Annotated in this window: 114 protein-coding genes and 1 pseudogene (1 of these 115 running past the window's edge); 45 read left to right on the forward strand and 70 right to left on the reverse strand. The window is 66.2% G+C overall.

All coding sequences use genetic code 11. The features are described from left to right. Nucleotides 1-195: hypothetical protein (locus QX126_RS14245; RefSeq protein WP_315781762.1), on the forward strand; the 195-nt coding region annotated here is incomplete at its 5' end. A 240-nt stretch (nt 196-435) separates the two neighbouring features. Here QX126_RS14245 and QX126_RS14250 read toward each other — a convergent pair. The 10 genes from QX126_RS14250 to QX126_RS14295 form a co-directional block, all read right to left on the reverse strand. Further along, nucleotides 436-1,098: a hypothetical protein gene (locus QX126_RS14250; protein WP_315781764.1), complete on the reverse strand. Its 663-nt coding sequence runs from the start codon at nt 1,096-1,098 to the stop codon at nt 436-438. 152 nt (nt 1,099-1,250) lie between these two features. Continuing rightward, on the reverse strand, nt 1,251-1,919 hold the full coding sequence (locus QX126_RS14255) for a DUF1109 domain-containing protein (RefSeq protein WP_315781766.1): 669 nt from the start codon (nt 1,917-1,919) through the stop codon (nt 1,251-1,253). Further along, complete coding sequence (locus QX126_RS14260) at nt 1,916-2,548, reverse strand: sigma-70 family RNA polymerase sigma factor (RefSeq protein WP_315781767.1); 633 nt, start codon at nt 2,546-2,548, stop codon at nt 1,916-1,918. The genes QX126_RS14255 and QX126_RS14260 overlap by 4 nt, the downstream gene beginning before the upstream one ends. After that, nucleotides 2,538-3,044 (reverse strand): DoxX family protein, encoded by a 507-nt coding sequence (locus tag QX126_RS14265; protein ID WP_315776090.1) that lies wholly within the window; start codon nt 3,042-3,044, stop codon nt 2,538-2,540. Before QX126_RS14265 ends, QX126_RS14260 begins: the two co-directional genes overlap by 11 nt. Beyond that, nucleotides 3,041-3,826, reverse strand: a complete 786-nt coding sequence (locus tag QX126_RS14270; protein WP_315781769.1) for a DNA-binding domain-containing protein — start codon at nt 3,824-3,826, stop codon at nt 3,041-3,043. The genes QX126_RS14265 and QX126_RS14270 overlap by 4 nt, the downstream gene beginning before the upstream one ends. Continuing rightward, on the reverse strand, nt 3,826-4,695 hold the full coding sequence (locus QX126_RS14275) for a DUF692 domain-containing protein (RefSeq protein WP_315781770.1): 870 nt from the start codon (nt 4,693-4,695) through the stop codon (nt 3,826-3,828). Before QX126_RS14275 ends, QX126_RS14270 begins: the two co-directional genes overlap by 1 nt. 53 nt (nt 4,696-4,748) lie before the next feature. Next, nucleotides 4,749-5,096 carry a DUF2282 domain-containing protein gene (locus tag QX126_RS14280; protein WP_315738435.1) on the reverse strand — a complete coding sequence of 116 codons (348 nt, stop codon included), beginning with the start codon at nt 5,094-5,096 and terminating at the stop codon, nt 4,749-4,751. Between the two features lie 128 nt (nt 5,097-5,224). Beyond that, on the reverse strand, nt 5,225-5,797 hold the full coding sequence (locus QX126_RS14285) for a TlpA disulfide reductase family protein (protein ID WP_315772083.1): 573 nt from the start codon (nt 5,795-5,797) through the stop codon (nt 5,225-5,227). 20 nt (nt 5,798-5,817) lie between these two features. Next, nucleotides 5,818-6,162 carry a hypothetical protein gene (locus tag QX126_RS14290; protein ID WP_315772081.1) on the reverse strand — a complete coding sequence of 115 codons (345 nt, stop codon included), beginning with the start codon at nt 6,160-6,162 and terminating at the stop codon, nt 5,818-5,820. Nucleotides 6,163-6,331: 169 nt separating this feature from the next. Then, nucleotides 6,332-6,547 (reverse strand): hypothetical protein, encoded by a 216-nt coding sequence (locus QX126_RS14295; RefSeq protein WP_315738438.1) that lies wholly within the window; start codon nt 6,545-6,547, stop codon nt 6,332-6,334. A 272-nt stretch (nt 6,548-6,819) separates the two neighbouring features. On the opposite strand from QX126_RS14295, the gene QX126_RS14300 reads away from it, so the two are divergent. The 5 genes from QX126_RS14300 to QX126_RS14320 all read left to right on the forward strand — a co-directional run bounded on the left by QX126_RS14300 (nt 6,820) and on the right by QX126_RS14320 (nt 9,711). After that, nucleotides 6,820-7,299 (forward strand): VOC family protein, encoded by a 480-nt coding sequence (locus tag QX126_RS14300; RefSeq protein ID WP_315755474.1) that lies wholly within the window; start codon nt 6,820-6,822, stop codon nt 7,297-7,299. 191 nt (nt 7,300-7,490) lie between these two features. Further along, on the forward strand, nt 7,491-7,799 hold the full coding sequence (locus QX126_RS14305) for a hypothetical protein (protein WP_315781772.1): 309 nt from the start codon (nt 7,491-7,493) through the stop codon (nt 7,797-7,799). 304 nt (nt 7,800-8,103) lie between these two features. Next, nucleotides 8,104-8,469 carry a hypothetical protein gene (locus QX126_RS14310; protein WP_315738441.1) on the forward strand — a complete coding sequence of 122 codons (366 nt, stop codon included), beginning with the start codon at nt 8,104-8,106 and terminating at the stop codon, nt 8,467-8,469. A 73-nt stretch (nt 8,470-8,542) separates the two neighbouring features. Further along, nucleotides 8,543-9,349 carry a sensor histidine kinase gene (locus tag QX126_RS14315; RefSeq protein ID WP_315781774.1) on the forward strand — a complete coding sequence of 269 codons (807 nt, stop codon included), beginning with the start codon at nt 8,543-8,545 and terminating at the stop codon, nt 9,347-9,349. Continuing rightward, complete coding sequence (locus tag QX126_RS14320) at nt 9,340-9,711, forward strand: signal transduction histidine kinase (protein WP_315781776.1); 372 nt, start codon at nt 9,340-9,342, stop codon at nt 9,709-9,711. Before QX126_RS14315 ends, QX126_RS14320 begins: the two co-directional genes overlap by 10 nt. 19 nt (nt 9,712-9,730) lie before the next feature. On the opposite strand, the gene QX126_RS14325 is transcribed toward QX126_RS14320, so the two are convergent. After that, on the reverse strand, nt 9,731-10,651 hold the full coding sequence (locus QX126_RS14325) for a LysR family transcriptional regulator (protein WP_315738444.1): 921 nt from the start codon (nt 10,649-10,651) through the stop codon (nt 9,731-9,733). A 135-nt stretch (nt 10,652-10,786) separates the two neighbouring features. Here QX126_RS14325 and QX126_RS14330 point away from each other — a divergent pair, with 135 nt between their 5' ends. The 7 genes from QX126_RS14330 (at nt 10,787) to QX126_RS14360 (ending at nt 16,740) form a co-directional block, all read left to right on the forward strand. Next, the gene (locus QX126_RS14330) at nt 10,787-12,067 is read left to right on the forward strand and encodes a gallate dioxygenase (protein WP_315781778.1); all 1,281 of its coding nucleotides are present in this window, start codon (nt 10,787-10,789) and stop codon (nt 12,065-12,067) included. Nucleotides 12,068-12,280: 213 nt separating this feature from the next. Continuing rightward, nucleotides 12,281-13,243 (forward strand): PDR/VanB family oxidoreductase, encoded by a 963-nt coding sequence (locus QX126_RS14335; protein ID WP_315738446.1) that lies wholly within the window; start codon nt 12,281-12,283, stop codon nt 13,241-13,243. Between the two features lie 4 nt (nt 13,244-13,247). Continuing rightward, nucleotides 13,248-13,451, forward strand: coding sequence for a hypothetical protein (locus QX126_RS14340; protein ID WP_315738447.1), 204 nt, complete (start codon nt 13,248-13,250; stop codon nt 13,449-13,451). 263 nt (nt 13,452-13,714) lie between these two features. Next, on the forward strand, nt 13,715-15,358 hold the full coding sequence (locus QX126_RS14345; RefSeq protein WP_315781780.1) for a nitroreductase family protein: 1,644 nt from the start codon (nt 13,715-13,717) through the stop codon (nt 15,356-15,358). 65 nt (nt 15,359-15,423) lie between these two features. Continuing rightward, nucleotides 15,424-16,167 (forward strand): ankyrin repeat domain-containing protein, encoded by a 744-nt coding sequence (locus QX126_RS14350; protein WP_315782102.1) that lies wholly within the window; start codon nt 15,424-15,426, stop codon nt 16,165-16,167. Beyond that, nucleotides 16,164-16,478 carry a hypothetical protein gene (locus QX126_RS14355; protein ID WP_315781781.1) on the forward strand — a complete coding sequence of 105 codons (315 nt, stop codon included), beginning with the start codon at nt 16,164-16,166 and terminating at the stop codon, nt 16,476-16,478. The genes QX126_RS14350 and QX126_RS14355 overlap by 4 nt, the downstream gene beginning before the upstream one ends. Nucleotides 16,479-16,500: 22 nt before the next feature. After that, nucleotides 16,501-16,740, forward strand: a complete 240-nt coding sequence (locus QX126_RS14360) for a hypothetical protein (protein ID WP_315738450.1) — start codon at nt 16,501-16,503, stop codon at nt 16,738-16,740. Between the two features lie 127 nt (nt 16,741-16,867). Here the strand turns inward: QX126_RS14360 and QX126_RS14365 are convergent, their stop codons facing one another. Then, nucleotides 16,868-17,311, reverse strand: coding sequence for a Rieske (2Fe-2S) protein (locus QX126_RS14365; RefSeq protein ID WP_315781783.1), 444 nt, complete (start codon nt 17,309-17,311; stop codon nt 16,868-16,870). Between the two features lie 190 nt (nt 17,312-17,501). On the opposite strand from QX126_RS14365, the gene QX126_RS14370 reads away from it, so the two are divergent. Continuing rightward, a complete protein-coding gene (locus QX126_RS14370; protein WP_315782104.1) occupies nt 17,502-18,146 on the forward strand; it encodes a glutathione S-transferase family protein in 645 nt (214 codons plus the stop codon). Nucleotides 18,147-18,151: 5 nt separating this feature from the next. On the opposite strand, the gene QX126_RS14375 is transcribed toward QX126_RS14370, so the two are convergent. Then, entirely contained in the window at nt 18,152-19,870 is a 1,719-nt protein-coding gene (locus tag QX126_RS14375) for an ATP-binding protein (protein WP_315781785.1), read from the reverse strand. 25 nt (nt 19,871-19,895) lie between these two features. Then, the gene (locus tag QX126_RS14380; protein WP_315781787.1) at nt 19,896-21,512 is read right to left on the reverse strand and encodes a flavin monoamine oxidase family protein; all 1,617 of its coding nucleotides are present in this window, start codon (nt 21,510-21,512) and stop codon (nt 19,896-19,898) included. Nucleotides 21,513-21,648: 136 nt separating this feature from the next. Here QX126_RS14380 and QX126_RS14385 point away from each other — a divergent pair, with 136 nt between their 5' ends. The 5 genes from QX126_RS14385 (at nt 21,649) to QX126_RS14405 (ending at nt 25,340) form a co-directional block, all read left to right on the forward strand. After that, on the forward strand, nt 21,649-22,053 hold the full coding sequence (locus QX126_RS14385; protein WP_315755459.1) for a nuclear transport factor 2 family protein: 405 nt from the start codon (nt 21,649-21,651) through the stop codon (nt 22,051-22,053). A 276-nt stretch (nt 22,054-22,329) separates the two neighbouring features. Next, nucleotides 22,330-22,848 carry a hypothetical protein gene (locus QX126_RS14390; protein ID WP_315776255.1) on the forward strand — a complete coding sequence of 173 codons (519 nt, stop codon included), beginning with the start codon at nt 22,330-22,332 and terminating at the stop codon, nt 22,846-22,848. Between the two features lie 92 nt (nt 22,849-22,940). Continuing rightward, on the forward strand, nt 22,941-23,102 hold the full coding sequence (locus tag QX126_RS14395) for a hypothetical protein (RefSeq protein ID WP_315738455.1): 162 nt from the start codon (nt 22,941-22,943) through the stop codon (nt 23,100-23,102). 71 nt (nt 23,103-23,173) lie between these two features. Then, complete coding sequence (locus QX126_RS14400) at nt 23,174-23,764, forward strand: cysteine dioxygenase (protein ID WP_315776074.1); 591 nt, start codon at nt 23,174-23,176, stop codon at nt 23,762-23,764. Then, a complete protein-coding gene (locus QX126_RS14405; protein WP_315781788.1) occupies nt 23,721-25,340 on the forward strand; it encodes a rhodanese-like domain-containing protein in 1,620 nt (539 codons plus the stop codon). Before QX126_RS14400 ends, QX126_RS14405 begins: the two co-directional genes overlap by 44 nt. A gap of 160 nt (nt 25,341-25,500) precedes the next feature. Here QX126_RS14405 and mmsB read toward each other — a convergent pair whose 3' ends face one another. The 21 genes from mmsB to QX126_RS14510 form a co-directional block, all read right to left on the reverse strand. Continuing rightward, nucleotides 25,501-26,691, reverse strand: a complete 1,191-nt coding sequence (mmsB, locus tag QX126_RS14410) for a multiple monosaccharide ABC transporter permease (protein ID WP_315738458.1) — start codon at nt 26,689-26,691, stop codon at nt 25,501-25,503. 21 nt (nt 26,692-26,712) lie between these two features. Further along, the gene (gene mmsA, locus QX126_RS14415) at nt 26,713-28,263 is read right to left on the reverse strand and encodes a multiple monosaccharide ABC transporter ATP-binding protein (RefSeq protein WP_315781790.1); all 1,551 of its coding nucleotides are present in this window, start codon (nt 28,261-28,263) and stop codon (nt 26,713-26,715) included. A gap of 80 nt (nt 28,264-28,343) precedes the next feature. Further along, nucleotides 28,344-29,414: a multiple monosaccharide ABC transporter substrate-binding protein gene (gene chvE / locus QX126_RS14420; RefSeq protein ID WP_315781792.1), complete on the reverse strand. Its 1,071-nt coding sequence runs from the start codon at nt 29,412-29,414 to the stop codon at nt 28,344-28,346. A gap of 108 nt (nt 29,415-29,522) precedes the next feature. Continuing rightward, entirely contained in the window at nt 29,523-30,407 is an 885-nt protein-coding gene (locus QX126_RS14425; protein ID WP_315781794.1) for an SMP-30/gluconolactonase/LRE family protein, read from the reverse strand. After that, nucleotides 30,404-31,486 carry an aldose epimerase family protein gene (locus tag QX126_RS14430; protein WP_315781795.1) on the reverse strand — a complete coding sequence of 361 codons (1,083 nt, stop codon included), beginning with the start codon at nt 31,484-31,486 and terminating at the stop codon, nt 30,404-30,406. Before QX126_RS14430 ends, QX126_RS14425 begins: the two co-directional genes overlap by 4 nt. Before the next feature lie 4 nt (nt 31,487-31,490). Then, a complete protein-coding gene (locus tag QX126_RS14435) occupies nt 31,491-32,417 on the reverse strand; it encodes a Gfo/Idh/MocA family oxidoreductase (protein ID WP_315781796.1) in 927 nt (308 codons plus the stop codon). A gap of 2 nt (nt 32,418-32,419) precedes the next feature. Beyond that, complete coding sequence (locus tag QX126_RS14440) at nt 32,420-33,349, reverse strand: dihydrodipicolinate synthase family protein (RefSeq protein ID WP_315781798.1); 930 nt, start codon at nt 33,347-33,349, stop codon at nt 32,420-32,422. A 9-nt stretch (nt 33,350-33,358) separates the two neighbouring features. Next, a complete protein-coding gene (locus QX126_RS14445; RefSeq protein ID WP_315738465.1) occupies nt 33,359-35,095 on the reverse strand; it encodes an IlvD/Edd family dehydratase in 1,737 nt (578 codons plus the stop codon). Further along, nucleotides 35,092-35,832 (reverse strand): FadR/GntR family transcriptional regulator, encoded by a 741-nt coding sequence (locus tag QX126_RS14450; RefSeq protein WP_315772067.1) that lies wholly within the window; start codon nt 35,830-35,832, stop codon nt 35,092-35,094. Before QX126_RS14450 ends, QX126_RS14445 begins: the two co-directional genes overlap by 4 nt. Further along, on the reverse strand, nt 35,829-36,809 hold the full coding sequence (gene yjfF / locus QX126_RS14455) for a galactofuranose ABC transporter, permease protein YjfF (RefSeq protein ID WP_315781800.1): 981 nt from the start codon (nt 36,807-36,809) through the stop codon (nt 35,829-35,831). Before yjfF ends, QX126_RS14450 begins: the two co-directional genes overlap by 4 nt. Next, nucleotides 36,806-37,798: an ABC transporter permease gene (locus QX126_RS14460; RefSeq protein WP_315781802.1), complete on the reverse strand. Its 993-nt coding sequence runs from the start codon at nt 37,796-37,798 to the stop codon at nt 36,806-36,808. The genes yjfF and QX126_RS14460 overlap by 4 nt, the downstream gene beginning before the upstream one ends. Next, nucleotides 37,795-39,345: a sugar ABC transporter ATP-binding protein gene (locus QX126_RS14465; RefSeq protein WP_315781803.1), complete on the reverse strand. Its 1,551-nt coding sequence runs from the start codon at nt 39,343-39,345 to the stop codon at nt 37,795-37,797. Before QX126_RS14465 ends, QX126_RS14460 begins: the two co-directional genes overlap by 4 nt. A gap of 113 nt (nt 39,346-39,458) precedes the next feature. After that, complete coding sequence (ytfQ, locus tag QX126_RS14470) at nt 39,459-40,424, reverse strand: galactofuranose ABC transporter, galactofuranose-binding protein YtfQ (RefSeq protein WP_315781805.1); 966 nt, start codon at nt 40,422-40,424, stop codon at nt 39,459-39,461. Between the two features lie 238 nt (nt 40,425-40,662). Beyond that, entirely contained in the window at nt 40,663-41,307 is a 645-nt protein-coding gene (eda, locus tag QX126_RS14475; protein WP_315738471.1) for a bifunctional 4-hydroxy-2-oxoglutarate aldolase/2-dehydro-3-deoxy-phosphogluconate aldolase, read from the reverse strand. Beyond that, nucleotides 41,304-42,230 (reverse strand): sugar kinase, encoded by a 927-nt coding sequence (locus tag QX126_RS14480; protein WP_315776063.1) that lies wholly within the window; start codon nt 42,228-42,230, stop codon nt 41,304-41,306. Before QX126_RS14480 ends, eda begins: the two co-directional genes overlap by 4 nt. A gap of 17 nt (nt 42,231-42,247) precedes the next feature. Further along, nucleotides 42,248-43,279 carry an L-idonate 5-dehydrogenase gene (locus QX126_RS14485; RefSeq protein ID WP_315738473.1) on the reverse strand — a complete coding sequence of 344 codons (1,032 nt, stop codon included), beginning with the start codon at nt 43,277-43,279 and terminating at the stop codon, nt 42,248-42,250. A gap of 35 nt (nt 43,280-43,314) precedes the next feature. Continuing rightward, on the reverse strand, nt 43,315-44,082 hold the full coding sequence (locus tag QX126_RS14490; RefSeq protein ID WP_315781806.1) for an SDR family oxidoreductase: 768 nt from the start codon (nt 44,080-44,082) through the stop codon (nt 43,315-43,317). An 86-nt stretch (nt 44,083-44,168) separates the two neighbouring features. Then, the gene (uxuA, locus tag QX126_RS14495) at nt 44,169-45,365 is read right to left on the reverse strand and encodes a mannonate dehydratase (RefSeq protein WP_315781807.1); all 1,197 of its coding nucleotides are present in this window, start codon (nt 45,363-45,365) and stop codon (nt 44,169-44,171) included. A 27-nt stretch (nt 45,366-45,392) separates the two neighbouring features. Then, a complete protein-coding gene (locus QX126_RS14500; RefSeq protein WP_315738476.1) occupies nt 45,393-46,118 on the reverse strand; it encodes a GntR family transcriptional regulator in 726 nt (241 codons plus the stop codon). A gap of 18 nt (nt 46,119-46,136) precedes the next feature. Continuing rightward, complete coding sequence (locus QX126_RS14505) at nt 46,137-47,999, reverse strand: TRAP transporter large permease subunit (protein ID WP_315781809.1); 1,863 nt, start codon at nt 47,997-47,999, stop codon at nt 46,137-46,139. 200 nt (nt 48,000-48,199) lie between these two features. Then, the gene (locus tag QX126_RS14510) at nt 48,200-49,216 is read right to left on the reverse strand and encodes a TRAP transporter substrate-binding protein (RefSeq protein WP_315781811.1); all 1,017 of its coding nucleotides are present in this window, start codon (nt 49,214-49,216) and stop codon (nt 48,200-48,202) included. A gap of 186 nt (nt 49,217-49,402) precedes the next feature. On the opposite strand from QX126_RS14510, the gene QX126_RS14515 reads away from it, so the two are divergent. The 4 genes and pseudogenes from QX126_RS14515 to QX126_RS14530 all read left to right on the forward strand — a co-directional run bounded on the left by QX126_RS14515 (nt 49,403) and on the right by QX126_RS14530 (nt 53,244). Beyond that, nucleotides 49,403-50,413, forward strand: a complete 1,011-nt coding sequence (locus tag QX126_RS14515; protein ID WP_315781813.1) for a Zn-dependent oxidoreductase — start codon at nt 49,403-49,405, stop codon at nt 50,411-50,413. 22 nt (nt 50,414-50,435) lie between these two features. Next, nucleotides 50,436-51,932: a mannitol dehydrogenase family protein gene (locus QX126_RS14520; RefSeq protein WP_315781815.1), complete on the forward strand. Its 1,497-nt coding sequence runs from the start codon at nt 50,436-50,438 to the stop codon at nt 51,930-51,932. 157 nt (nt 51,933-52,089) lie between these two features. After that, a pseudogene (locus QX126_RS14525) lies at nt 52,090-52,314 on the forward strand (arabinose ABC transporter permease); the annotation flags it as partial. A gap of 195 nt (nt 52,315-52,509) precedes the next feature. Next, nucleotides 52,510-53,244 carry a TonB family protein gene (locus QX126_RS14530; RefSeq protein ID WP_315776053.1) on the forward strand — a complete coding sequence of 245 codons (735 nt, stop codon included), beginning with the start codon at nt 52,510-52,512 and terminating at the stop codon, nt 53,242-53,244. A gap of 3 nt (nt 53,245-53,247) precedes the next feature. Here the strand turns inward: QX126_RS14530 and QX126_RS14535 are convergent, their stop codons facing one another. The 6 genes from QX126_RS14535 to QX126_RS14560 form a co-directional block, all read right to left on the reverse strand. After that, complete coding sequence (locus tag QX126_RS14535; RefSeq protein ID WP_315781817.1) at nt 53,248-54,684, reverse strand: FAD-binding oxidoreductase; 1,437 nt, start codon at nt 54,682-54,684, stop codon at nt 53,248-53,250. 119 nt (nt 54,685-54,803) lie between these two features. After that, nucleotides 54,804-56,465 carry an ABC transporter ATP-binding protein gene (nikE, locus tag QX126_RS14540; RefSeq protein WP_315781819.1) on the reverse strand — a complete coding sequence of 554 codons (1,662 nt, stop codon included), beginning with the start codon at nt 56,463-56,465 and terminating at the stop codon, nt 54,804-54,806. 47 nt (nt 56,466-56,512) lie between these two features. Next, the gene (locus QX126_RS14545) at nt 56,513-57,373 is read right to left on the reverse strand and encodes an ABC transporter permease (protein ID WP_315738483.1); all 861 of its coding nucleotides are present in this window, start codon (nt 57,371-57,373) and stop codon (nt 56,513-56,515) included. A gap of 2 nt (nt 57,374-57,375) precedes the next feature. After that, entirely contained in the window at nt 57,376-58,407 is a 1,032-nt protein-coding gene (locus tag QX126_RS14550) for an ABC transporter permease (RefSeq protein WP_315781821.1), read from the reverse strand. 18 nt (nt 58,408-58,425) lie between these two features. Beyond that, on the reverse strand, nt 58,426-60,045 hold the full coding sequence (locus tag QX126_RS14555; RefSeq protein ID WP_315738485.1) for an ABC transporter substrate-binding protein: 1,620 nt from the start codon (nt 60,043-60,045) through the stop codon (nt 58,426-58,428). 113 nt (nt 60,046-60,158) lie between these two features. Beyond that, nucleotides 60,159-61,574, reverse strand: a complete 1,416-nt coding sequence (locus tag QX126_RS14560; RefSeq protein ID WP_315781823.1) for an NAD(P)/FAD-dependent oxidoreductase — start codon at nt 61,572-61,574, stop codon at nt 60,159-60,161. 210 nt (nt 61,575-61,784) lie between these two features. On the opposite strand from QX126_RS14560, the gene QX126_RS14565 reads away from it, so the two are divergent. Next, entirely contained in the window at nt 61,785-62,681 is an 897-nt protein-coding gene (locus tag QX126_RS14565) for a LysR family transcriptional regulator (protein WP_315781825.1), read from the forward strand. Nucleotide 62,682: 1 nt separating this feature from the next. Here QX126_RS14565 and QX126_RS14570 read toward each other — a convergent pair whose 3' ends face one another. From QX126_RS14570 to hydA, 3 genes are all read right to left on the reverse strand, one after another. Beyond that, nucleotides 62,683-63,444 carry an SDR family oxidoreductase gene (locus QX126_RS14570; RefSeq protein WP_315781826.1) on the reverse strand — a complete coding sequence of 254 codons (762 nt, stop codon included), beginning with the start codon at nt 63,442-63,444 and terminating at the stop codon, nt 62,683-62,685. 1 nt (nt 63,445) lies between these two features. Beyond that, nucleotides 63,446-64,417, reverse strand: a complete 972-nt coding sequence (locus QX126_RS14575; protein WP_315776046.1) for an NAD(P)-dependent oxidoreductase — start codon at nt 64,415-64,417, stop codon at nt 63,446-63,448. Nucleotides 64,418-64,615: 198 nt separating this feature from the next. Next, complete coding sequence (hydA, locus tag QX126_RS14580) at nt 64,616-66,085, reverse strand: dihydropyrimidinase (protein ID WP_315781828.1); 1,470 nt, start codon at nt 66,083-66,085, stop codon at nt 64,616-64,618. Nucleotides 66,086-66,213: 128 nt separating this feature from the next. On the opposite strand from hydA, the gene QX126_RS14585 reads away from it, so the two are divergent. Further along, complete coding sequence (locus QX126_RS14585) at nt 66,214-66,873, forward strand: aspartate/glutamate racemase family protein (RefSeq protein ID WP_315772054.1); 660 nt, start codon at nt 66,214-66,216, stop codon at nt 66,871-66,873. Nucleotides 66,874-67,123: 250 nt separating this feature from the next. Here QX126_RS14585 and QX126_RS14590 read toward each other — a convergent pair whose 3' ends face one another. Beyond that, nucleotides 67,124-68,050 (reverse strand): N-carbamoyl-D-amino-acid hydrolase, encoded by a 927-nt coding sequence (locus QX126_RS14590; protein WP_315781830.1) that lies wholly within the window; start codon nt 68,048-68,050, stop codon nt 67,124-67,126. A 27-nt stretch (nt 68,051-68,077) separates the two neighbouring features. After that, entirely contained in the window at nt 68,078-69,307 is a 1,230-nt protein-coding gene (locus QX126_RS14595; RefSeq protein WP_315781831.1) for an amidohydrolase family protein, read from the reverse strand. A gap of 249 nt (nt 69,308-69,556) precedes the next feature. Between QX126_RS14595 and QX126_RS14600 the strand changes: the two genes are divergently transcribed. The 3 genes from QX126_RS14600 (at nt 69,557) to upp (ending at nt 72,882) form a co-directional block, all read left to right on the forward strand. Continuing rightward, nucleotides 69,557-70,813 (forward strand): GTP cyclohydrolase II, encoded by a 1,257-nt coding sequence (locus tag QX126_RS14600; RefSeq protein WP_315738494.1) that lies wholly within the window; start codon nt 69,557-69,559, stop codon nt 70,811-70,813. Between the two features lie 15 nt (nt 70,814-70,828). Next, nucleotides 70,829-72,058, forward strand: coding sequence for a URC4/urg3 family protein (locus QX126_RS14605; protein ID WP_315781832.1), 1,230 nt, complete (start codon nt 70,829-70,831; stop codon nt 72,056-72,058). Nucleotides 72,059-72,252: 194 nt separating this feature from the next. After that, nucleotides 72,253-72,882: a uracil phosphoribosyltransferase gene (gene upp / locus QX126_RS14610; protein WP_315738496.1), complete on the forward strand. Its 630-nt coding sequence runs from the start codon at nt 72,253-72,255 to the stop codon at nt 72,880-72,882. Nucleotides 72,883-72,888: 6 nt separating this feature from the next. Here the strand turns inward: upp and QX126_RS14615 are convergent, their stop codons facing one another. From QX126_RS14615 to QX126_RS14645, 7 genes are read right to left on the reverse strand one after another with little or no spacing between them, the layout of a single operon-like run. Then, nucleotides 72,889-74,262, reverse strand: a complete 1,374-nt coding sequence (locus tag QX126_RS14615; RefSeq protein WP_315781835.1) for an amidohydrolase family protein — start codon at nt 74,260-74,262, stop codon at nt 72,889-72,891. Further along, on the reverse strand, nt 74,259-75,152 hold the full coding sequence (locus tag QX126_RS14620; RefSeq protein WP_315781837.1) for a polysaccharide deacetylase: 894 nt from the start codon (nt 75,150-75,152) through the stop codon (nt 74,259-74,261). The genes QX126_RS14615 and QX126_RS14620 overlap by 4 nt, the downstream gene beginning before the upstream one ends. Continuing rightward, nucleotides 75,139-75,957 carry an ABC transporter substrate-binding protein gene (locus QX126_RS14625; protein WP_315781839.1) on the reverse strand — a complete coding sequence of 273 codons (819 nt, stop codon included), beginning with the start codon at nt 75,955-75,957 and terminating at the stop codon, nt 75,139-75,141. Before QX126_RS14625 ends, QX126_RS14620 begins: the two co-directional genes overlap by 14 nt. A 4-nt stretch (nt 75,958-75,961) precedes the next feature. Further along, entirely contained in the window at nt 75,962-76,729 is a 768-nt protein-coding gene (locus QX126_RS14630) for an amino acid ABC transporter ATP-binding protein (RefSeq protein ID WP_315755500.1), read from the reverse strand. Continuing rightward, nucleotides 76,726-77,580 (reverse strand): amino acid ABC transporter permease, encoded by an 855-nt coding sequence (locus QX126_RS14635; protein ID WP_315781841.1) that lies wholly within the window; start codon nt 77,578-77,580, stop codon nt 76,726-76,728. The genes QX126_RS14630 and QX126_RS14635 overlap by 4 nt, the downstream gene beginning before the upstream one ends. Continuing rightward, nucleotides 77,577-78,398, reverse strand: a complete 822-nt coding sequence (locus QX126_RS14640; protein WP_315781843.1) for an ABC transporter substrate-binding protein — start codon at nt 78,396-78,398, stop codon at nt 77,577-77,579. Before QX126_RS14640 ends, QX126_RS14635 begins: the two co-directional genes overlap by 4 nt. Before the next feature lie 26 nt (nt 78,399-78,424). Beyond that, nucleotides 78,425-79,399, reverse strand: a complete 975-nt coding sequence (locus QX126_RS14645) for an N-carbamoyl-D-amino-acid hydrolase (RefSeq protein WP_315781845.1) — start codon at nt 79,397-79,399, stop codon at nt 78,425-78,427. Nucleotides 79,400-79,552: 153 nt separating this feature from the next. Here QX126_RS14645 and QX126_RS14650 point away from each other — a divergent pair, with 153 nt between their 5' ends. Further along, nucleotides 79,553-80,491, forward strand: a complete 939-nt coding sequence (locus QX126_RS14650; RefSeq protein WP_315781847.1) for a LysR family transcriptional regulator — start codon at nt 79,553-79,555, stop codon at nt 80,489-80,491. 115 nt (nt 80,492-80,606) lie between these two features. Here the strand turns inward: QX126_RS14650 and QX126_RS14655 are convergent, their stop codons facing one another. Then, complete coding sequence (locus QX126_RS14655; protein ID WP_315781849.1) at nt 80,607-81,395, reverse strand: creatininase family protein; 789 nt, start codon at nt 81,393-81,395, stop codon at nt 80,607-80,609. Between the two features lie 307 nt (nt 81,396-81,702). Next, nucleotides 81,703-81,945, reverse strand: a complete 243-nt coding sequence (locus QX126_RS14660; RefSeq protein ID WP_315738505.1) for a hypothetical protein — start codon at nt 81,943-81,945, stop codon at nt 81,703-81,705. A 1,203-nt stretch (nt 81,946-83,148) separates the two neighbouring features. Between QX126_RS14660 and QX126_RS14665 the strand changes: the two genes are divergently transcribed. Beyond that, entirely contained in the window at nt 83,149-83,583 is a 435-nt protein-coding gene (locus tag QX126_RS14665) for a DUF2267 domain-containing protein (protein WP_315738506.1), read from the forward strand. A gap of 59 nt (nt 83,584-83,642) precedes the next feature. On the opposite strand, the gene QX126_RS14670 is transcribed toward QX126_RS14665, so the two are convergent. The 6 genes from QX126_RS14670 to QX126_RS14695 all read right to left on the reverse strand — a co-directional run bounded on the left by QX126_RS14670 (nt 83,643) and on the right by QX126_RS14695 (nt 89,213). Continuing rightward, a complete protein-coding gene (locus QX126_RS14670) occupies nt 83,643-85,556 on the reverse strand; it encodes a nitric oxide reductase activation protein NorD (RefSeq protein ID WP_315781851.1) in 1,914 nt (637 codons plus the stop codon). A 3-nt stretch (nt 85,557-85,559) separates the two neighbouring features. Continuing rightward, the gene (locus QX126_RS14675; RefSeq protein WP_315781853.1) at nt 85,560-86,369 is read right to left on the reverse strand and encodes a CbbQ/NirQ/NorQ/GpvN family protein; all 810 of its coding nucleotides are present in this window, start codon (nt 86,367-86,369) and stop codon (nt 85,560-85,562) included. A 59-nt stretch (nt 86,370-86,428) separates the two neighbouring features. After that, nucleotides 86,429-87,775, reverse strand: coding sequence for a cbb3-type cytochrome c oxidase subunit I (locus QX126_RS14680; RefSeq protein WP_315738509.1), 1,347 nt, complete (start codon nt 87,773-87,775; stop codon nt 86,429-86,431). A 37-nt stretch (nt 87,776-87,812) separates the two neighbouring features. After that, nucleotides 87,813-88,265, reverse strand: coding sequence for a cytochrome c (locus QX126_RS14685; protein ID WP_315738510.1), 453 nt, complete (start codon nt 88,263-88,265; stop codon nt 87,813-87,815). 102 nt (nt 88,266-88,367) lie between these two features. Beyond that, entirely contained in the window at nt 88,368-88,631 is a 264-nt protein-coding gene (locus QX126_RS14690; RefSeq protein WP_315781855.1) for a cytochrome C oxidase subunit IV family protein, read from the reverse strand. 3 nt (nt 88,632-88,634) lie between these two features. After that, nucleotides 88,635-89,213 carry a cytochrome c oxidase subunit 3 gene (locus QX126_RS14695; RefSeq protein WP_315781857.1) on the reverse strand — a complete coding sequence of 193 codons (579 nt, stop codon included), beginning with the start codon at nt 89,211-89,213 and terminating at the stop codon, nt 88,635-88,637. 119 nt (nt 89,214-89,332) lie between these two features. Here QX126_RS14695 and QX126_RS14700 point away from each other — a divergent pair, with 119 nt between their 5' ends. Both QX126_RS14700 and QX126_RS14705 read left to right on the forward strand, forming a co-directional pair. Continuing rightward, entirely contained in the window at nt 89,333-89,488 is a 156-nt protein-coding gene (locus QX126_RS14700; RefSeq protein ID WP_315738513.1) for a hypothetical protein, read from the forward strand. 52 nt (nt 89,489-89,540) lie between these two features. Then, entirely contained in the window at nt 89,541-89,729 is a 189-nt protein-coding gene (locus tag QX126_RS14705) for a hypothetical protein (RefSeq protein ID WP_315738514.1), read from the forward strand. A gap of 6 nt (nt 89,730-89,735) precedes the next feature. Here the strand turns inward: QX126_RS14705 and QX126_RS14710 are convergent, their stop codons facing one another. Beyond that, a complete protein-coding gene (locus tag QX126_RS14710; RefSeq protein ID WP_315781859.1) occupies nt 89,736-89,981 on the reverse strand; it encodes a hypothetical protein in 246 nt (81 codons plus the stop codon). A gap of 302 nt (nt 89,982-90,283) precedes the next feature. On the opposite strand from QX126_RS14710, the gene QX126_RS14715 reads away from it, so the two are divergent. From QX126_RS14715 to QX126_RS14750, 8 genes are all read left to right on the forward strand, one after another. After that, nucleotides 90,284-91,702, forward strand: a complete 1,419-nt coding sequence (locus QX126_RS14715) for a M20 family metallopeptidase (RefSeq protein WP_315781861.1) — start codon at nt 90,284-90,286, stop codon at nt 91,700-91,702. A 25-nt stretch (nt 91,703-91,727) separates the two neighbouring features. Beyond that, nucleotides 91,728-93,293: an amidase family protein gene (locus tag QX126_RS14720; protein WP_315781863.1), complete on the forward strand. Its 1,566-nt coding sequence runs from the start codon at nt 91,728-91,730 to the stop codon at nt 93,291-93,293. A gap of 258 nt (nt 93,294-93,551) precedes the next feature. Continuing rightward, nucleotides 93,552-94,319 (forward strand): molybdate ABC transporter substrate-binding protein, encoded by a 768-nt coding sequence (modA, locus tag QX126_RS14725; protein WP_315772031.1) that lies wholly within the window; start codon nt 93,552-93,554, stop codon nt 94,317-94,319. Nucleotides 94,320-94,331: 12 nt separating this feature from the next. Further along, nucleotides 94,332-95,021, forward strand: coding sequence for a molybdate ABC transporter permease subunit (gene modB, locus QX126_RS14730; RefSeq protein ID WP_315772029.1), 690 nt, complete (start codon nt 94,332-94,334; stop codon nt 95,019-95,021). Next, the gene (gene modC / locus QX126_RS14735; RefSeq protein ID WP_315738520.1) at nt 95,018-96,115 is read left to right on the forward strand and encodes a molybdenum ABC transporter ATP-binding protein; all 1,098 of its coding nucleotides are present in this window, start codon (nt 95,018-95,020) and stop codon (nt 96,113-96,115) included. Before modB ends, modC begins: the two co-directional genes overlap by 4 nt. A 205-nt stretch (nt 96,116-96,320) precedes the next feature. Next, on the forward strand, nt 96,321-97,181 hold the full coding sequence (locus tag QX126_RS14740) for a xanthine dehydrogenase (protein WP_315781865.1): 861 nt from the start codon (nt 96,321-96,323) through the stop codon (nt 97,179-97,181). An 11-nt stretch (nt 97,182-97,192) separates the two neighbouring features. Continuing rightward, the gene (locus tag QX126_RS14745) at nt 97,193-97,783 is read left to right on the forward strand and encodes a DUF2478 domain-containing protein (RefSeq protein ID WP_315781867.1); all 591 of its coding nucleotides are present in this window, start codon (nt 97,193-97,195) and stop codon (nt 97,781-97,783) included. Further along, nucleotides 97,780-98,202: a LysR family transcriptional regulator gene (locus QX126_RS14750; RefSeq protein WP_315776017.1), complete on the forward strand. Its 423-nt coding sequence runs from the start codon at nt 97,780-97,782 to the stop codon at nt 98,200-98,202. Before QX126_RS14745 ends, QX126_RS14750 begins: the two co-directional genes overlap by 4 nt. On the opposite strand, the gene QX126_RS14755 is transcribed toward QX126_RS14750, so the two are convergent. Next, the gene (locus QX126_RS14755; protein ID WP_315738524.1) at nt 98,111-98,590 is read right to left on the reverse strand and encodes a TOBE domain-containing protein; all 480 of its coding nucleotides are present in this window, start codon (nt 98,588-98,590) and stop codon (nt 98,111-98,113) included. The two genes, QX126_RS14750 and QX126_RS14755, sit on opposite strands and share 92 nt — an antisense overlap. A 21-nt stretch (nt 98,591-98,611) precedes the next feature. Beyond that, nucleotides 98,612-99,859 (reverse strand): phosphoglycerate dehydrogenase, encoded by a 1,248-nt coding sequence (serA, locus tag QX126_RS14760; protein WP_315738525.1) that lies wholly within the window; start codon nt 99,857-99,859, stop codon nt 98,612-98,614. Between the two features lie 289 nt (nt 99,860-100,148). Here serA and QX126_RS14765 point away from each other — a divergent pair, with 289 nt between their 5' ends. Continuing rightward, a complete protein-coding gene (locus tag QX126_RS14765) occupies nt 100,149-102,803 on the forward strand; it encodes a flavin-containing monooxygenase (RefSeq protein WP_315781869.1) in 2,655 nt (884 codons plus the stop codon). Here the strand turns inward: QX126_RS14765 and QX126_RS14770 are convergent. From QX126_RS14770 to QX126_RS14790, 5 genes are all read right to left on the reverse strand, one after another. Further along, complete coding sequence (locus QX126_RS14770; protein WP_315781870.1) at nt 102,784-103,284, reverse strand: DUF3147 family protein; 501 nt, start codon at nt 103,282-103,284, stop codon at nt 102,784-102,786. The genes QX126_RS14765 and QX126_RS14770 overlap by 20 nt on opposite strands. Next, nucleotides 103,284-103,631, reverse strand: coding sequence for a DUF3147 family protein (locus QX126_RS14775; protein ID WP_315781871.1), 348 nt, complete (start codon nt 103,629-103,631; stop codon nt 103,284-103,286). The genes QX126_RS14770 and QX126_RS14775 overlap by 1 nt, the downstream gene beginning before the upstream one ends. Further along, nucleotides 103,628-104,263 (reverse strand): phosphatase PAP2 family protein, encoded by a 636-nt coding sequence (locus tag QX126_RS14780; protein ID WP_315781873.1) that lies wholly within the window; start codon nt 104,261-104,263, stop codon nt 103,628-103,630. The genes QX126_RS14775 and QX126_RS14780 overlap by 4 nt, the downstream gene beginning before the upstream one ends. Before the next feature lie 80 nt (nt 104,264-104,343). Beyond that, a complete protein-coding gene (locus QX126_RS14785) occupies nt 104,344-104,988 on the reverse strand; it encodes a 2-dehydro-3-deoxy-6-phosphogalactonate aldolase (protein WP_315781875.1) in 645 nt (214 codons plus the stop codon). A gap of 1 nt (nt 104,989) precedes the next feature. Continuing rightward, entirely contained in the window at nt 104,990-105,922 is a 933-nt protein-coding gene (locus QX126_RS14790; protein ID WP_315782105.1) for a 2-dehydro-3-deoxygalactonokinase, read from the reverse strand. A gap of 122 nt (nt 105,923-106,044) precedes the next feature. On the opposite strand from QX126_RS14790, the gene QX126_RS14795 reads away from it, so the two are divergent. The 3 genes from QX126_RS14795 (at nt 106,045) to QX126_RS14805 (ending at nt 108,776) form a co-directional block, all read left to right on the forward strand. Continuing rightward, nucleotides 106,045-106,818, forward strand: coding sequence for a DeoR/GlpR family DNA-binding transcription regulator (locus QX126_RS14795; protein ID WP_315781877.1), 774 nt, complete (start codon nt 106,045-106,047; stop codon nt 106,816-106,818). A 31-nt stretch (nt 106,819-106,849) separates the two neighbouring features. Continuing rightward, a complete protein-coding gene (locus QX126_RS14800; protein ID WP_315781879.1) occupies nt 106,850-107,986 on the forward strand; it encodes an MFS transporter in 1,137 nt (378 codons plus the stop codon). A gap of 271 nt (nt 107,987-108,257) precedes the next feature. Further along, a complete protein-coding gene (locus QX126_RS14805) occupies nt 108,258-108,776 on the forward strand; it encodes a nucleoside deaminase (protein WP_409999101.1) in 519 nt (172 codons plus the stop codon). Between the two features lie 52 nt (nt 108,777-108,828). Here the strand turns inward: QX126_RS14805 and QX126_RS14810 are convergent, their stop codons facing one another. Then, nucleotides 108,829-109,950 (reverse strand): hypothetical protein, encoded by a 1,122-nt coding sequence (locus tag QX126_RS14810; RefSeq protein ID WP_315776007.1) that lies wholly within the window; start codon nt 109,948-109,950, stop codon nt 108,829-108,831. A gap of 568 nt (nt 109,951-110,518) precedes the next feature. On the opposite strand from QX126_RS14810, the gene QX126_RS14815 reads away from it, so the two are divergent. Beyond that, nucleotides 110,519-111,404 carry the 5' portion of an ABC transporter ATP-binding protein gene (locus QX126_RS14815; RefSeq protein ID WP_315781882.1) on the forward strand. It continues 680 nt past the right edge of the window, so the window shows 886 of its 1,566 coding nt (coding positions 1-886); its start codon is at nt 110,519-110,521; its stop codon lies off the right edge, out of view.

Consider the following 111,404-nt stretch of genomic DNA (forward strand, 5'->3'; position numbering starts at 1 on the left):
TCTGGCACAGCCGTCACGTCCATCGCAGCCCACCTCCACGTTCGTGACGACGCGTACGTCCCTCTGCTCGAGGCGGGTTGCGCCGACATAAGCACAATTTCTGAAAAACAGCAACCGAAATCTTTCCAATCGGCAGGCCGCCTGCCCCCGAAACAGCGCGAGAAGCTCATCGTTCGGCCGTTCGGTCGCTCCTAAGGCCTTTCCCCTGAACGACCAAAGCGATCGCATTTGCGTCGTTGATGTCCGCAGCCGTTGCTGAGCTCTCATGGTCCGAGGGCCGCGGCAAGCGGCGGTCTCAGAGGACGGCCGCAGGCGCCGCCAGCACTGCGCTCTTGTCCATCTGCGATCCCCCTGCCCCCACAACCGTGCATGATGGCCTACGAATCGTCGGGTCACCTCGCCGGCCTTGCCATCATGCGCCAGCTCTCTGACCGCCTATTCCGGAATCCGTGCGATCAGCTGATGATGGGCATTGACGCCGATGTCGCCGCGCTGCGCGCCATGAGCCGCACCGTCGCTGTGATAGACGAGCAGTACGGCGTTGTCGTGGGTCAGAGGCTGCGGCGCCATGATCGTCAGCTTGGCCTTGCCATCTGCGCTGGCCACGAAGTCGTTGGTCGTGGCAGTGCCGTCGAGCGGCGTGAAGCCGACAGGCTTCTGGTCGAAATGGTTTTCGAACAGGCTGTAATGGCCGCCCGGCTTCAGATGATCGAAGCTCATGGCAATCTCGACCTTGCCGCCAGCCGCCGGCGTGAGCGTCACGCTGCCGCTCGCCGCCAGCCAGTCGCCGAGCGTGAAGCCGATCGCCTCTCCCTTGGCATTGGAGATTGCAGCGGTCATCGCATCCTGATCGATGAAGGCTGGCCGGAAGCCGGCGACATGCGAAATGTTCTGCGGCCCGACGGCGACCGGCGCTGCCGCGTCCGCGACGAAGGCATGGGGATCGACCGACTTCGGCTGCTTTGTCTCGGCCGAGAAGAATGCAGCATGCGTGACGAAGGTCAGATGGCTTGCATCGGCAGCCATGCTGGGGGCAGCGAGTGACGCGAGCAGCAGCACCGGGCCGGCCCACGAGATCAGATTCTTCGATCGTTGCATCGTCCTATTCTCCTGGCGCCGCGTGCATGTCGACGCGCGCGATGCGCGTCCTGGCGGGCCTGCACGCGCCGAAGCCCTGCTGGCTGTTCGCTTCGAATGCGACAAAGGTTACGCCCGCTGCCGCCCATGTCGTGGCGCGCAGCACTGCGAGCTCAGTCCTGGGCAAAGACGCGTGGTGCGATCGAGAGGAACATGCGGCGGCCAAACAGGGCGGCCACCCCCATGAGCAGGATCGCCGTTCCGACGTTCCACATCAGGATCATCACCGAGGCGTCGATGGTATGGAACAGCGCGAGCGCCGTCGACGTGATCGCAGAGACGGCGAGGCTTCCCATCAGAGCGACCATGGTGGGACGAAGCCGCGCGGCATAGCGCAGCATCACCAGCAAGGCCAGCGACAGCGGCAGACTCGTCACCGCGAGCGTCGTGAAGCAGCGCGCCGCTTCGCCCGGACTCATGCCGTCGGGACCGATCGAGACCCAGTCCGTCAGACACTGATAGCCGATGTTGGACAGCCAGAGCGCAAGCGCCGGCAGCGGCAGGAGCATCCAGAGTCGCGAGCGATCGGGAAGACTGATCAGGAACGCCGCGATCACCGCCAGCACGCCGGTCAGGATCGATCCCAGCAGGCTGGTGACGAAGGGCGCATCGTGGAGGCGCTGCGCCAGATCCGGACGGATCCCCTGGTTGACGGCGAGCAACGCCACGATGGCGGCTGCTCCCAGCAGCCAGCCGCAGGCGCGCAGCAGCGGCGGCCGCAGCCGTCTCACCGGCCGCATGTCGGTCGCAAGAGAGTCGATCAGGTCATCGGTCTTGATCATGGCTCGTTCCGCGGAATGAGCAGCTTCTGAAGGCTCTTCAGAGCGCGGTGCATGTTGACTTTCAAGGAGGTCGTGGACATTCCGGTCGCCGCCGACGCCTCCCTGAGCGACAGCTCCTTGAGCTTGAGCAGCCGCACGGCCTGTTGCTGGGCCGGCGGAAGGTTGCCGATCGCCCGCTCCAGTTCGCGGCGGTCAGGGGCCGCCTCCGCACTGGTCTCGGGCTCGGCTGCAATCTCGTGCTCCGGCGCCAGCGCGATCTCTCGCCCACGCTGGCGGACCTGCCGCCGCACCCGATCGATCAGTCGACGGTTGGCGATGGTCACCAGCCACGGCGCGAACGGGCGCGTCGGATCATAGGTGTGGCGGATCGAATGAATGGTCAACAGCACGTCCTGCACCGCGTCCTCGATGTCGCTGCGGTCGTTGCAGCGCCGGGCCGCGAGCGAGCGCAGATACGGCGTGATCTCCTGCAGCAGCCGCTGATAGGCGACGCGGTCACCCTCCTGGGCATGCGCCATCAGGATCGCCCAATCGAGCGCCCGCCGCCCCGGCTTGACCTCGGCACGCGCCTGATGGTCGGCCGCGACGAGCCTCAGCCGCGGTGCGGGACCGCCCGGATCACCGCTCATCGGCGCCCTCCGCCTTTCGACCGAACGACGCCGCGAGATGATCGAGACTGACAGGCCCCGGCCCCAGGGCGATGATCGCAACGGCCATCGCAGCCCATGGCAGATGAAAATTGGCCCAGCCGTCGGGGACCACGAGCTGAATGATTGCGGTCATCATCAGAAGCCCGAGCGCGCTCAGCCGGGTCGCGAGCCCGGCCACGAGAAGCACGGGCAGCACGATCTCGGCCACGCCATCGAAGAACGCGAAGGCCGTAGGCCAGGGAAGATCGTAGGCCTGCCCGAACACATGCAGCTTGAACTCATCCTCGAACAGATAGGAAGCGGCCGGCGACAGCGACAGCAACCCATCCCACTTGGTCAGGCCGGATCTGAAGAACGGGACCGCCAGCGCGATCCGCAGCACCGGGGGCGCCACGGTCCCCGCCAGCCGAGCGAGCCGATCCGCGACGTCACGCACGACGACGGCGAGGGCTGGAATGGTTGCGGCCGTTCTCATGCCGTCCCCGCCATCGGCGCGAGGTCGAAGCCGATCACGGCTCCGCTGTGGATCAGGTCGTGGAGAGTTCCGGCCAGCTCGAACCGGACGTCGGCGCGCAGCGCATTCTCGAGCGCCGTCAGAACCGATCGGCCAGCCAGGAGGGCCTCGACGAAAGCGAGGCTGCCAGCGGGGATCGAGCGGACCACGACATCAGCGTCCGGACGGACGATCAGCGCGGCCTCTCGGGCGTCGATATCTACTGGGCCAGGAATTCCTCCGGCCGCATTCATCTGCCAAATCGTGAGCGCAGGAAACGATGAGCCGACGAGCCGCAACGACGGATGAAACCGCAGGCGAAGCCCGGGCAGATCGGCCGGCGCAACGGCTGCGAAGGCCGCCGGTGTGACCGGCCCGGCCTCGGCGGCGTGATAGGCCTCCGTCCAGGCGCGCTCGATCCGCGCGACATCCGCCAGATAGGGCAGCGCCGATGCCGGCGCGAAGCCGTGGATGAACGCGGCGAAGCCGGCGCCGTAATCGAGCAGGATGGGAGAGCGCGGAAGCTCGGAGACGACATAGCGGCGCGCCATGGCCTGGAAGAACTCCGCTCCGACGATGCGATGCACTGCGGGATAGGCGTCCTTCAGCGTGGCCGTCAAGCCGACCACGACGTTGTTGCGGTAGACGCCGAACCGTCGCCGGCTCGGCGTGCCGTCCGGCCCGACCAGGCCGGCGGGCACCGGCTGCTCGGGGTCGAGCAGCGCCCGCGCAAAGCTGCCAAGACGTTCAGCAGGCGGCGGCATCACGCCACCTCCGTCACTTGCATCTGCATGATCGCCTCGGCGCGGCTGGCGTCTTCCGCGAGCACCGGCCAGGGTGGCACCTCGGCGTCCCACTCGATCAGCGTCGGCACGGGGCCGATCGACCGGATGGCGCGCGCATACAGCGCCCAGACCACGTCGTCGACCGGACGGTCATGGGTATCGATAAGGAGCGGCTGTCCGTGCTCGTCGGCCTCGCGCGCGTGACCGGCGAGATGGATCTGCAGCACATGCCCAAGCGGAAATGCGTCGAGATAGGAATACGGATCCCACTGCTGATTAGTTGCGGCGACGTGCACGTTGTTGACGTCGAGCAGGAGTCCGCAGCCGGTGCGGCGCGCGATCTCGGCAATGAAGGCGGGTTCGGACCAGTTGCTCTCCGCGAACGCGACATAGGTGGACGGATTTTCGAGCAGCATGCGGCGGCCGAGCGCGCTCTGCACCTCGTCGATATTGGCGCAGATGCGGTTCAGGGTTTCCGTCGTGTAAGGGACCGGAAGCAGATCGTTGAAGAACCCGGACTCGTGCGACGACCACGCGAGGTGTTCCGAGAACAATCCGGGCTCGTAGCGCGCGATCAATTGGCGGAGGCGGCCGAGATGGGCTTGGTCGAGCGGGCGATCGGCGCCGATCGACAATCCGACGCCGTGAAGCGACAGCGGATAGCGCTCGCGAATAGCCATGAGGTAGCGGTGCGGCGGTCCGCCCGCGCCCATGTAGTTCTCGGCATGCACTTCGAAGAAGCCGATGTCGGGCGATGTTTCGACGATGCAGCGGTAGTGCTCGGCCTTCAGGCCGACGCCCCCCCGTGCAGGGATCCCTGCAGCCGTCGAGAATTGCGAGCGTGACACGTGGTGGCTCCGATCAAGAAGTGAGGCGGGCCGCGCGCAGCCCGCCCGCGGCATCAGGCCTTCGGCGTGAGGCTTCCCGATCCCTTCGGGGTCTGCATCGTCGTGCAGGTGCCCTTGGGTTCGAGCTTGAAGGCATTGCCCTGATAGTCCGCCGTGCTCGTGCCCGCGCAGGTCGTGCCGGCGCCCGCGAAGCAATCGTTCTGGCCCTTCAGCGCGACGCCGAAGCACTTCTCCATCTTGCCGTCCTTCATGGCCTTCATGGTCTCGGCCTGCTTGGCCTTCATCATCTTTTCCATGTCGCCCTTGGCCATCATCTCCGCCGAGGCGGACGTCACGGCAAGCGTGCCGGCGGCGACCGCGAATGCGCCGACAATCATTGCGGACAGCGTGCGATTGGACATGCGTGTTCCTCCATTCTCAGGGTTCAGCCTGCGGACATTGCAGGCGTCTGGCGGCCATCGGCACGCCTGCACATTGGTTCGCTCGGATGCGGCGGAAGGTTACGTCGCCGCGTTCGAGATGGCGTCCCTCAATTGCGCCTGAGATAGACGAATAGATCGGCGGCCGCCGACGACGACCAATCGGCGGCGCCCTGGAGGTATCCGATGACGAGGCCCGAAGCGGAGATCAGGTAGGTGATCGGCATTCCATGGAGGATGAACGGCGCGGTCCTGCCGCTGCCGTCGCCCTGCTGGGCCACATATCCGTTCGGATCGAGGCAGATCGGCAGCGTCTTCAGCCCAAGCGACCCGACGAAACGACCGACACGGTCGCGATCGCTCCGGTCTTCGGACACCGCGACGACCTGCAGGCGATCATGGGCGACGCTGCGCGCGAGTTGATCCAGCACCGGCAGTTCGGTGCGGCAGGCCGCGCACCATGAGGCGAAGAAGTTCAGCAGGATCGGCGCGCCGCGCAGCGCGGCCAGATCGAGCGTCCCGCCCTCGAGGCGAAACAGCCTCACCGGCGGCAGGCTCTGTTGCGGCCGCAGCAAGATGAGCTGATGGCGCCCGTCCGCGAAGGCCGGCACGTCATCGTGAGGCGGCGCAGCCAGGGCGGATCCCGCGCCCGCCATGAGGACCGACAGCAGGCCGCCGGTCACATCGCGCCGGCTCGCCACGCTCATTCCGTCACCTCCTCGACGACGAGAACGGGCGACGACTGCGGCACGGCGGGACGGAATGCGATGAAGAAGAACAGCGGATTGGGTAGCCAGTACAGCCAGCCGATCGACGGCTCACGCCGGCCATCCGGAAGCCGAAGGTCCAGCCAAACGTACAAGAACTTGTAGATGCACAGCCCGGGGATCCAGTTCAGCCGAAGATGGCCCGTCTTCAGGTAGCGCCGCCGGATGTAGAGATTTCCTTCGAACGGCGTGATGCCCCAGAGTCCGACCGGCCCTTCGGCAATCACCTCGCCGCTCGGCCGGTGCGTGATGCGCACGATGCGCGGGCGTGTGATCTGCAATCGGATACCTCCGCTGATCGCTCCGGACCATGTTGTTCCGACGGTTCGATCGCGGACCTGGAAAGGTTACCTGGCAGCTTGTCACGACGGAGCGGATATCCGCGGCGCAAATCCGGCTACGGCGGCCCGAGCCTCGACTGGCCTCACGGCTGACGAATCCGGATCGAGATCACACGCCCTGCCCGATCGCAGCGTCGCCGATCACGAGCGGACCGAGACGAAGGCAGGTTCGCGTGATCAGACTCTCCAGCTTGGCCGACGTGAGCTGCTGCGACATCTTCGCGACGCAGGTGAACCCGACCGCCTCGGCGGCGCTCCCGGCTGCGAAAACGAATGCCAGCAGGAGGAGCGCGTCCGATATCACGGACGGCGTGATGGCTTTCATGCAATTCCCCCTGCCGCAGGACCCGCGGCGGCAAGCCTCACGACACGTCCATACGATATGACTGCGCCAAGACCACAACCGTTGGCGGAACCGACCCGCTGCAGACCACCTGAAAAAAATCTGCTGGAAACGCCGGCCGTCGTGTCGGCATGTGCGCATGCGGACCGTCCTTGGGTCAGCCGTATCGATACGAGCTGGCTTGAGCACTCCCAAATGGCCGCCTATCCAAGGTTGAAGCGTGGCCTGCACCCGGACCGGAGAGGACCCCTGCGATGCCGACGAACAAAAACACGATCTGCCTGTGGTTCGACAAGGACGCCGAGGCGGCCGCGCGGTTCTATGCCGAGGTGTTTCCCGACAGCCACGTGGCCTCCGTGCACCGCGCGCCGGGCGACTATCCGTCCGGCAAGGCCGGCGACGTGCTGACAGTGCAATTCACGGTGTGTGGCATCCCCTGCCTCGGCCTCAATGGCGGTCCCGCGTTCACCCACAATGAATCCTTCTCGTTCCAGATCGCCACCGACGATCAGGAAGAGACCGACCGCTACTGGAACGCCATCGTTGGCCATGGCGGCCAGGAAAGCCAGTGCGGCTGGTGCAAGGACAAATGGGGCATCTCCTGGCAGATCACGCCGCGCGCACTCACCGACGCGATGGCGGCCGGCGGAGCCGAGGCCAAGCGCGTGTTCGCCGCGATGATGACGATGAAGAAGATCGACGTCGCCGCCATCGAGGCGGCGCGGCGGGGATGACCTTGCCAGCCGGAGCGCAGCATCGCCGCGCTCCGGCGTCACGGGCGCAGGCTGCCGCCACGATGGCGCGCAGGCAGCCGTTCGACGCCAGAGCCTCGGGACGAAACAAATGACGCCGCCGGGGGAACCATGGGATGGCCAGCAGATTGGTTCCATGACGCAATCCCCCCACCCGGAGACATCTCATCACCATGAAGATTCTTACGATCACTCTCGCAGTAGCCGCGAGCACATTGATGGCTGCAGCCGCCTCCGCTGCCCCGCTCACGGCCGGTATATCGGTCCTCCCGGAGAGCAGCATCCAGCAGGTTCGCCTGGTCTGCAACGAGAACGGCCGCTGCTGGCGCCAAAGCCGCGAACGCCGTGTCATCATCCGCGAAGACCGCGGCGCCTACGGCTATGGCCGGCACGAGCGGCGTGGCTATGAAGAGCGTGGCTATGAAGATCGTGACGGCATCGGCATCCGCGCGCCCGGCGTGAGCGTCGGAATCGGCCGATAACACGTCCGACGTTCTGACTCATGCCAAGGCATCGCGATCAGAACTGCACATGATCCACAAATGAGCCAGGCGTCCGACGTTCGCATGTCGATGCAACGATGCTACGAACGTCGGATGAGCCGTCAGGCCAGACTCGCTCTCGCTTCAGGCGATGGCGGCGACCAGATCCTCACGACAAATAGTTTCGGGCTGGACCTCGCTATCGCGCGCGCGCACACCATATGTTGATGATCACCGCGCGTCCCCCGGCTGCCATCGGTGACTGAGAGCCATGCGCTCCCGCCGCGACCAGAAGGCGGACAGCATGTCGAAAACCTCGAACACCTCTTCGAACACCACCACGTCCAGTGCGCGCGTGGTTGGTGCGACCGCTCCTGGCGCCGCCATTCTTTGGGCTGCTGATCGTCGCCGCGATTCTGATCCGGTGGCCGCCGTTCGCAGCGGGGCGCTTGCGCCAGTTCACCCCGACAAGCCCTCCGAGCCGGCCAAGCGAGAGCGGTCATCGCTGCACGCGACACTCGCCACCAGGGCGGAGAATGCGTTGGAGACGGCGGGCCTGATGCAGCAGGGCGGCGAGCGCGCTGCCGCGATCAGGAAGGCGACCATCCTCGCAAACGCCGCCGAGATACTCGGGCATTTCAACGGAAGTGTCCGCTCGCGAACGAAGTGACGCTGGGGCGGCCTGCTCCTGCGTACCATCGTGCCCTCCGAGGGCGGCATCCGGTACAAGGACATGTCAGCCAATGCTCGAGATCAACCTCACCACAGAGCCTCCTCACGGCACGGTCGTGGATCCCGACTTTCTGCTGACGGAAATCATCGGGCTGAAGCGCCTGCTCGTCGAGGCCGAGAGCAATGCCAAGACCCGGTCCGAGCAGGCCGAAATCGAGGCGAGAGAACGCGAGACGGCGAGCAGGCTGCAAAAGCTCATTCTCGAGGAGCTGCACCATCGCATCAAGAATACGCTCGCGACCGTCACCGCCATCGTCTCCCAGAGCCTCCGCAACGTGCCGGCGACCAAGGATGCACAGCATGCCATCTCCGGGCGGCTCCTGGCCCTCGGACGGGCACACGATCTCCTCCTGCAAGCGAAATTGTCCAACGGCGATCTCCGCACTGTGATCCGTACGTCCGTCCAGGCCTTCGACACGCCCGACAACTCACGCTTTGCGATCACCGGGCCCGACGTGCTGGTGACGCCGGATGCCGTCATCGCCATCGCGATGACGCTCAACGAGCTGTGCACGAACGCCCTGAAGTTCGGTGCGCTGTCCGTGCCGGAAGGACGCGTCGATCTGCTGTGGACCGTCGACCAACGCCGGGTCCACTTCGCCTGGACCGAAAGACACGGCCCTGTCGTTCAACAGCCCGCCAGCCGAAGCTTCGGAACCCGGCTGATCGAAACGATCGGCGTGCAGCTCGGCGACGAGGTTCAGTTGACCTATGCGCCGTCAGGGCTCTCCTACACGTTCGACGCGCCGATCGCCGTTCTCGACTCTCCCGTGAGACCGCTGATGCACGCAACAGAAAGGGATCTCCGATGTCGCTGAGCCAATTTAGCGTCGATGAGCAGCCGCATACGATGGACGGATTGCGCCTGCTCGCCCAGGATGGCGCCGTCGGCGTCGAGGCCTTCGTCAGCCGCAAGGTGATGGACATCTGGGCCGAGTCGATCGAGCACACGGGCGGCCGGCAGAGCCTGTTTCGTGTCCAATACAATGCGCTGGGAAAATTGAACCTTGCTGCGATCGAGCGGATCGTGAGCAGGAAATATCGGCGCGGCACCGCATCCAACCGTCAGCATCCCTTCATCGAGGTGTTGTTCTCGGATATCGCCGACAGCGGTGAAACGCTCGATCTGAGCGAGCTGGTGCGAGAGCCATTGCCGCCGTCGTTCCATCGGCTTGCGTGAGGCAGACGGACGGCGCACCTCAGGTCTGACCGATCAGGGTGTGCGCGGACGCGGCGCAGATCTCCTCGAGGAAGTCGAGGAAGGCGCGGGCGCGCGAGGAGATCAGCTTGCGGCTCGGAAAGATCGCGGTCAGCTGGGCGGCGCGAGTGTCGAACGCGACCCCCCTGCCGATCTCGACCAGCCGGCCCTCGCCGAGCAGCTCGACGCAATAGTGCTCCGGCAGAAAGGAAATGCCGGCGCCGTGGGCGACGGCGCGGCGCACCGCCAGCGGATTGTTGATGCGGGCGACATGCGCACCGACGTCGAAGCGGACGAGATGGCCGTGCTGCTTGATCATCAGGGTGCGGTCGCCATAGCGCCGCTCGCAGATCATGAGATGGCGCTCCAGCGCGCGGACGTCGTCGCCGATGTCGTGCGCGGCGAGATAGGCGGGGCTGGTCACCCAGATCAGGCGGCCGCCGATCAGCACCTTCTGCGCCAGCTCGGAATTCTCCTGCACGCCGACCACGACCGCGATGTCGAAGCGGTCGGCCAGCATGTCGATCGCCCGCGTGGTGGCCTCGACATCGAGCTCGATGCGCGGATAGCGGCGGTGGAATTCGGCGAGCTGCGGCGCCAGGATCTCCTCGCAGAATGCCGGCGGCAGCGCCACCGACAGTCGGCCGCTGGGCACGCCGACCAGCCCGGTCATGACCGCGTCGGCCTCAGAGACCTGATCCAGGATCTTCTGACATTGCTGGAAGAACAGCTCGCCCTCGCGGGTCACCCGGACGCGCCGCGAGTTGCGGTCGAACAGCCGGATGCCGAGATCCTGCTCGAGCCGGGCGACCGATTTGCTGACCGAGGATTTCGGCATGCCCAGGGACCGCGAGGCGCCGGTCATGCCGCCGGTCGCGACCACCGCATGGAACACCGGAATGTCCTCGATCCGCCATTTCATCCTAGAGCCGCTCGTTCATCGAGAGAAACGATCCGTGCACGTTAGCATGATTGTCTAGCATGGGAAACTTCGTAAGGTCCGTCGCAGCACGGCCGCGGGTCACAGTCCAGGGCGGCCCATTTCGCGGAGGGACACTTGGCCCGGATCATCGGCGGCATCGGCGCCTCGCACTCGCCCACCATCGGCTTCGCACTCGACACCAACAAGCAGAACGACCCGGCCTGGAAGCCGATCTTCGACGGCTTCGCAGTCGTGCGCGACTGGGTGAAGCAGAAGGACATCGACGTCCTGTTCATGATCTACAATGATCACATCACCTCGTTCTTCTTCGATCACTACTCCGCCTTCGCGCTCGGCATTGACGACCGCTATATCGCCGCCGACGAAGGCGGCGGACCGCGCGACGTGCCGCCGGCGAAGGGCCACCTCGGCCTGTCGCAGCACATCGCGATGGCGATGATGGCGGACGAGTTCGACATGTCGTTCTTCCAGGGCAAGCCGGTCGATCACGGCCTGCTGTCGCCGCTATCGATGATGGGCGATGCCAGCGGCCCGTGGCCGGGCATGGTGGTGCCGCTGCAGGTCGGCGTGCTGCAGCTGCCGATTCCCAATGCGAAGCGGATGTGGAAGCTCGGCAAGACCCTGCGCAAGGCGATCGAGAGCTATCCGGAAGACCTGAAAGTGGCGATCTTCGCCACCGGCGGGCTGTCGCACCAGGTTCACGGCGAGCGCGCCGGCTTTCTCAACGAAGACTGGGACAACGAATTCCTCGATCTGCTGGAGAACGACCCGGAGCAGCTGACGGCGATGCGCATCGCCGACTACGCGGTCAAGGGCGGCATGGAAGGCGCCGAGGTCATCATGTGGCTGATCATGCGCGGTGCGCTGTCGGACAGTGTGAGGCTCGTGCACAAGCAGACCTACGCGCCGTCGGTGACCAACATCGCCACGCTGGTGTTCGAGGATCTCGGCGGCGCGCCCGAACCGCAGGAGGTCGCGGCCTATCGCGCACACATCGGCCATGAACTCGCGGGCGCGGAGATGCTGACCGGCACCTACCCGTTCACCCATGGCCGCAGCCAGGCCAATTTCCGCATCAACGACTTCCTGCACCGGCTCGTCATCCCCGCGCATCGCAAGAGATTCGTTGAGGAATTCGACGCACTGGCGGACGAGCACCGTCTCACGGACGAGGAGCGCGAGCTCATCAAGAACCGCCGCTGGATCGAGATGATCCGACGCGGCGTCAGCTTCTTCGTGCTGGAGAAGATGGCCGCCGTGATCGGCGTCTCCAACCCGGAGGTCTATGCGGCGTTTCGCGGCGAGACGCTGGAAGCCTTTCTGAAGACCCGCAAGGTGCCGATGCGCTACTCCGTCGCCGGCGGCGCCAAGGCGGACGCGATCGACGCCCATTGACATTGGCACGCACGACCGGCGCCGCCGCCCCGCAGCGGCGACGCAGGTCATGTCTCCGGCGTTGATGCCGCGCGCCTTGGCCCAGCGCTCCAGGAGCTTGCGCTCGTCGCAGCGTGCACAAGCCGAAAAGCCGCCGCGCCCCGCGGCGAACGCCGCTTGGCCCTCCCCTTGCATCGGCCTCTCATGAGCCGGTTCGCAAGATGGAGTTGTCAGATGTCCGACAGCCTGCACACCGTCGTCGTGGCCAGGAAGGCCATCGAGGCGCACAACATGGCGTCATTCGAACTTGTCCCGGCGGACGATCAGCCGCTGCCGGGCTTCACCCCCGGCAGCCATATCGACGTCACCCTGCCGAACGGACTCACACGGCAATATTCGCTGCTGAACAGCGCCGCCGAACGCAATCGCTACTGCATCGGCGTGTGGAAGGATGCCAACAGCCGCGGCGGCTCCAAGGCGCTGCATCTCGATATCAACGAAGGCGACAAGCTGCAGGTCAGCCGCCCACGCAACCGCTTCAAGATCCCGAAGGACACCAAGCGCGCGCTGCTCGTGGCGCGCGGCATCGGCGTCACGCCGATCCTGTCGATCGCGGATACGCTGAAGGCGAAGAACATCCCGTTCGAGCTGCACTACGTGTTCGCGCTGATGTCGCCGGATTCGTTCCGTAGCACCATCGAGGCCTCGGCCTTCGCCGAAGATACGACATACTACAAGGAAGCCACCGAGGACAATCAGCTGCTGAAGGCCGCCGAGCTGCTGGCGGACCGGCCCGACGACACCCAGCTGTTCATCTGCGGCGTCGACTGGTGGATGGATCCGATCGTCGCGCTGGCCAAGCAGAAGGGATTTGCCGAGGAGCGCATCCATGCCGAGCGCTTCACCGCGAAGGCGGCCGCGGCGCTGCTCGACAAGGTGTTCGACGTCACCATCAAGAGCACCGGCGCGACCTTCAAGATCCCCGGCGACAAGACCGTGACCGCGTTCCTCGAGGAGAACGGCGTCAAGATCGCGACCTCCTGCGAGCAGGGCCTATGCGGCACCTGCAAGACCAGGGTCGTCGAGGGCGAGGTCGACCATCGCGACAAGCGCCTGTCGGCGGCGCAACGTGCCGAAGGTTACTTCCTGCCTTGTGTATCGCGCGGCAAGGGCGACCGGCTGGTGCTGGATCTCTAGCACCGTGACGACCGAGACCGATCTGTGGCAGACCGCGTGGATCATCGCGCAACAGCATGGGACCGACGGGCCTGCGTTCGCGGCCCGCATGGCCGACGGCTTCAGGCTCGGCCACAAGATCGCCGCGCATCGGGCGTGGCTGTCGATCGCGGCCAAGGTCGCCGTGCTGATCGACGACAGCGCATCGGGCACCACGCACCGGCATTGATATGTCGAGAAGCGGACAGTTCTGATCGCGCTGTTCAGAATCGGACACGCTGTGTCGGCGCGTCATTCCGGGGCGACGCGCAGCGGCAAGCCCGAAATCCATATCCACCAGCCGTGGTTATGGATTCCGGGCCTGCGCCCAACGGGCTCATAACGACGGGGAGGCAGTCGCGGCTGTTCGGAACGTTTTTTGCTCCGCCTGACGCAGTCACCAAGCGACCGTCCAACATGCGCGAACGCGCAGGTCGCGCCTTGTGAGGAAGCATGTCCGTGTCACAGTCCGGCACGGCGGACGTTCCAGCCGCCGCCGACATCGCGTTGGCCTATCACGCCCGCACCAAGCACAGCCTCAAGCGCTATGCGGCGGGGCCGGAGACGCTGGACTGGGACGCGCAGCCCAATCCGTTCCGCGAGTTCGCCGGCAGCCCGCGCACCGATCTGCCGCTGACCTCGGACCGTCTCGCCGTGAGCTTCGCCGATGCCTGCGACGCCACGGCGCCGGTCCAGCCGTTGACGATCGACGGCGTCGCGCTGCTGCTGGAATTGTCGTTCGGGCTGGCGGCCTGGAAGGAGTACGGCCCGGACCGCTGGGCGTTGCGCTGCAATCCCTCCAGCGGCAATCTGCATCCGACCGAGGCCTATGTCATCGCGGAGAATGTGACAGGGCTCAGCGACGGTCTTCATCACTATGTCAGCCGCGATCACGTGCTGGAGCAACGTTGCCGCCGCGGCAGGCCATCGCGTGGCGAGCCGCGGCTATGGCTCGCGCTGTCCTCGATCCATTGGCGCGAGGCGTGGAAATATGGCGAGCGCGCGTTCCGCTACTGCCAGCTCGACCTCGGACATGCGATCGGCGCCGTCAGCTACGCCGCCGCTGCGCTCGGCTGGTACGCGCGCGTGATCGACGGCATCGACAGCGCGAGGCTGGCGGCGCTGATGGGACTCGATCGCGCGGATGATTTCGCCGGCGTCGAGACCGAGAATGCCGATGTGCTGCTCGCGATCACACCGCGCGATGCGAGCTCGCGGTCGCCTACCGGTTTGCCATCACTCGCCACGATCGACGACACGTGGAAAGGTCAGGCGAACCGGCTCGATCGCCATCCGCTCTACCGCTGGCCCATCATCCCCGAGGTAAGCGCGGCCACGGCCGGCGCGGCGCAGGATGCGATCTCCACTCCGTGGCGGTGCCCGCCGCTGACGCGGCAATCACAGGTGCGCGCGGCCGAGCTCATTCTCGGTCGTCGCAGCGCGCAGCGCTTCGACGCCAGGTTCACGATGGATCTCGCAACGTTGCTTCACCTTCTCGACGCGCTGCTGCCGCGCGCTACGCCGCCATGGACCATCTGGCCGTTCGCGTCGCGGCTGCATCCGCTGCTATTCGTCCATCGCGTCGAGGGGCTCACGCCCGGGCTCTATGCGCTGCCGCGCGGCAGCGAGGCGGAGACCAGCCTTCGGCGCGCGCTGCGTCCCGACTTCGACTGGCAGCCGGTCGAGCGCGTGCCTGATCATCTGCCGTTGTTCCGGCTGCTGCCGACCGACAGCCGCAGCGTGATCCGCACCGCGAGCTGTCACCAGGCGATCGCGGGCGACGGCTGCTTTGCGATGGCGATGCTCGCCGAGTTCACGCCGGCCGTCAGCGACCATCCGTGGCGCTATCGGCAACTGCATTGGGAGGCCGGCCTGATCGGCCACGTGCTCTACCTCGAAGCCGAGGCGGCGGGCCTGCGCGGCACCGGCATCGGCTGCTTCTTCGACGACTCCGTGCACGAGATGCTCGGCGTGGTCGGAGAGCAGTTCCAGGTGCTCTATCACTTCACGGTCGGCCGTCCCCTGACCGATGATCGCATCACGACGCTGGCGGCCTATCCCGGCCGCACGCGCAATGAAGCGGGAGTCCTGCCATGAGACCACGTATTCCGTTTCAGCGCATCGATGTCGACCACGCAGCCGAGCTGCTGCAGCGCGACGATGTGCTGCGCTTCGACGCCCGCGACACCGCCTCGTTCGACACCGCGCATATGGCCGGCGCGCGGCATCTCACCCAGCGCAATCTCGCCGAGATGATCGCCGGCACGAGCAGGCGCGCGCCGATCCTGATTTACTGCTATCACGGCAATGCCAGCCAGGACTACGCGCAGACCTTCTCCGATTTCGGCTTCACTGAGGTCTATAGCCTCGACGGCGGCTATGAGGCGTGGCGCCAGCGTTGTCCCGCGCGGAGCGGCGCGGCGAACGTCAGTCCGGCCCTGGCGGCGTGGCTCGCCGCCCAGGGCTTTCCCGCTGACGGTGTCGACGCCATCATCGCCAATCGGACCACGCCGTTGATGAAGGCGGCACATCTCGGCAATGTCGTCGTCATCCGCGAGTTGCTCTCTGCCGGCGCCGACATCGCCGCCAGGAACGCGGACGGCAATAACGCGCTGTGGCTCGCCTGCGTCGGCCGGCATCTCGACGCCATCGACGCGCTGGTCGAGGCCGGCATCGATCTCGACAACAGCAACGACAATGGTGCGACAGCGCTGATGTATGCGTCCTCCTCCGGCAAGGCCGATGTGGTCGCGCATCTCCTGGCCAAGGGCGCGGACATCCGCACCGAGACGCTCGACGGCTTTTCCGCGCTCGACATGGCCGCTTCGCTCGAATGCCTGAACCTGCTGCGGAATGCGGCCAAGGCGGCGGCTTCAAAGGCGCCCGCGCCCGAGGTCCGACCGTGACCGTCATCGAGCACGATTTCGGCATGCAGCAGCGCCGGGTCGAGCGCCGCTTCCGGACGCTGCTCAGCCTCGATGCGCTGCACGAGGCCAATGTCCGCGCCAATCCCATTCCTTATCTGGAACGCGCCAGCGAGCGCATCTACCAGCTCGAGAAGGCGCTGTTCGATGCGCTGCAGGCGGCGACGGCTGCAGCCGACGATCATGGCGAGACGGTGAGCATCGGCAAGGCCGAGCATCAGCGCCTGCTGCAATGCCGGGCCATCGTCGAGAGCGCCTATGCGCAGTTCGTCGCCGATCAGCCCGAGACCTGACTGAACGAGGTTGGAGAAAGAGATGAGTGAAGGATTCTTCGTGGACTGGGATGGCAACCTGCGCAGCGCCGCCGATCCCGGCGGCGGCTATCTGTGCGACATCGACACTGTCGCGCGCTACGTCGCGGTGACGACCAAGAACGGCACGCTGGTGCACGAGGCGACCTTTTTCAGAACCCGGGCCGATGTCGACAAGGCCGGCATCAAGGCACAGCTTGTGTCCGGCACCCATCCGTGGGGCAAGAAGGCGGATGGGTTCTGAGGGTCCGCCGAACGACATCACGTAGTGAGTGTCATTGCGAGCGAAGCGGAAGCAATCCAGGGCTCAGGTAGGATTCTGGATTGCTTCGTCGCTTCGCTCCTCGCAATGACGTTGGAAACCCCATCCGTCAATCCGGGTGGATCATGATCTCCATGGTCTCGTCGAGGTCGTCGAACGGATCGGGAATATCTTCCACCAGCGCGACGCCGCACAGGCACACCTCGCCGTCGATGACAGCGAGCGCAATCGGCTCCAGGCTCTGCCCTGCGCAGGCACCGGCGTTGCACAGCCCGGTGTCGATCTCGAACGTTGCGCCATGCCGTCCGCAGCGCAGCAGCGTCCGATCCGGATTGAAGAACTGGCCGCTACCGATGTTCAGCCATTTGCCCTCGTGTGGGCAGCTGTTGACATAGCCGACAAAGCCGCCGGACACAGTGTGGATGATCACGATAGGAAACGGCCGCGCCTCGCCATTGTCGCCGATCCGCGACAGGCTGAACGCCTTGGCTTCACCCGGCGCGATGCCGGCGGTCGGACAGATCACGAAGATTTCCGGCTCACGTTCCGTCATGCGCGGCGCTCCCTGACCGGCGCGACGGAGCTACGGGACCGCGATGACGTCTCCTGTCGCAAACCTGACGGCAGCAGCCCGACGTGTCGAGCCACGGCGCATCATTCTCTATCTGCCCCGATCCTTGCATGAAGCATGCCGTAGGCATCGAAGACACGCCGATGTCGGCTTGGAGACAATGATGGCCGCGATGAAATTCTACATGACGCCGGGATCGTGCTCGACCGGCATCCATATCATTCTCGAAGAGCTCGAGGAGGTGTTCGAGGCCCATATCGTCAACCTGCCGGCCGGCGACAATTTCAAACCGGACTATGTGGCCATCAACCCGAAATCGACGATTCCGGCGCTGGTGCGCAGCGACGGCAGCGTGCTGACGGAAGTGCCGGCGATTGCTTATTGGCTCGGCCGCTCCAGGCCGCGCGCCAGATTGTGGCCTTCGGATATCGAGACCGAAACGCGGCTGCTCGAAGCCATGAGCTACATTGCCGGAACGGTGCATGGCCACGGCTTCGCGCGCATCTTCGCCACGCCGACCTTCAGCCGCAACGAGGCCGACCAGGAGTCGGTGCGCGCGCTCGGCCGCAACATCGTCGTGAAGGGCTTTGCGATCCTGAACAAGATGCTCGACGGGCAGTCTTATCTCGGCGGCGAATTCTCGGTCGCCGATCCGATCCTGTTCTATGTCGAGTTCTGGGCCGACAAGACCGGCATTGCGCTGCCGGCCAACCTGCTCGCGCACTACCGCCGCATGCTCGCGCGCCCGGTCGTGCAGCGGGTGCTGCGCGAGGAAGGGTACAATCCGGCGACCTTGGGGCAGACCAGCCAGTTGTAGCCGATCTACTCCGCGGCCTCCGGCAGCAGCTCGTGGTCGCCCAGATCGATGCTGCGGAAGATGGCGCAGCGGCGGAAGACCTCGATGGTCGGGCGGACGCTCTTGTGGTGGCAATATTTGGCGACCAGCTTGGCCAGCCCCTTGATGTCGCGGCCTGACGCGCCCGGGAACGTGTCCACCAGCAGCTCCACCAAGCCCGCATCGACGTTCAAGCCGAACTGCGCACACATCACCCGCCAGATCCGGCCGCGCGCTTGCGCGTCCGGCGCCTGGAACTTGATCAGCGCGATGCAGCGCGACACGATCGCTTCATCGATGTCGTCGATGCGGTTGGTGGTCAGGAACAAGAGCCCGTTGAAATACTCCAGCACACGCAGGAAGACGCCGACGACGGCATTCATCGTCATGTCGTCCTCGCGCCGCTTGATGTAGACGTCGGCTTCGTCGATCAGCATGACCGCGCCCCAGCGCTGCGCGCGCGTCAGCGCATCCTTCAGCGCACTCTCCATCGCCGCGACGTTCAGCCCGAGCTGACCGGAATGCACGCGGTACAGCGGCCGGCCGATGATCTCGGCGTAGACCTCCGCCGTCAGCGTCTTGCCGACGCCGGGCGGCCCCGCGCAAAGCACGGTGGTGCCGCCGGACTTGCCGGCGACGATGTCGTCCATCAAGAGGTCCATCTCGGCAGTGAGGATGTCGATCAGATCGGTCTGCTCCTCCGGCAGCACCAGCTTCTGCTTGAGCTCGGGCTGATAGGCGTAGGGCACCATGTCGTCGGCATGCACCCAGAGATAATGGTGCAGGTCGAGATGGAACATCAGCATGTAGGGATGGACGGGAATGCGGCAGAAGATGCCCTTCGGGATCGCCGCCCTGGATTCTTCGACCTCCTGCTCGGCGTCATAGAGATTGCTCTTGGCGGCCTTGCGCAGGTACTGCCCGAGTATGTCGCCCGTGACCTCGAGCGTCAGCGCCCGCTCGGTGAGAATGCCTTCGTCGTTGACGAGCCGCGCGCTGCCGCCGCCGGACGACAGCACGATCACGTCCTTGCGCGACCAGTCCATGTCGCGATGCGAGGAGTTCGGATCATCGGCGAAGAAGCCGATGCCGCGGCCGGAGAACTGCGCTCCGTAGCGGCCGCGCCAGGCGAAATAGCGCTCGGCCGTCTCGTCATAGGCGGATATCAGCTCGGGTGTTTCCTTGAGGAAGCCCTTGGCGGCGAAGATTTCGGCGACCGTCCTGCCGACGATGTCGCCGGCGGAGATGCGCAGGGTGGACGTGGTGATCGCGCCCTTGGCGTTGGCCTTGAGCTCGATGAAGACGCGGCCGGCCTCGTCATTCGACGGTGCGGTGTAGTCGAGTCGCGTCACGACATAGGGCAGCGGCCGGCTGGCGACGTTGGCCGTGAACATCCAGCCGCGGATGGCGTCCGAGATCAGGTAGCGCGCAATCGCCGGCAGCACCGATTCCAGTTCGTGCTCGGAGAAGCGGGCGCCGGAATCGGCAAAGGCGCGCTGCAGGGTGGCGATCTGCGCCGCGCGGGCGTGCCATTCGGGACCGGCCTTCTGGTAGCTGTCGCGCAGGAAGTCGAGCTCGGCGGTCGCGAGTTGCGCCATATTGACCTCGACCTTGTCGCCGAAACGCAGCTGCTCCGTCAACGAGGCCAGACGCGGGAAGGCCGCCGCCATCGCCAGGATGGTCGAACGTTCGATCTGCAGCTTCATCGGTCGTACCTCGACGCTGTCGGACTCACGACGACATTCTCGTCGGCGTGCGCATCACATCTTCCGCCTTTGCCAGCAGCAGGCGGTTGGCGGCGAGCGAGAACTCCTGCCAGGCGGCGGCGATGTCGCGCAGGATCGTCTGCACGTAGTCCTTCGACGGCTTGTGCTCGAACGGAAAGTTCGACAGCGCGCAGGAGGTGCGATTGAAGGCTATGGCATCGTCGAGCAGCGACTGCATGACATCGCGGAACGGTTTCTGGATCTCCGGCATCAGGGCGGAGCGCCCGCGTTCGACGGCGACGTCGCGCATGTCGAAGGTCAGTGCGTCCAGCACCTGCAGCGCCGCCGCGAACACCCCCTCGGTGGCTCCGAGAACAGCGAGCTGGGTCAGTTGCTCGCGCTCCTGCGTAGCGAGGCTGCGGTTGAGCCGCTGCCGATAATCGTCGAACGCGGCATCACGCTGCGCGGCGACCCAGGCGCCGAACCAGGCGAGGCTCGCTGCGTTGCCCGACAGCCCGTCGCCGATCGCCACGGCCGGCCGCGGCCCGGCGATCTCGCCCATGCTCCGGGCCATCGCACGCTCGATGCGCTTGGCGGCGTTCAGGGCACCTTCGAGATAGCCGGCCGCGTGGCTTGCGGTCTCGGCGCCACCGAGGTGCAGCCGCCCGTCCCATAGCGCCCGCCGCAGCATCGGATTGGCGATCTCGCTGTGCTCGCCGCGCGGCGTGGTGCGATCCAATGCGCTGCAGGTGAAGCGCTCGGCCGCCCAGTCCTGATAGTGCTGCTCGCCGCCTTCCAGCGCGGAGCCGAACAGCTGCACCATCTGGCTGTCCATCAGCAGCGGCAGCCCGACACTGAAGGTCGCGCGCAGATCGGGCGAGAAGGCGAGGAAGCCGCCGAGCGCAGCACGGTCGCCGCCGGCATCGCAGGCGTCGAAGATCTCGCCGATCACGGCCTGCTCGTGGCTGACGAACGCATTGCCGGACCGGCCCTGGTCGCGCCAATGCGCCTGGTCGTAGGCGATCACGACCTTGGCCTGCGCCGCCATCCAGGTCTCGGCACCGCGCATCGCATCGAAGGTCGCGTCGTCCAGCTCGGGAAAGAAGCCGACGTGATCGATCAGCAGCCGCGGCGGCAGCGCGAGCACGGCGCGCTTGGCCTCGATCGCGACCGATTCCGTTGATGTGGCAAAGATCAGCCGCACATGCGTGCCGCAATCGACGATGCGCATCAGCTCATGGCCGAGATGGATGAAGGGCTGCGGCAGATCACGCGCCAGCGCCTCGACCAGCTTCGTCATGCCGCCGGAGAGCCGGCGCGCGCCCTGGTGGACCGGCGGCCCGCCGATCTGCTCGGCCGACTTGTCCGCCTCCTTCAGATGAAGAACCGTGCCGTCATCGTGCTGGGCAAAGTCGGACAGGCCGAGCTCCGCGATCAGGCCGGCGAGCAGCGGCTGGGTGTCCGGCCAGAACCAGGTCGGGCCGAGGTCCAACGCAAGCCCCGCTTTGCTCCTGGCCGACAGCACACGCCCGCCCAGGCGATGTCGGGCTTCGAACAAAGCGAACGTGCTGCCGCGCTGCTGCAGGCTGCGCGCGAGTGCCATTCCGCACAATCCACCTCCGACAATGGCCGTTTCGAGCATGGCAGGACCTCGGCTGATGCGTTGCGATCGCGTCTCGACCGGGTCCTGCAAGAAGCTTGCAAGTTTTTGCGCACCAGGGGATGTGCGTTTCCAAACATTGCTTGATTTTCGCACCGGCTTGGCTCACGCCATCACAATGAGCGACGAGCGCGAGATCCTGGCCGCCAATGCGGCCTTCTATGCTGCCTTCACGGCCGGCGATTTCGCGGCACTCGTTGCCCTCTGGGCCGATCGCGACGGCATCTCCTGCATTCATCCGGGCTGGCCGGCGATCGTCGGCCGCGCCGCCGTGATCGGCAGCTGGCGCGACATCCTCGCCAACCCCGGCCGGCCGAACATCGTCTGCGCGGACCCGCACGCGATCGTCGACGGCGATCATGGCCACGTGCTCTGCATCGAGCTGGTCGACGGCGCGGCGCTCGCAGCGGCCAATCACTTCGCGCGCATCGACGGCGCCTGGCGGATGATCCACCACCAATCCAGCCCGATCGCGCAGCTCGCGACGCCGGAACACGACGCCGACGGCCATCGTCTCCACTGATCGCCGCATCTGGCACGAAATTTGATCTACCCTCCCTGACCGGCAGCAATGTCGGGGATTGTTGATTTTCGTCGCGTCGGATTCGGGTCGAATGTCCGTCTCCACGCAAGGCGATCTGCGCAGGCTGCGACCAGCAACGTGCAGATGCCGACGGGAGACAGGGATGGCACGCGTTCTGACCGCCTATCTGAAACGCAGCGATGTGCCGACGCGCACAGCGTTGCAGCACGCCATCGACCTCGCGCTCGGACAGGCGCAGGGAGCACTGGTATGAACATCGCGGCTCCACTTCAGCCGACGGCGATCCATGCCGTGCCTGCCGAGCTCTGCGACTGCGGCTTCCGCCTGCTGATGATCCGCCAGTTCAATGTCGGCGCGGTGCCGCCGGCCTTCGCCATCATCGATCAGCGCGTCATGCGCATGCCGCAGCGGCTCGGCCGCCATGGCGTGTCGTTTGCCGCCACGTTCCTGCCCGAGGTGATGTCATGGCTGATCGATCATCTCGGCCGGCCATCGCTGCATGATGAGACCGGCCGCTCCTACCGCAATCCGCGCTGGCCTGTCGTGTGCTGGCATGACCAGGAACGCTACTGGCCGAGCGGCGCCGTCACGGTCGAGTGGTTCGCCGAGGTTGCCTTCCAGGATCACGCATCATGGATGGCATTCCGCACCCATTGGCACGAAAGCCTGACGGGCCGGAATGCCGGCGCAGACGCGACCGATGGAGAAGCAGAGCAGCGCGACGCGTACGATGCGGAAAAGGAATTTGCCGGCGAGGTGCTTCAGCAGGCATGATCTGCCAAAGTGATGCGGAGCCGTGCCGGGCTCTGTTCGATGCCGGTCGAGGCGTGATATCAAGGACGTGATCAATCCGCGCGGAGGCTCTCATGCGCTACGTCTCATGGTTCGGAGGCTGGCTCGGTCATTTGCTGCCGCAAGGGCGCGCTGACAGCCGTCTCAAAGCGCACGACATCCTCACCCGGCGCCCGGCCGCCGAGTTGTCCAATGAGGACCTGTTCTACATCGCGATGCTCGGCCCTCACGTCTGAGTGGGATCAGATCCCTCGCCCATCGCGCCGCCCATCGGCGGCCTCCCGCCTCGATACGACACGAGCCCGACATGACTGACATTGCGCGCTTCCGCGACTTCGTCGCCGATACGGCACGCCTCGTCGCAAGCACGACAAACGAGCCGGAGCTGCTCGCCGCGCTCGCACCGAAACTGAAGGAGCTGGTCGCGCATGACGACTGGCTGCCTCAGGCCTTTGCGGTCGCCGACGGCGGCCGCTACCGACAATATCTGCTGTATGCCGATCCGCTCGATCGGTTCTCCATCGTGAGCTTCGTGTGGGGCCCCGGCCAGGGCACGCCGGTGCACGACCATCGCGTCTGGGGCCTCGTCGGCGTGCTGCGCGGCGAGGAACTCTCGGTCAGCTATGCGCGGCAGCCGGACGGCACGTTGCGCGAGGCTGCGCCGGAGCGGCTGCGGGCTGGACAAACGGCCGCGGTATCGCCACACATTGGCGACATCCACGCGATCTCCAACGGTCTGGCGGACCGCTCCTCGATCAGCATCCACGTCTATGGCGGCAATATCGGCCGCATCCGCCGCGCGGTGTACGATGCGGAGACCGGCGCCGCCCGAGACTTCATTTCCGGATATTCGAATGACACCGTCCCCAACCTCTGGCCCGACCGCACCGCCGCCTGACGGTTTCCGCATCATCACACCGACCGAGTTGCGGCGGCGCTGGCGCGCCGGCGAGGAGGTGGCACTGCTCGACGTCCGCGAGGAAGGCCCCTATTCGCTGTCGCACCCGTTCTTCGCGGTGTCGCTGCCACTGTCGCAGATCGAGCTGCGCATCCTCGACCTCGTGCCGCGTCTAAATGTAGCCGTCGTCGTTTATGATGATGGCGAAGGCTATGCCGCCCGCGCGGTGCCGCGCATTCATGCACTGGGCTACACCGACGTCGCGATGCTCGCTGGCGGGCTGTCGGGCTATGCGCGCCATGGCGAGGTGTTCCGGGACGTCAACGTGCCGAGCAAGGCGTTCGGCGAATTGGTCGAGGCCATCCGGCACACGCCGTCGCTGTCGGCCGACGACGCCAAGGCGCTGATCGAGCGCGAGTCGAACCTGGTCGTGCTCGATGCCCGCCGCTTCGAGGAATATCGCACCATGAGCATTCCGCGCGGGGTCAGCGTCCCCGGCGGCGAGCTGGCGTTTCGGGCGCGCGAGATCGCGCCGTCGCCCGAGACCACGATCATCGTCAACTGCGCCGGACGCACGCGCTCGATCATCGGCACGCAGTCGCTGATCAATGCCAGGCTGCCGAACAAGATCTATGCGTTGCGCAACGGCACGATCGGCTGGACACTTGCCGGCCATCAGGTCGAGCGCGGCAAGACCGCGCGCGTCCTGGAGCGGCCACGGACGAGCTACGCGACCGCGCTGGCTGATGCCAAGGCCTGGGCCGAGCGCGTCGGCGTCGGCGTGCTCGATGCCGCGACATTCGCGCGCCATCGGGCCGAAGCCGGGGTGCGCACGCTGTATTGCCTCGACGTCCGCACGCCCGAGGAACATGCCGCCGGCCATCCGACTGGCTTCGCGTCGGCACCGGGCGGCCAGCTGGTGCAGGCGACCGACGAGTGGGTGGGCGTGCGCGGCGCCCGTCTGGTGCTGTTCGACGATGACGGCGTGCGCGCACGCATGACGGCGTCATGGCTGAAGCAGATGGGCTGGGACGTGGCGGTCGTGGGACCGGATGTCGTTGGAGCGACCGAAACGGAAATCCGCGCCGCACGCCGACCGCCGCTGCCGCAGCTTGGCGACGCGGCAATCAGCGCCGAGCAACTCGCGGCCGATCCTGCTGCGTGGACGATCGTCGATCTCACGCGCAGTCCGAGCTACAAGGCCGGACACATTCCGGGCGCACATTTCGTGCTGGCGTCGCGCTTTGCGGATGATCTCGCCAAGCTGCCCGGCGACGGTCCGATCGTGCTGACCAGCAACGACGGCAGCGAAGCCGCGTTTGCGCTTGCGGATGCACGTGCCGCGACGACGCGTGAGCTCCGCGTGCTCACCGGCGGCACGCGCGCCTGGACGGCTGCCGGGCATGTGCTGGAGAGCGATCGGTCCTCATGGATCTCGCTTGCCGACGACGTCTACAAGCGTCCCTATGAGGGCACCGACAACGCCGCCGAAACGATGCAGGCCTATATCGACTGGGAGCTGCAACTCGTCGCTCAGCTCGCCAATGACAGCGTGTCGAATTTCCACGTGGTGTAGTTCTGATGAATGCGCAGGGTGGGCAAAGCCGCATTCGCGACGCGAATGCCGCGTGCCCACCGCTTTCACGCGGGTCGCGAGACGTGGTGGGCAGGCGCCGCCTTCGGCGTCGCTTTGCTCCCTAGGTCGTTACAGCTTCACCGGGAGCTGCGCGCCGAACTCAACGGCGCTGGTTGTAGACGTCGATGCAGACGGCGCCGAGCAGCACCAGGCCCTTGATGACCTGCTGATAGTCGATGCCGACGCCGAGAATGGACATGCCGTTGTTCATCACGCCCATGATCATGGCGCCGATGACAGCGCCGCCGACCCGTCCGACGCCGCCATAGGCCGAGGCACCGCCGATGAAGCAGGCCGCGATGACGTCGAGCTCGAAGCCGAGGCCGGCCTTCGGCGTCGCGGTGTTGAGCCGGGCGGCGAAGATCAGGCCGGCCAGCGCGGCCAGCACGCCCATGTTGACGAAGGTCATGAACACGAGCCGCTCGGTCTTGATGCCTGACAGCTTGGCGGCCTTGGCGTTGCCGCCGACCGCATAGATCTGCCGGCCGACCACGGTGCGGCGCGTCATGAAGCCGTAGAGCGCGATCAGCGCCGTCATGATGACCAGCACGTTGGGCAGGCCGCGATGCGAGGCGATCAGATAGGTGAAATACATCAGTGCGCCGGCCAGCACGACGTTCTTGGCAGCGAAGAAGCCGAACGGCTCGACCTCGATACCGTGCTCCACCTCGCGCGCACGGCCCTTGACGCTGGCATAGACCAGAATGAGCGTCAGCACCGCGCCGATCGCGAGCGACGTGGGATAAAGATGCGCCGCGCTCGGCATGAACTCGGGGATGAAGCCGGACGACAGCTTCTGGAACGTACCCGGGAACGGCCCGACCGATTGCCCCTGCAGCAGCGCCAGCGCCAGACCCTTGAACACGAGCATGCCGGCCAAGGTGACGATGAAGGAGGGAATGCCGAAATAGGCCACCCAATAGCCCTGCGCGGCGCCGATCGCGGCGCCGACGATCAGGCAGGCGATGATCGCGAGCGGGAAGTCGACGTGATAACGCACCATCAGCACGGCGGCGACGGCGCCGACGAAGCCCGCAACCGAGCCGACCGACAAATCGATGTGCCCGGTCACGATCACCAGCAGCATGCCCAGCGCCATGATGACGATATAGCTGTTCTGCAGCACCAGGTTGGTGAGGTTGAGCGGCTGCAGCAGGGTGCCGTCGGTCATGAACTGGAAGAACAGCATGATCACGAACAGCGACAGCAGCATGCCGTAGCTGCGCAGATTGTTCTTCAGGAAGCCGCTATGCGACTTCTCCTCCGGGAGCGAAACCGTCTTGTCGGTCATTGCTGGCGTCCTCCCGACCGCTTACGCGGCCGTCTCCTGGTTCTTGATGGTTTCGTTGCGCATGATGGCGCGCATGATCTTTTCCTGCGTCGCCTCCGGCCCGGCGAACTCGCCGACGAAGGCGCCGTCATTCATCACGCAGATACGGTCGCAGATTCCGAGCAGCTCCGGCATCTCCGATGAGATCACGACAACACCCCGGCCGGCATCCGCGAGCTCCTGGATGATACAGTAAATCTCATACTTTGCGCCAACGTCGATGCCCCGCGTCGGCTCGTCGAGGATCAAGACCTTGGGATCGGTCATCAGCCATTTCGACAGCACGACCTTCTGCTGGTTGCCGCCGGAGAGCTGGCCGGCCTCCTGATAGACGTCGGAGCAGCGGATCCGCATCCGGCCGCGGTAGCCGGACGCCGCCTTGAGCTCGGCGATGTCGTCGATCACGCCCTTCGGCGCGACCTGCGCGAGGCTCGCCAGCGTGATGTTCTTGCGCACGTCGTCGGCCAGAATCAGGCCGAGCTGCTTGCGGTCCTCGGTGACATAGGCGAGGCCAGCGTCGATCGCGGCCGGTACGCTGTTGAGAGTGACGTCGTGGCCTTCGAGGCGGGCGCGGCCCGTGATGTTGACGCCCCAGGAGCGGCCGAACAGGCTCATGGCGAATTCGGTGCGCCCCGCGCCCATCAGGCCGGCGATGCCGACGATCTCGCCACGGCGCACCTGGAAATCGACGTTCTTGATTACCTGGCGGTCGGTATGCTGCGGATGGTAGACTGACCAGTTCTCGACCGTGAACACGGGCTCGCCGATCTTCGGCTGCCGCTCGGGGAAGCGGTGCGCCATGTCGCGATTGACCATGCTCTTGATGATCCGGTCCTCCAGAACCGGCTCGGCACGGCAATCGATGCTGTCGACGCTGCGCCCGTCACGCAGCACCGTGATGCGATCGGCGACGCGGGCGACCTCGTTGAGCTTGTGTGTGATCAGGATCGAGGAGATGCCCTGCTCGCGGAAGGTGACGAGGCGGTCGAGCAGCGCCTGGCTGTCGGCCTCGTTCAGGCTCGCCGTCGGCTCGTCCAGGATCAAGAGCTTGACACGCTTGGACAGCGCCTTGGCGATCTCGACCAATTGCTGCTTGCCGACGCCGAGATCGGTGATCAGCGTATCCGGCGATTCCTTCAATCCCACCTGAGCCAGCAATTGCTGGGTGCGCCGGTAGACCTCGTCGCGATCGATGACGCCAAAGCGTGACGGCGCATGCGACAGGAAGATATTCTCGGCGATCGACATCAGCGGAATCAGCGCGAGCTCCTGGTGGATAATGATGATGCCGAGCGCCTCGGAATCGTTGATGTCACGGAAGCGCCGCTCCTCGCCTTCGAAAATGATCTGGCCCTCATAGCGGCCGTAGGGATAGACGCCGCTCAGCACCTTCATCAGGGTCGACTTGCCGGCGCCATTCTCGCCGACGAGGGCGTGGATCTCGCCCGCCGCGACCGTAAAGCTGACGTCGCGGAGCGCCTGCACGCCCACGAAGCTCTTGCTGACGCTGCGCATCTCGAGGATTGCCGTCATCGCGCTGTATCCCGCAACACTTGAAGTCGTTGAGATAAGAGGAGCCGGCGAGCGCATGGCCGCGCTCGCCGGCCATGAGATCACTCGACCTGCGACTTTTTGTAGTAGCCGCCTTCGATCAGGACCTTCTCCCAGTTGCTCTTGTCGACCACGACCGGCTTGAGCAGATAGGCCGGGACGACCTTGACGCCGTTGTTGTAGGTCTTGGTGTCGTTGACCTTCACTTCCTTGCCGCTCAGCGAAGCATCGACCATGTCGGCGGTCACCTTGGCGAGGTCGCGGGTGTCCTTGAAGATGGTCGAGTACTGGTCGCCGCGCAGGATCGCCTTGACCGACGGCACCTCGGCGTCCTGGCCGGAGATGATCGGCATCGGCTGGTTGCCGCTGCCATAGCCGACGCCCTTCAAGGACGAGATGATGCCGATCGAGAGACCGTCATAGGGTGACAGCACCGCATCGACACGCTTGTTGCCGTAATAGGCGCTGAGCAGGTTGTCCATGCGGGCCTGGGCGGTGGCACCGTCCCAGCGCAGGGTCGCAACCTTGTCCATGCCCTTCTGGCCGGAGGCGACCACGAGCTTGCCGGAGTCGAGATAGGGCTGCAGCACCGACATCGCGCCATTGTAGAAGAAGTAGGCGTTGTTGTCGTCCGGCGAGCCGCCGAACAGCTCGATGTTGAACGGTCCCTTGCCGTCCTTCAGCCCGAGCTTGTCCACGATCGACTGCGCCTGCAGCACGCCGACCTGGAAGTTATCGAAGGTCGCGTAGTAGTCGAGGTTCGGCGTGTCGCGGATCAGGCGGTCATAGGCGATCACGGTGATGCCCTTGGCCTTGGCCTGCTTCAGCACGTCCGACAGCGTGGTGCCGTCGATCGCGGCGATCACCAGCACCTTGGCGCCCTTGGTCACCATGTTCTCGATCTGCGAGAGCTGGTTCGGAATATCGTCCTCGGCATATTGCAGGTCGGTGGTGTAGCCGCGCTCCTTCAGCACCTTCACGATGTTGTTGCCGTCGTCGATCCAGCGCGCCGAGGATTTGGTCGGCATCGCGATGCCGACGGTCCCCTTGCTCTGGGCCAGTGCGGCGCTGGACAGCGCCATCGCGCCGAGGCCGGCCAGCGCGGCGGCCATGATGGTCTTCATTCTCGACATGTCTTCACTCCCTTTGGATTTTCGAATTTTGACAAGAGATACCCGATTGCGTATCTTGATACCAGTTAGCTGTTAGGCTGAACGACGCTTGACTGATTGTTCCTCCTCTCAGATCGACAGCTTGACGTCGGGCTCGGCGCGACCGTGAGCGCCGACGTCAAGAAGGAAAGTCTGGCCATGGCCGGGGTCGGCCGCCTTGGCCGCCTCGTCCATGTCCTGCCAGGCCGACGTCACCAGCAGGCGCGACAGATCGGGACCGACGAACGCCGGGCAGCTCGCCTGGCTGGCCGGAACCGCGATGCTGCGCAGATGCTCGCCCTGCGGGCTGTAGACGTCGACACAACCGCCGCCCCAGCGTGCGTTCCAGATCCGTCCCTCGGCATCGACGACGGCGCCATCGAGCCCACCGACACCGGCATGGCGCAGCAGCACCTCCGGCTCGCCGCGCGGCAGGCCCGTCTCCGGGTCGAGCGCGACACGGTAGAGGACGTTCTCATCCGTATCGGCGAAATAGCCGATCGCGCCATCCGGCGAGAAGCAGATCGCGTTGGGAATGGTGACGTTGGGGAACAACCGGATGATCTCGCCGCGATGCAGCGCATAGATCGAGCCCAGGCCGCACTCGGCGTTGCGGCCCATGGTGCCGATCCAGAACGTGCCGGAGGGATGGACCCGCGAATCGTTCGACCGCGTCGCCTGATTGTCGGCTTCGAGCGGCAGATGCAGCGACAGCGCGCCGTCGGCGACGCTGCGGATGTAGAGTCCGTCCTCGGCCACGATCAGCTGCCTGTCGGCATCGATGCGGCCGAGCGCGCTCGCCATCCTGCCGAGCCCGTGGCGGCGGACTTCGCCGCTGCCGATCTTGGCCTCGAACAGCAGGCCCTCCCGAATGTCGAACCACCAGGCGGTGTCGGTGTGGGGATCGTAGGTCGGCCCCTCGCCGAGATGGCAGCGCTCGTCGCAGAGGATCGTGGTCGGCACCTGCTCGATCATCTGGGCGCTCCCGCGGTTGAGAAGCGATACACGGTCTCGTGCTCATAGACGTCGTCGGGCCCAAGGCGCGCGCTTGGAAAATCCGGACGGTTCGGACTGTCAGGCCAGACCTGCGGCTCCAGGCAGAGCGCGTCGGATTGACGATAGACACGCCCCTTGCCGCTCACGGTCGCGTCAAGATAGTTGCCTGAATAGACCTGCAAGCCAGGCTGATCGGTGAGCAACTCCATGATCCGCCCGGAGCGCGGCGACTCGAGCCGGGCCGCGAAACGCACGCCAGAGCCGTCGCGCAGACAGAAATTATGATCATAGCCGCGGCCACATTTGATCTGCGCATCGTCGGCACGGATGCGCGCACCAATGGGATGCGCGTCGCGGAAATCGAAAGGCGTCCCCACGACGGAATGCGGCGGCCCCGCCAGCGGGATCGCAGTCTCGTCGATCGCGAGATAGTGGTCGGCTTCGACTGTCAAACGATGATCGAGAATGCCGGTGCCGGCGGCCAGGCCGTCGAGATTGAAGAAGCTGTGGTTGGTCAGGTTGACGATCGTCGTCCGGGTCGTCCGGGCGCTGAAGCTGACGGCCAACTCCGTCGGTCCCGTCAGCTGATAGGTGACACGGACGTCGAGCCGCCCCGGATAGTTGGCCTCGCCGTCGGGACTGACATAGAGCATCGTGACCGAGGGCTGGGCGCCGTCTTCGGTGGCGACGATCTGCCAGAGCTTGCGGTCGAAGCCGTCGGGGCCGCCATGCAATGCATGCGCACCATTATTGGCGTCGAGGCGCAGGTCCTGACCGTCGAGCGAAAAGCGCGCCTTGGCAATGCGGTTGGCGTAGCGTCCGACCGTTGCACCGAAAAATTTCCGGAGCTTGAGGTAGCTCAGCAGGTCGTCGTGGCCGAGCACGACGTCGTCGACGCGGCCCTGCGCATCCGGCACCAGCAGCGCCTGCAGCGCCGCGCCGTAAGTGATGATCCGCGCCTCGAAACCGTGAGCGCCACGCAAGGTGACGCGCTCGACCTCGCGGCCGTCCGGCAGCGTGCCGAAGACATCCCGGGTGATCCGTGCCTGCTCCGCCATGGCGTCAGTCCTCGAACGGCTCGACGACGTGGCGGCGACCGAGCAGGAAAGCGTCAGCCACCAGCCGCAGCGGCGTCAGATCGACGTCGCTCGCACCGGTCCTTGTGAGTTCGACGAAGCGACGGTAGAGGCCGGGATACTCCCGCTCCCTTTCGTCGACCATCGGCTGGTCGTCCGCGGTCATCCGCGCGCCGCCCAGCGACAGCTTCAACTGGCCTGCGTCGGTCTCGATCCGGATGTCCCAGCTCTGCGGCCCGGTCTGGCGGAAGTCGAACTCGGCCGCGATCGGCAGGTCGCTCGCCGTCGACAGTGACAGGTTGGCCGCGATCGGAGCCTGGCGGTTGGACGGGAACGACAGTTCCGCCTCGGTCACGAACACCGGCTCTGGCAGAATGCGGGTCAGGATCGACAGCGCGTTGATTCCGGGATCGAACACCCCTAACCCGCCCGGCTCCCAGATCCAGCCCTGCCCCGGATGCCAGACGCGCACGTCCTCCTTCCAGTCAATCCGCACGCTGCGAATCTGGCGGGAAGACAGCCACGCGCGCGCCGGCTCGACGGCGGGCGCGTAACGTGAATGCCAGGTCGCGAACAGCGTGCGCCGCTTCGCGGCGGCAAGCGCGACCAGCGGATCGAGCTCGCTGACGGCGGCGCCCGGCGGCTTCTCCAGCATCACATGCTTGCCGGCTTCCAGCGCGGCGAGCGCCTGCGCACGGCGCACCTGCGGCGGGGTGCACAGCGCGACCGCGTCGATCTCGGGTCCGTCGCGCAGCAGCTCTTCGATCGTGCCGAAATGCGGCAGGCCGGGCAGCGAGGCATTGCGACTCGCCACTGCCGTCAACGTCACGCCCTCGGTGGCGGCGATCGCCGGCACGTGCTGATCCCTGGCGATCTTGCCGAAGCCAACGATGGCGACACGAAGCTCGCTCATCTCTAGCGGCCCCAGCGCAGCACGACCGGGTCGAGCCGGCGCGCGATCTCGATCAGGCCCTTTTGCGTCGCCGGATGAATCGCCGGCTGCGGGCTGCGCAAGGTGTCGTGGCGGATCACGCCGCCCGCCTTCATCAGGATCTTGCAGGTGGCAAGCCCGCACTGCCGGTTCTCGTAGTTGATCAGCGGCAGCCAGCGCTCATAGGCCGCCGCCGCGGCCTCGCGGTCGCCCGCGAAATACGGATCGATGATCTTGCGAATGCCGTCGGGATAGCCGCCGCCGGTCATCGCGCCGGTGGCGCCGGCATCGAGATCGGCCATCAGGGTGATTGCCTCCTCGCCGTCCCACGGACCTTCGATCGCCGTGCCGCCGGCCTCGATCAGCGCGCGCAACTTGTCGGCCGCGCGCGGCACCTCGATCTTGAAATAAGCGAGGTTCTCGATCTCCTTGGCCATCCGCGCCAGGAACGGCACCGACAGCGGCGTGCCCGCGACCGGCGCGTCCTGCACCATGATCGGGATCGAGATCGCGTCCGACACGCCGCGATAGAACTCGTAGATCGAGCTATCAGGCACGCGGAAGGTGGCGCCGTGATAGGGCGGCATCACCATGACCATGGCCGCGCCCTTCTCCTGCGCGCGGCGCGAGCGCTCGGCACAGACGAAGGTCGAGAAATGCGTGGTCGTGACGATGATCGGCACGCGGCCGGCGACATGCTCCAGCACCGTGGTCATCACCAGATCGCGCTCGTCATCGGTCAGCACGAACTGCTCGGAGAAATTGGCGAGGATGCAGATGCCGTGCGAGCCGGCATCGATCATGAAGTCGATCGCGCGCTTCTGGCCCTCGAGATCGAGGCGGCCGTCAGCGTCGAAGATGGTCGGCGCGACCGGGAAGACGCCCTTGTAGAGCTTTTTGGCGGAAGCGGTCATGCGGCACCTCTAGTGATTGTCGCGCGGCACCGGCGAGCCGCTGCGGCCAACGAGAAAATCGAAATCAACGCCGCGATCCGCCTGCAGCACGTGATCGATGTAGAGCTTCTGATAGCCGCGAGCCGCATGCGGCTTCGGCGGCGTCCATGCGGCGCGGCGCGTCGCCAGCTCCTCGTCGCTGACATGCAGATGCAGCGCGCGGGCGGCGACGTCGAGCGTGATCATGTCGCCATTCTTCACCAGCGCCAGCGGTCCACCGACGGTGGCCTCCGGCGCGACGTGCAGGACGACGGTGCCGTAAGCGGTGCCCGACATGCGCGCATCCGAGATGCGGATCATGTCGCGCACGCCCTGGCGCAGGAGCTTCGCCGGGAGCGGCATGTTGCCGACCTCGGCCATGCCCGGATAGCCCTTCGGTCCACAGTTCTTCAGCACCATGATGCAGGACGCATCGATGTCGAGATTGTCGTCGTCGACGGCGTCATGCATCTCCTCGACGCTCTCGAACACGACCGCGCGTCCCGTATGGTTCATCAGCTCCGGCGAGGCCGCCGACGGCTTGATGACGGCGCCGTTGGGCGCGAGATTGCCGGTGAGGATCGCGATGCCGGCTTCCGTCTTGAACGGCGAGTCGAACGGGGTGATGACGTCGGCGTTCCAGTTCGGCGCGGCGGCGACGTTGTCCCATAGCGTCTTGCCGTTGACGGTGCGGGCGTCCTTGTGCAGCAGGCCGCGCTCGCCGAGCGCGCGCAACACGGCCGGCAGGCCGCCGGCGTAGTAGAAGTCCTCCATCAGGAAGCGGCCCGACGGCATCAGGTCGACCAGGCAATGCACGTCGCGGCAGAGCCGATCGAAATCATCGAGCGTCAGCTCGACGCCGACACGGCCAGCAATGGCGAGCAGATGCACCACGGCGTTGGTCGAGCCGCCGATCGCGGCCAGCGTGCGGATCGCATTCTCGAACGCCTGCCGCGTGAGGATGTCGGACGGCTTGAGATCCTCAGCAACCATCTCGACGATGCGGCGGCCGGCCATGCGCGCCAGCAGGTTGCGGCGCGCGTCCGCAGCAGGGATCGCTGCATTTTCCGGCAAGCCAATGCCGAGCGCTTCCACCATCGACGCCATCGTCGAGGCCGTGCCCATGGTCATGCAGCTGCCGGCGGAGCGGTTCATGCCGGCCTCGGCCTCGTGGAATTCCTTCAGCGTGATCTCGCCGGCACGCAGTTGCTCGCTCATCGAGATGATGTTGGTGCCGGAGCCGATGATCTGGCCACGATAGACGCCGCGCAGTTGTGGCCCGCCTGAAACACCGATCGCAGGCAGGTTGGCCGAGGCGGCGCCCATCAAGAGCGCCGGCGTGGTCTTGTCGCAGCCCATCAGCAGCACGACGCCGTCGAGCGGGTGCGCGCGGATCGCCTCCTCGACATCCATCGAGGCGAGGTTGCGGAACAGCATCGCGGTGGGACGCATCGTCACCTCGCCGAGCGAGGAGACGGGGAATTCGAGCGGATAGCCGCCGGCGTCGAGCACGCCCTGCCGGACATGCTCGGCGATGACGCGGAAATGCGCGTTGCAGGGCGTCAGCTCCGACCAGGTGTTGCAGATGCCGATGACCGGACGGCCCTCGAACCGGTCCTGCGGCGTGCCGCTGTTCTTCAGGAATGAGCGATAATAGAAGCCCATCTTGTCCTGGCGGCCGAACCACGCCTGGCTCCGCAGCGTCTTCTTCTCGTTGTCGTTGCTCATTCCCGGTCCGTTCGTGCAGCCGACTGGGCATGGCGCCGCCGGCCGTTGTAGATGACTTCGATCATCGCCTCGGAGGCGCCCTCGGCGTCTCGAGCGGCGATCGCGTCGATGATGCGCTGGTGCCAGACCAGCACGGTGTCGCGATCGGCAGTCTCGATCGGGGCGCTCAGGACGAACGAGGCGCGCAAGGCGGCTTCGATGACGGCGCCGATCGAGCGCATGAAGGGATTGCCGGAGGCATTGGCGATCGCGATGTGCAAAGCGAGGTCGGCTTCGGCGAAGGCGACCGAGGTCGACGGCTCGCGCTCCATCTGCGCCATTGCCTTGCTCATCGCGGCAAGATCGTCCTCGCTGCGGCGTTCGGCAGCGAGCGCCGCCGCGCGCGGCTCGATCGCCAGCCGGATCTCGGCGAGGTCGGCGAGGAAGCGCTTGTCGATGCCGGCATCGAGGTGCCAAGCCAGCACGTCGGGATCGAACATGTTCCAGTCCGAGCGTCCGCGCACCACGGTGCCGACGCGCGCCTTGGTCGACAGCAGCCCTTTTGCAACGAGCGTCTTCACGCTTTCGCGCAGCACCGGACGCGACACGCCGAACGTCGCCGTCAGCTCGGCATCGCCGGGCAGGCGCGCTCCCTCGGCCAGACGGCCGGAGATGATGTCGATGCCGATGCTGCGGGCGACCTCGGCATGGTTGGAATGCGCGCGCCGTGTCGGAATCGAGACGAGCTGCGAGGTCATGTCCTCGCCCCCGCCGGTTTGATGGACGAGCGGCGCGCCAGCGCCATCAGACCTTGCTGCAGCGCAATGAAAACGAACAATAGAACCCCCGTGGCGATCTTGGTCCACCAGCTCGACAGCGTGCCGTCGAAGTTGATGTAGGTCTGGATCATGCCCTGGATCAGGACGCCAAGGAAGGTGCCGATGACGGAGCCCTGCCCGCCCGTCAACAATGTTCCGCCGATCACCACCGCGGCGATGGTGTCGAGCTCGACACCGACCGCAGAAAGCGAATAGCCGGCCGCGGTGTAGAAGGAGAAGACGATGCCGGCGAGGCCGGCAAGCACGCTGGACAGCATATAGATGCGGATCGTCATCGGTCCGACCGGAATGCCCATCAGGGCCGTCGCGGCGCGGCTGCCGCCGAGCGCATAGACGTTCGCGCCGAAACGGGTGAGGTGCAGCAGCAGCGCGCTCAAGACCAGGATCACCAGCATCGCAATCGCGATCGCGGTGAGTCGTCCGCCGCCAGGCAGCCGGATCGCGAAATCGGACACGGCGCTGTAAATCGGCGCGGTGATCGGAATCGACTCGGTCGACAGCAGGAAGCTGACGCCGCGTGCCAGGAACATGCCCGCGAGGGTCACGATGAAAGGCGGCAGGTCGAAGACGTGGATGACGGCGCCCATCGCGGCGCCGAACAGCGCGCACAGCACGAGCACCATTGCGAACGCGGCAAAGGGCGGGATGCCCCAGCGCTCGATCGCGAGCGCCACGAACACCGTGGTGAAGCCGATCACCGAGCCGACCGACAGATCGATGCCGCCGGAGATGATGACGAAGGTCATCCCCGCCGCAACGATGCCGAGGAAGGCGTTGTCGGTGAGCAGATTGGCGACGACGCGGGTCGAGGCGATGTTCGGGAATTGCAGCGCGCACAACGCGAAGCCGGCGACCAGCACGAACGCGGTGATCGCAATCGAGGTCGATGCCCTCATGGCTTGGTCCTCCGCCAGCGCGCGGTGAAGCGCGAGAGATCGCCGATGCGCGGCGACTGCGCCAGCAGCACGGCGAGCACGACGACGGCCTTGACCAGCAGGTTGAGCTCCGGCGGATAGCCCGACAGCAGGATGCCGGTGTTCATGGCCTGGATGATCAGCGCGCCGGCGACCGCCAGCACCAGGCTGAATCGCCCGCCGAACAGCGAGGTGCCGCCGATGACCACGGCGAGGATCGCATCGAGCTCGAGCCACAGCCCGGCATTGTTGGCGTCGGCGCCCATGATATCGGCGGCCGCAATGACGCCCGCGAGCGCGGCGCACAGTCCGCACCAGACATAGACCGACAGGATCATGGCGCGGGTGCCGACGCCGGAGAGCTCGCTCGCGCGTGCATTGCCCCCGGTCGCCTCGATCAGGAGCCCGAGCGCGGTGCCGCGCACGACCGCCCCCGTCACCAGCAGCATGCCGACCGCGATCACGATCGGCGTCGGCAGGCCGAGCACGGCGCCGTTGCCCATCCACACCAGGTCAGGCGACGTGAACGTGACGATGCGCCCCTCGGTGATGAGCTGCGCGATGCCGCGCCCGGCAACCATGAGGATGAGCGTGGCGACGATCGGCTGGATGCGCAGGACGGCGACGAGGATGCCGTTCCACAGCCCGCAGACGAGGCCGACGGCGAGCGCCGAGCCGATCACGACCGGCAGCGGCTGCGTATCGGCGAGGCTCGCCGCGGTGGCGCCCGCGATCGCCATCACGGCGCCGACCGAAAGGTCGATGCCGCCGGTCGCGATCACCAGCACCATGCCGAGCGACAGCAGCGCCACCGGCGTGCCGCGGTTGAGCACGTCGATCACGCTGCCGAACAGCCGGCCATCCTGCAGATGCAGGTTGAAGAACTGCGGCGACACTGCGCGATCGATGATGAAGATCACGATCAGTGCCAGGGCTTGCGCGAGACCACGGCGCGGAATCCGGAGCGTCATGATGCAGCCTCGTGCGCCGGCTCGCCATCGGCGGCGATTGCCGCGAGGATGCTGGAGACTTCGACGGCCTCCCCTTTCAGCTCCTCGACATGGGCGCGATCGCGCAGCACCACGACACGGTTGGAATAGGTGACGATCTCGTCGAGCTCGGAGGAGATCACGAGCAGCGCCAGGCCCTGCTCGCAGAGCTCGCGCACCAGGCGGATGATCTCGGCATGGGCGCCGACGTCGATGCCGCGGGTCGGCTCGTCGAGCACGAGAAGCTTCGGCGAGGTCGCAAGCCAGCGCGCAAGCAATGCCTTCTGCTGATTGCCGCCGGACAGCAGCCCGATCGGCCGTTCCGGATCGGGCGGCCTGATGTCGAGCATGCGAATGTAGCGCATCGCGATCTCATCCTGCTCGCGCCGCGACAGCGGCCGGTGCAGGCCGCGCCGGGCCTGCAGCGCCAGGATGATGTTCTCGCGCACGGTCAGATCGGCGACGATGCCCTCAGTCTTGCGCTCCTCCGGGCAATAGCCGAAGCCGAGCCCGGCGGCATCGCGCGGCGAATTCAGCCGCACGGTCTCGCCGTTGACGGTGGCCGCGCCGCTGTCGGCGCGCTCGGCGCCGAACACCAGCCGCGCCGTCTCGGTGCGGCCGGAGCCGAGCAGGCCGGCGAGCCCGACCACCTCGCCCCGGCGCAGCTCGAGATCGAACGGAGCGAGATAACCCTGCTTGCCATAGCCCTTGAAGCTGACACAGACCTCGCGTGCGGTCTCGGGCTGGCTGGCGGCACGCTCGCCGGTGGTCTCGGCGAGCTCGCGGCCCAGCATCATGCGGATGAGGTCGAGCCGCGGCAGACCGGCCATCTCGCGCGAGCCGATCAGCCGGCCGTTGCGCAGCACCGTGACGCGGTCGCAGATCTCATAGACCTGATCGAGGAAGTGGCTGACGAAGATGATGCCGATGCCATCAGCCGCGAGCTTTCGCATCACCTTGAACAGGATTTCGACCTCGTGGCGGTCGAGGCTCGCCGTGGGCTCGTCGAGAATGAGGACGCGCGCCGACAGATCGACGGCGCGCGCGATCGCCGTGATATGCTGGACCGCGACCGAGTAGCTCGAAAGCGGTGCGCCGACGTCGATGTCCAGCCCATATTCCAGCAGCAGCGCATGCGCGCGCCGCCGCATCTCGGCCTCGCGCACGACGCCGAAGCGCGTCGGCTGCCGACCGAGATAGAGATTCTGCGCCACCGAGAGGTTCGGCAGCAGATTGACTTCCTGATAGACGGTGGCGATGCCGGCATCGACCGCGTCCTTGGCGGAGCGCGGCGCGATCTCGCGGTCCGCCAGCCGCACGTTGCCGGCGTCCCGCGCGAACACCCCGGTGACCACCTTGATCAGGGTCGACTTGCCGGCGCCGTTCTCGCCCAGCAGCGCGTGAATCTCGCCCTCACCCAGCGTGAAGTCGACGTCATCAAGCGCCTTCAGCGCACCGAAGCTCTTGGCCAAGCCGCGGATTTCCAGCAGGGCTGGACGCATCGCCGGCGGAGCTGAACTATCAGACATGACGAACTACTTGGCGATCACCAGGAAGGTTGACGTCCGCACGATGTGCGGACGCCAGCGACTTGTCGTCCGTCGTCCCGGCGAGCGCCGGGACGACGGCTCAACAGCCAGGCTCAGTAGCCGAGGCCCTTCTTGCTGTCGTAGACCTTCTGCGGCTCGTCAGCCGCCGTGTAGAGCTTCGATTCCGTCTGGATCCACTTCGGCGGAACGGTGCCCTTCTCCTTGAAGGCGACGATGGCGTCGAAGGCCGGGCCCGCCATGTTCGGCGTCAGCTCGACGGTCGCATTGGCTTCGCCGGCGGCGATCGCCTTGAAGATATCCGGCACGGCGTCGATCGAGACGGTCAGGACGTCCTTTCCCGGCTTGAGCCCGGCTTCCTTCATCGCCTGGATCGCGCCGACCATCATGTCGTCGTTGTGGGCATAGACCGCGCAGATCGACTTGCCGCCGTTCTCGGCCTTGATGAAGCTCTCCATCACCTCCTTGCCCTTGGCACGGGTGAAGTCGCCGGTCTGGCTGCGCACGACCTTCAGGTTGGCATTCTTGGCGACGACCGCGTCAAAACCCTTCTTGCGGTTGGTGGCGACGCTGGCGCCGACCGTGCCCTGCAGCTCGACGACGTTGCAGGCCTTGCCGCCGACGGTCTTGGCGAGCCACTCGCCGGCGACCTCGCCTTCATGCACGCTGTCGGAGGTGACGGCGGTCAGATAGAGGTCCTTGCCCGACGGATCGATGTCACGGTCGAGCAGCACCACCGGAATCTTGGCTTCCTTAGCTTCCTTCAGCACGGCATCCCAGCCCGAGGCCACGACCGGCGCGAGGAAGATCGCATCCACCCCCTGCGCGATGAAGGAGCGGATCGCCTTGATCTGGTTTTCCTGCTTCTGCTGCGCGTCGGCGATCTTCAGGTTGATCTTGCGCTTGGCGGCTTCCGACTTGGAGACGGAGGTCTCGGCGGCGCGCCAGCCGGACTCGGAGCCGATCTGCGAGAAGCCGACGGTCAGTTCGGCGGCGCTGGCGGACGTGGCAAGCAACAAGGCGGCCGTCGCGGAGGCCGCAAAGAGGGCTTTCAGGGTCATCAGGCGTTCTCTCCCAAATGTCTGTTTTGGATGCGCCGCCGCTCCAGAGCGGTGTCATCGCACCTTTTCAGCCGGCCTTAACAGCCGACGCGCCCGTTATTCCACGGAACCTCAGGGCTGACTAGTCATATTATTTGACTGTAATACTTTTTGAAAAGGATGTGCGAGCCCGCGCGCGCACACTGCCCAAGAGCGACAGCATACACCAATGAAATCTTAAGTTGTCAGCAGCGTTCGGCTACCGCAGCTTGGTCGCCTCGCGGGCGCGCAGCTCGATCGCGGCCCAGGCGCCGGCCCTGATGTCCGCCGCTGGCGCGACCCAGGAGCCGCCGATTGCGACGACCTTCTTGTGCGCGAGCCATTGCGCAGCATTGCCGGCATTGATGCCGCCGGTCGGGCAGAAGCGCACGCTCGGGAATGGCCCCGCCAGCGCATCGAGCGCGGCAAGTCCGCCGGCCGGCACCGCGGGAAAGAACTTCACCAGCTCATAGCCGCGCGTCACGCAGGCGATGAGATCCGACGCGGTCTGGACGCCCGGCGCGAACGGCAGCTCGCCGGCTTTCGCCGCATCCAGCAGCTCGATCGACAGCCCCGGACTGATCGCAAACGCCGCGCCAAGCCTGGCCGCGCGCTCGTAGTCCGCTGGTGTCAGCACCGTGCCAATTCCGACCACGGCATCCGGCACCTCGCCAATGATGGCCCGCGCAGCATCGAGACCGGCTTGCGTGCGCAAGGTGATCTCGATCACGCGCAGACCACCGCTCACAAGGGCGCGCGCCAGCGACACGGCGTGCGCCGCATCGTCAATGGTGATCACGGGGATCACCGGCGCCAGCGCGAGCACCGCATCGAGCTTCGCGCGCTTGTCCAGAGTGCTCATCACGCCTCGCTCATCGCCAGAATGTCCCGCGGCATCGCGGTTGCCGGAATCACGGCCCCCGGCGCCATGATCACGGCCCCCGCCAGCCGGTGGCCCGCCAACGCCGCCTTCCGTGGCGGCGCGCCCTTGATGCGCGCGGCCAGGTAACCCGCATTGAAGGAATCGCCGGCCGCCGTGGTGTCGATCGGCTTGAGCACCGCAGGCGGCGCGATGTCGACCAGCACGCCATCGGCATGGATCAGACAGCCGCGCGCGCCGCGCTTGACGACGACTTCGCCCACGCCGGCATCCTTGAAGCGGCGCAGGCTGACCGACGCATCGGAATCGCCGAACAGCATCTGCTCGTCCTCCAGCGTCGGCAGCGCGACGTCGACCAGCGGCAGGATCGCGCGGAATGCGCGTTGCGCCGCCTCGCGGCTGGCCCAGCCGCGCGGCCGATAGTTGCCGTCGAAGGCGACCCGCGCGCCGCGCTTGCGCGCCACCGTCAAGAGCTCGCGCAGCTTGGCCTTGCCGGTCTCGCCATAGAGCGAGAGGCTGATGCCGGAGAGATAGATCCAGTCGAAGCGCGAAAGCCTCTCGAGCATGTCGCTGTCGGCGCGATCGAACAGCTCGCGCGCCGGCGCGCGGTCGCGCCAATAGAGGAAGCTGCGCTCGCCCTTGGCATCGCGCTCGATCATGTACAGGCCGGGCACGCGGCCTTCGACCTGCAACACCTCGGCGGTATCGATGCCCTCCGCCTGCCACGCCGCCAGCATCGCAGCGCTCAAGGGATCGTCGCCGAGCGCGGTGACGTAGGAGGTGGGCACGCCGAGCCGGGCCAGATAGAGCGCCGTGTTCAGCGTGTCACCGCCGAAGCCGCGCCGGAACAGACTGCCGTCCTCCTGCGCGAACTCCACCATGCACTCTCCGATGCAGGCGACTTTCATCGGCGTCGATCCATCCATCAAAACGTCAAATGAACCTTCATCGACCGGCTTCGATCGCTGGCGAGCTCGAACGCGGCAACCGCCTGCTCGAATGGCAGCGCGGCCGAGATCAATGGCTTGACGTCGAGCAGCCCCTCGCCCATCAGCCGCACCGCCAGCTCGAATTCGCGGTCGAACCGGAACGTGCCGCGCAATTGCAGCTCCTTCGTGACCAGCGTGTTGACCGGCAGGGTCATCTCGCCGCCGAGCCCGAGCTGGACGATGATGCCGCCGGGCCTGATGACATCCAGTGCGGCACGCAGCGCGGCCTGGTTGCCGGAGGCCTCAAACAACACGTCGAACGTGCCCTTGCCGGCCCGCCACGGATCGAGCGCGGACGGCCCCGCGCCGACATTGAAGGCGTGGCTGGCCCCGAGGGCGCGCGCGACCACCAGCGGCGCATCGGCGACGTCAGTGGCCACGATCTCGGCGGCGCCGCCGTAACGCGCAACCAGGATCGACAGTGCACCGATCGGGCCGCAGCCGGTCACCAGCACCCGCTTGCCGAGCAGCGAGCCAGCCTGATGCGCCGCATGCAGACACACCGACAGCGGCTCGGCCATCGCCGCTTCACCGAGCGACAGCGACGGCGCGATCGGAACAGCCTGCGCGGCATCGACGGTGACGAACTCGCGGAAGCCGCCCTGCACGTGGGGATCGCGCATCGCGCTGCCCATGAAGCGCATGTCCAGGCACTGGTTGCGCAGCCCCTCGCGGCAATAGACACATCTGCCGCACGGCAGGCTCGGATTGACCGCGACGCGCGCGCCTTCGGCAAGGCCGCTGACGCCGCTGCCCACCGCGGCAACGATGCCGGCGATCTCATGGCCCAGGGCCATCGGCTGCTTGATCCTGACGGTGCCGAAGCCGCCATGATGATAGTAGTGCAGGTCCGAGCCGCAGATGCCGCCGGCTTCGATCTTGACCCGGACCTCACCTGCTCCGGGCGCCGGATCGGGATAGCTGTCGATGCGCAGATCCTTGGGCGCATGAATCACGACGGCTCGCATCGGCTGTTCTCCCTGGCTCGTTGTCCCGGCCGATCCTACATCGACGCCAGCATGCCGCCATCGACATAGATGGTCTGGCCGTTGACGTAGGTGGAGGCCTCGGAGGCCAGGAAGATTGCGGTGCCGACCAGCTCGTCCGGACGGCCCCAGCGCTTCGCCGGGACGCGCGACATCAGCCAATTGTTGAAGTCGGGATTGCTCATCAACGCCTGGTTCATGTCGGTCAGCATGTAGCCGGGGCCGATCGCGTTGGCCTGGATGCCGTGCGCCGCCCATTCGACCGCCATCGCACGGGTCAGGTTGCGGATGCCGCCCTTGGCCGTGGTGTAGGGTCCGATCGTCGGCCGCGCCAACTCGCTGCCGAGCGAGCCGATGTTGATGATCTTGCCGCTCTTGCGCGGGATCATCCGCTTGGCGGCCTCGCGCCCGATCACGAAGGCGCTGGTGAGATTGGTCTCGATGATCCGGCGCCACTCGTCGGTGGTGAACTCGACCAGCGGCTTGCGGTGCTGGATGCCGGCATTGTTGACGAGGATGTCGATCGCAATCCCCTCGTCATCGAAGCGCGCGAAGGCGCGGACGACGGCCTCTTCGTCGGTCACGTCGAACGGACCGGCCTCGGCCTGATGGCCCACGGCGCGGAATTCCTCCACGGCTGCCAGCGTGCGCGCCGGGTCGGTGCCGTTGATGACGAGCCGCGCGCCAGCCTTGGCGAAGCCTTCGGCGATGGCGCGGCCGAGGCCACGCGAGGACCCGGTCACCAGCGCGGTCTTGCCGGAGAGATCGAAGAGCGAGGTCGACATCGGTTCAACTCGAATGGACGAATTCGGGCCGGCATCCTCGGCCACGGCACGCGCGCTGACAAGCGCGTTGTCCGGCGCGGCCTGGATCAGACGGGCAAGCGGTTAATGGCCGCTACCGCGGTCATGACGCCGCGGATCTCGGCAAGACCTTTGAGCCGGCCGACCAGCGGATAGCCTGGATGGGTGCCGCGACCGATGTCGTCCGCCAGCTCGTGGCCGTGGTCGGGCCGGAACGGAATCCGCCAGTCCGGCTCACCCTCGGCCTTGCGGCGAGCCTGCTCCTTCAGCAAGGTCGTCACGACCGCAACCATGTCCACGTCGCCGCGCAGATGCTCCGCCTCCATGAACGAGCCGTCGAGCATCTTGGTGACGTTGCGCAGATGCACGAAGCGGATGTGCGGAGCGAAGCGCTCGGCGAGCGCCGGCACGTTGTTCTGTCCGCCGGCGCCGAGCGCGCCGGTGCAGAACGTGATGCCATTGGCCTTGGACGGGGCGGCATCGACGATGAACTGCAGATCGTCGGCTGACGACACCACGCGCGGCAGGCCGAACAGGTCCCGCGGCGGATCGTCCGGATGGACGCACAGGCTGACGCCGCACTCCTCCGCCGTGGGTACCACCTCGCGCAGGAAGCGCGCGTAGTTGGCGCGCAGCTCGGCATGGCCGATGCCGCGATATTTCTCCAGCATGCGGCGCAGGCCGGGCACGTCATAGCGATCGTAGGCTCCGGGCAACCCGGCCATGATGGTCGCGAGCAGACGGTCCTTGTCGGATTCCGATGCCTGCGCCACCCACGCGCGGGCACGGTCGAGCACGTCGGAGGAGAACTCGGCCTCAGCGTCCGGCCGCTGCAGGATATAGCAGTCGAACGCCGCCAGGCGATCCTGATCGAAGCGCAGCGCGGTGGCGCCGCCCGGCAGGCGGAAGGCGAGCTCGGTGCGGGTCCAGTCCAGCACGGCCATGAAATTGTAGCAGACGGTGGTGACGCCGCAGGCCGCGAGGTTGCGCAGCGACTGCCGGTAATTGTCGAGCAGGTCAGAGAGGTCGCCCTCGCCGAGCTTGATCGCCTCCGACACGGGTAGGCTCTCGACCACGCTCCAGCGCAGCCGCAGCGATGAATCACTCTCGATCATGCCGATGCGCTTGACGATCTCATCCGTGCTCCACACCACGCCATAGGGAATGTGGTGCAGCGCGGTCACGATGCCGGTCGCGCCGGTCTGGCGGACCTGCGGCAAAGTGATGGGATCATCCGGTCCGAACCAGCGCCACGTCTGTTCCATGTCGTCCACCTTCCAAAACGCGTGCGGTCAGCGCCGCCGCCGTGTCCTTGTGCGCGGCTCGGCCTGCGCCAACTCTTCCTGCCGTGCGAAAATGCCGTCAGCGCGGCGGAACACCTCGCGCAAATGACGGCGCATCGCCGCCACCGCCTGGGCCTCGTTGCAGGCCGCGAGCCCGTCCAGGATCTCCTGATGCTGCGCGATCAGGAGCGGAATGTGGCCGGCATCCTCGATCAAGGTCAGATGCCGGACGCGGTCGAAATGGATCTTGGTCTGGCGGATCACCTGCCAGACATGCGGATGCCGGCTGGTGCGGGCGATGGTCTGGTGGAACGCCTCGTCATGGGCGTAGAACTCCGCGGGAGTCGCGGCCGCCTTCTGCTTGTCGATCAGTTCGTTCAATTCACGCAGCGACGTCGCATCGATGTAGCGCACGGCCTCGGCGACCAGAGCGCATTCGAGATGCTCGCGGATGAACTGGGCTTCTCCGAACGCCTCGCGCGACACCGGCGCGACGACGCTGCCGCTCTGCGGATAGATTCGAACCAGATCGACATCGGCGAGCTTGATCAGCGCCTCGCGCACCGGCGTGCGGCTGACGCCGAGCCGCTCGCACAGATCGAGCTCGGCCATCGGCGTCCCCGGCGGCAGCGCGCCGGAGACGATGTCCTCGAGCAGCCGCTCATAGACCTGGTCGGCGAGCCGCCGCCCGGCCTTGCCGTCCATTCGCGTCAGCGGTGTCAGATCGTCATCCATAACGGCAGTCTATCCGATTCACAGGAAGCCGATCGAGATCCATGGCAGGAACACGATCAGCAGCAGCGCCACCACGAGCGCGGCGAGATGCGGCCAGACATGACGGATGACCTCGTCGGGCGAGGCACGGCCGATGGCGCAGGCGAGATAGAAGCCGACGCCGAACGGCGGCATGAACAGGCCGAGCCCCATCGCGAACACCGCGATGATGGCGTAGTGCACCTCGTGCACGCCCATCATCCGCGCGATCGGGAACAGCAGCGGCCCGAACAGAACCACGGCCGGCACGCCTTCCAGCACGCTGCCGAGCACGACGAAGGCGAGGGCCGAGATCAAGAGGAAGCCCCAGCGGCCGCCGGGTACGGCGACCATGAGATCGACGAGCTGTTGCGAGAAGCCGGACTGGGTCAGCGCCCAGGCCATGCCGGTGGCCGCACCCACCACCAGCAGGATCGCGCCGGACAGCGAGGCGGTATCGACCAGGATCGGATAGACCCGCTTCCAGTCGAACTGGCGATAGACGAAGATGCCGACCAGCACCGTGTAGATGACCCCGATGGCAGCGACCTCGGTCGCGGTGGCGACGCCCTCGACCACCGCCGAACGGATGACGATCGGCAGGCCGAGGCCGGGGATCGAGATCGCGAACAGCTTCAGCCGCGTCTTGGCGTCGAAGCGCTGCGCGCCACCCATGTCCTCCTTGCGGGTCTGCATGAAGACCACGACGGAGAGCGCGACCAGGCCGACCACCGCCGGCAGCAGCCCGCCGGTGAACAATGCGGCGATCGAGACGCCGGTGACCGATCCGACCGTGATCAGCACGATCGAGGGTGGGATCGTCTCCGACATCACGGCCGAGGCCGACAGCAGCGACACCAGATCACCTTCGGAGCTGCCGCGCTGCTTCATCTCGGGAAACAGTGCCGGCGCGACGGCGGCCATGTCGGCCGCCTTGGCGCCGGAGATGCCGGAGACCAGGTACATCGCGCCGAGCAGCACATATTGCAGGCCACCGCGGAGATGGCCGATCAGCGACACGAGAAACAGGATCATCGCCCGCGCCAGCCCGGCGATCTCGATCAGCGCTCCCAGCAGCACGAACATCGGCACCGCCAACAGCACCATGTGCGACATGCCCTCGCTGACCCGGCCGGGTACGATCGAGACGGGCACCGTGGTGCTGAAATGCAAGTAAGCCACGGTGGCGAGCAGGAAGGTGAACGCGATCGGGGTGCCGATCACCATGGCACCCGCGACAAGGACGAAGAAGAAGATGAACAGATTGTAGTTGCCGAGATCCTCCAGCACGGGCGCGGCCGCATAGAGCACGCCTGCTCCCGCCAGCACCAGCGCCAATGCGCCGACGACCTGCAACAGGCTCGCCTGCTGGATCAGCCGGTCGACCGCGGTCAGCAGCATCAGCAGCACACCGACCAGCATCGCGGCCTCGCGAAAACCTTCGCTGATCTCGAGCACCGGCATCTGGCTGATCAGATGGCTTTCGAGATGATGCCAGGACGGCATCACCAGCGCGACGAGCACGGTGCAGACCAGCATCAGCCCAAGCGCATCGGTGCGTGCCCGCCATGCCGGCGAGAGGTTGCGCACAAAGGCGGTGAGCCGCATGTGCTCGGCGCGGCGCAGCGCGACGACGGCACCGAGCATCGCCAGCCACACGAACAGCACGGTCGCGAGTTCGTCGGACCAGATCAAGGGAGCATTGAAGACGTAGCGCGCGGCCGTCGCGGCGCCGAGCAGGACCAATTCTGCCACGACGAGCGCCGCGGCCAGCGCCTCGACGGTGCGGCCGAGCAAATGATCGAAACGTGCGAACGCCCCATGCGACGGCACAGAGGTCGTCGCTGTCAATTCAACGGCCATTGCACTCTCCCCAGTCAACTCAGGCGCATTGATATGAGTTCGGCCTCATGGTTCGAGACGCGTCGCAAATGCGACGCTCCTCACCATGAGGGTCTAAGTCGTGCCACGTAGTCACTCCTCGTCCTGAGGAGCCTGCCGGAGGCAGGCGTCTCGAAGGACGGCCGCGGGCGCGCTGTCTATTACGCGGTCGTACGACCCGCTCAGAGCTGGCCGACCGACTTCTCGAGCAGGCCCCAGGCCTCGGCGCCGAATTTGGTCTTCCACTCGGTGTAGAAGCCCGCGGAGCGCAGCGCATCGCGGAACGGCTTGGTATCGACCTTATTGAAGGTGATTCCGGCGCCTTGCATCTCCGCTTGCGCCTTTTCGTTGAAGCTCTGGATGTCCTGCCGCTCCTTCACGGCGGCCTCCGACAGCGCCGCGGTGATGGCGTCGCGCACGTCGGCGGGCAGACCGTTCCAGCGCGTCGCATTGGCGAAGATGTGGTGACCGTCCCAGATATGACCGGATAGCGCGATGTATTTCTGCACCTCGTAGAGCTTGGCGCTCCGGATCAGCGCCAGCGGATTCTCCTGGCCGTCGACGATGTGCGTCTGCAGCGCCGCATAAAGCTCGCCGAAATTGATCGGCGTCGGCGCAGCACCGAGCGTCTTGAACAGCGTCACCCACAGCGGATTGCCGGGCACGCGGATCTTGAAGCCCTTGAGATCGTCGGGCGAGGCGATCGGCTTGGCGCCGGAGGTGATGTTGCGATAGCCATTGTCGAGGCATTTCGGGAGCACGTGCAGGCCGACCTTGGCGAACTCGCCGCGCACATGGTTGCCGAGATCGCCGTCCATCGCCGACCACACCTGGTCGTAACTCTCGAACGCGAACGCCACCGCATTGATGCCGCCGATCGGCACCACCGTCTGGTTCACACCTGACGTCGACATGAAGTCGAGCGCGCCGCTGCGCACCTGTGAGAACATGTCGGGCTCGCTGCCGAGCTGGCTGTTCGGATAGACCTGCAGGTCGACCAGACCATTGGTCTGCTTCTTGATGCCCTCGGACGCCTCGATGATTCTGATGACGCCGGGATGGGTGGCGGGAAACGCCGTACCGTAGCGCAGGCGATACTTGGCCGACTGCGCCCGGGCTGGCCCGAACGCCAGGGCGGACGCCCCCGCGAGTGCGGTGCCGACGAAGCTGCGACGGGACATGGATGTGGACGAAGACATTGGCAAACCTCCCCTGCCGGCCCGCTTGGGGGCCTTTTGTATGTCATTCATGAAGATAAAGCCTATAATGGATACCAAATTAGGTTTCAATACATAACTTGTATCCAAGTTCCCGGATTGCTATACGGCAGCCGCTCACGGTGGAGATGAGCGCCCAAGAAGCGCCCAAGGGATGGAGGAACGCGTGTGAAGAGCCTCGTGGTGGAGCGGCCCGGCCGCCTGTCGATCGAAACCCGCGCCATTCCCGAGCCCGCCGCCGGCGAGATCCGCATCAAGGTCGAGCGCGCCGGCATCTGCGGCTCCGACATCCACATCCTTCACGGCAGCAACCCGTTTGCGCGCTATCCGCGCGTCATCGGCCATGAGTTCTTCGGCCGCATCGACAAGCTCGGCGACGGTGTCGACGCACGGCTCGGCGCTCGCGTCGTGGTCGATCCGGTCGTCGCCTGCGGCCACTGCTATCCCTGCTCGGTCGGCCGTCCCAATGTCTGCGCTGAACTCGCCGTGCTCGGCGTCCACCGCGACGGCGGCTTTTCCGAATATGCCTGCGTGCCGGCTGCGAACGCGCATCTGCTGCCGGACAGCGTCGACGACGACAAGGCGCCGCTGGTCGAGCCGTTCTCGATCGCCGCCAACATCACCGACCACACAAGCGTGTTTGCCTCCGATGTCGCGCTGGTCTATGGCGCCGGGCCGATTGGGCTGACCGTGATCCAGGTGCTCAAGCGCGTCTATGGCGTCAAGGAACTGATCGTCACCGACCGCATCGACCAACGCCTCGACGCGGCGCGGCACAATGGCGCCGATCGCGTCATCAACACCGCGCAGACCGCCCTGCCCGCAGCGCTCGCGGACGCCGGCCTGAAGCCGACGCTGATCATCGATGCCGCCTGCCATCCCGCCATTCTCGCTGAAGCGATCGAGATCGCCTCGCCCGCAGCGCGGATCGGCCTGCTCGGCTTCTCGGCCGAGCCCTCCACGATCGTGCAGCAGAAGGTCACGGCGAAGGAGCTTTCGATCCACGCCTCGCGGTTGAACAGCGGCAAGTTCGCCAAGGTGATCGCGTGGTTCGCCAGCGGCACCTTGCAGCCCGAGCGCCTGATCACCCACCGCTTCAGGCTCGACGCCTACGCCACCGCGTTCGACACGTTCGAGCACAACCAGACCGAATGCTGCAAAGTGCAGCTGATCTTCTGATGCAAACCATCTGATCCCAAACATGGACCGTCTCGGCACCGCCACGCTCCACCGCCTGCCCGCCGGCATCGTCAGGCCGGACTACGACCGTACGACGGTCGCGACCGGCATCGTCCATCTCGGACTGGGCGCGTTCCATCGCGGCCACCAGGCCGTCTACACCGACGCGCTGCTCAAGGATGATTCGCGCTGGGGCATTCTTGGCGTCTCCTTACGCTCACCCGACACCCGCGATGCGCTCGAACCGCAAGGCGGCCTCTACAGCGTGACGGCCAGCGATGGCGCCGGCCATGCGCGGCGCGTCATCGGCGCGCTCACCGGCGTTGCGGTCGCGCCGGAAGATCCTGCGGGCCTGATCGCACGGCTGGCCGATCCCGCGGTGCGTATCGTCTCGACGACGGTGACCGAGAAGGGCTACAGCCACGATCCGGCCACCGGCGCGCTGCGCGCCGATGACCCCGACATCCGTCATGACGCTCTCAATCTCACGCATCCGCGAAGCACGCTCGGCTTCATCGTCGGCGGCCTGCGGCTGCGGCGGCAGCGGGGCCTGCCGCCCTACACCGTGCTCGCCTGCGACAACCTTCCCGCCAATGGCCACACCTTGCGCGGCCTCGCGATCGCCTTTGCCGGGCTGATCGACCGCGATCTCGCCGAATGGATCGCGGACAATGTCCGCTTTCCCTCGACCATGGTCGACCGCATCGTGCCGGCCACCACCGACGCCGACCGCGCCGATGTCAGCGCTGCGCTCGGCCTCGACGATGCCTGGCCCGTCGTGACCGAGCCGTTCAGCCAATGGGTCATCGCGGATGATTTCGGCGGCGACCGTCCGGCCTGGGACGCCAGCGGCGCGCAGTTCGTCCGCGACGTCGCGCCGTTCGAGCTGATGAAACTGCGGCTGCTCAACGGAGCCCACTCCACCATCGCCTATCTCGGCTATCTCATGGGCTGTGAAACCGTGGCCGCAGCCATGGCCGAGCCCGATCTCGCCGGTCTGGTCGAGGACATGATGCGCGAGGAGGTCACCCCGACTCTGCCCGCGCTCGGCGGCTTCGACGTGCCAGCCTATCGCGCCGCGCTGCTCAACCGCTTCCGCAATCCCGCGCTGAAGCACCGGACCGCCCAGATCGCGATGGACGGCTCGCAGAAGCTGCCGCAGCGCCTGCTCGGCACCATCAGCGACCGGCTTGCCCGCGGCCTGCCGATCACCCGGCTCGCGCTCGCCGTCGCCGGCTGGATGCGCTACGTCAGCGGCACCGACGAGCAGGGCCAGCCGATCGCGCTACGCGATCCGCTTGCGATACGGCTGCGTGCGCTGGCGGATGACGCCGGACCGATCGCGAGCCGCCTCACGCCGGCGCTGCTGTCGCTGGCGTCCGTGTTCGGCAACGACTTACCGAGCGATCCCCGCTTCACGTCAGCGGTCGAGACCGCACTCGACAGCCTCTTCCATCAAGGCGCTCGGGCCACGATAGCGCAGACCCGCGTGGCTCGGCGCGCTGATCTCATGGACTGAAAGTTCCGGCCCGCCGGAGTGTGGGCTCGATCGGCGGGGCGGAAGGAACTTTGACGGGCTTCCGCCGTCAAGATGTCGCACACCAGAGCTGGTGATCGCGCAGCGCTGCGGACGCAGCCGGTAAGCCGCAGCGTTCAGCATCGCGAAAGGACCCGCCATGAGCCTCGCAGCAGCGACGGAGCTGTCTCCGCAGCGCGCCTCGATCGACAACGCCGTCTGCCATCTCGTTCAGAACTACAGTCCCAAGGGCAACCGCGTCGGCTGGCTGGTGATGGCCTCGATCCTGGTCGAGGCCTGGGACCTCTAATCGATCGCCTTCGTGCTGATCTTCATCAAGGAGCAGTTCAATCCGGGGCCGCTGGAGCTCGGCCTCGCCGCCGCGACCTTGTTCGTGGCGATCTTCCCGCTGGCCGGCCTGCTCGCCGCGATCTTCATCCCGCCGGAGGTGTATGGCTACGAGGCGAATTGAGATCGGCTCGGCTCGTCGACGTGTTCAGCGCACTCTCCGCGCGTCGGCCGTCAGCGACAGCATGAGAAAAGCAGGCTACATTGCCCGGACGGTCAATGGGTGGCTTCGATGCGATACGTCTTTTGTTGCGTTCTCGTCCTGCTTTCGCTGTCGGGCACGGGGTTTGCGGACGAGATCGCATTCAAGCGTGAGCTTTCTCGGCACATCACGGAAAACAGCTGGGTCATCCCGGGCCGATTGCAGAGCAAAGCCGTTCAAGTCGGGGTTGTCTTCACAATCGACCGCGACGGGAAGCTTTTGGATGCAGCGGTCGATCAAAGCTCCGGCTCGCCCGCCGACGATGCAGATCTTCTCTCCAGCCTCCGGCGCATGCGCGCCTTTCCGCGGGTCCCGGACGAGCTGAACGTCCCTTATGAAGTCAAGACCACGTTCAATCTGGGAATGCAGAGACAGCTCGGCTACGTGGAGCTGCAATGGCCCCCCACCGGCCAGACGTCGGGCCAGGAGATCGCCTATCGCAGCGACATCCAGCATCATCTGCGGGTCTCTCCACGCGTCTTGCCCGACGACATCAATATCCGGAGGGAGACACGTTCGATCATCGCGTTCTCACTCGATCGCGACGGCCACCTCATCGATGTCAGGGTCACCAAGAGCTTCGGGATGAAGGCGGTCGACGATAAGACCATCGCCTGGCTCAAGTCGATCGAGCCCTTTCCTAAAATGCCCTCGGAGCTGAGTTCACCGATCAAGCTGACCGCCGAACTGGTCTTCCTCCCCAAGGGCATCTGGAACGACGAGGAGGCCCGACGAAGGGTCAACGGCGTCTGCCGCGGCTGCTGACCATCACGGCGCGTCGCGTCGGCCTGACGCCAACGGCAGCAGCTTGCCCGGGTTCATCAGCCCATGCGGATCGAGCGTGCGCTTGAGCTGTTGCATGAGCTCCAACTCGAGCGGCGCCTTGCACAGCGGCATCTCGGCGGTGCGGAGCTGACCGATGCCGTGCTCGGCGCTGATCGAGCCGCGGCGGCGGGTGATCTCGTCATGGACGAGGCGGGTGATCCGCGGACCTTGCGCGTAGAACTCGGCTTCGGTCATGGCGAGCGGACGCATCAGGTTGTAGTGCAGGTTGCCATCGCCGAGATGGCCGAACACCATGGGCCGGACGCCCGGCAGCGCCGCACGGACTGCTGCATCCATCACATCAACGAAATCGGCGATCTCGGCGACGGGGACGGCGATGTCGTGCTTGACCGCCTTGCCCTCGCGCACCAGCGCCTCCGACACGCCTTCGCGCACGCGCCAGAACGCCTTCGCCTGCGTGCCGTCCTGAGCAACCACGGCATCTGAGGCGATCCCGTTCGCCATCGCCTCGGCCAGCGCAGTTTCGAGCCGCACGGTCAGCGCGCTCTCGTCACCAATGTCGCTCAGTTCGATCAGCACTGCCGCGCCGGGAAGCGCCGCGAATGGCAGCCGCGTGTCCGGCATTTGGCGCAGGATCATCTCCAGCGTCGCCGCGGTCAGGAACTCGAACGCGGTGAGCCGGTCGCCGCAATGCGCACGCGACAGCCGCAGCAGCGCGAGTGCGGCGGCTGCATCGGCCACGGCGACGAAGGCGGTCGCACGCGCGGTCGGCTGCGGAAACAGCTTGAGCACGGCGCCGGTGATGATACCGAGCGTTCCTTCCGAACCGATGAACAAATCGCGCAGCGCGTAGCCGGTGTTGTCCTTGCGCAAGGAGCGCAGGCCGTCCCAGATCCGGCCGTCCGGGAGCACCACCTCGAGGCCGAGCGTCAGCTCGCGCATCACGCCATAACGCAGCACGGCGACGCCGCCGGCATTGGCCGCGAGATTGCCGCCGACGGTGCAACTGCCCTCGGAGCCCAGGCTGAGCGGAAACAGCAAGCCGGCCGCGCGCGCGGCGTCCTGCACCTTGGCCAGTACGACGCCGGCATCGACCACGATGCTCTGGCCGATGGCATCGACCGCGCGGATACGGTTCATCCGCGCCAGCGACAGCACGACCGCCCTTCCGCCCGCATCCGGCGTCGCACCGCCGGACAGGCTGGTGTGGCCGCCCTGCGGCACCACGGCGGAGCGCGCCTCGGCGCAGGCCACCATCACGGCCGCAACCTCCGCGGTCGAGCCGGGGCGCACCACCGCAATCGCGGTGCCATGATACTTGCCGAGCCAGTCGCGCAGATATGGCGCCTGATCCTCGGCCGCGACGAGAACATGCGCCGCGCCGATGGCGCCCTGCAGCCTTTCGATCAGCTCCGTCATGATCAGCGCTTTGACCCTTTGATGGCTTGAGAGGCCGATGCCCGCAAACTAACAGGCCAGCCGATCGCGATCCCAATACCAAGTTGTCCGGCGTCCATAATCGATTGTTATGGGTGCGTTCAGGCCGGCGCCAGCGCCACTGGCGGCGCGATGTGCGGCACGGCTTCGACCAGCTCGCGGGTGTAGTCGGTCTGCGGGTTGGCGAACAGCGCCCGGCTCTCGCCCTGCTCGACGATCAGGCCGGTACGCAGCACGATGGTGCGGTCGCACATCATGCGCACGACGTTGAGATCGTGGCTGACGAACAGGAAGGCGAGATTGTCCTCCCGCCTCAGCCTGTTGAGAAGCTGCAGCACCACGGCCTGCACGGAGACGTCGAGCGCCGCGGTCGGCTCGTCCAGCACCAGCAGCCGCGGCCGGCAGGCGATGGCCCGCGCGATGCCGACGCGCGCCTTCTGGCCGCCGGAAAGCTGGTGCGGAAAGCGCGACAACAGCTCGCGCGGCAGCCCGACGCGGTCTGCGCATTCCTCCACGCGCTGGCGCAGCTTGTCGCCGTTGCGCATGTTCATCAGCCGAAACAACGGATGAGCGACGCAGTCGAACGCGGTATAGCGCGGATTGAGGCTGTCGTTCGGATCCTGGAAGACGATCTGAATGTCCTTGCGCAGCTCGCTCGCGTGGAAGTCGCGTGCCGGGATCTGGCCGATCGGCCGCCCGTCGAACAGGATCTCGCCCTCGCTGGGATCGATCAGGCGGCAGATCATGCGCGAGGTCGTGCTCTTGCCCGAGCCGCTCTCGCCGACCAGGCCGACGCTCTCGCCGCCGCGCATCGTCATCGAGAAGTCGGCCACCCCAACGGTGCCGTCGTCGAAGCGCTTGACGATGTTCTTGACGTCGAGCAGCAGCGGCGTGCCGTGCGGCGGAGGCGGCAGCTCGCTTATCTCGACCAACGGAATCCTCTCGCCATCGGGCACCAGATCCTCGACGCGCGAGGTCGCCGTCGGCGATGCCGCGACCAGACGCTTGGTGTAGGGGTGCTGCGGGCGATAGAACAGCGTCAGCGGCTCGGCCTGCTCGACCAGCCTGCCCTGCTCCATCACCACGACGCGCGCGCAGTAGCGCGCGGCCAGCCCGAGATCATGCGTGATCAGGATCGTCGCCATGCCGCGGTCGGCGGCGATATGAGCGAGCAGGTCCATCACCACCTTCTGTGTGGTGACGTCGAGGCCGGTGGTCGGCTCGTCGGCGATCAGGAGCTGCGGACTGCAGGAGATCGCGATCGCGATCATCACGCGCTGGCACATGCCGCCGGACAGCTCATGCGGATAGGCGCCCATGCGCCGCTCGGGATCGCGGATCTGCACAGCCTTGAGCAAGCTCAGAGCCTCGGCCTGCGCCTCCTGCCGCGACAGACGGCGATGGGCGAGGATCGCATCCGCAATCTGCTGGCCGACGGTGCGGATCGGGTTGAGCGCGGCGCGCGGGTTCTGGAAGATCATCGCCATGGCTGCGCCATGCAGGCTGCGCAGATCGGCGCCGCCAGCGCGGGTGATGTCCTGGTCCTTGAAGCGGATGCAGCCATCGGTGATGCGGCCGGCCTTGTCGAGCAGATGGGTGATGGCAAAGCCGGTCACCGATTTGCCGGAGCCGCTCTCGCCGACAAGGCCCAGCATCTCGCCGGGCTGCAGCGACAGCGACACGCCGCGCACCGCCTCGACGAGGCCGCGACGAGTCGAGAAGGTCACCTTGAGGTTCTCGACCTCGAGCAGCGGCGCCGTCACGTGCGCATCCTCGGATGCGCCCGGCTCTGCTTGGTTTTGACGAGACATCACGTGCGCATCCGGGGATCCAGGATGTCGCGCAGGCCGTCGCCGAGCAGATTGAAGCACAGCACCGCGCTCATCAGCGCAAGTCCGGGAAACGCCACCAGCCACCAGCGCCCCGTGGAGATGAAGCGTGCGCCCTCGGCGACCATGATGCCCCATTCCGGCGTCGGCGGCTTGACGCCGAGGCCGATGAAGGAGAGGCCCGCGGCATTGAGAATGGCCCAGCCGAGATTGAGCGAGATCTGCACCGCCATCGCCGGCAGCACGTTCGGCAGCAGGAAGCGCAGCACCACGGCGATGTGGCTCTCGCCGCAGGCCCGCGCGGCCTCGACCCAGCCGAGATTGCGGCGGATGTTCACTTCGGCGCGGGCGAAGCGGATGTAGAACGGCAGATTGATGATCGCGGTCGCGATCACGATGTTCTCGACGCGGTTGCCGAGCGCGGCGACCATCGCCATCGCCAGCACGAACAGCGGGAACGCCATCAGGACGTCGACGAAGCGGCCGACCGCCTTGTCGAGCCGGCCGCCGGCATAGCCGCACAGCGCACCGACGACCGACCCGAGCGCGAAGGACACGGCGACCGCCGTCACCGCGATGGTGAGATCAAGCCGGCTCGCGACGATCAGGCGGCTTAGCACGTCGCGGCCGAGCTGGTCGGTGCCGAACCAGTGCGCGGCGCTCGGCGGCTGCAGCGCGGCGGAGACCTCGGACGCGACAGGATCGTAAGGCGCGAGCCACGGCGCAAAGATCGCGATCAGTGCCAGCAGCAGCGCGCCGCCGGCCGCGACGGCGGTGACCGGATTGCCGCGTAGCACGAACGCGGTATGGCGCAGGGTCGACGCGGTCTCGATCGTGCTCATGCTCACGCCACTGTCGCCCTGGGATCGGCGATGCCATAGAGCACATCGACCAGGAGATTGACGATCACGAAGATCGTCGCCATCAGCAGCACGAAGCCCTGCACCGGCGCGTAGTCGGAGACCAGCAGCGCATCGAGCGCGTAGGAGGCGACACCCGGCCAGGAGAACACCTTCTCCACCAGCACGTTGGCGCCGAGCATGGTCGAGAATACGATGCCTGCGATGGTGATCACCGGAAGGATCGCGTTGCGCAGCGCATAGGTGACGACGATGCGCCACCACGACAGCCCGACCGAGCGCGCGGTGCGCACGAAGTCGCTGCCGAGCGACACCAGCATCGAGGCGCGGGTGATCCGCGCTAGCGGCGCGATCACGAACAGCGCCATGGTCAGCGCCGGCAGCATCAATTGCCGCGCCGCCGCCCACCAGCCCTCGAGATCGCCGGCGAGCAGGAAGTCGATGATCAGGAAGCCGGTCCGCTGCGGCGGCAGAGTCGCGAAGATGTCGATGCGGCCCGTGGGGTCCGGCGCGAAGCCGAGCAGATAATAGAACACGTAGATCAGCAGCAGACCGGAGACGAAGGTCGGAACGCAGACGCCGAGCGAGCAGAACAGCCGCACGCCGTGATCGACCAGCGACCCTGGCCGGAGCGCTGCGAGCACGCCAAGCGGCACCGCCGAGACCAGCGCGATCAGCAACGCGGTCAACGTCAGCTCCAGCGAGGCCGGCAGCCGCTCCTTGAGGTCCTTGGCAACGGCCTGCCCGGTCATCATCGAACGGCCGAGATTGCCGCGGCCGACGTCGTACAGATAGATCGCGAGCTGGCTCGGCAGCGGCTTGTCGAGCCCGAGCTGCCGGCGGATCACCTCGATCTCCTCCTGGCCGGCATTGGGACCGGAGGCAAAGAACACGGCCGGGTCCCCCGGCAGCACGCGCATCAAGAGAAAGGTGAACACCAGGACGCCGAACAGCGCCGGCAGCGACGAGACGAAGCGCCGTCCCGCCCGAGCCAAGGTTGCGCCGATCGTGCCCATGGTTATCAGCCGTCCCCGTTACTTGCGGCTCAGGTTACGATAATCGACCTGCCGCGTGAACTGGTAGACATAGCCATCCACCGTCGGCTGCATCACCGCGTCCTGCGCCGCCTGCCAGATCGGGATCTGGAACATCTGGTCGAAATGGACGGCGTTGAGCGCCTTCCCCTGCTCCTCATATTTCGCCTTGTCGGCCTCGAAGCGCGCCTCCTGCGCGATCTTCTCCAGCTCGGCATTGTCGGTCGAGGAGTAGTTCCAGCGCTGCTTGCCGGTGTAGAAGTTGCGATAGAAGTAGTCGGTCGAGGGCAGCCAGGCGACGATGCCCTCGGTGAAGAACGGCAGCTTCTTCTCGTTGATCGCGGTCGACATCTGCGCATCCGGCAGCTTCTGGATGTCCACCTTGATGCCGATCTTGGCGAGCGATTCCTTGACCAAAGCGGCCATCGGCTCGGCGGTCGCCGCCTGGCCGACATTGAAGCTGAAGGTGGTGGAGAAGCCGTCCGCCATGCCGGCGTCCTTCAGATAGGCCTTGGCCTTCTCCAGATCGAGCTTGATCGGCTGCGGGATCGGATAGCCGCCGCTCGGCGGCTTGCCGTCGGCCCAGGTCGCGCCGTAGAGCGGCGCGCCGCGGCCGAACAAGGCCGCCTTGAACATGTCGTCATAGGGCAGCGCAGAGGCGATGGCGCGACGCACATTGACGTTGTCGAACGGCGGAATGGTGTTGTTCATCGAGATGAAGGTCACCGCGTTGTATTGCGGCGTCGAGATCACCTTCAGCTTGCCCTTGCTTTCCAGCGACTGCACGTCGCTCGCCTGCAGATCGATGACCAGATCGGCATCACCGCGCTCGACGAGGTTGGCGCGCGTCGCCGGCTCCGGCACCGACTGGATGATCAGGCGCTTGAACGCCGCCGGCTTGTCCGGCGTGCCGCGGTTCCAGGCCTCGTTGCGCTTGGCGATCACTTGCTCGCCGGGCTTGAAGGTCTCGACGATGTAGGCGCCGCTACCGGCCGCGTTCTCTTTGGTCCAGTTCAGCGCCCACGGATCTTCAGCGGTCACATGCGCCTTGGCTAGCTTGGAGTTGATGATGATCGGATAGACGGTGGCCAGATTCGGCAGCGCCAGCTTGTCCGGCTTCGGCAAGGTCACTTCGAACGTCAGGGGATCAATGACCTTGAACTGATCGGCCGACGTCAGCGAGCCCGTCAGCAGTTGCGCCTTGCCGAGGATCGGCGCGCTGACACAGCGGTCGAGCGACCATTTGACGTCCTCGGCCGTCACCGGCGAGCCGTCCTGGAACTTGGCGTCGGGGCGCAGCTTGAAGGTGATCTTCAAACCGTCAGCGCTGACCTGATAGGATTCAGCGAGCTCGCCGGTGATCGTGTCGAGATCGAACACCCACTTACCATTGAGCTGCTTGCGACCGAACGACACCAGCCGGTCGTAGCTCGACATCGACAGCGCGAAGGCCTCGCGCGTCGAGCCCGGAATGTTCGGATCGAGCGTGTTGACGGTGGCACCGGTGACATAGCGCAGAGTCTCGGCGCGGCTCTGCGCATGCGCCGATGGCGCAGCCAGCATCACCGCGAGCAAGGCGGTCGCGGCGAACAACGAACGTTTGGACATCTCGAAACTCATCGTCCTTGTTCCCTCATTGGTCTCAAAATCCGGGACTGAAATACCCTGCCAGCGGTCACCGGCGACGCAAGCGCAGCAGATGGAAGCGCATCAGATGGGAGCGCAGCAGCAAATCACGTGCCACGGCGCACCTCGGCCTGCTTCACATCGTAGGCCTGGAAGTTGGCCCAATGCTTGTCGATGTCGGCCTTGAACAACCCGCGCGTCAGCCCATGCACGAGCTTCGGCACCGCTGTGGTCATTGCATTGATGGAAGAACCCGACGCGCCGAAGCTCATCGTCGAGGCAATGGCGAAAACATGGACGTCGCGGATCCACGGCGTCCGGCCAGCCACACGCTCGCACAGCGCATAGTCGTCGGCGAGATAGGGAAAGGCGCCGAGCCGGTCGTTGCGCTCGCTGGCGTCGGGCGCGTAGCGATCGCACCAGCGTGCGATGTTGGCGGCAAAGCGCTGCAGCTCCGGACGCTTTGCGAAGTCCATCGAGATGCCCGTCGCGCTGACTACGAAATCGACTGTGACTTCGTCTTGCGGTGTCCGCAGCACGACTCCGTCGGACGTCTCGCACGCGGCCACGATCGGCGCGCCCTCGTGTAGATGGAACGCGGCATGACGGGCGCAGCGATCATAGGTGTGCTGCGGAAAGCCCTCGCGCAACTCGAGGACCGCGCGCATGAAACGCCAGCGCCAGACGTCGTCGAGCTCGGAGAAATGCCGCAGGAAACCGCGGAACGTCAGCCAGCGATAGGGCTGGATCAGCTGGATTTCCGCTCGGCGGCATAGCAGATCGACGCGCGCCGCACCGGCTTCGAGCGCAGCCGCCGCATTGTCGAACGCCGAGGCACCGGCGCCGATCACGGCGACGCGGCGGCCGCGCAAGCTGTCGAAATCGATCTCGGCGCCGGAATGGGCGCCGCGCGTTGCGGGCAAATGGCGCAGCGGCTCCGGAATGCTCCAGTCGCCCATCCCCTCCTGCCCGGTCGCCAGCACGATCTTGCGGGCGTAGATCGTCGCCTCACCATCCTTGCTGCGCACGGTCGCCTGCAGCAGTCCATCAGCGGCCGGCGCGATATCGACGACCTCGCAGCCGTTGCGCACGGGAAGGTCGAGCACCTCGCGATACCAGGCGAGATAGTCTGCCCAATATTCGCGCGGAATCAGGTCAAGATTGCGCCAGCTCTCGCCGCCGAACTTCGCCTCGTGCCACGCCTGATAGGTCAGACAGGGTATGTCGAGATCCGGTCCGGTGAAATCTTTCGGGCTGCGCAGGGTCGGCATGCGCGCATAGCTGAGCCACGGTCCTTCGCGGCCAGCTTCGGCCTTGTCGAGCACGAGAATATTGCTGACGCGTGAGCGCAGCAGGGCGAAGGCGGTGGCAAGACCCGATTGGCCGCCGCCGACGATCAACACATCGCGCGCAGGTCGGCCATCGGGACCGATGATAGGCGTCAGCCATGGCATGCTGGGATGCGCGATCCTGGCAAGATCGCTGCGGACCTGGGCCGTCAGCGCGGCGAGACCGGCGCTCATGCCGGCCACCGGATGAAACACGCGCAATCGCGATCGACACGCTCGCTGTCGCTCACGCTCTCTCCATCAGTCATGTCACCCGGCGAGCGAAGCTTAGCAAAGCGAGCCTGGAGCCGACCATACCGATTTGTCCGCCGCCCATAACAGCTTGTTATGGGACGGCAGCGGCAGCTAGAATCGACAGCCATCCGCAGCGAGACAAGAGGTCGCATGCCGCTCAATCTGCGCCAGATCGAGGTGTTCCGCGCCATCATGATGACAGGCTCGATCAGCGGCGCTGCGCGGCTGCTGTCCGTGTCGCAGCCCGCGATCAGCCGGCTGCTGGCCCATACCGAGGATGGCCTCAAGCTCAAGCTGTTCGAGCGCATCAGCGGCCGGGTGCAGCCGACGCCGGAGGCCAGGCGGCTGTTCGCCGAGGTCGAGCACGTCCATCGCGGCGTCGCGCGCATCAACGATCTCGCCGACGAGTTGCGCGCGGGCGGCACCGGGACGATCCGCGTGGTGGCGAGCCCGAGCGCGGGACACAGCATGGTGCCGGAGGCGCTGGCGCGGCTGCGCGACCGCTTTCCCGATCTGCGCGTCGAGTTCGAGTCGCTGACCCTGCTGGAGATCGTCAGCCGCGTCGGCACAGCCCGCGCCGATCTCGGCATCACCGTGCTGCCGGTCGACGAGCCGACAGTCGCGGTCGAGACGATCGCGGAGGGCGCGCTGCACGTAATCATGCCGGCCAATCATGCCCTGGCGAAGCTGCGCAGCGTCAGGCCGAAGGACATGCTGCCCTATCCGCTGGTCGGCTTCGGCCCGCAGACGCCTTATGGCCACATCGTCACATCGGCCCTCGCCGGCGGCCCGGAGCCGACCACCATCGTGCGCTACACGCCCGACGCCTGCGCCATGGCCCGCGCCGGCGCGGGCCTTGCCGTGGTCGACGAATTCGTGCTGCGCGGCCGCGCCTGGCCCGACCTCGCGGCACGGCCACTCGCACCGAAGATTCCGATGCGCGCGTATCTGCTGACGCCACGCTTCGAGCCACTGTCTCGCAACGCGGCCGCGCTTGCGGACATTTTGCGCGGGCGCGATCGGAAATCCGGCACTGCGAGGCGTTGAGCTACGCCGCCAGCCAGCCGCCATCGACCGGCAGCACGATGCCGGTCGTGAACGACGCCTCGTCGCTGGCGAGGAACAGCGCGGCGGCCGCGACCTCGTCTGCCGCGCCAAAACGCTTCATGGCGTGGCGCTGGCGCGAGGCCTCGCGCACCGGCTCGGGATCGGCGTGGCGCGCAAAGCTCCGGCGCAGCAGCGGCGTGTCGATCGCGCCCGGCGCCAGCGCATTGACGCGGATGCCATCGGCGGCGAAGTCGACCGCCATGGTGCGGGTCAGGCTGATGATCGCGCCCTTGGCGGCGATATAGGCGCTGTTGCCTTTGCCGCCGGCGACCGCAAGCTGCGACGCCACGGTGATGATCGATCCGGCCTTCTGCTTCTGCATGATCGGCACCGCGATCTTGGCCCACAGCCAGGTGCCGCCGACATTGGCGCGGAACACCGCGTCCCAGTCGGCGGGATCGGTGGTGACGACGGTGCCGCCACAGGAGAAGCCGGCCGCGGTCATCAGCACGTCGAGCCGGCACCGTGCCCCGGCCACGCCCTCGATGGTCGCCTTGGCGAAGTCGGCGTCACCGACATCGCCGACATGGACGCTGCCATCCCCGCCCGCGCTCCGCACAAGCGCCAGCGTCTCATCCGCGCCCGCAGCGTCGCGATCGACCAGGGCGAGATGCGCCCCCTCGCGCGCGAACATCACGGCGCTGGCGCGCCCAATGCCGGAGCCGCCGCCGGTGACGATCGCGACCTTGCCTGCAAGCCTCATCTCAATCTCTCCCGTGCTGATCGAACCAGCGGCCGAAATGCTCCGCCGATGCCGCGCAGTCGAAGCGCGCGCGCCAGCCGAACTCCTCGGCCAGTCGCGTCGTCGACAGCCGGCCGCGGTTCGGAGCAAACACCGGCACCGTCGGCGCCTCGCCCTGCTCCGCGAGCCGGCAGACGAAACCGGAGCGGCCTTGCGCGAAGGCGCGGCCCCAGGCCTCGGCGGTAAACATGGCTGTGCTGGAGATGTTGTAGAGCCTGTGCTGCGGCCTCTCGGCTTCCAGCAACCGGCAGACGGCGTCGGCGACGTCGACCGCATAGACCCAGTCCTTGTCGCCCGGCTCGTTCAGCAGCGCCGGCGCATTGCGCGCGCAACAGGCCGCGATCAGCGCCTGCGGCGATGGCGTGTCGCGCACGCCGCCGGCGCGCTCGAAAGGGCCGAAGACTGCCGACAGGCGCACGCTGATCACGTCGGTTTGCCACAGATCCGACAGCCGCGCGGCGACGCGCTCGAAGGCGAACTTGGTGATCGCATAGAGCGACACCGGCTCGCACGGCGTGGTCTCCTCCAGCACGGCAAAGCGCCGACCGCTGGCGCCATAGGACGCCGCCGAGGACAGGTTGATGACGCGGCGGATGCCGCTGCCGCGCGCCGCCTGCAGGATCGGCACCTGCGCAAGCAGATTGACCGCGAGGATGCGCTCCGGGTCAGCCGCATCGCGCTCGGGCCCGGCAGTGATCGCGGCGCCGAGCACGACGGCATCGCAGCCGCTGGCGACGGCGGCCGCGACGGCGCTCGCATCGGTGACGTCGCCCTGCACCAGGTGCAGACGCTCGCGATACGGCGCGAGGGCGCGCTGCGCTGCCGCCGGCAAACCTGCTGCGTCAAAGATCGTCGCAGCATGGCCGCGCTCCAGCAGGCCTTGCGCAATGTTGAGCCCGACGAAGCCGGCGCCGCCGAAGATCAGGACATGCATCAAAGAGGTCCTCGCGTGGACAGCGATCGACGAAGGGCATTCAGCTCTCTCCCCACGTCATGGCCTAGCGCCGTCCCGGCCATCCACGTCCGGCAGCATCCTGGGAAGCACGTGGATGCCCGGGTCGAGCCCGGGCAGGACGGCGGACAGCGGAGCGACCGCGTCGACATGATCAGCTACTCCAACAGCTCTTCGCGCCTAGAGCAGCTTCGCCCCAAAATTCTGCTCCGGGTCCATATCCGCGACCAGGCGCCCCGTCGGCTTCGCAGCCTCGCCACCGCTGCGGGCGAGGAACTGGCCGGAGCCGGGCTGGGCCGACAGTCTGCCGCCGTCAACGATGACGCGGCCGCGCGACAGCACGGTCACCGGCCAACCCTGCACGCTGCGCCCGGCAAATGGCGTGTAGCCGGCGAGGTCGTGCATGGCAGCATCGCTGATCGTGACGTGCTTGTCCGGATCCCACAGCGCGATGTCGGCATCGGCGCCGATCGCGATCGCGCCCTTTCTCGGATGCAGATTGTAGATCTTGGCCGGCGCCGTCGCTGTCAGCTCGACGAACTTGTTGAGGCCCAGCCGCCCCTTAGACACCATCGCGTCGAACAAGAGCGGCAGCCGCAGCTCCAGGCCCGGCAGGCCGTTGGCGATCTGCTTGAAGTTGGGGTTGGGGCCGGCGCGCAGCTTGCCGGTTTCGTCGAACCGATACGGCGCGTGATCGGAAGAGATCGTCTGCAGGTCGCCGAGCGACAGCGCCTGCCACAGCGCCTCCTGATCGGGCGCGCGGCGCGGCGGCGGACTGCACATCCACTTCGCACCCTCGATGCCGGGCTTGTCGAGATCATCGGCCGTCATGAACAGATATTGCGGGCACGTCTCAGCAAACACCTTCAGCCCCTGCCCGCGCGCATCCCGGATCACCTTGGCGCCTTCCGCGGTCGAGACGTGGAAGATCATGATCGGCTGATCGACGAGGGCGGCCATGCCGATCAGCCGGTTGAACGCTTCGGCCTCGGAGAAGCGGGCGTGGCTGATGGCGTGATATTTCGGCGCGGTGTAGCCGCGCGACAGCAGCCGCTTCACCATCCAGGAGATGATGCCATGGTTCTCGGCGTGCGCGCACAGCATGGCGCCGCCTTCGCGCGCGGCGACGAGAATGTCGAGCAGCGGCTCGTCGTCGATCTTGAGCCGGTCGTACGTCATGAAGATCTTGATCGAGCCGTAGCCCTGGCGGATCAGCGCCGGCAGATCGCGCTCCAGCGTCTCCCTGGTCGGATCGGCGACGATCATGTGGAACGCGTAGTCGATCACGGCCCCCTTGCGCGCCAGCGCGTGATAGTCCTCGACCACCTGCGGCAACTGCATGCCGACATGCTGGGCCGCGAAGGAGATCACGGACGTGGTGCCACCGAAGGCGGCCGACGTGGTGGCGCTCTCGAACGTGTCGGCATTGACGATCCCTGCCGCCGAGAGCTGCTCGATATGGCAATGGCTGTCGACGCCGCCGGGCAGCACATACTTGCCGCGCGCATCGATCTCGCGCTTGGCCGGGCCGAGCCCGCGGCCGATCGCCGCGATGGTTTCGCCTGATATCGCGACGTCGGCCTCGAACGTGTCGGTGGTGGTGGCGACGCGCCCTCCCCGGATGATCAGGTCATAGGCCGGCTCGGTCATCGCGATCTCCTAGTTCTGCCAGATGGAACGCCGTGGACGCGAGACGACCGCATCGGCCCCATTGCGTCAGCCATGGCATAGTGGTTGCCTGTCACGCGCCGTCAACACTGAAGAAGCAGGTAGCTCCCATGTCCCGCCCGCGCATCACCGTGATCAATCCGAACTCCAACCAGGTGGTCACCGACGGCTTGGCGGCGGCGCTCAAGCCGCTGATGTTCGCCGACGGGCCGGAGATCGTCTGCGAGACCTTGAAGGAAGGTCCATACGGCATCGAGAGCCAGAAGGACGCCGACAGCGTCACCCTGCCGCTGCGGCGTCTCGTCGAGGGCGACAACGCGTCCAGCGCGTTCGTGATCGCCTGCTACAGCGACCCTGGCCTGCATGTCTGCCGCGAGGCCACGGCACGGCCGGTGCTCGGCATCGCCGAATGCGGCGTGCTCACCGCGCTGACCCGCGCCGACACGTTCGGCGTTCTCGCCATCGCGCAGCGCTCGATCCGCCGCCACATCCGCTATCTCCGCCAGATGGGCTTGATGGATCGGTTGGCCGCGGAACGGCCGTTGGACATGACCGTGGCGGAGACGGCGTCAGGCGAAGGCACCTTGGCGAAGATGATCGCGGTCGGCCGCGCGCTGAAGGAGGAGGACGGCGCCGGCGCCATCGTGATGGGTTGCGCCGGCATGGCGCGGCACCGGAAGAGCTTAGAGGAGGCGCTGGGGATTCCGGTGATCGATCCGACCCAGGCTGCGGTGACGATGGCGCTCGGCGCGGTGGCGTTTGCCGGGTGAGTGGCGCTGAGCCTTGCGCTCTGCATTCGCTGATCTGCCCGACCGGTCGCCTCACACACGGCTGTCGTCCCGGCCTTGAGCCGAGACCCATAACCACCGGCTGCGGTGAGGCAGGCAACTAACAGTCACGTTCCTCGATAGCTTCCGCGGTATGGGTCCCGGCGTTCGCCGGGACGACACCATTGTCGTCGCTGGAGTCGAGCACAATAACTGCGATCTGCTTAGCTCCGGCAGCTAAAAAACTCGTTGTTCACTCCGGCGGCACCGCGCCCGTGCGGCTGGTGATCAGCCCGTAATGCTCGATCCGCCGATGCCTTGCGAAGTCGAAGATCGTCTGCTTGCCGAACCGCGTCGCATCGAGATCGCACGGCACGACCAGCACCTCGTCCCCTTCCGTCACGGCTTCCGCGACGATCTCGCCGTCGGGATTGACGATCAGGCTGCCACCGATCAGGTGATGGCCGTCCTCGACGCCGGCCTTGGCGACCGCCACCACCCAGCACGAGTTCTGATAGGCGCCGGCCTGCGCCGAGAGGCGATTGTGAAACAGGCGCTGCTGCAGGCCCTCGGCGCTCTTCAATGAGTTCACCGACGGCGTGTTGTAGCCGATCAGCACCAGCTCGACGTCCTGCAGCCCCATCACGCGATAGGTCTCCGGCCAGCGGCGGTCGTTGCAGATCGCCATGCCGATGATGCCGCCGAGATCGCGCCACACCGGAAAGCCGAGATCACCCGGCTCGAAATAGCGCTTCTCCAGATGCTGGTGGCTGCGCTCCGGTTCGAACTCCTCGTGGCCGGGCAGATGCACCTTGCGGTACTTGCCGACGATGGTGCTGCTGCGATCCGTGAGGATGGCGGTGTTGTAGTGGTGCCCATCCGGCGTCAGCTCGGCATAGCCGAGATACATCGCCATACCATGCTGCGCAGCGCGATCGAACAGCGGCTGCACGGCGGCATTCGGCATCATTAGCTCGAACCAGCTATCGACCTCCACCTGATTCTCCATGTACCAGCGCGGAAAGAACGTCGTCAGCGCCAGCTCTGGATAGACGATGAGATCGGCCCCCCGGCGCTTGGCCTCGTCCAGCAGTGCGATCATGCGCGCCACCACCGCCTCGCGGCTGTCGGCGCGCTGAATCGGCCCCATCTGGGCGGCGGCAACGTTGATCACGCGCATGGTTGGTCTCCTATTCTAACTCTAGCGTCACCCCGGCCGATGCAGCAACGGCCGCGTCCGCGAGAACGATGGCCGGCCGCGCTTGAGGCCCCATAGCGGCTGCGCCAGGGTCGCCACCGTCTCGGTCGGCGTCGACGCATCGATGCAGACCAGATCGGCAGGCGCGCCGACCCTGATGCCATAGTCGTCGAGACGCATCAGCCGGGCCGCATCATGGGTCACCATGTCCAGGCAGGCGGCGAGATGGTCAGGGCGTGAGACGTGGCAGACATTGGCATAGAGATTGGCCATGCGGATCAGCGAGCCGTCGCCATAGGGCGTGAACGGGTTGAGCACGTTGTTGGTCGAGAGCGAGCAGGTCACGCCCGCAGCGCGTAGCGGCTCCAGGGGGACCACGCCGCGTGGGATAGCATGATCCTGCCGGCGACCCATCAGATGCAGGTCGGTCGAGGGCAGCACGGTGACGGCGACCCCGGCATTGGCCAATTGCGCAGCGATGGCTTTGAAGCGCTGCTGCGGCAGCAGCGACAGCTGCGTGACGTGACCGACGGCGACGCGGCCGCCCCAGCCATATTCCTCGGTCTTGCGGCAGACATATTCGATCTGCATGTGATCGAGCGTCTCGGCGAGATCGAGATGCATGTCGATGTCGACGTCGTGCTCGCGCGCGATCGCGAAGATGCGGTCGATCTGCGCCGGCGGGTCGGTGTCGAAATACGGGGCGGCGCCGATGGTTCGCGCGCCGCGGCGCAGGCCTTCGATCAGCAGCTCCTCGGTGCCGGGATAATTGGTGAGACCTTCCTGCGGAAATACGCAGATCTCGAGATCGAGCGCCCAGGCATAGTCCTTTGCGAGCCGCCGGATCGCCTCGAAACCGATGAAGCCGATGCCGGGATCGAGCTCGACATGGGTGCGCATGCGCATCGTGCCATGGCTGACGCAGCGCTCCACCGTCTGCTTCGCTCGCGCGTAGACATCATCAGCGGTGAAGTTGCGCTTCGCGGCCGCGGTCTCGCGCACCGCCTCGGCGACTGTCCCGTCGCGGATGGTGCAGCGGTCGAGGATGCAAGTCTTGTCGAGATGGATGTGCGTCTCGATGAAGCCGGGAACGACGAGGCAATTCTCCGCGTCGCGCTCCGCGCCGTCGGCTGGCAGCGACGGCGCGATCGCAGCGATGACACCATCGGAAATTCCGATATCGGCGCGGCGCAGTTCGCCCTGCTGCGCCAGCACCGCGTTGCGAATGATCAGGTCCATGCTGCCGCCAGGGATTCCATACGCGCGCCAAGCTGGCGGCCCGGCCGCGAAAAGGCAAGCACCATGCCAAGGCCCGTCCGCCGCAACGCGCGGCCAGCGGTCGACACCATTCGTTTACAAATAGACGGCCGCCGGGAACCACTTGTTTGCCGGGGAAAAACTGCTATATTGATGCATGGAAAACGTGAACTCGTTCTGCTCAGGCCCGTCGTCAAGGCGGGCCGTTGCCGTTTTGGGGGTAGCTGTCCGATGACTCGCTCCAACCGTACGGATCACATTCGCCTGACCTCGCACCCCGTGCCAGGCGCCAAGCACAATTTCCCGCTCCACTGGGGCGCCGAGAGCGCGCGCGAGCGCGGCCCGATCATCGGCACGGTGTCGCGTCCGCAGGACCGCAACGTGATCGGCAGCCATGGCGGCTCCTACACGGTCTACCGCGCGCTCGCGGTATCATCTGGTGCGCTCGATCCGATCCGCCGTCCGGATCTCACCAACACCCATCCCGCCGCCACCATCGGCCCGTTCGCGCAGTGGCGCGATCCGGCGAAGATCGTCGCGCTCGATCCCTGGGGCCATCTGGTCGCCGAGAATTTCGGCGGCGAGATCGCGGAAGGAATCGATATCCGGCCGACGATCGCCGTGACCAAGGCGCGCATCGAGCTGCCGGAGCTGCATGCGGCGCTCGCGGCCAAGCGCCTCGTTCATGATGGCGACGTCGTGCATGCCAATGGCAGCGTGTCCGTGGTGAAGATCGCGATCGACCCGGTGTGGTACCTGCCCGGCGTGGCCGCGCGCTTCGGCACCAGCGAGACCAATCTGCGCCGCGGCCTGTTCGAGCAGACCGGCGGCATGTATCCGGAACTGGTGACCCGGCCCGACCTGCAGGTGTTCCTGCCGCCGATCGGCGGCACCACGGTCTATCTGTTCGGCGACGTCGACAAGCTCAATGACAGCCGGACGAAGATCACATGTCGCGTGCATGACGAGTGCAACGGCTCCGACGTGTTCGGCTCCGACATCTGCACCTGCCGCCCCTATCTGATCCACGGCATCGAGGAATGTGTCGCGGCCGGGCAGAACGGCGGCCTCGGCATCATCGTCTACAACCGCAAGGAGGGCCGCGCGCTCGGCGAGGTGACGAAGTTCCTGGTCTACAATGCGCGCAAGCGCCAGGAGGACGGCGACGCCGCCGCCGCCTATTTCGAGCGCACCGAGTGCGTCGCCGGCGTGCAGGATGCGCGCTTCCAGCAGTTGATGCCTGACGTCATCCACTGGCTCGGCATCAAACGCATCGACCGCTTCATCTCGATGAGCGACATGAAGCATGACGCACTGGTGGGCCAAGGCGTCGACATCGTCGAGCGCGTGCCGATCCCGGACGAGCTGATTCCGGCGGATGCCCATGTCGAGATCGCGGCCAAGAAGGCGGCCGGCTATTTCTCGCTGGAGCCGCAGAAGCCCGAGGCGCTCGGCGACACCGTCGGCCGCCCGCTCGAGAAATACTGAGCGCAGCAGCCGATCATGGACGACGTCGCCTATCTCCTCTCAGCCCGCGCAGTGCGCGAGCGGGCGCATCAGATGCTTGTGCTCGGTCTCGCCGACAAGCTGCCGCATTTTCGGGTCGAGATCGGCAAGCTCGATGCGATCGCCGACCTCGTGCTGGACGTCACCAGCAAGGCCTATCCCGATGGCGAGGTGCCGTTCCACTCGCGCTGGCGGCATTTCGTGGTCGGCGGCGTCGATCGCTGGGCCGCTGTCGCAGACAAGATTCAGTGGAATGATGCGGCCTCACGGGCGCGCGCCGAGTTCGATCTCGCCATCACCAGCGTGCTGCTCGACGCGGGCGCCGGCGCGGCGTGGCGCTATCATGACGCCGTGACTGGCACGCGCATCGGCCGCTCAGAGGGGCTGGCGCTGGCCAGCCTCGACATGTTCGTGAGCGGTGCGTTTTCGGCCGACGCGAACGATCCGCTGCGGGCCGATGCGGCGAAGCTCAAGCAGCTCACGGTCGCGGATCTCGAACGCGGCTTTCAGGTCGGTGCCGACAATCCACTGGTCGGACTCGAAGGCCGGGTCGAATTGCTGCGAAGGCTGGGCGCCGTCGTCAATCCCCATTCCGATCGGAGCATCTTCCCAAATCGTGATACGCCAAGACCTGGCGGCTTGTTCGATGACCTCGCTGCGCGTGCTGAGGACGGCCGCATTCAGGCGGACGCGATCCTGCAATCGGTGTTGCGTCAGTTCGGCCGGATCTGGCCCTCGCGCATCCTGCTGAACGGCACCAGCCTCGGGGACTGCTGGCGTCATCCGTCACTGCCGACTGACGATGGCATCAGCAACCTCGTCCCGCTGCACAAGCTGTCGCAATGGCTGAGCTATTCGCTGATCGAACCGTTGCAGCGCGCGGGCCTGGTGGTCGAGAACATCGACGGCCTCACTGGCCTTGCCGAATACCGCAATGGCGGCCTGTTCGTCGATGGCGGCGTGCTGGTGCTGCGCGATCCCGCCGATGCGGCGCGCGCCCATGCAGTCGACTCGCCGCTGGTGGTGGAATGGCGCGCGCTGACCGTCGCCCTGCTCGACCGTCTGGCCTTGCTGATCCGTCAGCGCACCGGCCAGACCGCGGAGCAGCTGCCGCTGGCGCGAATCCTCGAAGGCGGCAGCTGGGGCGCCGGCCGCAAGCTCGCCTTCGCTCGCCGCCCGGACGGCTCGCCGCCGCTGACCATCATCAGCGACGGCACGGTGTTCTAAGGGGGGTGGAAGCAATCCAGGGCCAGGAAGGAAGTCTGGATTGCCTCGTCGCTCCGCTCCTCGCAATGACGAAACTGATGAAGTGCCTGTAGGGTGGGCAAAGCGCAGCGTGCCCACCATTCCAAGCTGAGCTAATATCAGGTGGGCACGGCGCTTCGCGCCTTTGCCCACCCTACGCTTCGGAGATGAAAGCCATGGAAGGCGTCACGGTCGTCGATCATCCCCTGGTGCAGCACAAGCTGACCTTGATCCGCGACAAGTCGATCTCGACCAAGTCGTTTCGCGAGCTGCTCAAGGAGATCGGCATGCTCCTGTGCTACGAGGTCACGCGCGACCTGCCGCTCACGGAGGTCGAGATCGAGACGCCGCTGGCGCGGATGCAGTCGGCCAAGATCGCCGGCAAGAAGCTGGTGTTCGTACCGGTGTTGCGCGCCGGCGTCACCTTCGTCGACGGCATGCTCGACCTGGTGCCGACCGCGCGCGTTGCCCATATCGGCCTCTACCGCGAGCCGCAGACCTTCACCGCCGTCGAGTACTTCTTCAAGGCGCCATCCGACCTGCAGGAGCGTCTCGCCGTCGTCGTCACACCGGTGCTCGCGACCGGCAACAGCGCGGTCGCCGCGGTCGACCGGCTCAAGGAGCGCGGCGCCAAGGACATCCGCATGGTCTGCATGATCGCCGCCCCAGAAGGCGTCGAGCGCGTGCGCGGCCTGCATCCTGATGTTGCGCTGTGGACCGCCGCGATCGACGAGGGCCTCGACGACGACGCCTTCATCGTGCCGGGTCTGGGCGATGCCGGCGACCGCGCCTACGGCACGAGGTAGCAGCGGTCAGCCGGCGAACGCGGCCTGCGCCTCCGGCAGCGCCCAGATCCTCTCGATCGCAGCAGTACCTGCGGCCATGATGGCCGCCTCGTTGCCGTGGAGATAGCGACCGTCGTGGATCAGCAGCCGGCCGTCGACCATCACCTGGCCGATGTTGGCGCGGTTGGCGAGGGCGATCAGGCCGCGGCGGGGATCGTGCAGCGGCTGGAGATGCGGATGGGTCATGTCGACGACGGTGAGATCGGCGGTCGCACCCTGTGCTATTGCGCCCAGATCAGGCCGCTTGATCATCGCGGCGGCGGTCGCCGTGACCGCGTCGATCAGTTCCGGCGCGCTCGCGGTCTCGGCGCTTCCCAGCGCGATCTTCGAGATCATCGATGCCGCGTTGAGCTCGCCGAGCAGGTCCATGTTGTAGCCGTCGGTGCCGACCGCCGTGCGTACGCCATGCGCGGCGAAGCGGCCGAAGGCGGCGGTGACGCCGGCGCGTGCGAACACGCGCGGGCAGTTCAGCACGCCGGCACCACGCGCCGCCATCAGCGCAAGGTCCGCATCGGTCGAGGCGTGGCAATGCGCGGCCAGCAGATCGGGACCAAGCAGGCCGAGCCAATCGAGATATTCGGCCGGGGTGCGGCCGCCATAGCGTTGCGCGATGGTCGCGACCTCGCCTGCGCTCTGCGCCATGTGCGTCGTGATGGGAATGTCGAGCTCGCGCGCCCGGCTCACAGCCGCGCGCAACAAATCCGGTCCGCAAGTATCGGTCGCGTGCGGGCTCATCGCGAGACGAATACGGCCGTCGCCCTGGCCGTGCCAGCGCCGATACAGCGCATTCCAGATCGCCATGTCGGCTTCGCCGTCATTGCCCGCGTAAGTCACGACGCCGGAGGCATCCGCCTTGGCATCTGATGTCGAGAACAGATAGGGCGCGCCATAGAAGCGCATGCCCATCTCGAGAGCCGCATCGAACAGCTCCGGGATCGTGTTGCGGAACGGCTCCATGACCGTGGTGGCGCCGCCCTTCAGGAGCTGCAGCACCCCCATGCGGCCGATCGCCAGCCGTTCCTCCACCGAGAGGATCTCGGCCCCGCGCTTGGACAGCGGCAGCAGCACCGTGTAGACGATGCTCTTGTTGTTGCGCCGACCGTTGCCGTCCTCGGTGAGCGTGCGTGCGATCGCCTCGCTGAAGATGTGGTTGTGCAGATTCAACAGGCCCGGCAGCACGAAGCGGCCGGGCCGGTCGAACACCTCGTCCGCCGCAGGCTTATCGACCGTCACGGCCGCGATCTGCTTGCCCTCGATCAGCACCCAACGGTCGCGCAGCACGTCCTGCGCGCCGTCCTTGCGCGCCAGCACGTAGCTGCCGAAGATCGCGGTCGTGCTCATGCGCCCTTCGCTTCGGCCGCTTCGTGGCGCTGATAGTTGGCGGCGATCTCGGCGCCGGTGGTGATCCAGACGTCCTGGCACGACTTCGCGTAGGTCAGGAACTCGCGCAACAGGCGGAAACGCATCGGCCGCCCCGAGACCTGCGGATGCAGCACGGTCGTCACCATCGCGCCCCAGTCGCGGACTTCGTCCAGCTCGTCCTTCCACATCGACAGCACATGCTCTTTCGGAAAGATCGAGCGCGGCGAGAACCGCGCCGACAGGCCGTGCATCCAGTCGTCATAGCTCGCGGTCACCGGGATCTCGATCGTGCCGGGCTTGCCGTCGGCGAGACGGTGTCGATAAGGCCTGACGTCGTCGCGGAACGACGAGGTGTAGATGATGCCCTGCCGCACCAGCGCTGTCAGCAGCTCCTCGCAGAACTCGCCGAACGGCGCGCGGTAGCCGATCGGACGGACGCCGAGCCGGCGCTGGATCGCCTCGAAGCCGCGCTCGATTTCCTCGATGATGAAGGGATCACCGGGATCGGGCAACAGATGGTGATAGCCGTGATGGCCGATCTCGTGGCCGGCCTTCAGCACGGCTTCGGCCATCGCCGGGTGCGCGTCGACCGACCAGCCCGTGATGAAGAACGTCGCCTTGAGATCGAGCTCGGCGAGCAGCTCGAGCAGCTTCGGCGTGCCGACGCGCGCCTCGAAGCCACCGAAGCTCATCGTCACCAGACGCGCGGCATGCGCCGGATCCTTCGAGGTCCAGGCGCTCTCGGCGTCGATGTCGAACGACAGGAACATGGCCGCGCGATACGGCGCAGGCCATGGATAGTCCGGCGCCGGCGGCGCGGTGTTGGCGGGAATGAGCGGAATGCCTGCGAGCGCCTTACTGTCCAGCATTGATCAGCACCTTCTCGATTCCATTGTCGCTGAGCTTCCACTTGGCCAGCAGCGCCTTGTAGCTGCCGTCGGCGATCAGGCCCTCCAGCGCGTCGCGCAAGGCCTCGCGCAGCTCGTCCGCCTTCACCGGCGTCGCCAGCCCCGTATATTGGTAGGCGATCGGCGCGCCGACCGGCACATAGGTGTTCGGCTCGAGATCCATGATGTAGGGCAAGGTCTCGTTGCCCTGCACGGCGGCGTCAATGCGGCCCTGCTTGAGCTGCGTCCGCGCATCGGCCGAGCCTTCCGTGCCGACGAACTGAATCGGGCTCGCGCCGCAGTTCTTCTCGCTCCAGGCGGCGATGTCCTTGGGGAACATCGTGCGCCTGGAGGCGCCGACCTTCTTGCCGCACAGCGCGGCCGGCTCCTTGAGCTCGGCCGCGCGCGACGCCTGGACGAAGAAGCGCGGACCACTGCGCAGATAGTCGAGGAAGGTCGCGGTGTCCTGCCGGCTCTTGTAGTCGGTCATGCCGGTCAGGATGATGTCGAAGCGTTGCGTGGCGAGGCCCGGCATCAACTGGTCGAAGCTGGTCTCCTGCCACACCGCCTTGACGCCGAGCTTCTTGGCCAAGGCCTCGCCGAGCTCGACGTCGAAACCGGTCAAGGTCGCGGTGGCCGGATCCTTGAACTCCATCGGCGGATAGTTCGGCACCACTGCGATGCGCAGGCCGTTCTGCTTGATCTCGGCCGGCAGCTCGGCGGCGAGAGCCACGCCCGCCACGGCCGTGCTCATGAACCCAGCCAACATGATCGACTTCAAATCCATCACCTCACCCCACTTCAGCTGCCAGAAATGCTTTTGTTCTCGCCTCGCGCGGCGCGCGCAGCACCTCACGGGCCGGGCCGCTCTCCACGATTACACCCTGATCCATGTAGACCACCCGGTCGGCGACCTCCCGCGCGAAGCCGAGCTCATGCGTCACCACCAGCATGGTCATGCCCGATGTCGCGAGTTCCTTCATCACGCTGAGCACCTCGCCGACCAGCTCGGGATCGAGCGCCGAGGTCGGCTCATCAAACAGCACCAGCCGCGGCTTCATGGCGAGCGCGCGCGCAATGGCGACGCGCTGCTGCTGGCCGCCCGACAATTGCGATGGATAGGAGCCCGCCTTGTCGGCGAGGCCCACCCGCCGCAGCAGCGCCATGGCCTCGTCCTTCGCTTCGGCCGGTCCACGCTTCTGCACCTGCACCGGCCCCTCGATGACGTTCTCCAGCGCCGTCATGTGCGGAAACAAATTGAAGCGCTGGAACACCATGCCGCAGGCGAGGCGCTGCCGCGCGATCTCGCGCTCCGACAGCCGATGCAGCCGGCCATCCTGCTCGCGGAAGCCGAGCAGCGCGCCGTCGAGCCAGATGCCGCCGCTGTCGGCCGTGGTCAGCTGGTTGACGCAACGGAGCAAGGTGGTCTTGCCGGAGCCGGATTGCCCGATCATGCAGACCACCTCGCCCTCGAACACATCGAGCGAGACTTGTTTGAGCGCCTGGAATTCGCCGAAGCGCTTGCTGACCTGACGGATGGCGACGAGCGGCGTCATCAGCGTCCCCGCGCGATGCCGCGGGCAAAACGGCGTTCGAGCAGCATCTGCAGCGGCGTCAGGATCGAGACCACGAGCAGATACCAGAGGCCGGCGACGATCAGAAGCTCGATGACGCGCGAATTGGCGTAGTAGATATTCTCGGCCGAGTGCAGCACCTCCGGATACTGGATCACGCTGGCGAGCGAGGTCGCCTTGACCAGGCCGATGAACTCGTTGCCGAGCGGCGGGATCACCACCCGCATCGCCTGCGGCAGGATGATCCGGCGCAGCGCCTGCAGCCGTCCCATGCCGATCGCCTGCGCCGCCTCGTATTGGCCGATGTCGACTGACAGCAGCCCGGCCCGCATCACCTCCGAGGTGTAGGCGCCCTGGTTGATGCCGAGCCCGAGCAGCGCGGCCAGGAACGGCGTCATCACGTCGACGGCACGCGCGCTCCACAGACCGGGAATGCCGATAGTCGGAAACACCAGCGCGAGGTTGAACCACAGCAGCAGTTGCAGGATCAGCGGCGTGCCGCGGAACAGCCAGGTGTAGCCGGCGGCGACCGACCGCAGCACCGGATTGGGCGACAGCCGCATGATCGCGACGACTACGCCGAGCGCGATGCCGAGCGCCATCGCCGCGACCGCCATGACCATGGTGTTGACGATGCCGCGCAGGATCACCGGGGCGGTCAGGAAGCGTTCGACGTAAGACCATTCGATCTGGCCTCTGGCGAAGGCGCGGCCGATCGCCAGCAGGATCACGACGATGACGGCAACCGTAAGCCAGCGGCCCCAATGCGCCTTGCGCGCAATCCTGTGCGCCGACAGGTCGGGAAAGCCATCGGCCAGCACGTCGGCGCGGCTCATTGCCGCGCCGCGTTGAGCATCGGCTCGCGCACCGCATTGGCGCCGAGACCCCATTTGTCGAGAATGACCTTGTAGCTGCCGTCGGCGATCATCGCCTTGATCTGCTCGGTCACGACTTCGCGAAGCCCCGCATCATCCTTGCGGAACATGATGCCCTGGCAGCCGAAGGCGATGGGCTCACCGACGATGCGATACTTGCCGGCCTCCTGCGACTGCGCATAGGGCAAGGTTTCGCTGCCCTGCACGGCGGCCTCGATGCGGCCCTGCTTCAGCTGGTTGCGGACATCGATCGAGTTCTCCCCCGGCACATATTGCGCGGCCGGCTTGCCGGCGGCCTCGCAGACCGCCTTGCTCCATTTCTCGATCTCCTGCGGGAAGCTGGTCGAGCGCGTGGTGCCGATCTTCCTGCCGCACAGATCGGTCGCGACCTTGGCATCGCTTTCCGCCAGCACGAAGAATTGCGGGCCTGTGACCAGATAGTCGACGAAGTCGGCGGTCTCGCGGCGCGAGGCGCGATCGGAGATGCCGGAGATGATGAAGTCGGCTCGCCTGGTCTGCAGCGATGAGATCAGCTCGGCGAACGGCGTCTCGCTCCAGACGATCTTGACGCCAAGCCGCTTCGCCAGCTCGTTGGCCAGGTCGATGTCGAGCCCCTTCAGCTCGTTGGTGGCGGGGTCGTGATATTCCATCGGCGCGTAGGTCGAGTTGACCGTGAGCTTGAGCACGCCAGCCTGCTTGATCTCGGCTGGCAGCTCCGCGGCCCCCGCCGGAGCAAGCGAGGCGAGGATGACGAAACCTGCGAACGACGAACGGCGCATCCTGCGACACTCCCCCATGTGAACGGCTAATCGACCGCGACCGGCTCGACCACGCCGGCGCGCTCGGTGATGACCTTGTACTGATCCGGCCGGCGATGCGCCGCGAAGTTGAACATCTTGTCCTTGCCCTGGCGGCACAGATCGAGGTCGATGTCGGCGACGATGACCTCATCGGCGAGCGTCGTCGCCTTCGCCACGATGCAGCCATTGGGATCGACGATGCAGGAGCCGCCGATCAGCCCGCTGCCGTCCTCGTCGCCCGCCTTGGCGACCGCGATCGCCCAGGTCGCGTTCATGTAGGCGTTGGCCTGCGCCACCAGCGTGGAATGGAAGGTGCGCAGCGAGGCATCCTCGGTGGTGCCGCCATTGGGATCGTAGGCCGCGGAATTGTAGCCGACGCAGACCAGCTCCACGCCCTGCAGCCCGAGCACGCGCCACGATTCCGGCCAGCGCCGGTCGTTGCAGATCATCATCCCCATGATCGCGCCGCCCCATTCGCTGCCGGCGCGCACCGCTGGAAAGCCGAGATCGCCGTAGCCGAAATAGCGCTTCTCCAACTGCTGATACCTGGCGCCCGGCCGCGGCTCGACCGAGCCCGGCAGATGCACCTTGCGATATTTGCTGATGATCTCGCCGTCGGGATCGACCAGGATGGAGCTGTTGAATCGGCGTCCGTCCGGCGTCAGCTCGGCATAACCGACATAGAAGCCGACACGAACCTCTCGCGCCCGGTCGAACAGCGCAGCGACGGCCGGGTTTGGCATCGACCGCTCGAAATGGTCGTCGAGCGCCTCGTCTTCGAGGATCCATCGCGGAAAGAACGTCGTGAAGGCGAGCTCGGGGAAAACCACCAGCTTCGCGCCCTGGCTGGCGGCCTGATCCAGCAGCGCAATCATGCGGGACAGCGTGTGCGTCCGGCTGTCGGCGCGCTGGGTCGGTCCCATCTGGGCGGCGGCGGCGCGGAAGATTCGGCTCAATGGTGCCTCCGATCTGTGCGCCATGCCGAACGATCAGGCGGAACGCCGCCTGGATGCGCGCACTGGAAGAAGGGATCATTTGGCGAAAGCGGCGCGGGATTTGCAATCTGCCCACACGGCCGCGCGCTATGATATTTTGGCCGAGACCATCACCGGGGCTTATAGGACGACCATGCCATGAACCTGCGCCAGCTGGAGATCCTGCGGGCCGTCATTCGCCATCACACCACCGTCGCCGCCGCCGAAGAGCTGGCGCTGTCGCAGCCCGCGATCAGCAACGCGCTCAAGGCGATGGAGGCCCAGGCCGGCTTCACCCTGTTCGAGCGCGTCAATAACCGATTGTTTCCGACGCCGGAGGCAATGACGCTCTATGAGGAGAGCGAGGCGATCTTCACCTTGCACGCCCGGCTGGAAAACCGCGTGCGTGACCTGCGCGAGCAGAAGACGGGTCATCTGTCGATCGTCGCCACGCCGCCGCTCGCCTACAGCATCATCCCGCCGACCTTGTCGGGCTTCCTGCGGCGCCGGCCGCAGACGCGGATGTTCTTCGACGTCAGGCGCTATGAGGGCATCATCGAGGGCGTGCTCGGCAATGTCGCCGAGCTCGGTTTCGCGCTCGGACTGTCCGACCATCCCGGGATCGCCCATGAGGTCGTGCACACCGGCGAGATGGTCTGCGTGATGCCGGCCCGGCATCCGCTTGCCGAATGCGACGTGATCTCAGCGCGGGATCTCGCCGGGTTCCCGCTGATCGGCCTCGAACGCGGCACCCGCCTCGGCGAAGCCGTGCGCGAGAGCTTCCGGCAAGCCGATGCGGACTTCCAGCCGACCGTCGAAGTGCGCTACTGCAACACGGCCTGCGTGCTGGCTTCGACCGGCGTCGGTGTCGCCGTGGTCGATCCGTTCTCGCCGCGTCAGGGCGGGCATGATCTCGTGGTACGGCCGTTCACGCCCTGCACCACGGTGTCGGCCTATGTGCTGTGGTCCGAGGCAAGGCCGCTGTCGAATCTGGCGAAGACGTTTCGAAACGAGGTGCGCAACGCGAGCCGGAGTCTCGCCGGTTGCGTCGACGCGATCGGGGCTCCGAGTCTCGCCGCTTCCGCGGAACGCGGCTGAGCTTGCCGATCGGCACGGTGCGTCCATGATTAGACCGGTGGACGTATCGTTTGCGGCCCATCATCCGAAACGCCTGCCTGCGGCGGGCTTCCCGGGATGATGCTCTGCGTCGCTGTCATCTTGCGGCTGGCGGCGGAATTGTTGCAGTAGACCATGGCTCGCCCGCCCGCAGTCGCGCCGCCAGCGCCGCCGCGCAGCCGGCGAGCAGCTTCTCGCCCTTTGCAGCAGATGCCTTGCGCGCATCGCCCGCGACGCCGGAGGCCGTGATGTCGGCGAACGATCTGAACATTTTCAGCGACGGCATCAGCGAGCCCATGATGTCGAAGCTCGGCCCAAAGGCCGCGTCGAGCCTCGCCGCATCGACGAGGCTGGGATGAACCACCATCATCATCGAGGTCTCGGCTTCGCAGGCATGCATCACGCCCTCCTGATCCTCGAGGACCTCGGCCATCATCTCCCGCCCTTCCATGAAATAGGTCGTCGTCGCGATCGGCGCATTGAGCTCGCGCGTCAATTCGCCGGTGAGAGTGGCCAGCGCCTGAATGTTGCCGCCATGGCCGTTGACGATCACGATGCGGCGGAAGCCGGCATTCAGGATCGAGCGACACAGGTCCCTAAGCACGGCGTGGTAGGTGGCGAGACCGAGGGTGAAGGTGCCGCCGAACGGAACGTGATGGTCGGCAAGCCCGCACCAGACGGTCGGCGCGACCACGATGGGATAGTCTGGAGCCAGCTCCAGCGCGGTGCGACGGCAGACCTCGCTGCACAGAAAGTCGTCAACTCCCGTCGGCAGATGCGGGCCGTGCTGCTCGGTCGAGGCCACCGGCAACAACACGATCGCGTCGCGCGCCGCGAGCGCGCGAAGCGCTGCGGCGGAAAGTCTGTTCCAGGCGGTTTCTGTCATGATGGCTGCTCGCATGGTCGGAGATGAGGAAGATTGGCTCATACCACCCGACACCGCAACGGCGCATCTCGGCACATCTTGCGCGCAGGCCGCGACAGCCGTCTCCGTGCACTCCAGCCACGACGCGGCTGCACGATACAGCGCCCTCTCCCACAGGGGGCGAGGGCGCAGTAGCGGGCACCGCACCCTCGGCTAGATCAGGAGCATGCCTTCCATACACTCAAACATCGACAACGATTGCGATGACCTCAACAAGGTGCAACGGCCTTGCGTCCTCACGACACCAAGACCCGCACGGCAGGCCGACTCACGCCCGCGCCAACTCGATGTCGTGGGTCTGCTTCGTCTCCGCGTCGTACACCCTGATCTGCAACATCGGAAACCGGCGCTTCAGATCATGCGCGCCGTTGTGCGCGCCCTCTTTTGTCTTGAACTCGGTCTTGATCTGGCCATCGACCACGACGGCATAGCCGGTCAGCGGAAGGTCTTTGCCGGATTTGTCTTGAGCAGGCTTGTTGTGAACAGACTTCTCTTGGGCAGACTTGAGCATTGCGACGTCGATTCGTGAGTTGAAGGGGTGTCGAGACGCGATCTCTCCGCCTCGGACGACTCCGATGTAAGGTGAGTCTGTCGCGACGAGCAAGCGAAGACGTGTTCTTCACAAGCAGGACGATTACGGTTCAACCTGACGGAGCAGCGCCGGCCCGCGATGATCTCGGGATGTTCACTGCGAACGAGTCGCGCGAGTTTCAGATTTGCGAGCTTTCCGGACGCTCGGAGTCATGCTCGCCACCGCGAACGACGAGCGCTGTGGTCGCACGTCTCTCAGTGCCCGCAGCGCTCACCTCGCGCCGCCTCCAAGGCAGGAGCCCGATTCCAGCGTGAGATGCGCGCTCCAACTGAGCGAGGTCACGCAAAATCCCGGCGCATCGAATGAATGACTCAGCATGACCGCCATGCGCGAATTGCCCGTCGTGCCAGTCTGCCGCAGATAAACCGCTTGCACCGTCGGGCAAATCGGGACGACATTTCGCGCATCCCGCCTCATGAAGAGGGGCGTGTCGCGAACGTCACGAGACGTGGAGTGCGGGATGCGATGGACGCGACGTGTCGCAGCGGGTGTCATGCCTGCGGACGAACGGCACGGCGCGGACGGCGAAATCGCATGGTCCTGGCGCCGCGACGCTGGCGTCAAGCTCGCGACGAGGTTTCAGCCTCGCACGAGTGACGGTGGCAAGACAGCCCGTTCACCGGGGAGAATGCGTATAAGCCGTAACACCGTCGCGCAGGGAAGGCCGGGATGTCTCAGCCGAACCTGTGGTTCCTGCCCCGTGCATTCTTTCCGCACGGGGGCCATGGGGGCGGCGAGCTCCCGGCCTTCCCTGCGCCCTCTCACTTGAAGAGGGTGACGTCATGCAAGCCTCGGGCGTAACCTGCGCCGCGAGATCGCGATGTGCTGTCCTGCTGTTTGTCAGTGTGAACCCCGATCCCCGTGAGATCACGGATGCCGCGCCCGCCGCCCGGTATCCCTGTCGGCAGCTCGGCGCAGATGAGCGGGAACCGTCAACGGCGGCCCGGCGCGGTTGACCCTCCATTTACCTCACGATCGGCCACAACACTCGCGTTGATGCAGATCAACATCCTCGCTGAGAACGCGCCGCCTACTCACAAGGCTCCCTAGCGAATCAGTCGTCGCTGTTGCCTCGTTCGGCGTCCCGCGAACGGTCCTTGTGCAGCATTCATGGAGAATCACATGAGCGAGATCGGCGTGACGGCTCTGGATCACACCGTCCAGGAAACCAACATCTGGCTGAAGGCCATCGAGCAGCGCCTCGCGCTCTCGAGCCGACAGCAGGCCTACAACGCGCTGCGCGCGGTGCTGCATGTGCTGCGCGACCGCCTGCCGATGGCGACCGCCGTGAACTTCGGCGCGCAGCTGCCGCTGCTCATTCGCGGCATCTACTACGAAGGCTGGCATCACGCGGCGACGCCGACCAAGGACCGCCATCTCGAATATTTCGTCGATGACATCTTCCGTCAGTTGCCGCCACAATTTCCGGTCGATCCGCTCAGGGCCGCACGCGGCATCTTCGAAATTCTCTGGGAGAAGCTCGACCCTGGCGAGTTCGACAAGCTGATGGGTCATTTGCCGGTGCCGTTGCGGAATCTGCGCGAGCCGGCGACCTGAAGGGGAGCAAGCTCCCGAAAGGTGAGAAACAGCTCGCAACTCGCAACCAACGTCCGACCTCAATGGGCAATCTGCCGATACAGCGCGGGCAATGCTGCAGGCAGTCGCCTGATGTTGCCGACGATGCCGTAGCCGCCGCGGCCGAACAGGGTCGGAAAATACGACTGCGCCGACGCATCGATGGTCACGCCGAACACCGCGACGCCGCCGCGCCGCGCCTCCTGCACCGCCTTGCGCGTGTCCTCGATCGCGAAACGTCCCTCATAGTGATCGACGTCGTTCGGCTTGCCGTCGGTCAGCACCAGCAGCAGACGCTTGCGCTCGGGTCGCTCGGCGAGCTCGCCGGCGGCGTAGCGCACCGCCGTGCCGATGCGCGTGTAGTAGCCGGGCCTGAGCGCACCGATACGGCGCTCGACCCGCCCGCTCATCGGCTCGCCGAATGCCTTCACGGTCTCCAGGCGGACCCATGAGTTGCGCCGCGAGGTGAAGGTGAGAATGCTGTGGCTGTCGCCGCAGGCCGACAGCCCATGCGCCAGCACCAGCAGCGCCTCCTTCTCGATGTCGAGCACGCGCACGCCGTCGATCCACGCATCGGTGGACAGGGAGACGTCCACCAGCAGGGTCACCGCGAGATCATGCGCGAGCGGGCGCATCGCCAGATGCACGCGATCAAGTCCGCCATGGCCGGCATTGAGATCGCTGCGCGCGCGCACCAGCGCGTCGATGTCGAGGTCGTGGCCATCGGCCTGCGCGCGCATCACCTCATGACGCGGCCGCAAGGTCTCGAACCTGCGCCGTACGCTGCGGATGCGCCGGCGCATCGCATCGTCCGGAGCCCACGCCTCGCCCGCCTCAGCGGCGTCGCCGGTCACGACGCGGCAATGGTCCGGCAGATAGGCGCCGCCGCGATAATTCCATTCGGGATACAGCCGGCCGCTGCCGAGACGGGCCGTGTCCACCGCCTCGGGCGGCAGGTCGAGATCGAATTTCAGCTTGCTCGCCGGACGCCCCTTGCGCCTGGCGATCGCGAGCTCATCGAGATCGTCGGCGGCCTTGCGGGCATCGTCATCGTCGGTATCGTCGGAAGGGCGATCGACATTGACCATCTCCGCCATCGCCAGGATCTTCTCGAAGCGGTTGAGAATGAACGGATCGCGCTTGGCCGTGTCGTCGCGCTCGCGCCGCGCAAAGCGCTTGCGGGTGTCAGGTGCCCCCTCCTGCTCCGCGGGCGTCTGCGTCTCGTCGTCATCGCGCGCCGCGGCAACGGCATCGCGGCTCCAGCAATCGCCCCATAGCGGACACGGCAGCATCGTCCGATAGCCGGGCGGGGCGGCCTCCGGCAACGCGCCGCCGGCGATGACCGCATTCCACAGCGCGCCCTTGGGCGGCGCGCCGGCGCCGAGCAGCGCCATGACGATATGCTCGACCTGCTGCTCGAGCCGAGGCAGCGGCCGCCGCGGCCGCGCCGCAGCCAGCGCTTCGGCGAGTTGCGCATGCGTGCGCGCCAGTCCCGGAAAGCGCGCCAGCACCAGCGAGGTCGTCTCACAGGCCCGGCGCAGCGCCAGCAGATCATGCCGCAGCGGATCGCGCTCCGCGATCGGCTCGACCGCCATGGTCGCGAACCACGCCGCGAGCCAGTGATAGAGCTGTGCATTGAGCGCGCGATCCGGCAGCAAAGCGATGGTCTCCGGCAGGAACACGGTGGCGCCGTCGCGCCCGGCCTGATCGAGGCATTCGTCGCCGAGGCCAATGCGCTGGCGCCAGCCGAGCCGATGGCCCGACTTGCGCGCCCTGGCTCCGGCGACCTGCACGCCGCTCTCGCCGCCCAGCGCGCGGAACATCACGGCGATGCGGCCGCTGATCTCGTTCAGCGCGACGGCCTGATCCGGATGGACCGGATAGCTCGAGGTCGTGCCGACCATGCGGTGCCAGGCGCGGCCGACGGTCTCCTCCAGTTCGAGAAAGTCGAGCATGGCTCACCCGATCACGGCACGCGCGACCTCGCGCAAAGCGGCCTTGACGTCGGCGTCATCGGTGAGCGGCTCGATCATCGCGGCGAGCACGGCGTCGGCGACGGGCGTGCCAGCCGCAACCAGGGTTGCGCAATAGACCAGGAGCCGCGTCGAGACGCCCTCCTCCAGGTCATGGTCCTGCAGCGCGCGGAGGCGATGCGCGAGCGCTACCAGCGGCCGAACGCGCTCCGGCGGCAGCCCGCTCTCGGCGGCGACCACCGCGATCTCCTGCTCGGCGGGCAGGAAGCCGAATTCGATGGCGATGAAGCGCTGCCGTGTCGACGGCTTGAGCGCCTTGTGCAGCGACTGATAGCCAGGATTGTAGGACACCACGAGCATGAAACCGTCGGGCGCGGTCAGCTCCTCGCCGGTCCGCTCCAAGGGCAGGATCCGGCGGTCGTCGGTGAGGGGATGCAGCACCACGGTCACATCCTTGCGGGCCTCGACCACCTCGTCGAGATAGCAGATGCCGCCCTCGCGCACCGCGCGGGTCAGCGGGCCGTCGGTCCAGACGGTGTCACCGCCCTTGAGCAGATAGCGTCCGGTGAGATCGGCGGCGGTGAGGTCGTCGTGACAGGCCACCGTGTGCAGCGGCAGTTCCAGCCGCGCCGCCATGTGCGCGACGAAGCGGGTCTTGCCGCAGCCGGTCGGGCCCTTCAGGAGCACCGGCAGGCGATGCCGGAACGCATGCTCGAACAGCGCGCATTCATTGCCGGTCGGCGTGTACGAGGGAAACGACGGGGCGGTATCGATCGCGTGCAGCGCGGGCTTCATGATCACTCTCCGAATCGGGGGATGCGGGCGGCGGCATCGAGGCCGCCGCCTGCGGGATTTCACTCCGCCGGCTGCAGCGCGCCGGGGATCACGGGCTCCTTGGCGCGGCCGGGCACCAGCACGGCCCAGACGAACATCAGCGCCGCGATCGCCACGAACACACCGGAGCCGAGCCGCACCCAGTAGAACATCGCGAGCTGGTCCTGGACGTCCATGTAGCTCTGACCAAGCACCCGCTGCAGATGCACCTGGACGACGCCGGCGAAGGTCAGCGCGAAGGTCATCGTCATCATCGCCGTGCACATGATCCAGAAGCTCGCCATCGAGAGCCACTGATTGTAGGGCGCACGCTGGCGCAGTTGCGGCACGGCATAGGCCATCACGGCGAGGTTGAGCATCACATAGGCGCCGAAGAAGGCGAGGTGGCCGTGCGCAGCGGTGACCTGGGTGCCATGGGTGTAGTAGTTCACCGACGACAGCGTGTGCAGGAAGCCCCAGACGCCGGCGCCGAGAAAGGCCATCACCGAGCAGCCGACGGACCACAACAGCGCAGCGCGGTTCGGATGCTTGCGGCCAGCCTTCAAGGTCATCTGTACCGTGAAGATCACCATGGTGAAGAACGGCGCGACCTCGAGGGTGGAGAACAAGGAGCCGATCCACTGCCAGTAGCCGGGGGCGCCGATCCAGTAGAAATGATGGCCGGTGCCGAGGATGCCGGAGAACAGCGCGAGCCCGATGATCACGTAGAGCCACTTCTCGACCACCTCGCGGTCGATGCCGTTGAGCTTGATCATCAGGAAGGCCAGGATAGAGGCCATGATCAGCTCCCAGACCCCCTCGACCCAGAGATGGACGATGTACCACCAGTACATCTTGTCGACGGCGAGATTGGCCGGATTGTAGAAGGCGAACAGGAAGAAGATCGCCACGCCCCACAGGCCGAACAGCAGGATGTTGGTTACCGTGGTCTTGCGGCCCTTCAGGGCTGTCATGGTGACGTTGAACAGGAACATCAGGCAAACGACGACGATGCCGACCTTGATGATGAAGGGCTGCTCGAGAAACTCGCGGCCCTCATGGTAGTGGAAGAGATAGCCGACGACGGCAGCCCCCGCCGCGCCGAAGAACATCCAGAACTGGATCTTGGCGAGCAGCGGGCTGTAGAGCTCGGTCTCGGTCTCCTCGGGCAGCAGAAAGTAGGTCGCCCCCATGAAGCCGATCAGCGACCACACGATCAGCGCGTTGGTGTGGATCATGCGGACGATGTTGAAGGGCAGCAGGACCGACAGCGTGTTCGGCAGCACGTAGATGGTGCCGGCGAGCAGGCCGAAGATGACCTGGGCGAGGAAGAGCGTCAGCGCGCCGTAGAAATACAGCATCGCGACCTTCTGGGTCTCATATCTCATCGCGGATCTCTCTCATGACGGGGGGCGGGATGCCGGCTCAGCCGGCCTTGTTCGGCGGCCAGTCCTGACGCTTGATCGTGTCGGCCCATTGCAGGAAGTCGGCGAGGTCGTTGAGCTCCTGGTCGGACAAATTGAACTGCGGCATCTGCCGGCGGCCGGGAGCGCCCGAGGGCTGCGACTGCATCCAGGATTTCAGCATCTCGCGCGCGGCGGCCGGGTCCTGTCTGCCGCCCCAGCGGTCCCAGACATTGCCGACCTCGGGCGCGAAATAGGCGCCCTCGCCGAGCAGGGTATGGCAATTGATGCAGGAGTTCTTCTCCCAGACGTGCTTGCCGCGTGCGACGCCGTCGGACAGCGTCGACGCATTGGTCGAGGTCGTGACCATGTAGTAGTGGCTGTGCGCTGTGAGCCCGAGGAAGATCGCAAAGAAGAAGGCCGAACCGCCGTAAAAGACGTTCCGCGCGGCCGACTTGGTCAGGCGTTCCGCCATGACACGTCCTTTCCGTTTGGTGAAGTTCGATGGTGTGAAAGCAATCTACCGGCAATGCCGAGGGGCTCTTTGTCGGAGCGCAACGAGCGCGGCGATGGCCGATCAGATGAGCGCGCGGATCGCGACCGCGAGCCCGGCAAGCGCAACGAGAGCCGCCAGCCACGTGGTGAGCAGGCCGCGCCACAGCGCGGGCGCATCGCGCAAGCCGAGAAAATCGAGCACGATCACCCTGCCCTTTGCCAATGCGAGCAGCAGTGCGACCGCATCGACGAGCCATCGGCTCGGCAGCAGCAGCGACGCCGCAAGCGTCGCAATGGCAAGGGCCAGCAGTTGAAGCCAGGCCCGATCGAGACGGTCACGGAACATGGCTCAACCGACCAGATAGAGGACCGGAAACATGACGATCCAAACCAGGTCGACCATGTGCCAGAAGGCGGTCCCGGTCTCGACGCCATTGGCGGTGGCGCTGCGGCCGACGACGGCCAGGATGACGATGCCGAGCAGAACATGCAGGAGGTGAAAGCCCGTCAGTAGGAAGTAGAGGGTGAAGAACGGTGATGTCTCCATGCCCGCGCCGGCGGCGATCTCGCCGCCATATTCCGTCAGCTTGACGGCGATGAAAACGGCACCCAGGAACATGGCGAGCCCGAGCCAGCGTCGGGCGCTCCCGGTCGAGGCGTGCCGCGCAGAAGCAGCAGCTCGCGCGGCGGCCCAGCCGCTGGTGACCAGCACGGCCGTGTTCACAGCGGCCAGGCGGCTATCGAGCATCGCCTGCCCGACCGCGAACACGACGGGGTTGAGGGCCCGCGTCACCACGAAACCGCCCAGCAGGAGGCCGAAGGCGACGAGCTCGCTGAGGATCAGCACCCACATCATGGCGTCGCCGGGCAGACCATCCAGCACGCCCCAACGTTCCTCCTGCTCCGGCTCACAAGCGAGCGCCGACATCCCTGCCTCCGAGTTGAACTTCGAGAGGCTAGTCGGACCGTCAGTTTGACTCTTTGTCGGCGCGCAAACAGCGGACCGGCGAGGCACGCTAAGAGCCGGCATCGTCAGGAGCAGATCCCATGACCGAAGCGCAGCTCGGCCTCCTCACCGCGACGCCGATCATCATCGTCTTTGCCGGCGCGCTGTGGCGCATGGGCGTGCTGTCGACCACGGGGACGGTGTCCGCGGTCGCGCTCTCCGTCGCGATCGCCTTGGTCCTGTTCACCACGCAATAGCCCGCCTGGAACCTTTGCCGTCCTCGCACGTCAGTTCGTGCGGAGGTGCCGCATGGACGACAAGCGATTCGCAGAGCTGCTCGGAAACGCCGCCATCGGCGTCTGGGGCGACATGCCGCGCGACATCCAGGAGGCGCTGTTCGAGACGGCGATGCGCGGTCACGACGATCTGAGGCACGAGCTGGCCAAGCTGCTTCACGACCGGCATCCGCGTACGCAACATCCGCCGCGTCCGGCTTGAGCGGTCTCAGTCGGGATGATCATCAGCCCGGAACTGTGACGGCTCGTCGTAACCCTTGCGGCTGCTGTAGAACAACAGCACCATCAGCCCAATTCCCACGATGAGCGGAAACACCACGCCGAGCGTGAGCGCGATCCATCCTTCTCGCGGCATCGGATCGCCCGGCAGGGTCAGCCCCTGATAGGCGAAGACGATGGCGGCTGCGAGAATCAGCAGCAATGCGACGATGATTGCGATCGGTCCAGCACGCATGGCGATCGTGCTCCTGGCAGCGAGAACCAAACCCGCCCGCGATCGTTCCTCGGCAATCCCGGTAACGGCGCACGGCGATAGTTCCGAAATGTGAGAACGGGTCGTCCCGCTTCGCCTGACCTTGCGCTGCCGCAATCACCGCGCTGCATCCAATCGCGGCATCATCTGCTCAAAGGATGACGCGCTCGCCCTCGGCCTGGTGCATGCCGCATGGCTGCTCCCGCCCGGGATCGCTAGGCGCCCGGGAACTTAGCTGATACCTCTATCGGCTTTCCATCGGCAGCAAAGGACAAGGACCGGAGATGGACAACCGCAGCGAGATCTGGCGCGGCGTCGACGCGATCAAGACCCGTTTCATCGAGCTCAGCGACCGGGTGTGGAGCATGCCCGAGGTCTGCTACACCGAGGCCCGCTCGTCCGCCGAACACCTCGCCGAGTTGAAGCACCAGGGTTTTCGCATCACCGAGAAGGTCGCGGGAATCCCGACCGCGCTGATGGGGGAATGGGGCGAAGGCGGCCCGATCATCGCCTTCATGGGCGAATACGACGCCCTGCCCGGCCTCAGCCAGGAGGCCGGGGTCGCCGAGCACCGTCCGGTCGAGACCGGCGGCCATGGCCACGGCTGCGGCCACAATCTCCTGGGCTCGGCGGCGCTGCTCGCGGCCACCGCCGTGAAGGACTGGCTCGCCACCAACAAGGTTCCCGGTCGCGTGCGCTACTATGGCTGCCCCGCCGAGGAAGGCGGCGCCGCAAAAGCCTTCATGGTGCGCTCGGGCGCGTTCGAGGATGCCGACATCGCGATCACCTGGCATCCGTCGAGCTTCTGGGAAGTGGTGATGACGCCCTCTCTCGCCAACACGCGCGCGGACTTCATCTTCACCGGACGCACCTCGCATGCGGCCGCCTCGCCCCATCTCGGCCGCAGCGCGCTGGACGCGGTCGAGCTGATGAATGTCGGCGTCAACTACATGCGCGAGCACATGCCGAGCGACGCCCGCGTGCACTACGCGCTGCTGGACACCGGCGGCATCGCGCCCAACGTCGTGCAGGCGCATGCACGGGTGCGCTACTCGATCCGTGCCCGAGACCTGCCCGGCATGAACGAACTGGTCGAGCGTGTGCACAAGATCGCACAAGGTGCGGCGCTGATGACCGAGACCAAGGTGGAGATGAAGATCATCTCCGCGGTCTCCAACATCCTGCCCAACACGCCGCTCGAAGAGGCGCTGTATGGGATCATGGAGGAGCTCGGCCCGCCGCATTTCGACGCGACCGACAAGGATTTCGCCGGACAGATCCAGGCGACCCTGACCGACAAGGACATTGCCTCGGTCTACTACAGCATCGGCTTGGACCCGACCGACAAGCCGCTGGCCGACTTCCTGGTGCCGCTCGATGCCAAGCGCAATCCGCAGATCGGCTCGACCGACGTCGGCGACGTCAGCTGGGTGGTGCCGACGGTGCAGGTGCATGCGCCGACGGTAGCGATCGGCACGCCGTTCCACACCTGGCAGGTCGTCGCGCAAGGCAAGACGCCAGCCGCGCACAAGGCCATGGTGCAGGCTGCCAAGGCCATGGCCGGCCTGGGCATCAAGGCGCTCAACGAACCCGCCTTGATTGCAGCTGCCAAGGCCGACCTGAAAAAACGGACGATGCGCACACCTTATGTCAGCCCGCTGCCTGCCGAAGTGGAGCCGCCGCTGATGATGTCGATCGCCTGAAACGTCAACCTTGGGGGGGAACACAATGGCGAAAACGGCAACAAAGAAGAAGCCGGCGGCGAAGACCGCCAAACCTGCTCCGAAGCGCGCGGCCGTGACCGCCACGGCCAACAAGAAGCCCCTGAAGGCCAAGCCGCAGCACAGGCCACAAGCGAAGGCAGCCGCGCCAAGACCGCGGCTGCCGAAAGGACCGGTCTGGCAGTGGTCGGCGGTCGGCACGGCAGCTGCGATCCGCGGCGGCGCGGTCTCCTCGGTCGAAGTGACCGAGGCGCATCTCGCGCGCATGCATGAGGTCAATCCGAAGCTCAATGCAGTCGTCGTCGATCTCTCCGAAGACGCCCTGAAGGCTGCGCGTGCGGCCGACAAGGCGCGCGACAAGAGCGGCCTGCTGCATGGCGTGCCGGTCACGATCAAGGAGAACGTCGACTACGAGGGGCGGCCGAATCCCAACGGCGTTCCATCGCAGATGGGGATCATCGCGCCGTCGGACGCGCCGGTCGTGCGCAACCTGAAGCAGGCCGGCGCGATCGTGCTCGGCCTCACCAACACGCCGGAATTCTCGTTCCGCGGCTTCACCGACAACCCGCTGCACGGGCTGACCTTGAACCCGTGGGATCCAGAGATCACCTGCGGCGGCTCGTCGGGCGGCGCCGGAGCCGCGGTCGCGGCGGGCATCGGCACCATCGCGCATGGCAACGACATCGGTGGGTCGCTGCGCTGGCCGGCGCATTGCAATGGCGTCGTGACCATCAAGCCGACGCAGGGCCGCATCCCCGCCTACAACGAGAGCGCTGCTGCCGAGCGGCCGATGCTCGCACATCTCATGTCGTCGCAGGGCCCGCTGGCGCGGAGCGTCGCCGACGTCCGGCTGGCGCTAGAGGTGATGAGCCGGCGCGATCCGCGCGATCCGTGGTGGGTGCCAGCGCCACTGGAAGGCGTGAAGCCCAAGCGGCCGGTCAAGGTCGCGCTCGCCAAGATCCCTGACGACATGGACGTCGATCCGTCCGTGCACGCGGCGCTGCGGCAGGCAGCGGATCATCTGGAGCGGTCGGGCTACCGGGTCAGCGAGGTCGAGGTCCCCGACATCTCCGGCGTCTGGCAAACCTGGTGCGACATCATCACCAACGAGGTGGTGGTGATGCAGGAAGCCAAGATGCTGGCCGTGACGTCGGAGGATTTCCACAAGGCCTGGGGCGGGATGCGCGCCAAGGCCGAGATGCTCGACCTTGCGGGCTGGATGAATGCGACCGCGCAGCGCTCGACGCATATCCGTGCCTGGCAGCTGTTCTTCGAGGACTACCCGATCGTGCTGGCGCCGACCACGGTCAAGCCGACGCCCGGTCCGCGCGACGACACCATCAGCCCCGAGCGTGTGCGCGAGATCTTCTTCAACGAGATCCGCTTCATCTCGGCGATCAACGTGCTCGGCCTGCCCGGCGCCGTCGTGCCGGTCACGGTCCAAGACGGCCAGCCCATCGGCGTGCAGCTGATCGCCGGCCGCTATCGCGAGGACCTCGCGCTCGATGCCGCCGCAGCAATCGAGAAGCGTGCAGGAATGCTGGTGCGGCAGCTCTGGGAACGGATGGTTTAGTCCCGCTCCGGCCCGAGGATCGTGGTCCTCGGGCCGTCATGTTTCCGACACTGCCCGGCATCGATTGTCGAAAGTCGAACACTGACGCGCATCGCGTTCGCTCGAGATCGCCTCGGGTTGACGGGAACTGGCCGACCTGTCTATTTTGATGTATACGAATGGATATAGCTCGGCGTCGACACTGGCCCATGCGTCGGAACGGGACTTGCAATTCACCGAAACGAACCCGCCTCGGTGGATATGAACAAGGACAATGCGATGAGATCGACACGCTCCCTCACCGCCGCTCTGTGCGCGGCGGCCATTCTTCTGACCTGCGCGACTGCGTTCGCCGGCAGCGCCAACGTCGCCGTGGCCGCCAACTTCACCGAGCCCGCCAAGGAGATCGCGGCGCTGTTCAAGGCCAAGACCGGGCACGAACTGGTGATGAGCTTCGGCGCGTCCGGACAGTTCTACACCCAGATCAAGGAGAACGCGCCGTTCGCGATCCTGCTCTCCGCCGACGACGAACGGCCGAAGAAGCTGGTCGACGAGGGCCTCGGCGTCGCCGGGAGCCGTTTCACCTACGCCATCGGCAAGCTCGTGCTGTGGAGCAAGGACCCCAACGCGGTGAAAGGCGAGGAAACGCTGAAGGCGAACGCGTTCAACAAGCTGTCGATCGCCAATCCCACCGCCGCGCCCTATGGCGCCGCCGCGGTCGAGACGCTGAAGGCGCTGAAGCTCTATGAGACGATCCAGCCCAAGATCGTCCAGGGCAACACGATCTCGCAGGCGTACCAATTCGTCGACACCGGCAATGCCGAGCTCGGCTTCGTCGCGCTGTCGCAGCTGATGCCGAACGCCGGCGGCTCGCGCTGGCTGGTGCCGCAGAATCTCTACGGCGAGATCCGCCAGGATGCCGTGCTGCTGAAGGCGTCCGCCGGCAACGAGGCGGCCACCGCATTCCTGGCCTTCCTCAAGACCCCGGCAGCCCGTGCGGTCATCGAAAAGTTCGGCTATGCTCTGGATCCGAAGTCGGGCACCTGAGCATTCGGATTCATGAACCTCCACGTCTCCGCCGATATCTGGCAACCGATCCGGCTGACGCTCGAACTGGCAGCGCTCGCGACGATCGTCCTGATGATCGTGGGCACGCCGATCGCATGGTGGCTGGCGCGGTCGCGGGCGTGGTGGAAGGAGGCGGTCGCGGCACTGGTGGCGATCCCACTGGTGCTGCCGCCGACGGTTCTCGGATTCTACCTGCTGGTCGTGCTCGGCCCCAGCGGTCCGGGCGGCGCTCTGGCTTCGCTCTGGGGCGCGCGCACGCTGGCCTTCACTTTTCCGGGCCTGGTGATCGGCTCGGTCCTGTTCTCGATGCCGTTCGTCGTCCAGCCGATCCGCAACGCCTTCGAGGCCATGGGCGAAAAGCCGCTGGAAGCGGCCGCCACTCTGCGCGCCTCACCCTGGCGCGTATTCTGGACCATCGCGGTGCCGCTGGCGAGCCCCGGATTTCTCACCGGCGCCATCCTCGGCTTCGCCCATACCGTCGGTGAGTTCGGCGTCGTGCTGATGATCGGCGGCAACATTCCCGGCAAGACCAAGGTGCTCTCGGTTGCGATCTACGACTATGTCGAGACCTCGCAATGGACCGAGGCCTCCGTGCTGGCGCTCGGCATGGTCGTGTTCTCGTTCTGCGTCATTCTGACGATGATGCTGATCGAGAAGAAGATGACGCGCAGCACGTCATGAGCACGGTCAGGGTCAATTTCCACGGCACGCTCGGTCGCTTCGAGCTGAACGCGCGCTTCGAGGTTCCGGCGCGCGGCGTGACCGCGATCTTCGGTCCGTCCGGTTGCGGCAAGACCGCGGTCATGCGCTGCATTGCCGGCCTCAACCATCTCGCCGGCGGGCTGTGCTCCGTCGCCGGCGAGGTCTGGCAGGACGAAAAGCATTTTCGTCCCGTGCATCAGCGTCCGATCGGCTACGTCTTCCAGGAAGCCAATCTGTTTCCGCACCTCTCGGTCCGCCGCAACCTGATGTACGGCCATCCCGGCTCGAGCAGCGCAGCCGCGATCGGCTTCGACGAGGTCGTCGCGCTGCTCGGCCTTGGACGGCTGCTCGACCGCTCGCCGCGCCACCTGTCCGGCGGCGAGCGGCAGCGCGTCGCGATCGGCCGCGCGCTGCTCAGCCAACCGAAGCTGCTGCTGATGGACGAGCCGCTGTCGGCGCTCGACCAGATGACCAAGGATGAGATCCTGCCGTATCTGGAGCGGCTGCACGCCGCCCTCGACCTGCCGATCCTCTATATCAGCCACGACCTCGCTGAGGTCGAGCGGCTTGCCGATCAGCTGGTGCTGATGCGCAATGGCGCGGTCCTGGCTTCGGGCCCCTTGTCCGTGCTGCAGGCCGACCTGTCGCTGCCGCTCGCGCTGTCGCGCGACGCCGCCGTGAGCCTCGACGCCACCGTCACCGCCCAGGATACGGCCGATGGCATGGCGACACTCGAAGTCCCCGGCGGCCAGTTCCTGCTCCCGGCCGAGCCCCTCACGCCGGGGGCGCGCCGCCGCCTGCGCGTGCTCGCTGACGACGTGAGTCTCGCGCTGGAAACGCCGAGCCGCAGCACCATCGTCAACGTGCTCCGCGCCAGAATACTCGAGATCCGCAGCCAGTCGGACCACCGCGTCACGGCCTTGCTCGGACTCGGCGAGGATGGTCACGGCGCGCGGCTGCTGACGCGTGTCACCCAGCGCTCGTGGAATGAGCTCGGCCTGCGGGCGGGGCTTGCGGTCTATGCCCAGGTCAAGGGTGTCGCGCTCGTCCGCCGCGAAGAGCCTATCGCCTGAATCCAAACACCTGGCCTTCGGCAACATCGCGCGATGTTGCATACGTGACAATAGCACCCCTCATGTTATATCGTAAACAATATAACTTCGGATGAGACAAAGCGGCAGGCGCTTTGATTTCGTCAATGCAATGAACGAGTTGAGCGGCAGGACATCGTCTGGCCCGGTGCTTGCTACCTGGATCTCGCAACAAGAGGTCATCAGCATGAAAGCCGCCGTCACCTGGCATCCGAACGCACCCAAGCCGCTTGCGCTGGTGCTGGGCACCAACGAGATCGCCTCCGCCGTCGCGGCCAAGCTCAATCATGCCCGCTTCGCGGTCGTACTATGCCATGACGCCTTCCCGCCGGTGATCCGGCGCGGCATGGCCTTCCATGATGTCCTGTTCGGCGAGACGCGCGACCTCGACGGCGTGATCGGCTCCCGCGCCGAGAGCATCGCCGATGTCGTGCGGATTCACCGTGAGCCAGACCAGGCCGCCGTGACCGGGATGCATCTGACCGACATCATCGCCTTCCGCTATCCGGCCGTCATCGTCGACGCCCGCATGCAAAAGCATCTGATGACGCCGGATCTGCGCGGCGTCGCCGGTATCGCCGTCGGCATCGGGCCGCGTTTCGCGATCGCGCACAATTGCGACGTCGCGATTGAGACTCATCCCCGCGAGACCGGCACGATCTTGGCCCATGGCACGACGCGCAATGCGGACGGCAAGGCACGCGATCTCGGCGGCGCCGGCCGCGAGCGTTTCGTCTATTCGGACCAGGAGGCCGTCTGGCACACCCCGCTCGACATCGGCACCCGGGTCTACAAGGGCCTGCAGCTCGGCTCGCTCGGCGGCACGCCGGTGCTCGCACCGCTCGACGGCGCGCTGCGCGGCATCGCCCGCGACGGCGTACGCGTGCCGGCCAACGTCAAGCTGCTCGAGATCGATCCGCGCGGCCGTCAAGCCGCCTGGACCGGCATGGACGAGCGCGGACAGGCTATCGCGGCGAGCGTCGTCGCGGCCCTTCACCAGATCATGCAAACCGGTCGGAAGGCGGGCCGCGTCTCCGCCAACGTATGAGGAGGACTGCCATGGGTGTCGCTGACGTCGGGACTTGTCAGATCGTGGCGCTGCAGGGCGCAGCGTCCAGCGTGATCCAGGAGATGCTCGGCGATTTCGCCAAGCGGCTCTCGGAGAATGGCCTGCGTGTCTCCGGCGTGATCGAGAGCAGCGCCGACAAGGCCAGGCCGTGCAAGGCCATGATGCTGCGCAGCCTCGACGATGGCCGCGTGTTCGCGATCTCTCAGGATCTCGGCCCGGAGTCGCAGGCCTGCAATCTCGACCCGGAGGGCCTCGTGCTCGCCTGCGCCGCCGTGCAGCAGTCGATCTCGCGGGGCACCGACATCGTGATCCTCAGCAAGTTCGGCAAGCAGGAAGCGGCAGGAGGTGGCCTTGCCGATGCCTTCGGCTCCGCCATCGCAGCCGGCCTCCCGGTCATCACGGCGGTCTCACCGGCGATGATGGACGCGTGGACGCGCTTTGCCGGCGCGTTCGCCGAGCACGTTGACGCCGATATCGCGCACCGGCCGGGCTGGATCGAGGCGCGGTACAGCCGCTGGGTGACATCGCGAGCCACCCGTGACATGGTTGGCTCTCAACGCGAGCGGATCGGAATGGGATGAAGCGCGAAGCTCAGGTCGCATTGACCATCAACTTCGGCAATGGCGGCAGCCTGTGCCCGGAGGATCTGCTGCTGATCGATATCATCCGGAGGGAGCGCTCGATCCTCGGCGCCGCGCGCGCGAGCGGCATCTCCTACCGCAAATGCTGGCTGATGGTCGATGCGCTCAACCGCACCTTCGAGACGCCGGTGTTCGAGACACATCCGGGGCGCCGGGGCGGCGGCGCGGAGATCACGCCGTTCGGCGAGCGGCTGATCGCGCTGTACCGCTCGATGGAGCGGCGCACGCGCACCGCAACGGCTGCCGCACTCAGCGAGCTGCAGAAGGCTACGGATCCCCGCTATCAGAAGCGGGCCAGCGGCGCGGCCGAGGCAGCTCCGAAGGCCGAACCGCGCCGGGTCCGATCGCGACGCTCTTGATCATCGCCCAGGCGGACAGATCCGGCTCCAGCGCCAGCCGCTCGACCGACTCCAGCGTCACCAGCGCATGCAGCCTGGTCGCGCCGAGATCGAAGGTAACCCGTACGTAAGGCGGCTCGAGCGGCAGGATCTGCTCGATCCGGCCCGGCAGCCGGTTGGTGATCGACACGTCCATCGGCCGCGACAGCGCGATCGAGACGTCGCGGGCCTCGATGGTCACCGAGACGCCGGCGTCGATCGCCGCGTCCACCATCGGCACGCGCAACTCGCCATCGGCAAAGAACAGCGTCGACATGCCATATTGCGGATCATGGCGCAGCACGCGCGCGGGAACCGTCGTGCTGAGAACGACGGACGAGGCTGAAGACGATGCAGACTGGCCGGTCATCGCGCAGCAGCCTCCACGGCCTCAAGGCCGGTCGTGATCATACAGCACGCGAACGCGGATCGTGCCTTCCACCGCGCGCAGCTCCGACAGCAGCGCCTCGCCCTCGCCGCCGACCACGTCGGTTTCGAGCACGACATAGCCGACCTCGGGATCGGTCTGAAGATATTGCGCGAGGATGTTGATGTTGTGCCGCGCCACCGCCTCGTTGACCTGGCGCAGTACGCCCGGCACGTTGCGGTGGACATGGATGAAGCGCGTGCCGGTCGGGCGCGCCGGCAATTGTACCTGCGGGAAGTTGACGGCGCCAAAAGTCGAACCGACGTCGGAATAGTCGATCAGCTTGCGCGCGACCTCGCCACCAATTCGGTCCTGCGCCTCTTCGGTGGAGCCGCCGACATGCGGGGTCAGGATCACGTTGGGCAGGCCCTGCAGCGGCGAGACGAACGGATCGGCGTTCGATGCCGGCTCCGCCGGGAACACGTCGACCGCGGCGCCGGCGAGCTTGCCCTCGCGCAGCGCGCTGGCCAGCGCTTCGATGTCGACCACGGTGCCGCGCGAATTGTTGATCAGATAGGCCCCGTCCTTCATGTGACGGATCTGGCGCTCGCCGATCATGTTGGCGGTCGCCGGCGTCTCCGGCACGTGCAGCGACACGACGTCGCTCATCGCCAGCAGCTCATCAAGGCTCTCGACCGGCTCGGTGTTGCCGTGGCGGAGCTTGTCGGTGAGATCGAAGAAGATCACCCGCATGCCCATGGCCTCGGCGAGGTTCGACAGCTGCGAGCCGATGTTGCCATAGCCGATGATGCCGAGCGTCTTGCCGCGCACCTCTCGGCTGCCATTGGCCGACTTGTCCCAGCCGCCGGCATGCGCCGACACCGAGCGCGGGAAGATTCGGCGCATCAGCATCACGACTTCGGCGATCGTCAGCTCGGCGACGCTGCGGGTGTTCGAATAGGGCGCATTGAACACGGGAATGCCGAGCCGCTTCGCGGCATCGAGATCGACCTGGTTGGTGCCGACGGAGAAGCAGCCGACCACCATCAGCCGGTCGGCGGCCTGCAGCACGTCGGCGGTGAGATGCGTGCGCGAGCGAATGCCCAGCATGTGCACGCCCGACAGCATACGCTTCAACTCCGCCGAACCGAGCGCCTTCGGCAGCCGTTCGATTTCCGTATAGCCATTGGCCTCGAACATGCGGACGGCCGAGTCGTTCACGCCCTCTAGGAGCAGAACGCGGATCTTTTGCTTGGGCAGCGATAGCGGCATGGGCCTGGCCTGATTCAGTCGTGGATGTGGCGTAGTGTAGCGGTTGTTACAGTCGCGATGCGTTGAAACTTGGTGAATGCGACGCGGTAGGAACGCTTTCTGTCGCTTTCCCAGGGTCTTGTCCACTCCGCACCGGCATTTTGACCGGCGATGCAAAATCAGCGCCTGGCATACCTTCCGCACCGCGCGGCCTGCACTGCAACAACCGGAGATCGCTGTTTTGTCTGCTGACAAACCATGCGAGCAGAGCTAGCCTTTCTTCCAATCACAAAATCATCGGGAGGTCAGCATGTCAGACGGGGTTGTCGAGACACGCGCGTCGGAGGCGTCGGGCCGTGAAACGCAGACGGTCGATGTCGCCGTCGTGGGTGCCGGATTTGCGGGGCTGTACCTGCTGCACCGCCTGCGCGAGGCTGGCTTCTCGACCGTGACGCTGGACACCGCAAACGACGTCGGCGGCACCTGGTACTGGAACCGGTATCCCGGCGCGCGCTGCGACATCCAGACCGTCGACTACAGCTACACCTTCGATCCCGAGCTCGAGAAGGCCTGGCAATGGTCGGAGAAATACGCCACCCAGCCGGAGATCCTGCGCTATCTCGGCTTCGTCGCCGACCGCTACGATCTGCGCCGCGACATCCGCTTCGGCACCCGCGTCCTCGGCGCCTCCTGGGATGATGCCAAGGAGCGCTGGCTGCTGACGACCGACAAGGGCCCCGCCGTCTCCTGCCGCCACTACATCATGGCGACCGGCTGCCTGTCGCAGCCGAAGCCGCCGGAAATCGACGGTGTGCACGACTTCAAGGGCGAGATCTACTTCACCAGCCGCTGGCCGCATGACGGCGTCGACCTCCGCGGCAAGCGCGTGGCCGTGATCGGCACCGGCTCCTCCGGCATCCAGTCGATCCCGCTCATCGCCGAGCAGGCAGCGCAGCTCACGGTGTTCCAGCGCACGCCGAACTTCGCACTGCCTGCGCATAATGGTCCGCTCCCGGCCGATCGCGCCGCGCAGCTCGCAGAGGATCGCAACGGGCTGCGCCAGCAGGCGCGCTGGTCGATGACCGGCGTGCCGATCCCGCCGGCCACCGAGTTCAGCTGGCAGATGAGCGAGGCCGAGCGCCGCGAGCGCTTCGAGAAGCTGTGGGCCTCTGGCGACCTCGTCGGCATGCTGACGCAGCTCTGGGCCGACCAGGGCGTCGACCCCGACGGCAACGCGCTGCTCGCCGATCTCATCCGCGAGAAGATCCACGAGATCGTCAAGGATCCCGAGACCGCTGCTGCGCTCACGCCCCATGACCATCCGTTCGGCGCCAAACGCCCCTGCCTCGACACCAACTACTATCAGACGTTCAATCGCCCCAATGTCACGCTGGTCAATCTGCGCCAGGAGCCGATCACATCCATCACCGCTGATGGCATCAAGACCGACAGGCGCAGCTTCGACATCGACGTCATCGTGTTCGCGACCGGCTTCGACGCCATGACCGGTGCGATCCGCGCCGTGCATCCGATCACCGGGCGCGGCGGCAAATCACTTGAGGATGTCTGGGCCAACGGACCGCAAACCTATCTCGGACTCACGATCGCGGACTTTCCCAATCTGTTTCTGATCACGGGTCCCGGCAGCCCGTCAGTGCTGTCGAACATGGCGGTCTCGATCGAGCAGCATGTCGACTGGGTGGTCGACCGTCTCATCACCCTTCGCGAGGACGGCTTCACCACCATTGAGCCCACGGAGACCGCGCAGGCCGGCTGGGCCCGCCACATGGCAGACTGCGCGACCGTGACGCTGCACCGGCTCGCCAACACCTGGTACACCGGCGCCAACGTGCCGGGCAAGCCGCAGACGCTGATGCCTTACACCGGCGGCGTCGGCCCCTATCGCGGCATCTGCAACGAAATCGTCAGCCGCGGCATGCTCGGCTTCAAGCTGTCAGGTCCGAACGGCGCGTCCCAATGCAATGACGGCGAGATCGTGCGGCTGCAGCCGGATGTCAGGCTGGTGCTGAACATGCTGGCCGAGATGAACTTGCCGCCGATCGAATCGATGGGCGCCGCTGGCGCCCGCGAATTTGTTGCGCAGTTCAACGCGACGAGGCCGCCTGGACGTCCCGTTGGCGAAGTCAAGGATGGCACATTGCAGGGCGCCGACGGTCCCCTGCCCTATCGGTTCTATCGTCCGGCGACGCCCGGCCCGCATCCGATCGTGGTGTACTTTCATGGCGGCGGCTGGGTCCTCGGCGACGAGCAGTCGGACGATCCGTTCTGCCGCGACATGTGCCGCCGCTCCAACATGATTTTCGTCAGCGTGAACTATCGCCATGCGCCCGAGCAACGCTTCCCGGCGGCGACTGAGGACGGCTATGCGGCGACGCGCTGGGTGGCCGAGCACGCCGCCGAGCTCGGCGGACGCGAGGGACCGGTGCTGGTGGCAGGCTGGAGCGCCGGCGGCAACATCGCGGCGGTCACCTGCCAGCTCGCGCGAGATCGCGGCGGGCCTGATATCGGCGGCCAGCTGCTGCTGTGCCCGGCCACCGACTGCAGCTTCGATCGTCCGTCCTACACGGAGAATGCGACCGGCTACTTCCTGACGCGGTCGCTGATGTACTGGTTCTGGGACATCTACTGCTCGCCGGCGGATCGCACCGATCCGCGCGCATCGCCGTTGCGGGGCAAGCTGCAGGGCCTGCCGCCGGCCTACATCGTCACCTGCGAGTTCGATCCGCTGCGCGACGAGGGGATTGCCTATGCGGAAGCCCTCGCCGCCGCGGGCGTGCCGGTCGGACAGCTCAAGGCGCACGGCCACTTCCATTCGTCGTTCATGATGGTCGACGTCGTCATCACCGGCGTCGGCGGCCGCATGCGGATGGCGGAGGCGCTGCAGGCGTTCACCCAGTCTGCGGAAGAAGGCGAATCGCTGGAGATCAACGCCGCCGCGAGCTGACCAGCGGAGGCTGCGGCCGAGCAGTATCGCAACGGCCCGCAGCCTTGCGGGCCGTTGCTGCGACGCGCAGCTTGCGTCGGATCGCCCACGCTGTCACCGAGACGACGAGCCACGCCGTCGCTGCGGCGACGAAGGCGGTCGCGACGCTTAGCTGAACCAGCATGGAGAATACGGCCGCGAACGCCAGCATGCCGAGGCTGCCGAGCACCGCGCCTACGGTGTCGAGCGCAGCCGCTTCGCGTCCGCGCCGCTCGCCGAAGAATCCCTGTTGGCGCTTGCGCCTGATCTCGTGCGCCTCGATCAGGGTGACGCTGGCGCAGAAGATGGCGGGCAATGCCAGGAAGAGGCCGCCGATCGCAGGACCGAAGGTCTTGGCAATGAGCCCCGTGGCGACTGTCGCGGCGCCGCCCAGCGCGAAGCGGATGACGTATTCGTGCCACTTGCCGTCCTTCAGCGCCGAGGGCGAGATGCGGATCAGCATCACGCGCCTCCGGAGAAGACCGCCTGGAGTCCGAGCGCCGCCACCAGCCAGACGACCGTCGCGAGCAGGCTCGCAGTCAACGCGCGCAGATGCAGCCGCATCAGCAGTTGGCACACGATCATGCTGTAGAGACAGAGCGCGACGGCGCCGAACATCATCGAACGGCTCTGGACCGCCGCGTAGGCGGCGTCATGTGTGACGATCGCAATGCCAAGCGTCGCCAGCGCAACCGAGGGCGCGGCTCCGAACAATCCGGCAAAGCTCTTCGGACGCAGCACGTCGCCAATCATCGCGAATGCCGAAACGATGACGCCGCCGATCAGGAAGCGGATGACGTATTCGGTCATGTCCGGCTTGCTCCCGGTGGTTGGTAGCCGGTCCACGGGCGCAAGCTGCGCTCGAGGGCAGCGCCGAGCATGAATCCGACAACGACGTCGCTGGCCCAATGCGCAAGCAGCATCACGCGCGTGATGCTGAGCCCGACGGCAGCACTCCTCACCGCAATCCTTGCGCGTGCCGGCAGCGGACCGGCGGCGAAGTAGAGCGCACCCATGTGCAGCGCATGTCCCGAGGGAAAGGCGTCCTGTGCATGGCCGGACGGCGCCACGCCGTGGAGATGGCCGCGCAAGGTGGTGCGATCCGGCCGGGTCTGATCGAAGATCGCCTTCAAGGCATGCGGCAGAGCCGAAGCCGCAACCGTGACCAGCAATGCATGAGTGGTCGTCGCGCGAACGCGGCTGCTTTGGCCGCGCGTCACCAGCCAAGCCACCGATGTCAGGGCCAACCACACCTTCTCGTCCGCACCCCACGCGAGGCCGCGTGCGAGCTTTTGCAGCCACGGCTCCGTGGTTCGTGCAGCTACGTCCGCAATGATGCGGTCCGCCTTGGTCGGCTCGACGTGGATGGCCGTGGCGGAACTTTGCTTGCGAAAGGGCACCGAAATTGCCGGTGTGATCTTCTTCCCGATGGCGCGGATCATGGCACTTGCGAAGGACGAACAATATGTTCACCTACAACGCCGAGCCCTCACAACGGGTTTCGGGAACAGTCACGAAACTGTCACGAGTTACCAGCTCGAATAGCCTCGTCATACGCCTCGACCGAGGCTCGAGCTGTCTCCCGCACATCGCTCGCGCTCATGCCCGGCTTGTACAGGCTCGAGCCGAGACCGAAGGCGCACACGCCGACGGCGACGTAGGAGGCGAGCGTCTTGTCCGACACACCGCCGACGGCGCCGACCACGACGCCTTTCGGCAGGACTGCAAGTTGCGCTGCAATCCCCGACGGACCGAGCACTGACGCCGGAAAGTATTTCAGGGCCGAGGCGCCGCAATGCAAAGCCAGAAAGGCCTCGGTCGGCGTGAAGACCCCGGGCATGGTCACCATGTCATAGGCCTGCGCCGTCGCCAGCACTTCGACGTCGACGTTCGGGCTGACCATCAGGCGCCCGCCGGCCTCCGCAACGCGCACGCAATCCGCGGCATTGACGACCGTTCCTGCGCCGATCAGGCAGTCCTTGCCGAACCGAGATGCCAGACGCTCGATCGAGACGAACGGTTCCGGCGAGTTGAGAGGAACCTCGATCAGCTCGAAACCGGCTTCGATCAGGACATCGACGATGGCCTCGGACTCGTCGGGTTTGATACCGCGCAGGATCGCAACGAGCGACCGCTTCACATGCGGCCAGGCGACGGACTGTGTCATTTCAGAAACGCGCTCCCCAGATCTGCCGCGCGGCCTTGAGCAGGCCGCGGCGTGACGCCTGTTCGGCATCGCATTCATTCACGTCGAAACCAGCAGCGGCCAGCGCCTCGCGATAGAGGCGACCGAGCCGGCCCGCTCCGATCAACCGGAGTGGAAGCTCGGCGCCGAACCGCGCGCGCGCATCGGCGATTTCGCTGCCGATCAGAATCCCGGAGAGCCTTGCAGTTCCATCGGACCGCCGCTCGAAGCCGAGGAGCTGCGCCGCGCGCAGCCGGAACAGCGCGTTCGTCAGTGCCGTCGGCGCAGCCAGGGCCGCCGCGAGGCTCTCGCGGAACGCCGTGTCGTGCTCGACGGTCGAGGCTTCCGGTTCGACGGCATGCATGAGGATGCTATGCTGAGAGACCACCGCGAACAGCTCACCGGTCATGTAGGTGGCGAAGTCGATCACCACGCCGGCATCGATCTGGATCCATTTGCTGTGGGTGCCCGGAATGCAGACGATCCCGGTGAATTCCGGCTCGGTGACGCCGAGCAGCTGGGTTTCCTCGCCGCGCATCACGTCCGGCCGGTCCGCGCGAACCTGCGCCAGTCCCGGCAGAATTCTGACGTCGCGGTCGGCGTCGACACTGATCGCTCCGGCATACAGCGCATCCAGACGGGTGGGCGTGTGCAGATACGGCGCCTCGACCCAGCCTTGCCGCGCGCCGGCCATGCCGCAGATCAGCACCGGAACATCGGCCGGTGCGCCAAGCTTCGCCAGATGATCACGCAGCACCGGCGCGAAGCCTGATGTCGCGCAATGCAGCATGCCCTCGCCACCACGGCTCTCGGCAAGCTCCGTCCCGTCTCCGGCCATAAGCCAGGCACGGAAACTGGAGGTTCCCCAGTCGACGGCGACAAAGGCCGGCCTTGCTGACGAATAGACGGCGGTCACATCCTGCTCCCGAACACTTCCACATCTGGCAATGGCACGCCGGGCGGGCCACGCAAACAACAAATTGCATCGTGCACGATTATGCACGTTGTTATTCTTGTTCATGCATGGTAGCAAGCGGCATGTCAGACCTTCCACTGGCGCGCCGCGACCAGATCGCCGGCCGCCTCTCTGCGGGGCAAGCGGTCATCGCGACCGCCCTCGCCGACGAATTCGGCGTCTCCGAGGATGCGATCCGGCGCGATCTTCGCGCGCTTGCCGCCGAAGGACGCTGCCGCCGCGTGTATGGCGGCGCATTGCCGATCGTCGGCGGCATGGCACCGATGGCGGCGCGTATCGGGCAAGATCGCGAACGCAAGCTGGCGCTCGCCCGGTCGGCCGCCCGCAGCATCGCGCGTGGGGAGTTTCTCTTCCTCGATAGTGGCAGCACCAATCTCGCCCTCGCTGAAGTCCTGCCCGATGATTTCGATCTCACCGTCGCGACCAACGCCATCGACATTGCCGCAACCGTGCTGCATCGGCAGGACCTGCAGTTGATCGTGATCGGCGGCTCCGTTCACCCCGCAGTCGGCGGCTGTGTCGACGCCGACGCCATCATGCAGGTGCAGCGCTTGAACATCGACCGCTGCTTCATCGGCGCCTGCGCTGTATCGGCGCAAGGCGGCATCAGCGCGGTTGATCCGACTGACGCAACGTTCAAGCGAACGCTGCTGTCGCTGAGCCGCGTAAGCGTCGCAATGGTCACCAACGACAAGCTCGAGACCCGAGCCCCCCACCGTATCGCCGGCGCCAAGACGATCAGCCAGCTCACCGTCGAGCATGATGCGCCGGCGGCCCGACTCGCCCTGCTCAGACGGGCGGGAGCTACCATCATGACCGCCACCCCGCCCGGATGACGGCGCCTTCGGAGTTTCAGGAATCTTCCAGATGAGTTCGGATCACCGCGCGGCGCGGCTCGCGACACGCCTGGCCTTTTTCGTCGCCGGCTTCGGCATCGCCTGCTGGGCGCCGCTGGTGCCGTTCGCCAAGCAGCGGCTGGGGGTCGACGATGCGACGCTCGGGCTGCTGCTGCTCTCGCTCGGCGTGGGCTCGGTCGCATCGATGTTGGCGGCAGGTCTCCTGAGCGCCCGCTACGGCAGCAAGCCCGTCGTCATCGTCAGCGGCATCGCCTTGAGCATGCTGCTGCCCCCGCTGACGATCGCCTCAACGCCAGCCACGCTCGGGCTTGCGCTGTTCGCCTTTGGCGCGGCGCTCGGCTCGCTCGACGTCGCCGTGAACATCCAGGCGATCGACGTCGAGCGGCTGAGCGAGCGTCCGCTGATGTCCGGCTTCCACGCGCAGTTCAGCATCGGCGGCTTCGCAGGCTCCGGCGTCATGACTGCGCTGCTCGCGTTCGATGTCGCGCCGCTGCTCGGCACGCTCGCCTGCTGTGCGCTCGCCCTGGCCGCGATGACCGTGGCTGCCCCACGACTGATAGCGAGCAAACCGGCGCAATCGGGCCCTCTGCTCGTGCTTCCTCACGGCGCAGTGCTGCTGCTGGCGGCGCTCGCCGCGATCATGTTCCTGGTCGAGGGTGCGATGCTCGACTGGAGCGCGCTGTTGCTCGCCGGGTCGGGCCGCCTGCCGGCCGCGCAAGCCGGGCTGGGCTACATCATGTTCTCGATCGCAATGACCGCCGGGCGTCTCGTCGGCGATGCCGTGGTTGCACGGATCGGCGATCGCGCGACATTGCTGGGGGGCAGCGTCATCGCGATCACCGGCTTCGTCGTGCTGCTCGCGGTTCCCTGGATTGTTGCTGCCATGGCCGGCTTCGCGCTGATCGGCTTGGGTGCATCGAACCTGGTCCCGGTGCTGTTCCGCCGGGCCGGCGCGCAGACAGCGATGCCGGTCGGGCTGGCCGTCGCCGCCGTCACCACCGCCGGCTACTCCGGCGTACTGCTTGGGCCCGCCGGCATCGGCTTCGTCGCCGCGGCCACCAGCCTGCCGGCCGCGTTCTGGATGTTGGCCGCACTGCTCGTCATTGTGCTGCTGAGCGCACCACGCGTCGTAGCTGCGCCAAATTAGGAACGAGCCCGGTGCTTGGCTTTGATACGCATCTCATGCCCCAGCCAAGAGCAGAATCGGACGCGCACCCAATATCGTTACTCTCATTCTCATCATCGTCGGCGCGGCGTAGACGGCAATCCTGGAATCCGCGCTCGCGGCCATCGTAGCCTGCCCGCCTGCCCCGCTTCGTGCGCCGCCCCGCAACGCAGGTTGCAGACATCGCCTCCCTTGCGAAGCTCGTCCGGACGGCTCAGGATCGCCGGACAGACAGCGGAGCAGTCTAGTGGAGATCGATGGCGAGGCCCCTGCGGACGAAGACGGATTTGCCGACACACAGGTGCGCGACGCGCATTTCCTGCGCCACAGCTTCTCTGTCGCCCTCCGCTCGATGTCACACGGCAATCACCCGTTCGCCGCCATTCTCGTCGATGCTGACGGCAGGGTCCTGATCGAAAGTGAAAACGGCTACCTGCCAGCGCGCGATGCCACAGCGCATGCAGAGCGACTGGTCGCGACGCAGGCCTGCACGTCGATTGCCCCCGAGATCAGAGCTGTGGCTACGCTGTATTCGTCGGCAGAGCCGTGCGCGATGTGCGCGGGCGCCATCTACTGGGCCGGCATCGGACGCGTGGTCTACGGCCTCAGCGAGCGGCGGCTACGCGACCTTACCGGCAACCATCCGGAGAACCCGACGCTCGACCTGCCCTGCCGCGAGGTGTTCGCGAGCGGCCAGCACGCAACCGAGATTGTCGGCCCCTTGTTGGAGGAGGAAGCCGCGGCGCTGCATGAAGGAGCCTGGAACAAATGAAGCAGGCGCCGCGACCGAGCCGCGGCGCCCTCTTCGAGTGCTTCGATCCGTATCAGAACTTCACGGTCACGCCCGAGTAGAGCGACGACTCGGTGCAAGCGCCAGTGGCGACGCGAGTGCCGCCGCCACCGGCGACGGAACAGCCGACCGCGTTGTTGTGGTCGAGGCCGAACTTGTTCTGCCAGTAGCGATAGGCCACCCAGACGTCGATCATGTGGCTCTGCTTCTCACCCCACATCGCCTTCGACGCATCGAAGGTCAGGCGGATCGGCTCGGAGTTGAACTCGACCTTGGTCGGATAGACGCCGTTCGCGACGCTGGCCGGGAGCGGCTCGGTATCGGTGCCCTTCTTGCCGTACCAGCCGGCGCGACCCGAGATCGAGAAGAACTGCATGCTCTCAGGCAGGAAACCGAGATCCATGTAGTAGTTGGTCTCGACGGCCCAGGTTGGCTTGAACGAGGTGTTGCCGTCGGAGATGCAGGGGTTCGACCAGCCGGCGCCGCACTGCGAGAACGAGTTGTGGTTGGCGAACTCCCAGTACATCAAGGGAGCGACGTTGAAGTAGCCCTTGTAAGGCAGGTTGAACGCGAACTGCAGACCGGCGACGACGTCACGCTTGGCCGCGCCGAAGTAGCGGTTCTCGGTATTGGCATCCATGCCCACTTCGAACGAGATGTTCTGCAGCGGCCCCACCGTGAAGGCCTTGGTGTTGAAGATCTGGTTCCAGCCGAAGGTCGAGCGGAACAGGCCGTAGATCTCGGTCGCACCGGCGCAGCTCGCCGGCGTGAACGCGAAGCCCGCGTTGGGCGAGACGATGCCGCCGGTCTGCGTGCAGGGCCCAGCCGGGTCGTTGTGGTCCGACTTGAATAGCGAGATCGTGAAGAAGTTGGTGCCGTAACCCCAGACGTCGAAATGGGTGAACGAATAGACCTGCTTGGCGGTCTTGGCGTTGAACGTGCCGTTGCCGTTGACGCTCCATGCACCAGGCTGGCTGGCATCGAAGATGTAGGAGTAGCTGACGCGATTATCGACGACGAGGAAGAACGGCACCTCGGCCGGAGCCTTCTTCGCGATCGCCTTGGCGGGCAGGTCAGCAGCCCCTGCGACACCGACTGAGCTAAGCGCTACCGCGCCCAGCGCGACGGCCGCCGCGATTGTTTGACGTAACGACATTCAGAACACCCCCAGTTGACAAGCGCCGATTCCCGACTTGCATGCACAGTTGCGCCGTTCGACCGGCTGGAGAAGCCTCAACTTTCTCCAGGACTTGCCCGCAGTTTGATCAAGGTTCCGCCGTATTGCAGCGGCGACGACAGCAGATGCTGGCCTGAACATGGGACGATTGGCCGCGGCCGCGATGCTCCCAAATTCCGATCTTGCCGCTTCACATTGCAGAAGTTTTTCCGAAAGCCCCCGCGTGGCCTTCCGCGCGCTTTCGCGAGCAAGCCTGCGCGCAAGCGCGCCCCTGACGCGCATTGGATGACGCTGCTCATCCAACGTGCAGCTTGCTGCGGCGGATCGATTTCCGGCCAGTGTCTCAAAAGTGCCACAGAGCTTTATCGATCACAGCTGATTGCAGCGTACGCTGCTTGCAACCAAGGGCGCGCTGCATTCGCCGATCGCCGCGCGATGGGCGCTTGGACAAGAGTTGGGCAGAGGATGGCGCTTTTCGCCTCTTACGCGCCGCGGAAAATTAGATCACAATTGAGGCATCTTCGTTCCCCTGCCCACGACGCAGCAAATGCCTGAACCCGCGCCGGCCGATCCGAACCCTATGCCTCCGCTCCTGCAGACGATCGGGTTGACCAAGCGCTATGGCGACTTCCTTGCCAACGACGAGATCGACATCGAGATCCGGCCACGCGAGATACACGCTTTGCTCGGCGAGAACGGTGCCGGCAAGTCGACGCTGGTGAAGACGATCTACGGACTGGTGCAGCCGAGCGCCGGTGAGTTGCGCTGGCAGGGTGTGCCCATCAAGCTGTCCGGCCCGGCCGAGGCGCGATCCCTCGGCATCGGCATGGTGTTTCAGCATTTCTCCCTGTTCGACAACCTCACCGTGGCTGAGAACGTGGCGCTCGGGCTCGACGGCAAAGAGCCATTCAAGGCCATGTCAGCGCGGCTCGCGGACGTCGCGCGCGACTACGGACTGCCGCTCGATCCGAAGCGCGAAGTCTGGCAATTGTCGGTCGGCGAGCGACAGCGCATCGAGATCGTGCGCGCGCTGATGCAGAGTCCGAAATTCCTCATCCTGGACGAGCCCACCGCCGTGTTGACGCCGCAGGAGGCCGACCAGCTGTTCGTCGTGCTGGAGCGACTGAAAGCAGAAGGCCGCGCCATCCTCTACATCAGCCACAAGCTCGAGGAGGTGAAGCGGCTGTGCGACACCGCCACCATCCTGCGCAGCGGCAGGAAGGTCGCGACCTGCAATCCGAAGCTGGAGACGGCTGCCTCGCTGGCCCGCATGATGGTGGGGACCGAGATCAAGGAAGTGAAGCCGCCGGCCGAGCGGCGCACCACCGTGCCGCGCCTGGTCGTCAATGATCTCACCCTCGCCCCCAGCGAGCTGCATGGCGTGGGCCTCAAGAACATTTCCTTCGAACTGAAGGGCGGCGAGATCCTCGGCA

Source organism: Bradyrhizobium sp. SZCCHNPS1003 (genome assembly GCF_032381555.1).
GTDB lineage: Bacteria > Pseudomonadota > Alphaproteobacteria > Rhizobiales > Xanthobacteraceae > Bradyrhizobium.

What these genes read in the sequence shown, in the direction of transcription:
- QX126_RS14250 (WP_315781764.1), bottom strand. Translation starts at nt 1,098, where the DNA reads ATGCAACGATCGAAGAATCTGATCTCGTGGGCCGGCCCGGTGCTGCTG.
- QX126_RS14255 (WP_315781766.1), bottom strand. Translation starts at nt 1,919, where the DNA reads ATGATCAAGACCGATGACCTGATCGACTCTCTTGCGACCGACATGCGG.
- QX126_RS14260 (WP_315781767.1), bottom strand. Translation starts at nt 2,548, where the DNA reads ATGAGCGGTGATCCGGGCGGTCCCGCACCGCGGCTGAGGCTCGTCGCG.
- QX126_RS14265 (WP_315776090.1), bottom strand. Translation starts at nt 3,044, where the DNA reads ATGAGAACGGCCGCAACCATTCCAGCCCTCGCCGTCGTCGTGCGTGAC.
- QX126_RS14270 (WP_315781769.1), bottom strand. Translation starts at nt 3,826, where the DNA reads ATGCCGCCGCCTGCTGAACGTCTTGGCAGCTTTGCGCGGGCGCTGCTC.
- QX126_RS14280 (WP_315738435.1), bottom strand. Translation starts at nt 5,096, where the DNA reads ATGTCCAATCGCACGCTGTCCGCAATGATTGTCGGCGCATTCGCGGTC.
- QX126_RS14295 (WP_315738438.1), bottom strand. Translation starts at nt 6,547, where the DNA reads ATGAAAGCCATCACGCCGTCCGTGATATCGGACGCGCTCCTCCTGCTG.
- QX126_RS14300 (WP_315755474.1), top strand. Translation starts at nt 6,820, where the DNA reads ATGCCGACGAACAAAAACACGATCTGCCTGTGGTTCGACAAGGACGCC.
- QX126_RS14305 (WP_315781772.1), top strand. Translation starts at nt 7,491, where the DNA reads ATGAAGATTCTTACGATCACTCTCGCAGTAGCCGCGAGCACATTGATG.
- QX126_RS14310 (WP_315738441.1), top strand. Translation starts at nt 8,104, where the DNA reads ATGTCGAAAACCTCGAACACCTCTTCGAACACCACCACGTCCAGTGCG.
- QX126_RS14315 (WP_315781774.1), top strand. Translation starts at nt 8,543, where the DNA reads ATGCTCGAGATCAACCTCACCACAGAGCCTCCTCACGGCACGGTCGTG.
- QX126_RS14320 (WP_315781776.1), top strand. Translation starts at nt 9,340, where the DNA reads ATGTCGCTGAGCCAATTTAGCGTCGATGAGCAGCCGCATACGATGGAC.
- QX126_RS14325 (WP_315738444.1), bottom strand. Translation starts at nt 10,651, where the DNA reads ATGAAATGGCGGATCGAGGACATTCCGGTGTTCCATGCGGTGGTCGCG.
- QX126_RS14335 (WP_315738446.1), top strand. Translation starts at nt 12,281, where the DNA reads ATGTCCGACAGCCTGCACACCGTCGTCGTGGCCAGGAAGGCCATCGAG.
- QX126_RS14345 (WP_315781780.1), top strand. Translation starts at nt 13,715, where the DNA reads ATGTCCGTGTCACAGTCCGGCACGGCGGACGTTCCAGCCGCCGCCGAC.
- QX126_RS14360 (WP_315738450.1), top strand. Translation starts at nt 16,501, where the DNA reads ATGAGTGAAGGATTCTTCGTGGACTGGGATGGCAACCTGCGCAGCGCC.
- QX126_RS14365 (WP_315781783.1), bottom strand. Translation starts at nt 17,311, where the DNA reads ATGACGGAACGTGAGCCGGAAATCTTCGTGATCTGTCCGACCGCCGGC.
- QX126_RS14370 (WP_315782104.1), top strand. Translation starts at nt 17,502, where the DNA reads ATGAAATTCTACATGACGCCGGGATCGTGCTCGACCGGCATCCATATC.
- QX126_RS14375 (WP_315781785.1), bottom strand. Translation starts at nt 19,870, where the DNA reads ATGAAGCTGCAGATCGAACGTTCGACCATCCTGGCGATGGCGGCGGCC.
- QX126_RS14380 (WP_315781787.1), bottom strand. Translation starts at nt 21,512, where the DNA reads ATGCTCGAAACGGCCATTGTCGGAGGTGGATTGTGCGGAATGGCACTC.
- QX126_RS14385 (WP_315755459.1), top strand. Translation starts at nt 21,649, where the DNA reads ATGAGCGACGAGCGCGAGATCCTGGCCGCCAATGCGGCCTTCTATGCT.
- QX126_RS14395 (WP_315738455.1), top strand. Translation starts at nt 22,941, where the DNA reads ATGCGCTACGTCTCATGGTTCGGAGGCTGGCTCGGTCATTTGCTGCCG.
- QX126_RS14400 (WP_315776074.1), top strand. Translation starts at nt 23,174, where the DNA reads ATGACTGACATTGCGCGCTTCCGCGACTTCGTCGCCGATACGGCACGC.
- QX126_RS14405 (WP_315781788.1), top strand. Translation starts at nt 23,721, where the DNA reads ATGACACCGTCCCCAACCTCTGGCCCGACCGCACCGCCGCCTGACGGT.
- mmsB (WP_315738458.1), bottom strand. Translation starts at nt 26,691, where the DNA reads ATGACCGACAAGACGGTTTCGCTCCCGGAGGAGAAGTCGCATAGCGGC.
- mmsA (WP_315781790.1), bottom strand. Translation starts at nt 28,263, where the DNA reads ATGACGGCAATCCTCGAGATGCGCAGCGTCAGCAAGAGCTTCGTGGGC.
- chvE (WP_315781792.1), bottom strand. Translation starts at nt 29,414, where the DNA reads ATGTCGAGAATGAAGACCATCATGGCCGCCGCGCTGGCCGGCCTCGGC.
- QX126_RS14425 (WP_315781794.1), bottom strand. Translation starts at nt 30,407, where the DNA reads ATGATCGAGCAGGTGCCGACCACGATCCTCTGCGACGAGCGCTGCCAT.
- QX126_RS14430 (WP_315781795.1), bottom strand. Translation starts at nt 31,486, where the DNA reads ATGGCGGAGCAGGCACGGATCACCCGGGATGTCTTCGGCACGCTGCCG.
- QX126_RS14435 (WP_315781796.1), bottom strand. Translation starts at nt 32,417, where the DNA reads ATGAGCGAGCTTCGTGTCGCCATCGTTGGCTTCGGCAAGATCGCCAGG.
- QX126_RS14440 (WP_315781798.1), bottom strand. Translation starts at nt 33,349, where the DNA reads ATGACCGCTTCCGCCAAAAAGCTCTACAAGGGCGTCTTCCCGGTCGCG.
- QX126_RS14445 (WP_315738465.1), bottom strand. Translation starts at nt 35,095, where the DNA reads ATGAGCAACGACAACGAGAAGAAGACGCTGCGGAGCCAGGCGTGGTTC.
- QX126_RS14450 (WP_315772067.1), bottom strand. Translation starts at nt 35,832, where the DNA reads ATGACCTCGCAGCTCGTCTCGATTCCGACACGGCGCGCGCATTCCAAC.
- yjfF (WP_315781800.1), bottom strand. Translation starts at nt 36,809, where the DNA reads ATGAGGGCATCGACCTCGATTGCGATCACCGCGTTCGTGCTGGTCGCC.
- QX126_RS14460 (WP_315781802.1), bottom strand. Translation starts at nt 37,798, where the DNA reads ATGACGCTCCGGATTCCGCGCCGTGGTCTCGCGCAAGCCCTGGCACTG.
- QX126_RS14465 (WP_315781803.1), bottom strand. Translation starts at nt 39,345, where the DNA reads ATGTCTGATAGTTCAGCTCCGCCGGCGATGCGTCCAGCCCTGCTGGAA.
- ytfQ (WP_315781805.1), bottom strand. Translation starts at nt 40,424, where the DNA reads ATGACCCTGAAAGCCCTCTTTGCGGCCTCCGCGACGGCCGCCTTGTTG.
- QX126_RS14480 (WP_315776063.1), bottom strand. Translation starts at nt 42,230, where the DNA reads ATGAAAGTCGCCTGCATCGGAGAGTGCATGGTGGAGTTCGCGCAGGAG.
- QX126_RS14485 (WP_315738473.1), bottom strand. Translation starts at nt 43,279, where the DNA reads ATGCGAGCCGTCGTGATTCATGCGCCCAAGGATCTGCGCATCGACAGC.
- QX126_RS14490 (WP_315781806.1), bottom strand. Translation starts at nt 44,082, where the DNA reads ATGTCGACCTCGCTCTTCGATCTCTCCGGCAAGACCGCGCTGGTGACC.
- uxuA (WP_315781807.1), bottom strand. Translation starts at nt 45,365, where the DNA reads ATGGAACAGACGTGGCGCTGGTTCGGACCGGATGATCCCATCACTTTG.
- QX126_RS14500 (WP_315738476.1), bottom strand. Translation starts at nt 46,118, where the DNA reads ATGGATGACGATCTGACACCGCTGACGCGAATGGACGGCAAGGCCGGG.
- QX126_RS14505 (WP_315781809.1), bottom strand. Translation starts at nt 47,999, where the DNA reads ATGGCCGTTGAATTGACAGCGACGACCTCTGTGCCGTCGCATGGGGCG.
- QX126_RS14510 (WP_315781811.1), bottom strand. Translation starts at nt 49,216, where the DNA reads ATGTCTTCGTCCACATCCATGTCCCGTCGCAGCTTCGTCGGCACCGCA.
- QX126_RS14520 (WP_315781815.1), top strand. Translation starts at nt 50,436, where the DNA reads ATGGACCGTCTCGGCACCGCCACGCTCCACCGCCTGCCCGCCGGCATC.
- QX126_RS14530 (WP_315776053.1), top strand. Translation starts at nt 52,510, where the DNA reads ATGCGATACGTCTTTTGTTGCGTTCTCGTCCTGCTTTCGCTGTCGGGC.
- QX126_RS14535 (WP_315781817.1), bottom strand. Translation starts at nt 54,684, where the DNA reads ATGACGGAGCTGATCGAAAGGCTGCAGGGCGCCATCGGCGCGGCGCAT.
- QX126_RS14545 (WP_315738483.1), bottom strand. Translation starts at nt 57,373, where the DNA reads ATGAGCACGATCGAGACCGCGTCGACCCTGCGCCATACCGCGTTCGTG.
- QX126_RS14550 (WP_315781821.1), bottom strand. Translation starts at nt 58,407, where the DNA reads ATGGGCACGATCGGCGCAACCTTGGCTCGGGCGGGACGGCGCTTCGTC.
- QX126_RS14555 (WP_315738485.1), bottom strand. Translation starts at nt 60,045, where the DNA reads ATGAGTTTCGAGATGTCCAAACGTTCGTTGTTCGCCGCGACCGCCTTG.
- QX126_RS14560 (WP_315781823.1), bottom strand. Translation starts at nt 61,574, where the DNA reads ATGAGCGCCGGTCTCGCCGCGCTGACGGCCCAGGTCCGCAGCGATCTT.
- QX126_RS14565 (WP_315781825.1), top strand. Translation starts at nt 61,785, where the DNA reads ATGCCGCTCAATCTGCGCCAGATCGAGGTGTTCCGCGCCATCATGATG.
- QX126_RS14570 (WP_315781826.1), bottom strand. Translation starts at nt 63,444, where the DNA reads ATGAGGCTTGCAGGCAAGGTCGCGATCGTCACCGGCGGCGGCTCCGGC.
- QX126_RS14575 (WP_315776046.1), bottom strand. Translation starts at nt 64,417, where the DNA reads ATGCATGTCCTGATCTTCGGCGGCGCCGGCTTCGTCGGGCTCAACATT.
- hydA (WP_315781828.1), bottom strand. Translation starts at nt 66,085, where the DNA reads ATGACCGAGCCGGCCTATGACCTGATCATCCGGGGAGGGCGCGTCGCC.
- QX126_RS14585 (WP_315772054.1), top strand. Translation starts at nt 66,214, where the DNA reads ATGTCCCGCCCGCGCATCACCGTGATCAATCCGAACTCCAACCAGGTG.
- QX126_RS14590 (WP_315781830.1), bottom strand. Translation starts at nt 68,050, where the DNA reads ATGCGCGTGATCAACGTTGCCGCCGCCCAGATGGGGCCGATTCAGCGC.
- QX126_RS14595 (WP_315781831.1), bottom strand. Translation starts at nt 69,307, where the DNA reads ATGGACCTGATCATTCGCAACGCGGTGCTGGCGCAGCAGGGCGAACTG.
- QX126_RS14600 (WP_315738494.1), top strand. Translation starts at nt 69,557, where the DNA reads ATGACTCGCTCCAACCGTACGGATCACATTCGCCTGACCTCGCACCCC.
- QX126_RS14605 (WP_315781832.1), top strand. Translation starts at nt 70,829, where the DNA reads ATGGACGACGTCGCCTATCTCCTCTCAGCCCGCGCAGTGCGCGAGCGG.
- upp (WP_315738496.1), top strand. Translation starts at nt 72,253, where the DNA reads ATGGAAGGCGTCACGGTCGTCGATCATCCCCTGGTGCAGCACAAGCTG.
- QX126_RS14615 (WP_315781835.1), bottom strand. Translation starts at nt 74,262, where the DNA reads ATGAGCACGACCGCGATCTTCGGCAGCTACGTGCTGGCGCGCAAGGAC.
- QX126_RS14620 (WP_315781837.1), bottom strand. Translation starts at nt 75,152, where the DNA reads ATGCTGGACAGTAAGGCGCTCGCAGGCATTCCGCTCATTCCCGCCAAC.
- QX126_RS14625 (WP_315781839.1), bottom strand. Translation starts at nt 75,957, where the DNA reads ATGGATTTGAAGTCGATCATGTTGGCTGGGTTCATGAGCACGGCCGTG.
- QX126_RS14635 (WP_315781841.1), bottom strand. Translation starts at nt 77,580, where the DNA reads ATGAGCCGCGCCGACGTGCTGGCCGATGGCTTTCCCGACCTGTCGGCG.
- QX126_RS14640 (WP_315781843.1), bottom strand. Translation starts at nt 78,398, where the DNA reads ATGCGCCGTTCGTCGTTCGCAGGTTTCGTCATCCTCGCCTCGCTTGCT.
- QX126_RS14645 (WP_315781845.1), bottom strand. Translation starts at nt 79,399, where the DNA reads ATGGCGCACAGATCGGAGGCACCATTGAGCCGAATCTTCCGCGCCGCC.
- QX126_RS14650 (WP_315781847.1), top strand. Translation starts at nt 79,553, where the DNA reads ATGAACCTGCGCCAGCTGGAGATCCTGCGGGCCGTCATTCGCCATCAC.
- QX126_RS14655 (WP_315781849.1), bottom strand. Translation starts at nt 81,395, where the DNA reads ATGACAGAAACCGCCTGGAACAGACTTTCCGCCGCAGCGCTTCGCGCG.
- QX126_RS14660 (WP_315738505.1), bottom strand. Translation starts at nt 81,945, where the DNA reads ATGCTCAAGTCTGCCCAAGAGAAGTCTGTTCACAACAAGCCTGCTCAA.
- QX126_RS14665 (WP_315738506.1), top strand. Translation starts at nt 83,149, where the DNA reads ATGAGCGAGATCGGCGTGACGGCTCTGGATCACACCGTCCAGGAAACC.
- QX126_RS14670 (WP_315781851.1), bottom strand. Translation starts at nt 85,556, where the DNA reads ATGCTCGACTTTCTCGAACTGGAGGAGACCGTCGGCCGCGCCTGGCAC.
- QX126_RS14675 (WP_315781853.1), bottom strand. Translation starts at nt 86,369, where the DNA reads ATGAAGCCCGCGCTGCACGCGATCGATACCGCCCCGTCGTTTCCCTCG.
- QX126_RS14680 (WP_315738509.1), bottom strand. Translation starts at nt 87,775, where the DNA reads ATGAGATATGAGACCCAGAAGGTCGCGATGCTGTATTTCTACGGCGCG.
- QX126_RS14685 (WP_315738510.1), bottom strand. Translation starts at nt 88,265, where the DNA reads ATGGCGGAACGCCTGACCAAGTCGGCCGCGCGGAACGTCTTTTACGGC.
- QX126_RS14690 (WP_315781855.1), bottom strand. Translation starts at nt 88,631, where the DNA reads ATGTTCCGTGACCGTCTCGATCGGGCCTGGCTTCAACTGCTGGCCCTT.
- QX126_RS14695 (WP_315781857.1), bottom strand. Translation starts at nt 89,213, where the DNA reads ATGTCGGCGCTCGCTTGTGAGCCGGAGCAGGAGGAACGTTGGGGCGTG.
- QX126_RS14700 (WP_315738513.1), top strand. Translation starts at nt 89,333, where the DNA reads ATGACCGAAGCGCAGCTCGGCCTCCTCACCGCGACGCCGATCATCATC.
- QX126_RS14705 (WP_315738514.1), top strand. Translation starts at nt 89,541, where the DNA reads ATGGACGACAAGCGATTCGCAGAGCTGCTCGGAAACGCCGCCATCGGC.
- QX126_RS14710 (WP_315781859.1), bottom strand. Translation starts at nt 89,981, where the DNA reads ATGCGTGCTGGACCGATCGCAATCATCGTCGCATTGCTGCTGATTCTC.
- QX126_RS14715 (WP_315781861.1), top strand. Translation starts at nt 90,284, where the DNA reads ATGGACAACCGCAGCGAGATCTGGCGCGGCGTCGACGCGATCAAGACC.
- QX126_RS14720 (WP_315781863.1), top strand. Translation starts at nt 91,728, where the DNA reads ATGGCGAAAACGGCAACAAAGAAGAAGCCGGCGGCGAAGACCGCCAAA.
- modA (WP_315772031.1), top strand. Translation starts at nt 93,552, where the DNA reads ATGAGATCGACACGCTCCCTCACCGCCGCTCTGTGCGCGGCGGCCATT.
- modB (WP_315772029.1), top strand. Translation starts at nt 94,332, where the DNA reads ATGAACCTCCACGTCTCCGCCGATATCTGGCAACCGATCCGGCTGACG.
- modC (WP_315738520.1), top strand. Translation starts at nt 95,018, where the DNA reads ATGAGCACGGTCAGGGTCAATTTCCACGGCACGCTCGGTCGCTTCGAG.
- QX126_RS14740 (WP_315781865.1), top strand. Translation starts at nt 96,321, where the DNA reads ATGAAAGCCGCCGTCACCTGGCATCCGAACGCACCCAAGCCGCTTGCG.
- QX126_RS14745 (WP_315781867.1), top strand. Translation starts at nt 97,193, where the DNA reads ATGGGTGTCGCTGACGTCGGGACTTGTCAGATCGTGGCGCTGCAGGGC.
- QX126_RS14750 (WP_315776017.1), top strand. Translation starts at nt 97,780, where the DNA reads ATGAAGCGCGAAGCTCAGGTCGCATTGACCATCAACTTCGGCAATGGC.
- QX126_RS14755 (WP_315738524.1), bottom strand. Translation starts at nt 98,590, where the DNA reads ATGACCGGCCAGTCTGCATCGTCTTCAGCCTCGTCCGTCGTTCTCAGC.
- serA (WP_315738525.1), bottom strand. Translation starts at nt 99,859, where the DNA reads ATGCCGCTATCGCTGCCCAAGCAAAAGATCCGCGTTCTGCTCCTAGAG.
- QX126_RS14765 (WP_315781869.1), top strand. Translation starts at nt 100,149, where the DNA reads ATGTCAGACGGGGTTGTCGAGACACGCGCGTCGGAGGCGTCGGGCCGT.
- QX126_RS14770 (WP_315781870.1), bottom strand. Translation starts at nt 103,284, where the DNA reads ATGCTGATCCGCATCTCGCCCTCGGCGCTGAAGGACGGCAAGTGGCAC.
- QX126_RS14775 (WP_315781871.1), bottom strand. Translation starts at nt 103,631, where the DNA reads ATGACCGAATACGTCATCCGCTTCCTGATCGGCGGCGTCATCGTTTCG.
- QX126_RS14780 (WP_315781873.1), bottom strand. Translation starts at nt 104,263, where the DNA reads ATGATCCGCGCCATCGGGAAGAAGATCACACCGGCAATTTCGGTGCCC.
- QX126_RS14785 (WP_315781875.1), bottom strand. Translation starts at nt 104,988, where the DNA reads ATGACACAGTCCGTCGCCTGGCCGCATGTGAAGCGGTCGCTCGTTGCG.
- QX126_RS14795 (WP_315781877.1), top strand. Translation starts at nt 106,045, where the DNA reads ATGTCAGACCTTCCACTGGCGCGCCGCGACCAGATCGCCGGCCGCCTC.
- QX126_RS14800 (WP_315781879.1), top strand. Translation starts at nt 106,850, where the DNA reads ATGAGTTCGGATCACCGCGCGGCGCGGCTCGCGACACGCCTGGCCTTT.
- QX126_RS14810 (WP_315776007.1), bottom strand. Translation starts at nt 109,950, where the DNA reads ATGTCGTTACGTCAAACAATCGCGGCGGCCGTCGCGCTGGGCGCGGTA.